Origin of the sequence: Actinomadura rayongensis, assembly GCF_009831215.1 — a bacterium.
Lineage (GTDB): Bacteria > Actinomycetota > Actinomycetes > Streptosporangiales > Streptosporangiaceae > Spirillospora > Spirillospora rayongensis.
In genome coordinates this window covers 514633-629975 of sequence record NZ_WUTW01000002.1, presented here as the reverse complement: position 1 = coordinate 629975, position 115343 = coordinate 514633, and the positions used below count along the sequence as shown (strand labels likewise).

Below are 115343 nucleotides of genomic sequence, written 5' to 3'. Positions count from 1 at the left end.
GCGCCTGGTCGCCCTGGACGCCGAGGATCTCGACCGTCACGCCGAGCCCGTCGATCTTGGCGGAGCGCGCGCCGTCCTTGAACGTGACGGTGCAGGACCCGTTCACGCACGTGTTGGTGGTGCAGCTCGCGGCGGTGCTGAGAACGCCGCCGAAAGCGATGAGGGCTGCGACGCCGAGGCTCGCGGTCTTTCTGGGGATGGCCATGGGCCGCGAATCTAGCGGGCGTTCTGTCCGGGTAACAACCGGTCAGCGGTACCGCGCGGTGCGGGGCTCCTCGGCGACGACCACCCGTCCGGGACGCCAGCCGCGCCGCCGTCCGAGCGGCAGGACCGCCCCGACGGCCGCGACCACCGCCGCGAGCCCGATCCCGCCGCCCGCGACGGCGAACGCGATGTTCCGCTGCCTCGGGTCGACGTGCTTGGCCGGGACCATCTCCACCGGCGCGAGGGCCCCCGCCGCGGGCGCGCCCGACGGGCCGCCGCTCGACAGCACCGCCGTCACCGCCTCGCCCGGGTTGACCATGCCCGCGCCGCTGCCCGCGCCCTTGCCGCCGTCGGCGGTGCGCTCCAGCCGGTCCTTGATCTGCGCGGGCGTCAGGTCCGGGTAGGCCTGCCGGATCAGCGCGACGACGCCGGCGACGATGGGGGCGGCGAAGCTCGTCCCGTCCTTGGCGATGTAGCGGCCGTCCGCCGACGCGGTGATGATGTCCTTGCCGGGCGCGATCACCGTGACGGGCGTCTTCGGGTTGGAGAACGTGGTGATGGAGCCCGTCCGGTCCACCGCGCCGACCGTGATCACGCCGGGGTAGCCGCCCGGGTACATCAGCTCGGGGACGTCGCCCTTCTCCCGGTCCAGGTTGCCCGCCGCCGCCACCACCGGGATGTTGCGCGCCAGCGCCTGCTTGACGGCCGCGCGCAGCCGGGGGTCGTCGGAGATCGACTGGGTGGAGATGTTGATGACGTCGGCGTGCTTGGCGATGGCCGCCTCGATGCCCTTGGCGGCGAGCCCGCTGTCCACGCCGGACGACTGCGCGGCGAACTTGATCGGCAGGATCTTCGCGTCCGGCGCGACGCCGTAGAACGGGGTGACGCCGCGCTTGGCGGCGATGAGGGCGGCGACCTCGGTGCCGTGCCCGACGCAGTCGGCCTGCCCGGACCTGCTCACGTCCACCGTCGGCAGCACCTGCCCGGCGAGCTGCGGGTTCGCGGCGCTGACCCCGCTGTCCACGACGGCGACGACGATGCCCCTGCCGGTCGCCTTGTCGTGCGCGGCCTTGACGTTCAGCGTCTCCAGCCACCACGGCGCGGGCTCCTGCTGGAGCTGCGCCTTGCCGTACGCGCCCTGCTCGGGGGAACAGTTGGCGGGGGCGCGCGGCGCGGCCTGCGCCGTCGGGGGTACGGCCAGCGGCGCGACACACCCGGCCAGCACGGCGATCGCCGTCCACCTCATGGTCACAGCCTTCCAGGGAGTCATCGAGGGCCGCACAGAACTTTAGGGGATACACCCGCAAAGCGCCCGGCGTGAAGCCGTGACGGGCCACGGGTCTTGCCCCTATCCTGCCGGAAGCTCCCCAGCGTCCCCTACCGGAAACGCACGGCGATGTACCCTCCCTCGGCCCCTCGCCCGTCCCCCTGGTCTCCCGCGCCGCCGCCCCCGCCGGGCTCCAACCGGTCCGGCATCAGCCGCCGCGCCAAACTCTTCTTCCTCGCACTCGCCGCCGGCGCCCTGGCCTTCTCCCTCGGCATCGCCGGTCTGATCTTCTTTCTCTCGGGCGACACCGAGTACAGGACGCTCGACCCGAAGGCGAGCAAGCCGTACCGGTCCTATGCGCCCTTCACCGGCGAATGCTTCGACGAGGAAGCCATCCTGCGCAAGTGCTCCGACGACCGGGCGCGCTGGAAGGTCGCGGGCGAGGTCCGGAGCAAGACGCCGCCCGCCGGCGCGGCGGGAACGACGTTCGTGACCGGCGCCCCGGTGACCGCCGTCTGCTCGCAGCATGCGGGCGCGATCGCCCTCTACTGGGTGAACGACTGGCGGTACAAGTCCGGGTCCGACGACAGCTACACCACCTACTGCTTCACCGCCGTGAACCACTAGAGCCCGCAGAACGATCCAACATGGCGATCCCCCCGCCATCGGAAGGCACCGCATGACGATCCAGATCGACCCGGAGCGCATCGCCAAGCACGGCCAGGACGTCGTGCACATCAAGGACGGCGACTACGAGAACGCCCGCAAGGAACTGAACGACAACGGGACGGTCGAGGGCGGAGACTTCTCCATCGTCGGCAACACGGCCTCGATGCTGTACCCGATGGGCCTGCAGTTCGCGTACGAGACGCTCAACAGCCACAAGGACATGCTGGAGGACTTCGCGAAGAAGGTGGACAACACAGCGAAGACCTACCGCGCGTCCGAGCAGTCCAGCACGATCAAGACGGTCTGAGGGAAGAATTCATGTCCGGCACGTTCAACTCGTACGGGTCGCTGATGTCCGCCGCGCAGATGACGGCGGGCGGCGCGCAGATCGTCCTGCCGCCCGTGATCTGGATCGCGACGGAGTTCAAGCTCGCCAACGGCAACCCGGTCAACCTGGAGAAGGCCGCCGAGTCCTGGGACAAGACGGCGAAGGGCCTCCAGAAGACCGCGCAGGAACTGAAGCAGTCGCTCCAGGCGATCCCGGCGCAGGCGTGGACGGCGCAGGACCGCGACGCCTACGCCAAGAAGGTCGACGAGTTCTGCCAGCAGCTCGACATCGTCGCCACGTTCTGCCAGGCCGTCTCGATCGCGCTGATCGCCTACGCGTACGCGATGCTCGTCTACGCGATCTTCGCCATGGGGATGGGCGTGTTCGTCGCCGCGCTCGCGGTCGCGTTCATCGCAGCCGCCGCCGGGGTCTTCACGGCCGTCGCCTGCCCGGAGATCGAGGCCGTCGCCGCGACCTGCCTGACGATCACGACGGTCGCGACCGGGATCCTCGGCGCCGCCGCGTCGATCGCGGGCATGGTGTTCCAGGGCGGCGCGATGCTCGCCGCGATCCAGGAGTACACGCACGGCGACAAGGGCGCGCTGACCGACTTCCGGCAGGCCGAGGCGACGGGCGCGGCGACGGCGCTGGCCAACGGCGCGCAGAACGCGATCAACGCCGGGCTCACCGTCGCCGGGGCGCGCGGGATGGGCAAGGGCTCGCCGATCTCGAACGTCGACCTGGACGCCGACCGCAACGCCAACCACACCTGGAACATCGGCGGCGGCGCGACCTACAAGACGCCGACCGGCACCGAGATCACCGGCGGCGGCCACGTGAAGTGGGGCGACCACGGGCTCGCGGGCGGGGACCTGTCCGGCGGCGTGAAGGTCGGCGGCGTCGCGTCCGTCAACGGGAACGCCGAGTACACCGACGAGGACGGCATCGGCCAGGGCAAGGGCGGCGAGATCAAGTACGGCGCGCAGGGCACCCTGTCCACGCCCGACAGCCTCGGCTTCAACAACCCGACGCGGCTCCCGGACCCGAACGGCGGCAAGAACGACAGCCTCCCGCTGCCGTCGGCGGGGATCACCGGCGGAGTCAGCGGCTCCCACAATTTCGGCGACGGCTCGGGCACCCTTTCCGGCAACGCGGGCGTGCAGGTCAACGGCCAGGACGGCTACAAGCGCACCGAGACCTACGCCGACGACGGCAAGGGCGGCTACAAGACCACCGACCAGACCGACACCCCCTTCTCCACGAAGAAGAAGGAGGACAAGGCCCCGCCGTGGGACCTGTGAGCCGTCCGGCCTCGTCCTGATGTGAGAAACGGCCCCGGGAAAGCTCCCGGGGCCGTCGCGCGCGACGCGGTCAGCGGGGGCCGGGGCGGTTGGGGCCGTTGTAGTTGTCCATCGCCTCCTTGGCGCGCTGCTGCTGCACGCCCAGCTCGCGCGCCAGGTCCCGCATCTGCCCGGCGAACCCGTTGGCGATCTTGTCGAGGGACGCCAGCGCGCCCGCCGGGTCCATGCCCTTCGCCGGGTCGTCGGACAGCTTGAACATCGAGGCGCTGGCCTCCTGCACCTTCTTCTGGAGGTCCTGCGCGGCGGCGTTCACGGCCGTCCGGACGGCGTCGCTCAGCTCGGCGGCCGGGAGGCGCATCGCGCGCGGGTCCAGGTCGAGCTTCGTCAAGCCGCCCTCGGTGCGGTACTCGGCGACGATCCGTCCGTCGGCGGCCTCGCCTCTCCCGACGGCCGCGTTGATGGCGTCCTGCATCTGGGAGAAGTCGCCCATCTGACGTTCCATGTCGCGCTGGAACGCTTCGAATCCGGGACCGAGGCTGAATTCCGCCATCGCTTGCCTAACCTTTCCGTGGGGAGCGGGTCACTCGTACTGGGCGGTCTGGATGAGCCGGGTGCCGGAACGACGGTCGACGAGGTAACCGCGGCCCTGCGGCAGCGGGTGCCCCTTGAGATTGCCGAACAGCGCGCCCTCGTCCTTGTTGCCGGACATCATCAGCGCGGGGGAGCCCATCTCCTTGATGCGCTGGAGGACCGGGTCGTACATCGCGCGTCCGGCGCCGCCGAACGCGCGCGCGACGATGACGTGGAGGCCGATGTCGCGGGCCTGCGGCAGCAGCTCCACGAGCTGCCCCACCGGGTTCCCGGACGTCGCGACCAGGTCGTAGTCGTCGATGATCAGGTACAGGTCGGGGCCCTTCCACCAGGACCGGTCGCGGAGCTGGTCGGGCGTGAGGTCCGCCGGGGGGAGCCGCGCCTGCAGCGCCCCGACGATGTCCTTCACGAGCCCGCCGGCCGCCGCGGACGACGCCGCGTACCCGATCCGGTGGTCGGTGGTGGCCGCGTCGAGCAGCGCCCGCCGGTAGTCGATGAAGATCATCCGGGCCTGCTCGGGCGTGTACCGGTCGATGAGGCCCTTGGTGATGCCGCGCAGCAGGTTGGACTTGCCGCACTCGGTGTCGCCGATGAGCAGGAAGTGTGACTCGGTGGAGAAGTCCAGGAAGACCGGCGCGAGGTTGTCCTCGTCGATCCCGATCGGGATGCGCGCGCCCGTCTCGGCCGGGGCCGGCAGGGACGTCGCGGGCAGCAGCGACGGCAGCATCCGCACCTGCGGCGCCTGCGGCCCGCTCCAGTTCCCCGCGACCGCGCCGACGAACTTCTTGACGCCCTCGGCGAGCGTCGTCGCGTCGGTGTCGCCGTCCAGCCGGGGCAGCGCGGTGAGGAAGTGGTGGCCCTCGCGGGTGATGCCGCGGCCGGGCTTGCCCTCCGGGACGTTGCCCGCGAGCTTGCGGTCGATCTCCGACTCGTAGGGGTCGCCGAGGCGCAGTTCCAGCTTCGTCCCCCACAGGTCACGGATGTTCATCCGGAATTCCGACCATTTGTTCACGGTCGCGACGAGGTGGATGCCGTAGCCGAGGCCGCGCGCGGTGAGGTCGGTGAGGGTCGCCTCCAGGCTCTCGAAGTCCTGGCGGAGCGTCATCCAGCCGTCCACGACGAGGAACACGTCGCCGTAGCCGTCCCCGGTGATCTCGCCGGACGCCCGCAGCCGCCGGTAGGTCGCCATCGAGTCGATGCCGCGCTCGGCGAACTCGCGCTCGCGGCGCTCCAGCAGCGAGGTGACCTCGGCGACGGTGCGGCGGACGCGGTCGGAGTCGAGCCGGTTCGCGACGCCGCCGACGTGCGGCAGCTCCTCCAGGGGACCGAGCGTGCCGCCGCCGAAGTCCAGGCAGTAGAACTGCACCTGCTGCGGGGTGTGCGTCATCGCCAGCGACGCGATCAGCGTGCGGACCATCGTGGACTTCCCGCCCTGCGGAGCGCCCGCGATGCCGACGTTCCCGGCCGCGCCGGTGAGGTCGACGTACATGGGGTCGCGGCGCTGGTCGAAGGGTTTATCCACAATCCCGACGACGGCGTGCAGCCGGTTGCGCCAGCCCTCATGCTGGGTGGTGAGGCCCAGCTCGGGGAAGACGGCGAGCGAGGGCAGCAGCTCGTCCAGGGTGGGAGGCGCGTCCAGTGGGGGAAGCCAGATCTCGTGCGCGGGAGGCCCGTGCCCCTCCAGCTGCTTGACGACCACGTCGAACAGGGAGGCCTGCGAGTCGGAGTGCTCGTGCTGCTGCTCGGCGGCCTGCTCCTCGATGAGCTGCGGCCGGATGTAGTCCGGGATGTACGGGACGACCTGCCGAACCACCCGTGCGCCCGCCTTCTCCTTGGGCTGCAGGTCCTCGGTCGCCGGGCCGGAGACGTACGCGGCGCGGAAGCGCGTCATCGACTCGGTGCCGAACTTCATGTAGCCGTGCCCGGGCGCGGACGGCAGCTCGTAGGCGTCGGGGACGCCGAGCACCACGCGGGACTCCTGCGCGGAGAACGTCCGCAGGCCGATCCGGTAGGACAGGTGCGTGTCCAGGCCGCGCAGCTTGCCCTCCTCCAGGCGCTGCGAGGCCAGCAGGATGTGGACGCCGAGCGACCGGCCCAGCCGGCCGATCATGACGAACAGGTCGGCGAACTCCGGCTTGGCCGACAGCAGCTCGGAGAACTCGTCCAGCACGAGGAACAGGGTCGGCATCGGCTTGAGGTCGGCGCCCTGCTCGCGCGCCTTCTCGTAGTCGCGCAGCGAGGCGTAGTTCCCGGACGCGCGCAGGTACTCCTGGCGGCGGACCATCTCGCCGTGCAGCGCGTCGTACATGCGGTCCACCAGCGGGAGTTCGTCCTCCAGGTTGGTGATGACCGCGGAGACGTGCGAGAGCTGGTCCATGCCGAGGAACGTCGCGCCGCCCTTGAAGTCGACGAGGACGAAGTTCAGCACCTCGGACGAGTGCGTGACGGCGAGCCCGAGCACCAGCGTGCGCAGCGCCTCGGACTTGCCGGAGCCGGTCGCGCCGATGCACAGGCCGTGCGGCCCCATGCCGCCCTGCGCGGACTCCTTGATGTCGAGGTGGACGGGCCGTCCCTCGGTGTCCACGCCGATCGGCACGCGGAGCCGGTTGCGCGGCGCCCGCGGACGCCACATGACGTTCGGGTCGACCTGGAACGGGTTGTCGATGCCGAGCAGCGAGGTGACCGTGGTCGCCGAGGACAGCGCGTCCTCCTCCGGGCCCGCGGCGACGCTCGTGCGCAGCGGCGCGAGCTGCCGGGCGAGCGCCTCGGCCTGCTGGAGCGTCACCGTGTCGGGCTTGCAGATGCGCGTGCCGACGTCCTTGCCGGTGCGGTCCTTGGTGAGCCGGTCCACCCGCTCGGGACGGACGTTCAGCCGCAGCATCAGCGACTCGTGCACCGGCGCGACCGACCCGGTCAGGTCGATGATGCAGACGCCCTCGATGCCGTCGGCGGCGAGCTGGGAGTCGTAGGACGCCTGCCCGCCGTCCATGATGATCACGTAGTAGGGGAGGTCGTCCTGCGACAGGCCCGGCTGGAAGCGCGGCCGGTCCTTCACCTCGGGGCCGAACATCGCCTCCAGCGTCGCCATGCTGTCGCTCATCAGGCGCACCGGCCCGGCGGCGTCGGTCTCGGTCGGGTGCTGGTTGTGCGGCATCCACTTGATCCACTGCCACCACGGCATCCGCTCCCGCGACGCGCACACCGCGATGCGGATGTCGTCGGGCGAGTGGAACGCCGCGAGCTGGAGCAGCATCGCGCGGATCATCCCGTAGACGGCCTCCGGGTCGCCCTGCGGGACGATCCGCGAGAACGACCGCAGCGACGCGGCGATCGGCAGGTTCGGGACGTTGGAGTGCGTCCGCATGAACCGGCGCAGCGCGCCCGCCGTCATCGGTTCGAGGTCCTCGATCGGCTTGGTCTCGGGGGCGATGAGCTGGACGGCGAGCTTCTGCGCGCCCGTCCCGATGCGGATCTGCCCGAAGTCGTCGTCGGACGGCCGCCGCTCCCACAGCCGCGCGCTCATCACGAGCGACCACAGCGACCCCGGGTCCGGGCTGCTCCACTCCAGCGCCTCGCGCTGCTGCTGCGCGGCCTTGCGGACGTTGCGCCGCACCTGCCCGAGGTAGCGCAGGTAGTCGCGGCGCTCGTTGTTCAGCTTGACCTTGCGCTCGCCGCTGTTCTTGCCGACCTGGCCGAGCATCATGCCGAACATCGACACCGCGAACATTCCGCCGGCGACGTACTGCATGGTGCCGCCGCCGCGTCCGGCCATCATGAACACCATCGCGCCGGACCCCGCGAGCATCGGCAGGTACGTCAGCACCGCCTGGAATCCCTGCGGGATCAGTTCCGGCAGCTCGGGCGGGGACTCCAGCAGAATCTCGCCGCGCGGCATCGCGGGCGGCTTGCGCCGCTCGCCGCGCCGGACGATGACCGTGCTCACGCTAGCTTCCTCCTACGAGGGGACAGGCAGAAGCTGCCTCTTGGCGTATCCCTTGGCTCGCCGGGCGCGGCGGCCGTCGCGAACCGTCACAGATGCTACGGGGATCCATCCGATTCGGACAGGAGACCTTACCGGCCCGTCCCGCCGGGTTGTCCGATTCGGGCGACCGCGCACGCAGAAAATGCACGCGCCGCACGGAGAACCACCGCCGTTCTCTCCCACCGCACCGTCCACCCGCCGCACCACCGCGCCCGCGACCCGCACAACGCCACCCGTGTCACGGCGCCGCACACGCAGTCACACGTGCGAATGATCTGCGCGGACGCACAGCCGGAACAACACCCGATCCCCCCAGACGACCGCTCCTGCCGAAGGGCGTGCTGCGCACTGTTTTCCGGTGCGGCCGTTACAGGTGCTCGGATGTTTGGCCACCCTTCATCCGTTATGCTCCTTCGCGGAACGCGATAATGATCATGAGGGGGCGCGTTGTGTCCGAGATGTCCGGTAACGAGCTGGACCGGATTCTCACCGAGACGCGCAAGACCCTGGAGTCCCTGCGCGGCGGCAAGGCCGCGCCGCCGCCCGACGCGCCCGAGGTCGAGGGCGTGGGCGAGGCCGCCGACGGCCGCGTGAAGGTCACCGCCGGAACGGGCGGACGCCTGAAGCAGGTCACGCTGGACCCCCGCGCGCTCCGCATGGCCTCCCACGAACTGGGCGAGGCGTTCGTCGCCGCCGCCAACGCCGCGCTGGACGACCTGCGCGCGCAGGCCGCGACCGCCGCCGCCGACGTCGTCGACACCGAGGCCCTGGACGCCCGCGTCGAAGAGATCCAGAACGAGAGCCTGCGTCAGATGCAGCAGATCACCCAGGCGCTCAACGACGCGGTGGCCAAGTTCAACCAGCGCTGACCCCGCACCGCCCCCGGAAGGGGCCGGTGGTGAAACGAGCGGGCGGTGGGACGCGATGGAGCGTGTGGTGCCGCTTGTGCCGTGTTGGGCCGGGCGGCCGTGGTTTCGGTCACGATGTCGTATCGAAAGCGGCGATGTCGGAAGCCGGTGCTAGGGTCCGTCCGCCGATTCCCCGGGCCGGGGCACGGCAGGCTGTCGGCTCGGTGACAGTCCTGTTTGCCGACGGTCGGGGTCGCTAGTCTGCCTCTGGGATCCCCGTCCCGAAACGGTGGACGGTGTCGCGAAACGTGGCACCATGCACCTCTGCATCCGCTCCCGTACCACACAACTTGCGAGGAAGTCGTGAGCGCGCCCCCTGGAGCCGACCTCTGCCGGATCACGCTCGTCGGACCGAAACGCCGGGTCGACATCGCGCTGCCCGCCGACGCGACGTTCGCCGAGCTGTACCCCACGATGCTGCACTACGCCGGGCAGAACCTCGCCGACGCGGGGCTCACCCACGGCGGCTGGGTCATCCAGAAGCTGGACGAGGCGCCGTTCGACCCGTCGTCCACCCCGGCGCGCGCCGGGATCCGCGACGGCGACCTGCTCTACCTCAGGCCGCGCATGGCGCAGCTCCCCGACCTGGCGTTCGATGACGTCCCCGACGTCGTCGCGACGGCCGTCAACGACCGTCCCGACCGGTGGCGGCAGGAGACCGCGCGGCGGTTCGCGCTCGGCTGGGGCGTCGGCGGGCTGATCGCGGGCGTGCTCGTCCTCGGCCTCACGCAGCCGTCCTGGAAGACGGCCGCCGCGGCGGCGGTCGTCGCGCTGCTGCTGCTCGGCGGCGCGGTCGCCCTGTCGCGCGCGCTCGGCGACGCGGGCGCCGGGATCTGGCTCGGCTACGCGGCGCTGCCGTACGCGTTCATCGCCGGCCTCTACGCCCCCGCCGACGACGATTCGCCCGCCAACCTGCTGAACCTGTTCCACGGGTTCGAGGCGGTGAACTACATCGCGGGCTTCGGCGCGGTCGTCCTCGTCGCGACGATCGCCGGGTTCGCCATCGCCGACGCGCTCCCCGTCTTCTACGGCGTCGCGGTCGCCGCGCTGCTCGGCACCCTCGACAGCCTCATCCCGCTCGGCTTCGACACCGACGCGGCGGGCGTCGCGGCGATCACCGTCGTCATCGCGCTCGCGCTGACCCCGCTGCTGTCGGGCGCCGCGATGCGGATGGCCCGCGTGACGCTCCCGCCCGTCCCGAACAGCGCCGACGACCTGCGCCGCGACACGCTGATGGTGGACGGCCGGCAGGTGCTGAAGGACACCGTCCGCGCGGACCGGTTCGTCACCGGCGGCGTCGCCGCGACCGGGCTCGTCGCGATCGGCGCGTTCCTGCCGATCGCGTTCCACTCCGGCTGGGCCGCGCCGGTCACCGCCGCCGTGCTCGCGTTCGTCCTGCTGCTGCGCGGCGGACGGTTCTTCACCGGACGCGCCCAGAAGCTCTGGCTCCTCATCCCCGGCGCGTTCGGCCTCGCGCTGCTCGCCGTCAGCGGACCGTTCCGCACCGACGACGCGGCGGTCGTCCTCGCGACGGCGCTGCTGCCGATCCTCGTCCTGTCCGGGATCGTCGTCGGCGTCGGGATGTGGCTGCCGAACAACCGGCCGAGCCCGTTCTGGGGCCGCGCTGGCCAGATCGTCGAGATCACGCTGGTCGTGGCGTCGGTGCCGCTCGCGCTCGGCGTCGCGGGCGTCCTCGACTACGTCCGCACGGTCGTCGGCTGAGGCCGGGGAGGCACTCATGCAGACGAAACGGGATCTGCTCCAGGCGCACCGGCTGATGACGCACCGCGCGTCCCAGGCGCTGATCTTCGGCGAGCCCGACAACCCCGAGCAGCCGCTGCGGCGCCTCAACGTCGGCACGTTCGCCGGGGTGATGGTCGGCGTGCTCGTCGCGGCCGGGTTCGGCATCGCCGGGCTGCTGCTCGGCGGCGGGACGAAGGGGATCACCGACGGCGGCGTCCTGCTCATCGAGAAGGAGACCGGCAGCCGCTACGTGTGGTGCAAGTCCGCCGGGACCAAGGACGGCAAGGCGCTCTGCCCCGTCGCGAACTACGCGTCCGCGCGGCTCGCCGTCGCCGGAAGCTCGGGCGACGTGAACCAGAAGTCGGTGTCGGCGAAGACGCTGTCGAAGTTCCCGCGCGGCCCGATGATCGGCATTCCGGGCGCGCCGGACACCGTCCCGGACAAGAAGCGCTTGGTCGGCGGGCCGTGGTCGGTGTGCGTCCGGCAGGTGGACCAGGGCGGCGTGACCAAGCCGGTCGTGTCGCTGGTCGGCGGGCGGAACGTCGGCGGACGGACGCTCGACGCGTCTACCGGCGTCGTCGTCAGCGCCGGGGCCACCGGGAACTGGCTGATCTGGAACAACCAGCGGATGAAGATGTCGCCCGCCGGGATGACGGTGCTGCAGGCGTCGGCGGCGACGCCGGTGTCGAGCGCGTTCGTCAACGCGCTGCCCGCCGGGCCGGACTTCGCGGCGCCCGCGATCCCGGGCTTCGGGCGTCCGGCCAACCTCGGCGGCGGCCTGCGCGGCACGATCGGGCAGGTGTACGCCGTGTCGAGCGGCGCGGGCGGCGGCGCGCAGCCGTACGTCCTGCTCGCGGACGGCGTCGCGCCGATCTCCCGGGTGCAGGCCGCGCTGATCCAGTCGTCGGCGGCGTACCGGATGAAGCACGACATGCCGCTGGAGGCCGCGCTCGTGACGAGCAACCGCTCGGCGCAGAAGCTCATCGACGGCCGGCTGCCGCAGGACGCGATCAAGGCCGCGACGTTCAACGCGACCGACTCGCTGTGCGTCGTGTACCCGGACGCGTCCAAGGGCGGTGACCGCGCGAAGCTGACGATCGGCGGCGCCACCGACCTGCCCGCGCCGACCGGCCGCTCGACCACCGGGACGGGGGTCGACAACGTCGTCCTGCCGCCGGGCAGCGCCGTTCTCGCGGGCGTCCTGCCCGCGGGCGGATCGGTGTCGGCGATCAACAGCTACTCGTTCGTCTCCGACGACGGACGCCGTTATCCGCTGAAGTCGCCGGACACCGCGAAGGCGCTCGGTTACTCGATCTCGGCGGACCAGAACGACTCGGTGCCCGTCCCCGCGAATCTGCTCAACATGGTGCCGCAGGGGCCCGTCCTCGACCCGCAGAAGGCGTTGCTGCCGGTGAGCGGAACGACGACCGGATGACAAATAAATGGTCAAATGGGATGAGTCGGAAGAAGCGCGGTTGCTACAGTCTCGACCCGCAACGACCGTGACGAAGGAGTTCACGTGAGTCAGGCGTTCAGCACGGACTACCAGGCGATGCAGCAGGCCGAGCAGATGTTCCAGGCCAAGCACCGCGAGATGGTGGAGCTGCTCGACGCGCTGGAGTCCGACCTCCAGAGCGGTCTCGCCCGCTGGGAGGACGACGCGCGCGACGCCTACTTCGAGGCCCGCGCCAAGTGGGACAAGGCAGCCCGTGACCAGGCGAAATCCATCGACGAGTTCTCCAAGTCGGTGGGCACCGCGCGCACCAACTACCAGAGCGCCGAGCGCTCGAACGTGGACCAGTGGAGCTGACCGTCGACACGATCGGATTTTTCCCGTCCGAAGATCGAACCTTCGGCCGGGTGGATCCGTCTCATGTCGTGTGTGACCATTGGTGCAGGTTTCACCGATCATCGTGACGTCGTGCCGAGCCGGGCTCCCCTCGTACACCGGCCGACGGAGCACAGCGGCCCCCCGCGCCGCGTCAGTCGCAAACACGCAGGCAACTGGGAAAGGATGACCAATGGGTCAGAAGTCTTCGGTCGACAGAGCGGAAATGGCCCAGGCGGCCCAGCGCGTCGAGTCCGCCGCGCAGGACCTTCGCAAGATCCAGGGCGACCTCGGCCAGGAGCACGCCCAGCTGTCCGGCCGCTGGATCGGCGACGCCGGCAGCGCCTTCACCAAGGTCTTCAACGAGTTCGACGGTGAGCTGGGCAAGGTGCTGGAGGTCCTCAACCAGCTCCACGAGAAGCTCGTCCAGACCAAGATCAACTACGAGGCCAGCGAGCAGCAGCAGACCGAGGCCGTGAACCGCATCGCCGGCCTGCTGAACGGCTGACCGACCCTTACGACCCCCCGGGACGAGACGGAGGAACAATGAGCTACAGCTCCATGGACTTCGGCGCGATGCAGCAGGCGTACGCGGCCTTCCAGCAGAAGTTCAACCAGATGCAGTCCGAGCTGGACGACCTCGAGAAGTCGGTCGAGAACAAGCTCGGGCAGTGGGAGGACGACGCGAAGAACGCCTACTTCGACGCCAAGCGTCAGTGGGAGGCGTCCGCCGCCGACATCGGCCGCATCCTGCAGCAGCTCGGCGCGGTCATCAACTCCTCGAGCGAGACCGGCCAGCACACGGTCAAGTCCAACGTCAACCTGATCAGCGGCTGACCGAGCGGCCGAGCCGCCCCGGCCGGCCGGTCGTGCCCCGAGCGCGACCGGCCGTCCTCCGGCGGCCCGCTGGGGCGGTGTGCGTTCGATCCGGCCCCGGCCCCTGATCAGTCACCCCCACCACCACGAATTGAGCGGGACCCCGGCGGGGTCCACGGGAGGTCCCCATGGGCGCTGGACCGAGCGGCAAGAGCGAGATCGACACCACCGAGGCCAAACGCATCCTCAAGATCCTTGAGGACAACCTCGACGCCTTCACGAGCGGTGACGGCACCCCGTCGGATCTCCAGAGCCACGGCAACATCACGCAGGCGCAGCTCGGCGGCCCGCAGTTCGACACGGCCGTGCAGCTCGGCGAGACGACCGCCGACGCCTACCGGGTGATCAGCGAGCAGTACAACGGGTTCGTGCAGAGCTACGGACAGGTCATCGAGGCGCTCCGTCGTGCCGTCCAGGGGCACGACGACAAGGAGCAGCAGAACACCGCGGCCGTCAACAGCGTGCAGCCCACCAACGTCACCTCACCGACGACGAGCAACACGCAGACCTACTGAGCCGGGAATCGACGACACGGGAAGACCGAATGACCGAGCACAAGCCCAAAGATTTCCCGATCCGCAGGAACTGCATGGCGCCGCAGCCCTTCAAGGGCGGCATGGACGAGATGAACCAGATCCTGCAGGCGACGGATCCCCGCGCCGTCACGCGCGCCGGGCAGACCTACACCACCGCAGCCTCGAAGTTCAACGACGCGGCGGGCGTACTGCGTGCGCAGGCGGCTGCGCTGAAGGCCGTGTGGAAGGGCGACGACGCGGAAGCGGCCATCGAGCAGATGGGCCGCCTGCAGACGTCCGCCACCAACCTCGGCAAGACGGCGGGGGAGACCGGCAAGGCGCTCTCGACCTACGGCCCGCAACTCGAGTGGTACAAGCAGCACGCGCCGGGCAAGGGCAACTTCGCCGGCCTGACCACCGGTGACGCCGAGACCTTCGCCGCCGGAACGATGATCGCCGGTCCCACCGGCGGCCTCATCGCGATCGGCGGCAAGAAGCTCGGCGAAGCGCTCGGCCTCCTCGACAACGAAGAGGAGAAGGCCGCTCAGGAGCACATGAAGCGGCTGACCGAGCGCAGCGTCCAGGCGCACGAAGCCCTGCCGACGAACTTGACGACCGACCTGCCGTACACGCAGTCCCACTACGAAACCCCGAAGAACCCCTACAAGGGTGGCGGCGGGGGCGGTGGCGGCGGTGGCGGCGCGCACGTTCCGACCAACCCGTACGGCAACAACCCGGGTGGCGGCCAGCACGTGCCCACCAACCCGTACGGCAGCCACCCCACCAACCCGCCGGGTGGTCAGCACGTCCCGAACCCGTACGGCAACCACCCCAACCCGGGCGGTCAGCACGTGCCGAACCCGTACGGCGGTCCCAAGCCGGGTTCGAGCGACCTGGCCGGTCTGCCGGGCGGAGGCGGGGGCGGCGGCCTCGGCTCGGACCCGTTCGGAGGCGGTGGCGGCCTGGGCGGCGGCCTCGGCTCCGGCGGATTCGGGGGCGGTGCCGGAAGCGGCGTCCCCGGCGGCATGCCGGGCGGCCTCGGCGGTGCCGGCGCGGGCCTCGGTGCCGGTATGCGCGGCGGCAAGCCCGGCGCGGGCGGCGCAGGCGGTGCCCCGATGGGCGGACGCGGCGGAGGCGGCGGCAAGGGCGAGGAGGAGCACGAGCGCACCACCTGGCTGACGGAAGACGAAGACGTGTGGGGCGGAAACGACGACGACACCGCTCCCCCCGTGATCGGATGATGACCGTCCGATCCGGGAACCCGGTGTGACGCGGCGTGGGCAGTTCGAGATACTCGGGCTGCCCACGCCGTGTTCGTTTGAATGAGGTGGTGCTGTGCGACGGTTGACACGATGGCTGAGCGCCGTCGGCGCGAGTTCGGTGCTCGTGCTGACGGGCTCCCCTGCGGGCGCTGCTCCCGGCCCCCTGCCGCAGGAGTGGTGGTTCAAAGCCTGGGACATCCAGCACAGTGTCTGGCCGGTCAGCAAGGGCGCGGGCGTTACCGTGGCCGTCATTGACACGGGCGTCAATGCCAATCTGCCCGATCTGAAGGACGCTGTTCTCCCGGGTAAGGATTTTCTCGGGGGTTATGGCGACGCGCAGGGGAGCGGCGACGGCAGGACGGACACCGACGTTCGCGACGGCGGTCACGGCACCGGCATGGCTTCGCTGATCGCGAGTCGTGGCACCGGCACCGGGTTCGTCGGGGTCGCTCCAGAGTCGAAGATTCTTCCGATCCTCTCGTCCACGGTGTCGCTCCCGGAGGCGATCCGCTATGCCGCTGATCACGGGGCGGGCGTGGTCAGCATCTCCCAGGGAACGCCTGCGCTACAGAACCAGTGCGAGCCCGGCCTCCAACAGGCGATCGGGTATGCGCTCGATCACAACGTGGTCATCGTGGCGTCCGCCGGCAACGACGGGAACGGAGTGAACTCCGTCAAGATCCCCGCCGTGTGCGCGGGAGTCCTCGTCGCCGGAGCGCTCGACAATCAGAAGAACGTCTACGCCAACACCGAGCGCCATCCGTACGTCTCCGTCGCGGCGCCCGGTTACCTGGTCGGCGCGCTCCAGAAGGACGGGCGCTTCAATCCTCAACTCTCCGGCACGAGCCAGGCGGGCGCGCTGACGGCCGGTGCGGTCGCCTTGGTGCGGTCGAAGTTTCCGAACATGTCGAACCGCGAGATCGTGCAGCGCATCATCGGCACGGCAAAGGACGTCGGGCCGAGCGGGAAGGACGAACAGACGGGATATGGCGTCGTCATCCCGTCCGCCGCGCTGACGGCGAACGTGCCGAAGAACGCGCCGAATCCCGTCTTCGCCAAGTACGACAAGTGGAAGGCGTCGCAGCCGAAGACCGGTGACACACCGACGACCCCGAAGACCAAGTCGGCCACGGAGAAGAACAACGACAAGGCCGCGCGGAACACCAAGATTCTGCTGATCGGCGTCGGAGTCGTCGCGCTTCTCGTCATCGTGGTCGGCGGACTGCTCATCCTGCGCAACCGCGGACGCAAGAACCCGCCGCCGCCCCCTCCGGGCGCGCCGGGCACACCGCCGTCGTGGGGCGGTACGGCGGGCCCCGGCCGGCAGGTCCCGCCGCAACGCGGCCCGGGCGGCCAGCCGTACTCGCCGCAGCCGGGACCGGGACAGCCGCCGCAGGCGCCGCCAGGTGGATTCGGTCCGCGATAGAAATACGTCACCCTCAAGAAGGCCGACGTCACCGGAGTGCTCTCGCCACTCCGCCGGCGTCGGCCTTCTCCCCCACAGGGGCAGCTCCCGCCCCGGCCCGGCCCGGGCGGCCCCCCACCGGGACCCCCGTACGGTTCCGGACGTCCGTGAACGTGCGAACGATCCGAGGAAAGGCACCGTGAAGAACAAGCTCCTACTGATCCCGGCCCTGGCGCTGGTCCTCTCCGCAGCCGCGTGCGGTGGAGACAAGGACAAGGCGTCTGATCCCCCCACGTCCGGGACGACCCCCGCCGGCCCGGCGACCGCGCAGCCGTCGCAGCCCGCCGCGACCCCGTCCGCGACGGCGACGAACGGCGGTGGCGGCGGCGGTTCGGCCTACGCTAGCGACATGGAGAAGGTCGCCGCGTGCATGCGCGCGAAGGGCTATGACGCGCAAGTGCCGCAGGGCGGCAACATTCCGATCCTCAAGGGCATCAAGGACCAGGCGAAGGCGTCGGCGGACCTGAAGAAGTGCCAGGAGAAGATCCTGACGCCCCCCGGCGGCTGAGTCGCGGAGCGTGCGGACGGGCCGGGGGCTTTCCCCGGCCCGTCCGCGCGTTTCAGGAGGCGACGAGGGCGGCGAACTCGGCGGCCGGGGGGCTCAGGGCCGTCCATTGGCGGGCGGCCCAGCCGACGCTGATCGGTGCCAGGCACGGGATCGGCACCGTTACGAGAGGGGAGTGGGCGGCCAGGCGCGGGAGGGCGGGCAGGACGGCGTGGCCTACGCCGAGTTCGGCGAGGAGCGCCGCCGTGTCCCAGTCCGCCACGCCGACCGGCTCGGGACGGCCGCAGCCGAGCCGGACGAACTCCTCCTCCAGCCGCCGCCGCGACGTCGAGTCGTCCGGCTGCGCGATGTACCGGATGCCGGCCAGGTCGTCGGGGAGGATCGCGTCCCGGGACGCCAGCGGGTCCGACGCGTGCACGGCCAGCACCCACGGCAGGTCCACCACCGGACGCTGCTCGATGCCCGGCAGCGGTTCGCCGAGCGTGATCCACGCGAGGTCGACGCGTCCGCCGCGCAGCAGTTCCACGCAGCGCTGCGTCGAGTGCGCCGCGTGGAACTCCAGGGACGTCCGGGGGCGTCGGCGGCGGAACTCGGCGATGCCGTCCGCCATGAAGTGCCGGACGGTCACGCCGCCCGTCGTGATGCGCACCGCGCCGCCGCCGTCGCGCAGTTCGGCGAGCCGGTCGAGGCCCGCGTCGAGCGCGGCGATGCCGCCGAGCGCCGCCTGGTAGAGGACGCGTCCGGCCTCGGTCGGCACGACGCCGCGCGGACGCCGTTCGAGCAGCGGCAGGCCCGTCTCGCGCTCCAGCCGCCGCACGTGCTGGCTCACGGCGGACTGCGTCCGGTCCAGGTCGCGGGCGACGGTGCTGAGGTTCCCGGTTTCGTAGACGGCGATGAAAACGCGAAGGTCGTCCAGAGTCACAAGGAAAAGCTAGGGCAAACCCCAGAAAATCCATGAATTGACTGGGATCCCGGCGGCTTTCAGGATGGGACGCGGAAACCGGCGGCAACCCGTCCGCGGCCCGCCGCACGCCGTCCGATGACCCGGGACATACGGCGCGGCGGCGACGCGGAGCGGCGGACGGGTGCCGACCTCCAGAAAGGACACCGATGACCGAGCAGGCCGCCCGCGCGCTGCTGGCGGAGCGCGACGCCGAGACCATCCGGCATCCGGGCGGAACGCTCGCGGCGCATCTGGACCGCGTCCACGCGACGCTCACCGCGTGGGGCGCGCGGCGAGAACTGCGCCTCGCCGGCCTCTGCCACGCGTTCTACGGCACGGACGGCTTCCCGCACGCGCTGGGCCGCCGCGACGAGCTGACCCCGGTGATCGGCCCGGACGCCGAGGCGCTCGTCTACTTCTACGCGAGCTGCGACCGCGCGTACTCCTACCCGCGACTCACGGACGGCGGTACGTTCCGCGACCGTTTCACCGGCGCGGTATCGGTCCCGGACACGGCGGCGCGACGCGACTTCGCGGAGCTGACCGTCGCGAACGAACTGGACGTCCTGCGCCACTCGGACCTGGACGGCGGGCCGCTCCGCGCGCTGTTCGCCACCTGGACGCCGCTGCTCAGCGAGGGCGCGCGAAGCGCCGTCAGCCGAGCAGCATGGTGATCGCCTGGTTGATCAGCTCGTCGATGATCATCCCGGTGATCTCCTTGAAGATCGGGATCTCCGCGAGCGAGGCGCCGAACGTCGCGACGGCCGTCGCCGCGGCCTGCGCGATCTCGATCGCCAGCATGACGAGCTGCACGATCACGTTGATCTTCAGGGCGAGGACGACCCCGGCGCAGACGATGAACGCCGCGCCGACCGCCGTCGCGCCCATCGAGGCGTCCTTCAGGACGGCGGCGGGGGAGTCCTCCTCCGCCCACGCCTTCTGGAACGCCTCGATGTCGTCGCCCTCGTTGGACGCGGGCACCCGCTGGGCGGCCGACTCGATGTCCGCGGACACCGAGCCGACCGTCCCGGAGAACTCCATCCACGTCGAGCCGAGCTGGAACAGCTTCGTCTCGTCCGCCTCCGGCCAGTTGTAGCCGAGCATGCCGAGCAGGCTGATCAGTTCGCCGGGGAGCTGCAGACCCACCGGCTCAGCCGCCGTTCAGCGCGGCGGACACGCTGTTGATCTCGCCGACCATCGACTCTTCGGCCTTCTCGTGGTTGTCGGCCATCGCCGCGAGCTTCTCGCCGAACGCCGCCAGGTCCTCGGCGGCGCCGGAGAAGGACTCGTCCGCCTGGTCCTGGATCGCGGTGTACGACTCGCCGATGATCATGCCGATGTCGTCGCCGCCCCACGGCTGGCCCATGCCGTCGACGGTCGACTTCAGCGCCGTCCACTGCTCGTTCAGCCGGTCGCCCGCGGCGGACAGCTCACGGCCCGCGTCGCGCAGCGTCTCGGGCTGGACGGTGTACTTGTTCGTCGTCACGAGCGCCTCCCCGCGTCACGTGATCGGTCAGTTCGTCCAGACGAGGACGTTCGTGATCTCGGTGCCGAGCTCGCCGGCCGTCGTGTAGACGGTGCCCTCGCGTCCGCCGGTCGCCGAGCCGCTCGCCCAGTAGGACTGCGCGTAGACGACCCGGGAGCCCTGCGTCCAGCTCCGCGTCCACGACTCGGGCTCGCGGCCGAGCCGCGGCAGGCCGCTCTCGATGGACGGCATCAGCAGGATCGGCGCCGCGCCCTGGTTGGTGGCGTCGCTGACGGACGACGCGGTGGACTCGTCGGCGAACTGCGCGATCGAGATCACCGTGAGAACGGTCCTGGACGGGTTCGCGTACACCGCCGACCGCATCAGCCCCACGCACGGGTACCGGCTGAACACCGGGGTCAGTTCCTTGTCCGCGCGCGAGGTGCAGGTCGCGTCCTTGGTGCCGGCGCGGGTGAAGGTGTTGCCCTTCGCCGTCCGGATGGTCGCGCCGAGCACGCCGTCGATCCCGCCGGACGTCGTGCTGGTGCTCGTCGGCGTCGGGACGCTGAACGTCGGCGGCGAGTACGTCGGCAGCGTGATGTGGCGGCGCGGCTTGTCCCCGCTGTTGGCCACCACCACGATGACGACCGCGATGATGATCACGACGACGAGCCCGCCGCCCGCCAGCAGCGCGATCAGAAGGCCCGCGCCGCTGTTGCGCGGCGGCGGGGGCGGCGGGTAGCCGCCGCCGGGCGGGAACGGTCCGGGGGGAGGCGGCGGCTGCTGACCGGGTGGGTAACCCGGCTGACCAGGCCATTGGGGGGAGGACATGGCAACTCCGGCCGGTACTGGGGCGAATGAGGACAATCGCCGGGCGGAAGATCCGATAAGACTAGCCGTCCGAGCCCTGTCCGGGCTCATCGGCTGGTGGGTATGACGGTGATCGTGCCGTTTCGGTTCACCCGCGCGATGTGATCACCGCTACGCGGCACCCCTTGCGTCTCGTAGGCTTGCGGTGAGGGAAAGGGAGGCAGGTGTCCGATTCGAGCTGGCAGCAGGCCGTCCTCGGGGAACTCGGCGTGGCCCGCCGGGGACTCCAGGCCCTGAACACCGCGTCGTCGGCGGCACCGGGCTCGGACTGGGGCGCCGACTCCGCGCCCCGCGCGCTCGCCGAACCCGAGCCGATCCCGGTCACCCCCGACCCGCTGCCCGCGCCGGTGCCCGCTGCGCCGCCGTCGTTCACACCCGTCCCGGAACCGGCCGCACCGTCCTTCGAGGCCCCCGCCGCGCCCGCCCCGCCGTCCTTCGAGTCGGCCGCGCCGCCCGCGCCGCCGTCCTTCGAGACGCCTGCGGCCGGTGCGCCCGCGGCTCCGCCCGCGCCGCCGTCCTTCGACGCGCCCGCAACCGGCGCGCCTACGCTCGGCGCTGAGCCGCCGGCCCCGCCGTCGTTCGACGCGCCCGCCGGGGAGGCGCCCGCGCCACCCGGGCCCGGCGTCGCGCCGCCCGCGCCGCCGTCTTTCGAGACGCCCGCGGCCCCGCCCGCGCCGCCGTCCTTCGACGCGCCCGCGGCCGGTGCGCCCGCGCCCGGCGCTGAGCCGCCGGGTGCGCCGTCGTTCGGGACGCCCGGCGCGCCGCCGTCCTTCGACGCGCCTGGTGGAGGGGAGCCTGCGCCCGGCGTCGCGCCGCCGTCCTTCGATGCGCCCGCCGGAGGGGCGCCTGCGCCCGGCGTGGCGTCTGGTGAACAGGCGCCTGGGGCCGGGAGCGTGCCGTCCGGGGCGCCGTCGTTCGACGCGCCGGTGGTCGGGCCGCAGGGGCCGCCCGGGGAGACGAGTGGGGCGCCGGTGAACGCGTTCGCGCAGCCGCCCGCCGAGCCCGCGCAGCCGGTCGTCATCAACCCGTACGGCGATGGCGCGGGCGGCCTGCAGCGCGACCCGTTCGGCGACACGCCGGAGCCGCCGGCCGAGCCCGATCCCGCGTCCGCGCCGCAGCCCGCCGTCCCGCTCTACAACCCCGACTTCGACCCTGAGATGGCCGTCGCGCCGACCGTCGGGGGCGCTCCCGGGGCGCCGCCGCCGGACGCCGGGACGGAAGAACCGGACAGTCCGGCGCCGTCCGCGCCACGGCAGGCACCGGCCCAGCCACAGCCGCAGCACCAGCAGCAGGGCGGCGTGCCGATGGCGGACGACCTCGTCCGCAAGAACCAGCACGGCGACCCGCTGATCCGCCGCTTCGGCCGGGCCGCGCGCAAGGCCGTCGGCGCGACCGGCCCGCAGGATCCGGCGACGCAGGCGGAGATCGCCGCGCTGCTGCAGCGGGCCGTCCCGAGCTACCGGCAGATCGCGGTGGCCAGCGTGCGCGGCGGCGCGGGCAAGACGAGCATGGCCGCGCTGCTGGCGACCGAGCTGGCCCGGCACCGCGCCGACCGCGTCATCGCGATGGACGCCGACGCCGAGCTGGGATCGCTGCCGCTGCGCCTCGGGGTGCGTCCCGAGCAGTCGCTGTTCGATCTCGCGGCGCGTCAGCCGCGCACGTTCGACGAGGCGGCGCAGTACCTCGCGCGGACGGAGGCGGGCCTGTGGGTCCTGTCGTCCACGCGCGGCGGGCGCATCGCGGGCGAGTTCACGATCGAGACGTTCCAGGCGGCGCTCGCGGCGATCAGCCGGTACTTCGCCGCCGCCGTCGTGGACTGCGGCGCGGGCATCCTCACCGAGCTGCACCGGGGGATCCTCGGGCAGACGCACGGGCTCGTCCTGGTCACGCCCGCGACGGCCGACGGCGCGCTGAGCGCCCGGGGCGCGCTGGAGTGGTTCGCCGGGAACGGGCAGCAGGCGCTGCTGTCCCGGACGGTCATCGCGATGGTCACGCACGCCCCGCAGGTCGGCGCGGACCTGGAGCGCGCGCGGGAGATGCTGGCGGCGTGGGGGCTGCCGATCGTCCTCGTCCCGTACGACCGGCACCTGGCCGCGGGGGGATCGCTCGACATGACCAAGATCGGGGAGGCGACCCGGGGGGCGGCCGGGCTCATCGCCTCCGAGGCGTTCGCGCGCGCCCTCGGCGGCGTGGGGGTGGTCCGGTGACCTGCGACCTCGTCGCGCTCACCCGGCGGCAGCCGGACGTGTTCGCCGTCGCCGACGGCATGATCGCGATGGGCGAGCCGCTGGAACTGCGCGGCGGCGACCCCGAGCCGACGCAGTTGTTCGACGCCGAGCGCCGCCTGCTCGTGTCCATCGAGGACCCGGTGCTCGTGTCGGTCCCGACCGAGGTGGGACGGCTGCTCGGCGCGGACGTCGCGGCGCGGGTGGCGGCGCCGGTGTGGTGGGTGGAGGTCCGCGCGTCCGGCGACGTCCCGGACGCGACGCGGGTCGCGCGCCGGTTCGCCGACGACCTCGTCCGGTGGGCGGGCGGCATCGTCTATCCGGACAACCTCACCGAGCCCCCGGCGCTGAGCTGGCGCGCCGCCGACGCGGGCGCGGCGCCGCAGCACGCCGGCCACCAGCAGGGGGCCGGTAACGTCATCCGCTGATGCGCGATTCCTCCTGTGTCGTGTGTCTCAGTCCGCATAGGGCGGTCGGTGCCGGGTAGACGCCGTGCGGGGTTGGATGTGGAGTCAGGGCCTGCCGCCGTTTCACCGGCGGCGGGCCCTGATGTGTTCTCCGGCGGTTGACGGATTTGACAGGGACGTCCGACATGGTTCGCTAGTCCCCTGTCGTAGATCATCCGAGGAGTCGCCGCGGTGTCGACACCAGGTCCCGGACACCCTCCGTTCCCGCCCCCGGGCGGTCCCGGCGGCCCGCCCCCCGCCCCGTTCCCCGGGCCGCCGCCCGGCCCCGCCTACCCGCCGCCGCCCCGCAGCGGCGGCGGTGGAGTGATCATCGCGGTCGTGGCGGGCGCCGTCGCGTTCCTGCTGGTCTGCGGCGCGGTCCTCGTCGTGGTGGTGAACGGGAGCCGCCGTCATCACCGGGCCGTCGAGGCGCTGCGGTCGTTGACGCCGCCGCCCGTCCCGACGTTCAGCGCGCCGACGTACGAGCCGAGCACGCCGACGCCCAGCCCGACGCCGACGAAGACGCCCGTCCGGGTCACCGAGAGCTTCCTCGCCCCGACCGTCAAGACCGACCGGGGCCGCTACCGCCTCGCGACGCGCTGGACGAAGTCGTGCACCGCCGCCGCCAAGCCCGGCCTCGCCGCGCTGCTGCGCTCGACGCCCTGCACCGGCAGCCTGCACGGCGGCGAGTACCAGGCGCCGAACCACCGCGTGTACGTGCAGATCAGCGTGCTGGAGTTCGGCAGCGAGGGCACGGCGCGGCGGATGGCGCGCAAGGTGAACGCCGCGAACGCGCCGAAGATCAAGGTGGCGTACGGGTCGGAGCCGGGGCACTGGTGGTCGAGCCAGAGCGTCGGACGGTTCGTGCTGATCCGGCAGTCGTTCGTCAGCGGCTCGAACGTCCCGGGGCCGCGCAGCGGGCCCGCGCAGACCTACGGCGACGACCTCATCCGCATGTTCAGCGCCGAACTCAACAACCTTTACATCTGGGGAGACTGACGATGCAGTCCTCACGCGCCGGCTTCTCGCTGATGACGATCCTCGGCGTGCTGTGCCTCCTCGGCGGGCCCGCGCTGGAGTTCCTGAACCTCGTCACGGTCGGCGACGACGGGCGCGACGCCAAGACGATCCCGGAGATCCGCGCGCTCGCGCTCATGACCGTCATCGCCGGCGTGGGGTTCCTCGTCGGGGCGGTCGCGATGAAGCTCGGCCCGGCGCCCGCGCCGCGTCCGCCGTTCGCCCCGCCGCAGCAGCAGGGCTACGGGCAGCCTCAGTAGCGCAGATGCTGGACGAGCGCGCGGTGCCGCTGCCAGCCGTCCGGGGAGCGGCCGTCGCCGAGCGTGAACAGCGTCATCGGGGCGCGCGCGGGACCGACCTGCTGCGCCGGGACGCCCGCCGGCCCGGTGACGTTCCCCGCGACGGCCATCGCGATCGGCGCGGCGGCGCCCGTCCAGCGCGGCTCGACGGTCAGGTCCGCGCGGCCCGGCGTGAGCTGCGCGAACAGCGACGTCAGCGGCTGGTCGGCCGCCATCGCGGCGATGAGCGAGCCGAGGTGCTGCAACGGCGGCGGATCCTGCGGGGCGTACCCGACCGTGACGGTCGTGGACTCCTCGACGGCGCCGCCGTCCACGGTGGTGAACTCGCAGACGGCCTGCGCGGGACGCGGCCCGTCCCCGCCGACGATGATGCGCGCGGTGGAGCGGCCCCGCGCGTACTCGGTGAGCCGGTCGGGCTGCCACGGATGCTCCAGCGGCTCGGCCGGGCCCCAGCCCGCCGGCCACTTGCCGGTGAGCAGCTGCAGCAGCCGGTCGACCGCGCCGCCGAGCAGCCCCTCGGCCGGGTGCCGGACGCGGTAGGCGAGCCCGAGCTGCACCCCGATCGGCGCCGTCGGACGGGTCGTGAACCCCGGCGCGTAGTCGCGGGCCTCCGGGACGGGCACGAACGTCGTCCCCGACCACTTCAACGGCCGTCCCGACAGCCCCTCGTAATAACCGTCGCCGTTCCGTACGACCCACTGCGCGCCCGCACCCGCCGCGACCGATCGCAGCGGCAACGACAGCCGCGACTCCAGGGGCGTGACGAGCTGCAGCGTGCGCCCCGACTCCTCGCAGTCGCGCAGGGTGCCGCCGATCCAGGCGCTCAGCGCCACCAGGGGACGGTCCTGGAGCACGACCATCGCCTGTTCGGTGAGTGCGTCCACAGTGCTCATCTCCGCCCGAGTCTAGTGATCTCCCGCCACGGCGGCGATCCGGATCGGACGAACGGGATGCTCCCGTGATGGCTCTCTGAGTAAACTGTCCCGATTTCTTTGGTGATGGTGGAGGGTCGGATGTGATGTCCGGCCACGGGGTCGAGCGTCCGCGGTAAATGGGGAGCGACATGACCAACGGTGACCGGATCTCCGAGCTCTACAAGGGCGAGATCTGGAGCGAGCGCGTCCAGCGGGCCGCTCGTTCGCGCATCGACTGGCTGGTGGCGCAGGCGTCGGGCGACGTCCTCGACCTCGGATGCTCGCAGGGCATCGCCGCTCTGCTGTGCGCGCGGCGCGGACTCCGGACGCTCGGCCTGGACATCGAGGCCGACCGGATCGAGTACGCGCTGGCCGACCGGGAACGCGAGCCCGGCGTCGTCCGCGAGCTGCTGGCCTACCGCGTCGCCGACGCCCGCAGGCTGGACGTCCCGGACGCGTCGTTCGACACCGTCCTGCTGGGCGAGGTCGTCGAACACCACCTGGACGCGTCGCCGGTGCTGGCCGAGGCGGCGCGCGTCCTGCGCCCGGACGGACGCCTCGCGCTGACCACCCCGTTCGGCTACCACCCGCACCACGACCACCGCGCGACGTTCTACGTGGCGTCGCTCGTCGCCCTGGCGGCCCCCTACTTCACCGTCGACTCCCTCGACGTGGTGGACGGCTACCTGCGCGCCGTCCTCACCCCCGGCCCGATGGACGCCGCGGCGGCCCGCGACCTCGTCCACGCGATGCAGCCGGTGCTGGAGCAGGAGTTCCTGCGGACCGAACGCGAACTGTCCGAACAGCGCCGCCGCGCCGACACCGCGACGAAGGAGAAGACGGCGTCCTACGAGCGGCTGGAGGCGCGCCTCGACGCGATCGCCGCGCAGCAGGACGCCACCATCGCCGACCTGGAGGCCAAGGTCGCGGCGCTCCGCGAGGAGAACGCGCGCCTCGGCGAGACGCTGCGCCGCGAGAAGGCCGCGGCGGAGGAACGGGTCCGCGCGGCGCGGCGCCAGGCGGCCGGGCTGGAGCAGACGGCCGGGAAGCTGAAGGACGTCGAGGGCAAGCTGGCCTACCAGGAGTACCGGACGCGCTACCTGGACTGGCAGCTCAAGTCCACCCAGAACCGCCGCTGGTGGCGGGTCGGCGAGTCGCTGTTCGGCGTCCGCCAGGATCCGCGCCGCGGCCTCCTGGCCCTGCCCGCCGACATCCTGCGCGCGTCGGTCAAGATGCCGATGCCCCAGCCCCCCGAAAAGCCCGCCCACCGCCGCGAACGAACCATTACCGTTTCGGCGACCGGTGCGCAGGCCACCCGGACCATGCCGGAGATTCCGAAGATCGTGCTGCCGGACGGGCCGGTCAACCGTCCCGACCTGACCGTGCTCACCATTCTCGACACCTTCTCCGCCTCGGCGTTCCGGTTCGAGTGGCGGCAGGTCGAGCCCGGTCCGGACGACTGGCGGGAGGTCGTCGCGCGGGAACGGCCCGACCTGCTTTTCGTCGAGTCCGCGTGGGCGGGCAACGAGGGCCGCTGGCGCCTGCAGATGAGCGGGAAGAACGCGCCGGGCCGCGAGCTGCGCGAACTCGTCGCGCACTGCCGGGAAAAGGGAATCCCGACCGTCTTCTGGAACAAGGAGGACCCGCCGAACTTCGACGTCTTCATCGAGACGGCGAAACTGTTCGACACGGTCTTCACCACGGCCGACGACGTGATCCCGCGCTACCGCGAGCTGCTCGGACACGACCGCGTCGCCGTGCTGCCGTTCGCCGCGCAGCCCCGGCTGCACAACCCGGTGAGCGTGCCGGGCGGACGCCGCAACGACGTGGCGTTCGCCGGCACGTATTTCAGCCACAAGCATCCGCGCCGGGCCGAGCAGATGACGACCGTGCTGGAACCGGCGCGGTCTTTCGGTCTCCACATCTACAGCCGGATGCTCGGCGAGGAGGACCGTTTCCAGTTCCCGTCCGGTCTCGCGGAGCACGTCGTCGGGTCGCTGCCCTACGACCGGATGCTCACCGCCTACAAGGCGTACAAGGTCTTCCTCAACGTGAACTCGGTGCTCGACTCCCCGACGATGTGCGCCCGGCGGATCTTCGAGTTGTCGGCGTGCCGCACGCCGGTGCTGTCGGGCCATTCGGCGGCCATCGAGAAGTTCTTCCCCGGGCTGGTGGCGGTCACCCGCACGGAAGAAGAGACGCGCACCCTGCTCGGCGGCCTGCTCGCCAATTCCGAACTGCGCGATCGCCAGGCGCACCTGGCGATGCGGGAGGTGTTCGCGCAGCACACGTTCGGGCACCGGGTCGACACGGTGCTGGAGCACGTCGGCCTGTCGCGTCCGCTGCCGCGTCCGGCGGTGTCGGTCATCCTGCCGACGAACCGTCCCGACAGGCTCCCCGCCGCGCTGGAGCAGATCGGCCGCCAGCACTGGAAGGAACTCCAGCTCGTCGTCGTGCTGCACGGGCTCGACGTGCAGCCGGAGAAGGTCCAGGCGCGCGCGGCCGAGGCCGGGATCGACAACGTGGTGGTGCTGGAGGCGGACGCCGCCCTGCCCCTGGGCGCCTGCCTGAACCTCGGCATCGAGGCCGCCGACGGCGATCTGATCGCCAAGATGGACGACGACGACATCTACGGCGAGCACTACCTGTCGGACCTGGTCCCGGCCTTCTCGTACACCGATGCGGGCATCGTCGGGAAGCAGGCGTGCTACGTGCGGCTCGAAGCGAGCAACGCCACGCTGCTGAGCAAGCCGGAGGCCGAGCACGCCTACACCAGCCTCGTGCGGGGCGGCACGATCGTCGCCCGCGGCGACGTCCTGCGCGACCTGCGCTTCGACCCGCTGCCGCGCGGATCGGACACGCAGCTGCAGCGCCGTGCCAAGCTGGCGGGCGTTCGCATCTATTCGGCCGACCGGTTCAACTACGTCTACGTCCGCGGCGCGGACCCGTCCGCCCACACGTTCCCGGTGCAGGACGCCGAACTGCTCAAGCAGGCACGGGTCGAGTTCTACGGGCCGCCCGAGGCGCACGTCTGCATCTGAGCGGCGCGAACTTCGGCGGGCCCTCGGACGTTGCTCGACGTGGAACGTCCCTGCCCGGTGCCGTCGCACTCGGCGGTCTGGGACAGTTGAGGGCACGAGACGGTGTGCCGGACACGGGCCCGACACAGGAGGCGGAGATCGAACGTCGGAAGAACGAGCCGGCCCGTCGGGCGACGCCGGCCGGTGCGTCACGTCGAGCCGACGCCGTCCGATGACCGGTGTGATCGAGCCGCAACGGCCGGCCGGCGAGGCGATCCGTCCGCCCGCCGGTCCCGCGCGGTCCCGCAGCGCCCGGACGACGGCGTTGCTCTCCCTCGCCGCCGGAGCCGGCGGAAGCCTGCTGGTCTCTGTCGTCCTCACGGGCATGGCGAGCGGCGGCGACCGGCGCGAGCCCCATCTGGCGCCCTCGACGGCGGGCGCCCCGCCGGTCTTCCGCGTCTATCTCGACGCCGCCGGATCGGACGCCGCCGACGGCCGCGACCCCGCCCACGCCGTGGCGTCGCTCGCGCGCGCCCAGCAGATCATCGCCGCCGCCCGTCCGAAAGCCGACGTGGAGGTCCGCATCCGCCGGGGCGTCTACTCGTCCCCGCCGCTCAACTGGAAGACGTACGTCCCCGGGCACTCGATCAGCTTCCTTCCGGCCGACTACCGGTACGGCGGGGATCTCACCGGCATCGCGGGACGCCCGATCTTCCGGGGGACCGGCGGCATCGGCTTCTGGCTGCGCGCCGAACCGCCGCCCGCCGGCACCGGCGATACCGCGCTGCGCTTCTACTACCTCCAGCTGGAGCGGTACTCCAGCGGCGGGATCATGTTCGACGGCGGGACCCGTCCGTCCCCGGCCGGAGTCCTCGTCGGCGGGCCGACGGGCGTCAACGGCAACACCGTCTACGGCGTCCGGTTCGCCGCCATCGGGTCCAAGCACGTCCCGACGGCGCTCGGCTACGGCGCGATCGACCTGGTCAACTCGCAGCGCAACATCATCGAGCAGAACGAGTTCGCCGACATCGAGAACGGCGGTGACCCCGCTCAGGCGGCACTCGTTCACGGCGTCTACCTCGCCCACCGGAGCAGCGGCAACATCATCCGCGGCAACCGGTTCGACGGGGTGAGCGGCGATCCCATCCGCACGCGCAACGCCAGCGGCGGCAACAAGGTCTCCGGCAACGTCTTCGTCCGCGCGGGCTCCAAAGCGTTCTTCTCGGACTGGTTCCAGCGACGCGCGGACGCGTCCGCCCCGCGCGAGTGCGCGTCGCTGGAGAACCGCTTCTACGACAACACGCTGACGTCCGGGTACAACGGGCCCGTGCGCACCTGGTCGGCGTCGCCGGGCTCGGACACGTCCACGGGCGGGACGGGCTGCGAACCCGAGCCCGCCCAGCGCGTCCTCGCCTGGGGCAACCGCACCGGCTGAACCCGTCAGGACTCGTCGAACCGCCACAGCGTCAGCTGGTCGCCGTCGCCGCCGGTGGAGATTCCGACACCGAGCAGGCCGCCGCCGGACGCGGTCAGCGCGCCGATCTGCTGCCGTCCCTCACCGGAGAGGCCCGGCCCCTGCGGGACCGTCGGCTGCCAGGCCTGGCCGTCCTGCGAGGTCCACCGGATCGTGTCGCCGTCGTGCCAGCTCCCGAACATTCCGACCAGCGTGATCGTGCCGTTCCGCGCCGCGGCGGCGCCGAGGAAGCTCGCGGCGTTGCCCGTCGGCGTGGGCAGCGTGCCGCCGCGCCAGGTGTTCCCCGCGTCGCTCGACGCCACCGCGACCGCCCGGTCGCCCGGCGCCTGGCCCTCGCCGCCCGCGACGAACACGCGTCCGGCCGCGACGATGTGCGTCAGCCGGATGTTCTGCACGCCCGTCGGTCCGACGGCCTCCTTCTCCGTCCACGCCAGGCCGTCGTTCGACACCCAGATCGCCGGACGCGCCGGGTGCGTGGCGGGGACGCCCTTGGTCGAACTGGCTCCGACCGCGGCGAACCCGGTGGGCGTCGCGGCGACCGCCGTCATCTCCCGGGACGTCCCGTGCTCGGCCGCCAGCCCGTCCTGCCGGGCGGGCTGCCACGACCGCAGGTCCGCCGAGAACCATGCGACGGCCGACGACTCCCGGTCGCCGAGCGCGTCGCGGCCGACGATCAGGTAACCCTTCGGGCCGGCCGCCACGCCCGCGAGCGTCACCGAACGCCCGCCGTGCGGGGCGAAGGCCGACGGATCCTGCCACTGCCACGACGTGCCGTCCGCGGACGTGGCGAGCAGCGGCCTGCGGCCGTCGGTCCCGATCGCGAGCCACCCCCGCGACCCGTGGGCGACCTTGAGGAGCCGCTGCCGCTGGTTCGACGCGGCGACGGACGGGACGGCCGCCCGCTTCCAGGACGTGCCGTCGGAACTCGTCCACACGGCGGCGCGCCCGTTCGTGCTGCCGACCGCGACGAGCCGCCCGTCGGCGCTCGCGACGTCCACGACCGACCGCTCGGTGACGACCGCGCCCGGGACGCGGCGCAGATCGACGGGCGTCACCTGCCCGCCCGAACCGACGAGGAGCTGGTAGTCCTGATCGGTCTGCCGGCTGCTCCCGCCGATCACCACGGCGCCCCCGGCGACCGTCACGGCGTTCAGTTTGCGCTGCGGTCCGGTGCCGAGATCGGCGCCCTGGCCCCAGGCCGAGCCGTCCGCGCTCTGGAAGGCGACCTCACGGCCGTCGGCGGTCGCGGCCAGGAGCGCGAAGCCCGAGTCGTCACCGGCCAGCCGCAGCGGCTCGATCCCGGACCCCGCCTCGATCGTCCCGGCCTGCTCCCACTTGCGGCCGTCGCCGGACCGGAACGCGATGCCCGGCCGGGCGCTGCCGGACTTCCCGCGCCGCACGGCGAGGAAGCCCGAACGGTTGGCCGCCAGGTGCAGGTCGCCGAACGCCCCGGACGCGGTCGGGGCGCCGAGCGCCTGCCAGGTCCGCCCGCCGTCGGTGGAGCTCCAGACCCCGGCGACCGTGCTCTTGCGCTTGACGACCGTCCCCGAGACGAGGATCGTCCGGCCCGTCGCCACCGCGTAGCGCAGGGCACCGAGCGCGTCCTTGCCCGTCTTCATGCCGATCGCGCGGCCGGTCACGCGCTGCCAGTTCGCGCCGTCGGGGGACCGCCACAGGATCGGCGCGTCGCTCTTGCCGAACGAACGGTGGCCGACCGCGATGTATCCCCGTCCGGCACGGGTGACCTGTTCGATGACGTCGCCCGCGGTGAAGACGCCGGGCTTGGCGGCCGTCTGCGTCCAGGTCTGCCCGTCTGCGCTGGTCCAGACGTTCTCCGTGGCGTTGCCCGCGCCGAGCGCCACCCATCCGCCCGCCGCGCCGAAGACCGCGTCGGGCCCGCGACCGAGCGCCGGGCCGCCGTCCTTCATCCGGACCTTCGCGACGTGCCACGTCCGGCCCTGGTCGGCGGAGAAGAGGAACTTCGGCCGCGGGCTGAGCGCTCCGGTCTGCGAACCGGCGACGACGACCGTCCCGCCCGCCGCCGACGCCGCGTTGATCGATTGGTCGAGGCCGTCGGAGGGCGCCGCCCTGTCCACGGCGAAGAGCGCGTCGGCGAACGACGACGGATCGCCGTTGCCCGGACCGTCGTCACCGCCGGACATGAGGGCGTAGACGCCGTACCCGCCCCCGCCGACCACGACCAGGGCGATGACGCCCGCGATGACCGGTTTCATGGGGAAGTCGCGGCGTCGCTTGGCCTTGTTCTTCCTGGCCTCGACGATCCACGGCTCGACGACCTGCGGCGGGACGCCGGCTCCGCCGCCGGACGGTGACTGCCTCGGTCCCGTCTCCCAGGGTTGCTGGACGGCGGGCGGCGGCGCGAACGGCCGATGCCCGGCCTCCGGCTCCGCCCGGGGCGCGGGCGGCTGCCGGCGATGGAGCGAGCCCGGGCCCGGCGGCGGAGGCGTCGTCTCCCAGGGCTGCTGGACGGCGGGCGGCGGGCTGAACGGACGGTGCTCGCCGGAGTCGGTGACGGTCTCCTCGGCCCACGCGGGCGGGGGCGGTGTCGCCGGAGCCGGGCTGAGGCCGCCGCCTCGCCCCGCATCACCCTGCTGCGCCGGAGCCTCGCTCTTGGCGGTCCGCTCTTCCTCCGGCTCGGTCACGGCCCAGGGAGGAGGCGGCGGAGGGGAGAACTGCCAATCCTCCTGACCGCCGTCAGCCGTGGAGTCGTTGCCGGACGTGCTCACGTTCCCCTCCGGAGGAGTGCTGTTCAGGGGCCTGAATACGGCACAAAGCACCCTACGGGGTTCCTCGCCCGCCGTCATTCGAGTCCGGGTTCCCGCGGCGTCCGGCGCATGCGCCGCCCTGCCGTACGGTTCCGCGCCGTCGGACCTTCGGCCGACCGGAGGGCCGCCGTCCCGGAACGTTCCGTGAGTCGCTACGTAGCGTATCCATTCATGACAGTTTTTCGTCGTTCATTGTTTCGGTGCAGGAAAACCCGCGCAAGAAACTGGGTGACGCACGATCTCATCAACCTTCCATAACAAAACGGCATCGTCACTTGTTGTGTGTGTACGGGTTGTGCAGTCATCCGGCGCCGACTACGCAGGGTCGCCGGACTTGCAAGAACTCCTTTGTGTGCAAGGAGGCATAGCGCTCTCGCCATCGGGTTTACGTCGACGTGGGTGATTCATGCCACAATATATCCGTCACGGAGAGTCTTGTCAGGCGGTGTTGACCACCTTAAGTTGAGGGCGTTTTATGTCGGTCTTATCTGCCCAGGGGTCCGTATGCGCCATCTTCGGCTGCGCTCGAGAGATCATCGACGGCGCTCGTATTGTGGCGTTGTCCTGCGGCGATCGGCTTGGGTGACTTCCCTCTTGACCGCTGTTATTGCGGGGGTATCGCTACAGCCGGTGACCGGTGCACATGCCGACCCGCCGACCGCAGCGGTGTTGGCGCCGACGGAAGAGGCCGCGCTCGCCAAGGCCAAGAAGACGGGAGATCCCGTCGAGGTCACGGCGTTCCGGGACGAGCGCCGCACCGTTTACGCCAACCCGGACCAGACCTTCACCGCCGTGCAGAGCGTGCGCGCGGTCCGCGTGCGCAAGGGCGACGGATGGGCGACGCCGGACGCCACGCTCGTCAAGGCCAAGGACGGTTCGCTCGTCCCCAAGGCCGCGAATCTCACCATGCGCTTCTCCGGCGGCGGAACCGGCGCGGTCGCCAAGGTCGAGCGCGCCGGCCAGAACTTCTCGCTGGCCTGGCCCGGCCGTCTTCCGGAACCCACGATCCAGGGCGCCACGGCTACCTACGCCGATGTTCTGCCGGGCGTGGACCTCGTCGTCAACGCCGACATCGACGGCTTCTCCCATGTCTTCAAGATCAAGACGCGGGAGGCGGCGGCGGACCCGCGCGTCCGGCGCCTGACGCTCACCACCGGGGGCTCCGGCGGCGTCCGCCCCGTCCAGGGCGGCGGCGTCCGGGTCGTGGACCGGTCGGGAGCGCCGCTGCTCGACGCGCCGCAGCCCCTGATGTGGGACTCGCGCAAGCCCGCGGCCGAGACCCCGAAGGCCGACGCGCCCGGTGCCGTCGACCTGCGCAAGGGACCGTCGGAATCGTCACGCCAAGGTCAGGCGGCCGTGACGCTCGACCGCCGCAACCTCACCATCGCGCCCGACGCGGCACTGCTCTCCGCGAAGGAGACGACGTTCCCGGTCTACGTCGACCCCGTCTACAAGACGGCGTCGCGCACCGGCTGGACGATGGTCGCGAGTGGTTATCCCAGTACCGAGTACTGGGGTTTCCCCGGCAAGGACAACGAGGGGAGCGGCAAATGCCCGGCGCTTTCCGGTGACCCGTACTACTGCAACGGGACGGGCACGAAGCGCCTCTTCTACTCGATCCCCACGTCCGCCTTCAAGGGCAAGTACATCATCAGCGCCGAGTTCGCCGTCACCTTGCGCCACACGTACAGCTCGTCCGCCAAGGGCGTCGACCTGCACTGGACGTCGAAGTCCATCGGCACGGGCACCAACTGGGACAATCAGCCGGCCTCGGGCGACATGAACTTCCTCCAGACGAAGTCGCCGACCAATCCGACATCGTCCTGCACGTCCACCAACCAGAACGTGCGCTTCGACGCCAAGGCCGCAGTGCAGGCGGGCCTTTCCAACACGACGTTCCGCGTGCGCGCCGACGATGAAGGCGACTACACGTACTGGAAGCGGTTCTGCGAGAACGCCCAGCTCGAAGTCCACTACACGACCGCGCCGAACCAACCGAAGCAGTCCGAACTCAAGATGACGCCGGGCGGAAGCTGCATCAGTGGGACCGGCCGTCCGTACGTCGACGAGCCGCCGAAACTGTCGGCGACGCTGCGGGACCCCGACAACGAGCAGGTGCGCGGCCAGTTCTCGGTCAGCTGGGTCGGCACTGACGGAGTGAAGGTCACGAAGACCTACACGACCGGTTACAAGGCCAGCGGCAGTAGGTTCGACTATTCGCTCACCGGTGTCGGCATTCCCCAGAACACGGTCATCAGCTGGGAGGTCCGCGCTTCCGACAGTTACCTCTGGGGGCCGTGGAGCTGGGAGGGCTCACAGACGTCCTGCCAGTTCATCTACGACGCGACCAAGCCGAAGCCGCCGACCGTCACCTCGACGACCGGACACGCCGTGGGCGAGTACGGATCGTTCACCTTCAAAGCGTCGGACACCGATGTGGTCGCGTACAAATACGGCTTCAATGACGAAAACGTGACCGCGCATACCGTCCAGACGACGTCCGGCGGCGCGCAGACGGTTCGGTTCATGCCTGATCATGACGGTCCTCAGTCGGTCGCGGTGGTCGCCGTGGACGGCGCGAATCAAACGAACGCGGTCGTGGCGAACTTCGAGTTCTACGTCGACCCGGGACGTGGACCACGCGCTGCCTGGGACCTCAATGAGAACGCCGGTGCCACGCAGGCCATCGCGCGTGACCTCCCCGACACCACGGGAACGCTCAGCGGCAGCGCCCAACTCGGTGGTGCCGGCACGATCGGCGGTTCCCTCGCACTGGACGGAGGCTCGGTTCAGACCGGGCAGAAGGTGGTCGCCACGGACCAGAACTACTCCGTGAGCGCGTGGGTGAAGCTGACGAACTCGACGCAGTACGGAACGGTCATCAGCCAGGACGGCGACCGCAACAGCGGATTCGAACTCGGCTACTACCCGTCCTCGGGGAAGTGGTCCTTCTGGCGGGCCGACGCCGACACGGACAATGCGCCGATCAAGACGGCTTCCGGGTCGGCGGCGACGCTGAACACCTGGACGCACCTCGTCGGCGTCTATGACAAGTCGGCCGGCCAACTGCGGCTGTACGTCAACGGATCGCTCGCAGGGACCGTCGCCGTGACGGGCGACTGGGCGGCGTCCGGCCCGCTGCAGATCGGTCGCGGCAAGGTCAATGGCGCCTACGCCCACTGGTGGCGCGGCGGCGTCGACGACGTGCGGATCTACGACGAACCGCTGTCGGAAACGGATATCGCCGACCTGTACGCGCGCAAGTCCGCGCCGCCGCCCGCCTTGGCCCGGTGGAGTCTGGACGAGCCGGCGGGCACGACCCAGGTCACCGGCGTGCCCGAGCGGTACACCGCCGGACGCGTCGGGACGGTGCAGTTCGGCGCGCCGGGTGTCAAGGGCAAGGCGCTTCGGACCGTCGGCTGGGAGTCGGCCGGTGCCCTGGAGACCACCGCGCCCGTCGTCCGCACCGACGAAAGCTTCTCGGTGAGCGCCTGGGTCTATCTCGACAAGGGCGACATCGGCGGCTACGCGCTGGGCCAGGACGGGGCGTCGGAGGGCGCCTTCCAGCTCGGCTACGAGTCGGCTCTCAAAAAATGGGCGTTCCGCATGAGGGGGACCGACACCTCCACCGGAGCATGGATCAACGCATTTTCCACACAGCCCGCCGAACTCAACGAATGGGTACATCTCGTCGGCGTCCATGACGCGACCGCGAAAAAGATCTATCTCTACGTGAACGGCGTGCTCACGGGTACTGCCGACAACCCGAACCCGTGGCACGGCGAGGGCGCGCTGACGATCGGCCGCAACAAGTATCACGGCCAGACGTCGTCCTACTGGCACGGCTATATCGACGACGTCAAGGTGTTCGATCGCGTTTTGGTTCCGGACGACATTCCCGTGCTGTACGCACTCTCGCCGGAACGGCGCGGCTACTGGCCGCTCAACACGGCGACGGGCGGGATCAGCCCGGAGCAGCGCAACGGCACGGGCATGACGCTCACGGGCGACGCGACGATCTACACCCCGCCGCCCGACGATGACCCTCTCGATCCGTCGCCGCCCGCGATGGTCGGGTCGGGCCAACTCCGGCTGAACGCGACCGGCACGGACGGCGCGGGCACCACGCCCGCGCTGATCCAGACGAACCGGAGCTTCACCGTCACGCTTCACGCGCGGCTCGCGTCGGAGGAACCGGTGAATTCGATGACCGTTCTGTCGCAGGCCGGGACGTCGGGATACGGCTTCGCGATCCGCTATGACAAGACCACCGGCCAATGGCAGGTCGTGATGCCGAAGACCGACGGCGGCAGCGAAGTGGTATCGGTGAACTACACGCAGGCGCAGGGGTCGTCGGACGAGTCCGGGCAGTCGATCGCCATCGTCTATGACCACACCGTCGGCGAACTCCGGATCTATGTCGACGGCAACGAGGACGCGGCCGCCAAAGTGCCTTATCTCAGCACCTGGAACGCCGCGGGGCCGCTGCGCATCGGGGGCTCGGGCCCGGAAGCGTTCATCGGCGATGTGGACGACGTTCGCGTATACGCCGGCGTGCTGGACGAGGGCACTTTGCAGCGGCTGAACGACAGGACGGAACAGCCGGATCTCTGACGGCCGCGAACGGTTGAGAAGCAAGCGACCCCCTGCGCTGACCCTGAGAGCGAGAGCCATGCAGTCGTCCCGAGTCCTCATCGGCCTTCGGCGCCGATGCGCCCGAGTGCTGGCGCTCTTGCTGCTCGTGGTCCTTCCGGCGGGACTGGTCGAGGCGCTTCCCGCGTCCGCGTTCGCGGATCCGAAAGGCACGCGGCCGGCGACGCAGAAGCAGCGGAAGCCGGTGAAGGGCAGCCGGGGGAAGGTCGAACCCCGGCGCCCCGATCCGACCGCGGCGAGGACGTTGCGCACGCCTCCGCGCGGCGGTTGGCCGAGCACCGGATCGGCCGAGGTCACGGTGCAGGGCGGCACGGGTGAAGGAACCGCAGGCGGGCTGCGCGTCAGGGTCGCCGGCAAGAAGACCGCGGAACCGCGGAAGCTCAAGGTCGATGTTCTCAGCCGTCAGGAAGCGACCGCAGCGGGCGTTTCCGGTGTCCTGCTGCGCCTTTCGCGGACGGACACCGTCAAGACGAACGAAAAGCTTCGCGTCAGCATCGGCTACGGGACCTTCGCCGACGCGTTCGGCGGCGCGTTCGGCTCCCACCTTCGCCTGGTCGCGCTGCCCAAGTGCCCGCCGGGGAAGCCGGCGAACTGCGGGAAGCCGACCGAGCTGCCGTCGACGAACGACGGCACGACACGCACGGTCACCGCAGATCTGCCGATGACGGCAGCGGGTTCGACGACGATGGTGGCCCTGGCCGCCGACACCGGATCGGACCAGGGCGACTACGGCGCGACCAATCTCGCACCGTCCTCGAAATGGAGCGTCTCGCCGTCCTCCGGCGGGTTCTCCTGGAGTTATCCCCTCCGGACCGTCCCGGCTCCCGGTGGCATGGCCCCGAGCATCGGACTGGGCTACTCCTCGCAGTCGGTCGACGGCGAGACGTCCGCCACGAACAACCAGGGCTCGTGGATCGGCGAAGGATTCTCCTACGAGCCGGGCTACATCGAACGCCGTTATAAGGCATGCGCCGACGACGGGAACAAGGACGTCGGAGACCTGTGCTGGGCGACCGACAACGCCGTCATCCAGCTCGGCGGAACGTCCACCGAGCTCATCAAGGACGATGCCACCGGCAAGTGGCGGCTCAAGGACGATGACGGCTCCAAGGTCGAACGGCTCACCGGCGCGACGAACGGCGACGACAACGGCGAGCACTGGCGGATCACCACCACCGACGGGACCCAGTACTACTTCGGCCTGAACCGCCTCCCCGGCTGGACCAGCGGCAAGGAGGAGACGAGTTCCGTCTGGCGCATGCCGGTCTTCGGGAACAACTCCGGAGAACCGTGTTACAAGTCGTCGGGCTTCGCCGACTCCTGGTGCAACCAGGCATGGCGCTGGAACCTGGATTACGTCAAGAGCCCGCATGGTGACGTCCTCTCGTACTACTACGCGAAAGAGACGAACTACTACGCGCGAAACGCCAAGACCGACGTCGACGGAACTCCTTACGATCGCGGCGGCTACCTGAAGCGGGCCGACTACGGCCAGCGCGACGGTCAGGTCTACTCGACGCCGGCCGCGGCGCGCGTGGTGTTCGACGTGGCCGAGCGCTGCATTCCGTCCACCGGCGTGACCTGCGATCCGGCCGCCGTGCCGGACTCGGCGAACTGGCCGGACGTTCCCGGGTGGTTGAACTGCAAGCCCGACACCAAGTGCACCTGGCAGCAGACCGGCCCGTCGTTCTGGACCCGCAAGCGCCTGGTGAAGATCCGGACCCAGATGCGGTCGGGCACCGGCTACGCCGACGTCGACGCCTGGACGTTGACGCACGAGTTCAAGGACAACGGCGACGGCTCGCGGACGCTGTGGCTCACGAAGATCGACCACGCCGGTCTCGTGGGAGGGACCGCGACGACGCCGTCCGTCCAGCTCGTCGGCAAGCAGCTTCCCAACCGGATCGACATCCCGAACGACAACATCCAGCCGATGGTGCGCTACCGGCTGGCGACGGTGTACACCGATTCGGGCGGCCAGCTCGACGTGAACTATGCGCCGACGGAATGCACCTCCTCGTCCCTTCCGAAACCGGGTGAAAGCACCAAGCGCTGTTTCCCGGTCAAGTGGACGCCGCCGGGCGTGACCGATCCGATCACGGACTGGTTCCACAAGTACGTGGTCGAGAAGGTCATCCAGACGGACCGGACGGGTGGATCGCCCGACCAGGTCACCAAATACGAGTACGAGGGCGATGCCGGCTGGCGGTACACCGACCCCGACGGCATCGGCGATCCCAAGAATCTGACCTGGGGCGAATGGGCCGGGTACGGCAAGGTACGCGTGCTCGGCGGCGACGGGCAGACGTACACGACGCGGACCGACTACACGTATTTCCGCGGCATGGACGGGGACAAGGACCCGGCGGGCGGCACCCGCTCCGTGTCGGTGAAGGACTCCACCGACGCCTCGTACACCGACTATCCGGATCTCGCCGGATTCGAGTTGGAGTCCGTCGTCTATGACGGAGCCTCCATCGTCAGCAAGACGATCAACGCGCCGTGGCGGAAGCAGACCGCCACCCGCAAGAACGACTGGGGCACCGATCGCGCCGGGTTCGTGGACACCGGAACGATTCGTGGCCTGACCGCCCTTTCCACGGGCGGGTGGCGCGAGACGAAGTCGACCACGACCTACGACGACACGACAGGTCGGATCGTCCAGGAGGACGACCTCGGCGACCTCTCGACCGCGACCGATGACGTGTGCACGCTGACGTCCTACGCCGACGACGTCGACGCCTGGATGCGCACTTACGTGAAACGCGTCGAGAAACTGTCCGTCAAGTGCGCGGACGCCGGAACGGCCGACCGTTCCACGAAGCTGCTGTCCGACACGTTGACGTCCTACGACGGCCAGCCGTACGGCACCGCCCCCACCAAGGGCGACGTCACGAAGGTGCAGACGCTCAAGAGCCATGACGGCACCACCGCGAAGTACATCACCGACGCGGAAGGCACCTTCGACGAGCACGGGCGCCCGCTGACCGCCAAGGATCCGGCGGGTTCCACGACGACGACCGAGTACACCGACACCGACGGGCTCGCCACCTACAAGAAGGAGACGAATCCGCTCGGGCACATCACCGAGACCTGGTTTACGCCCGGCTGGAATGCGCCCGCCGCGCAGATCGACCCCAACGGAAAGCGGACCGATCTCGCCTACGACCCACTGGGCCGCCTCACCAGCGTCTGGTTCCCCGACCGTCCCAAGGCGAACGGTCTCACACCGAGCGTCAAATACACCTACACGGTTCCGGCCGACGGCATCACGTCGGTGAAGACCGAGAAGATCGAGAACGACGGCACGTACGGAACCGAGTACAAACTGCTCGACGGATTCCTGCGTCCGCGCCAGATCCAGACCGAGGGCCCGGACGGCGGACGCCTCGTCGCCGACACGTTCTACAACGGCATCGGCCAGGTCGCGAAGGCGAACGAGGCGTACTGGGCGAACGGCCCGCCGTCCGGCACGCTGCTGACCGTCGACAACGGGTTGGTGAACGGCCAGACCGTCATGACTTACGACGGCGCGGGCCGCCCGACGGTCGAGACGTTCCGCGTCGCCGGGCAGGACAAATGGTCGACCGTCACCACGTACGGCGGCGACCGGGTGAGTACCAAGCCGCCCGCCGGCGGGACCCCGAGCACGGCCATCACCGATGCCCAGGGCCGGACGATTCAGCTCCTCCAGTACAAGGGGACATCGCCCACCGGGGACCACGACACCAGCACTTACACCTACACGCCGGCCGGAAGTCTGGCGACGGTCACCAACCAGAGCAACGAAGTCTGGCGTTACGAATACGACCAGCGCGGTCGCAAGATCAAAGCCGTCGATCCGGACGCCGGGACGACCACCTACGGTTACGACGACCTGGACCGTCCGGTTCTCGCGACGGACGCCAGGAACAAGAGCATCTTCACGACCTACGACAAGATCGGTCGTAAGACGGCGACGTACGAGGGCACTGACGCGAGCGGCAAGAAGCTCACCGAGTGGACCTACGACACCAAGTACAAGGGCCAGCTCTACGCCACCCTGCGCCACACCGACGGCACAACGGCCAACGCGTACGCGAGCGCCGTTCTCACCCGCGACGACTTCTACCGGCCGACCTCGACCAGGTATGTCGTTCCCGCAGCCGAGGGAAATCTCAAGGGCGTCTACGACTTCACGACCGCCTACAACCGGGACGGCACGGTCAAGACGATCGGGATGCCGGCCGCGGGCGGTCTGCCCGCCGAGGTCGTGCGCTACGGCTACGACGACCTGCAGCGCCCGACGACCGTCGACGGAACGACGTCCTACCTGACGCGCACGGACTACGCGCCGACGGGTGAGGTCCTTCAGCGAGAACTGTCCACAGGTGGAAAGAAGACCTGGGAAACGTACTCGTACGAACGCGGCACCAACCGGCTGACCGAGGCGAAGCTGAATCGCGAGATCCAGGGATCCGTTCCCGACCTCCGCGCCCAGTACAGCTACACCGACAGCGGCTCGATAACGTCGATCAACGACGCGGCGACGGGCGACGCCCAGTGCTTCTCGTACGACTACCTGGACCGGCTGAGCGAGGCGTGGACGGCGAAGGCCGACTGCTCGACGGCCCCGACGAAGACGAACGTCACCACGACGGTCGGCGGTCCGGAACCGTACTGGACGTCCTACGCCCAGGACCCGAACGGGAACCGGCGCAAGGTCGTCCAGCACACCCTGACGGCCACCGGCACGGACACGACCGCGAGCTACACGTATCCCACGAACGGCGCCGCGCGTCCGCACGCCGTCTCTCAGGTCGTCGACACGACGCCGACCGGTGACAGGCTCAACACGTACTCCTACGACGAGGCGGGAAACACCACAGAGCGCGTCCTCGCGGGCCAGAAGCAGACCCTCACGTGGGACACCGAGGGAAATCTCGCGTCCGTCAAGCAAGCGGACGGCAGCACCTCGAACTACGTGTACGACGGCGATGGGAACCGGCTCATCCGCAAGGAGCCGGGAACGTCGACGCTCTACCTGCCGGGCATGGAACTGCGCCTTCTGTCGGGCGGCACCGTCGAAGGCACCCGCTACTACACGCACGGTGACGAGACGATCGCCACACGTACCAAGGACGGCGTCACCTTCCTGTCCGCCGACCACAACGGCACGTCGCTCCTGGCGGTGAAGGACGGAGCCGAACAGGCACTCACACGTCGCCGCCTGGACCCATTCGGAAACGCCCGGAACGGTGGCGACACACCGCCGGCCTGGATCGACGACAAGGGCTTCCTGGGCGCGCCCAAGGATTCATCGGGCCTCACCCATATGGGCGCCCGAGAATACGACCCGAAGCTCGGCCGCTTCATCTCCGTCGACCCGCTGTTCGACGAGAAGGACCCGCAGTCGTGGAACGGCTACTCCTACGCCGACAACGACCCGGTGTCCAAGTCCGACCCGGACGGCCAGTGGTGCCGGCGGATCGACGGTTACCTGGAGTGCTTCAACGGGGACGGCCAGAACCGCGTCCCGAACCGGAGCGGCAACGGCTACACCGTCTACCCGAAGCATGGTCGACCCGTCAGCTCGGGCGACAGCGGACCGGCGAGGAACACCCGTCCCGCCATCAACCCGCGCATCGCCGCACAGAAGCAGGCCGCCGAACAGGCGAAACAGCGTCTCAAGGCCGCCGCGATGGCCCTGGGCAAGATCGCTGCCGAAGAACTAGGCATCACCGATGCCCTCGACTGCTTCACCAAGGGCGACATCGGAGGATGCGCCGAAACGGCGCTCAACGTGGTGACCATGGTCTCCGGCGGCCCGCTGCTGAAGTTTCTGCGGAAACACGGAAACCCATTCAAGTGGGCGCAGACGTTCCGGCTCGGCAAGAAGATCGTCGGACTCGTCAAAGAGCTCGCTAAGTCGTTTAATGACTGGCGTGATGCTTCGAAAACGGTGGCCAGACTGGCGCGTGCCTGTAATAGCTTCACGCCGTCAACCCGTGTACTTCTCGCGAATGGGAAACTAAAACCGATCGACCGCGTGAAGGTCGGGGACCAAGTTCTCGCGGTGAATCCGAAGACCGGCGACGCCGGTGCGAAAATTGTCGTTTCAACCATTGTCGGCCAAGGTGATAAGGACCTTGTCCAGGTTCGCGTTAATGGGGGCGCGAAAGACGATGGCGTTGTCGTGGCAACGGCCAATCACTTGTTCTGGGCCGCCTATTCGATTACGCCTTGGAGAGAGTCTGCTGTCGGCGGCTGGGTTAAGGCTGCTGATTTTTACCCCGGGATGTGGCTGCGCACTAGAAGTGGTGCTTACGTTCAGGTCACTTCGGTAATTCGGCGGGTTGCACGCGATCAGCGCGTGTACAACCTCGTCGTCAGTGGCGTGCACACCTATTACGTGCTGGCCGGGTCAACGCCGATTCTCGTGCATAACGGCAGGGACGATTTCGACCCGAAGATCTTCATTCCCGACTGGGATACGGGTGCCGGTGATGACGATGGTTATAAGACCACCAAAGATCACGAGCGCCAGAATAAGCAGGCGAAAGACGCGATCAAGGAAGCCGAACGCAACATCGGCCGCCAGCTGACGCGCGCGGAAAAACGCAAAGTGCATGACGCTATCACCAAACAGGGGATGGGGTATCATGATGTAGTCAATGAAGCCACTGAGATGTTCAAGGAATGTGATTGAATGTTCGATGCCGATGTGGCATCCCGTCGAATGAACGACTCGATCAAAGGGTTGGCTTTTTCGGGGATCGGTCGCTTCGGGTTGACTATGATTCTTGAATTCGGCAATCGAGTGCCGCTCGCCACTCGATTTGTAGAATCTGAGCCAACGGCTGGAAAATATGCCCTGCATGTCCAATGTCCGGCACGCATTTGCCAAGGGGGTAGAATTGTACTTGGTTCTGGCGATTTGGAGCCAGGCAAGGCGGAGATGCGGTACGATACCGGAGCGTCGGTAGTCGACAGGTTCGCCGAACGGTTGCAGCCGAAGGTGCAGGCCGTGACAGTGGGCATTTGCGGCGATCTCCGAATCGCGATCGAACACGATATTTTCATCGAGATACTTCCCGTCAGTTCTCGCGACGAAGAGCAATGGAGATTCCTTCATCGCAATCGTGAGCATTACATTTTCCCGGACGGTGAAGGATAATTTCGGCGATCTAAGTGTGTGTGGCCGGGGTTTTTGTCGATCTCGGGTAGGCGGCAGGCGCGTTTATTGGTTGGGTGCGGGTATTGCTGCACGGAGGGGTTTGGTCATGTGGACGCTGTTGGGGTCGGGGGTGTAGTCGGCGAAGGGGGCGCAGTAGGTGAAGCCGAATTTTTCGTAGAGGCGGCGGGCGGGGAGGTAGGGGGCGGCGGAGCCGGTTTCCAGGCTGAGGCGGTTGTAGCCTCGGGCCGTTGCTTCGTTGATGATGTGGGTGAGCAGGCGGGACGCCAGGCCGGTGCGTTGGCGGGTCGGGTCGGTGCGCATTGATTTCAGTTCGGCGTGAGTTGGGGTCAGGCGTTTCAGGGCGCCGCAGGCTGCTACTGACGAGCCGTCGCGGACGGACCAGAAGGTGATCTCGGGGGCTCTCAGGGCCTCCAGGTCCAGGGCGTGGACGCTTTCGGGTGGAGTGAGGGCGTTCATGTCCGCCAGGTGGTGGCGGAGGAAATCGGCGATCTCGGGGGTGGAGAGGTCGTCTTCGATGATCTTCATGAGTGTCGTCCTGGCGCGGCGGTTGGTCGGGTTTGGGGTGGTCGGGTGGGTGAGCTGGTCAGAGGCGTGGGCGGGTGTGCGTAGAGTCACCTTCGGGCTGAGTACTGGACGTCGCGTGGGGCGCGGGTACCCTGGATCGCGCACGTCCGGTACCTACTGTTGAGGACTGGAACGAACCTGTATGGATCCTGCTGTGCCTTTTGACGCGCCGGAGGACCGGCCCGCCCGTCTGGACGTCGGCGTGGTCGGCGCCGGACGCGTCGGGACCGCGCTCGGCGCCGCGCTGGCCAGGGCCGGGCACCGGGTCGTCGCCGTGTCCGCCGTGTCGGAGAAGTCGCGGGCGCGGGCCGCGGAGCGGCTTCCGGGTGCTGCGTTCAGCGACCCGCAGGAGGTCGTGGAGGCTGCTGATCTGGTGCTGGTCACGGTGCCGGACGACGCGCTCGGCGATCTTGTCGCGGGGCTGACCGCCACGGGCGTCGGCACCACGGGCAAGCTGATCCTGCACACCAGCGGACGCTACGGCACCGACGTCCTGGAGCCCGCCACCCGCACCGGCGCGCTTCCGCTCGCCGTCCACCCCGTCATGACGTTCACCGGACGCCCGGACGACGTGGACCGGCTCAGCGGCGTGTCGTTCGGCGTGACGACCCCGGACCCGCTGCGTCCCGTCGCCGAGGCGCTCGTCCTGGAGATGGGCGGCGAGCCCGTCTGGATCGAGGAGGACAAGCGCCCGCTGTACCACGCGGCGCTCGCCACGGGGGCGAACCACCTGGTCACGCTGGTCGTGGAGGCGATGGACCTGCTGACGAAGGCCGGCGTCGCCGAGCCCGGAAGGATGCTCGGCCCCCTGCTGGGCGCGGCGCTGGACAACGCGCTCAGGCTCGGCATCGAGGGCCTGACGGGCCCGGTCGCGCGCGGCGACGCCGGGACGGTCGCCGAGCACGTCGCCGAACTCGCCCGCGTCTCCCCGGAGAGCCGCAGCGCCTACGTCGCGCTGGCGCGGCTCACCGCGGACCGGGCGCTCACCGCCGGACTGCTCAAGCCCGGGGACGCCGAGCGGCTCCTCGGTGTGCTGGCCGACTGAGGAGGGGGATCGCCATGACGCTCGTGATCGCCGGGACGCGGGGCGAGCTGGCGGCGGCCAGGTCCGCGCTGACCGGGACGCTCGCGCTCGTCCCGACGATGGGCGCGCTGCACGAGGGCCACCGCTCGCTGATCAGGAGGGCGCGCGAGGCCGCCGACGCGGTGGCCGTCAGCATCTTCGTGAACCCCCTCCAGTTCGGCGCGAACGAGGACCTGGACCGCTATCCGCGGACGTTCCCCGACGACGTCGCGGCCTGCGCGGACGAGGGCGTGGACCTGATCTTCGCGCCGTCCGTCGCCGAGATGTACCCGACGGAGCCGCAGGTCACGGTCAAGGCCGGCCCGATGGGCGAGCGGGTCGAGGGCGTGACGCGGCCGGGGCATTTCGACGGAATGCTCACGGTCGTCCTGAAGTTGTTCCACCTGGTGCGCCCGGACACGGCGATCTTCGGGGAGAAGGACGCGCAGCAGCTCGCCCTCGTCCGCCGGATGGTCGCCGACCTGAACGTTCCGGTCGAGGTGGTGGGAGCCCCGACCGTCCGGGAGAAGGACGGCCTGGCGCTCTCCAGCCGCAACCGGTACCTCACCGACGCGGACCGGGTGACGGCGACGGCGCTGTCGCGCGCCCTGCACGCGGGCGAGAAGGCGGCGGGCGACGGCCCGGACGCCGTCCGGACGGCGGCGCGGGCGGTGCTGGACGCCGCGGCGTCCCGGAATCCGCCGCTGCTGCTGGACTACCTCGTCCTCGTTGATCCGGCGACGTTCGAGGAGGTCGCCGCCGACCACGAGGGACCGGCCGTGCTCGCCGTGGCGGGCCGCGTCGGCGGAACCCACCTCATCGACAACGTCCCGCTCGGCTTCCCCGCCTGAACGCCCCCCGAAGGAGTCGTCATGTTCCGGACCATGTTCAAGTCGAAGATCCACCGCGCCACCGTGACGCAGGCCGACCTGCACTATGTGGGGTCGCTCACGCTCGACCAGGACCTCATGGACGCGGCCGACCTGCTGCCCGGCGAGCAGGTCCACATCGTCGACATCGACAACGGCGCCCGGCTGGAGACCTACCTGATCGCGGGGGAGCGGGGCTCCGGCGTGATCGGGATCAACGGGGCCGCGGCCCGGCTCGTCGCGCCCGGCGACCTGGTGATCATCATCAGCTACGCGCAGATGAGCGACGCGGACGCGCGGTCGTTCGAGCCGCGCGTCGTGCACGTGGACCGCTCTAACAAGATCATCTCGCTGGGCTCCGACCCGGCCGAGCCCGTCCCCGGCTCGCTGGACTCCCGGGGCGACCTGATCCGGCGCTGACCGTTCGGACGGGGGCCGGTCGCATCCCGCCGCAGGGGTTAATGTCAGAATGACGAGAAATCGACCCCTGAGGAGGGGCACATGATCCCTCGTGTGCTCACGGCGCCCGCCCCCGGCTGGACCGCCGACACCGACATCGTGGTGATCGGTTCCGGCGTCGCCGGACTGGTCGCCGCGCTCAACTGCCGTCCGCACGGCCGCGTCCTGCTCGTCACCAAGGCCCTTCTGGACGCGGGCTCCACCCGCTGGGCGCAGGGCGGCGTCGCCGCCGCGCTCGACCCCGCCGACACCCCCGGCGAACACCTGGCCGACACGCTCACCGCGGGCGTCGGCCTCTGCTCGCAGGACGCGGTCCGCGCGCTCGTCACCGACGGCCCGGACGCCGTCCGGCGGCTCATCGCGCTCGGCGCCGAGTTCGACCGCGCGCCCGGCGGCGACCTCGCGCTCGGCCGCGAGGGCGGCCACCACCGCCGCCGCATCGCGCACGCGGGCGGCGACGCGACCGGCGCCGAGATCAGCCGCGCGCTGCGCGCCGCGCTCAAGGAGAGCGACGTCGAGGTCATCGAGCACGCGCTCGTCCTGGACCTCCTGCTGGACGCGGCCGGACGCGCCGCGGGCGTCACGCTCCACGTCATGGGCCAGGGACGTCCCGGCGGCGTCGGGGCGGTGCGCGCCCGCGCGGTCGTGCTCGCCACCGGCGGCCTCGGCCAGGTCTTCGCCGCGACGACCAACCCCGAGGTATCGACCGGGGACGGTGTGGCGCTCGCCCTCCGTGCCGGGGCGGCCGTGACCGATCTGGAGTTCGTCCAGTTCCACCCGACCGCGCTGTGGCTCGGGCCGGACGCGCGGGGCCGCCAGCCGCTGATCTCCGAGGCCGTCCGGGGCGAGGGCGCGCACCTGGTGGACCGCTCCGGGACGCGCTTCATGGTCGGCCGCCACGAGCTGGCCGAGCTGGCGCCCCGCGACGTCGTCGCCAAGGGGATCATGAGCCGGATGGCCGAGACCGGCGAGCGGCACATGCTGCTGGACGCGCGCGAGTTCGGCGCCGATCTGTGGGAACGACGGTTCCCCACGATCCTCGCGGCCTGCCGGTTCCACGGGATCGACCCGGTGACCGAGCCGATCCCGGTCGTTCCCGCCGCGCACTACGCCAGCGGCGGCATCCGCACCGACCTGCACGGACGTACGACCGTGCCCGGTCTGTACGCGTGCGGTGAGACGGCCTGCACGGGCGTCCACGGGGCGAACCGGCTCGCGTCCAACTCGCTGCTGGAGGGCCTGGTATTCGCCGAGCGCATCGCGGCGGCGGTCGGGGCGGAGCTGGGCGAGCCGGGTCCGGCGGTCGCGCCGTCCGGGCCGTCCGGGCTGCTGGACGGCGGCGCGCGCGACGCGATCCAGCGGATCATGTCGGCGGACGCGGGCGTCCTGCGCGACGCGGCGGGCCTGGACCGCGCCGCCCGCGCCCTGGACGCGCTGGCGCCGTCCCCGGACGTCGCGCCGGACGTCGCCGCGTGGGAGGCCACGAACCTGCACGCCGTCGCGTCCGCGATCGTCGCCGCCGCGCGCCGCCGCACCGAGACGCGCGGCAGCCACTGGCGCGACGACCACCCCGAACGCGACGACGCGGCCTGGCGCGGCCACCTCGTCACCCGCCGCGCGGACGCGGGCCTGGTCACCACCTACGAGGAGCACCGATGACACCCGAACTGGAAGCGCGGCTGGCCGCCGCCGACCTCGACGCCGCCGCCGTGACGGCGCTGGTGGAGACCGCGCTCGCCGAGGACGGCGCCGCCGACGTCACCAGCGAGCCGATCTTCGCCCCGGACGACCGCGCGGCCGGCGACTTCACGGCCCGCGAGGACGGCGTCGTCGCCGGGATCCCGGTCGCCGAGGTCGTCTTCGAGCTGCTGGGCGTGGATTACGAGGCCCATGTCGCGGACGGCGACCGCGTGACGAAAGGACGGATCCTGATTTCGGTGTCCGGACCCACGCGCGCAGTTCTGCGAGCCGAACGCATCGCGCTCAACCTCCTCACTCACCTTTCGGGCATCGCGACTGCGACGCGCAGATGGGTGGATGCGATCGAGGGCACCAAAGCCAAGGTGCGTGACACCCGCAAGACCCTTCCCGGGCTGCGCGCGCTGCAGAAGTACGCCGTCCGTTGCGGTGGGGGCGTGAACCACCGGATGGGGCTCGGGGACGCCGCGCTCGTCAAGGACAACCACATCGCGGCGGCAGGCTCGGTGACCCGTGCTTACGAGGCCATCCGCGCCGTGTACCCGTCCCTGCACGTCCAGGTGGAGTGCGACACTCTCGCGCAGGTTGAAGAGGCGCTGGCCGCAGGGGCGACGTCCCTGCTGCTGGACAACATGTCGATCGGGGAGATGACCGAGGCCGTACGGCTCGTGAACGGCCGCGCCGAACTGGAGGCCAGTGGCGGCCTCGGTTTGGACGGGGTCCGAGATGTGGCCGTGACGGGGGTGGACTACCTTGCAGTAGGTGCGCTGACCCACTCGTCGCGCGCCTACGACATCGGCCTTGACTTCTCCTGACCAGCGGGGACCTGATGCTGCTCACCATCGACGTCGGCAATACCAACACCGTCCTCGGTCTGTTCGAGGGCGAGGAGGTCATCGAGCACTGGCGGATCAACACCGACCCGCGCCGGACGGCGGACGAGATCGCCGTCGTCCTCCAGGGTCTCGTGGCGCAGAGCCCGCTGCTCGCCGACACCGATATCAGCGGCATCGCCCTTTGCTCGACCGTCCCGTCGGTGCTCCACGAGATGCGCGAGATGTGCCGTCGTTATTACGGCGACGTCCCCGCGGTGATCGTGGAGCCCGGCGTGAAGACCGGCGTACCGGTGCGGATGGACAACCCCAAAGAAGTGGGCGCGGACCGAATCGTCAACGCACTGGCCGCCGTTCATCTGCACGGCGGGCCGGCGATCGTCGTGGACTTCGGCACCGCAACGACGTTCGACGCCGTGTCCTCGCGCGGTGAGTACGTCGGGGGTGCCATCGCACCAGGCATCGAAATCTCCATAGACGCGCTGTCGGCGCGCGGTGCGCAGCTCCACAAGATCGAGCTGGTGCGGCCCCGCTCGGTGATCGCCAAGAACACCGTCGAGGCGCTCCAGTCGGGCATCATCTTCGGCTTCGCGGGCCAGGTGGACGGCCTGGTCGAGCGGATGTCGGACGAACTGGCCGAGGACCCGGGCGAGGTCACGGTCATCGCGACCGGCGGCCTCGCCCCGCTCGTGCTGGAGGAGTCGCGCAGCATCGACGAGTTCGAGCCGTGGCTGACCCTCATCGGGCTGCGCCTGATCTACGAGCGCAACACGCCCTGAGGCGGGGTTTTCCACAGGCTGTGCGCGGGTTCGCCGGGGGTGGGGCGGGTCGGTAGCCTGAGCGTGTGAGTGACGAGACCTACGACGACCTCCCGGAGCAGATGCGCGTGCGCCGGGAGAAGCTCGACCGCCTCCGTGCGGCCGGCATCGACCCCTACCCGGTGACGTTCCCCCGCACGGCGACCAACGCCGAGCTGCGGGAGAAATACACCGGGCTGGAGCCGGGCACGGAGACGGGCGACCGGGCGGGCGTCACGGGTCGCGTCATGCTGCTGCGCAACACCGGCAAGCTGTGCTTCGCGACCGTCCGGGACGGCACCGGCGACCTCCAGATCATGCTGTCGCTGGCGAAGGTCGGGCAGGAGGCGCTGGACGCCTGGAAGCGCGACGTCGACCTCGGCGACCACATCGGCGTCGAGGGCGAGGTGATCACGTCCCGGCGCGGCGAGCTGTCGATCATGGCGGACCGGTACGCGATCACGTCGAAGTCGCTGCGTCCGCTGCCGGAGAAGCACGCGGGCCTCACCGACCCCGAGGCGCGCGTCCGGATGCGCTACGTCGACCTGATCGTCAACGACGAGGCCCGGAAGATGGCGCGGATCCGCAGCGCGACCGTCCGCGCCGTCCGCGACTTCTGGCACGAGGAGGGGTACCTGGAGGTCGAGACGCCGATGCTCCAGCCGATCCACGGCGGCGCGGCGGCCCGGCCCTTCCGGACCCACATCAACGCCTACGACATGGAGCTGTACCTCCGCATCGCGATCGAGCTGTACCTCAAGCGGCTCGTGGTGGGCGGCATCGAGAAGGTCTTCGAGATCAACCGGAACTTCCGGAACGAGGGCGCGGACTCCACGCACAACCCGGAGTTCACGATGCTGGAGGCGTACGGCACCTACCTCGACTACAACGACATGGCCGACCTGACGCAGCGGATGTACCAGAAGGCGGTCGTGGCCGCCCTCGGGACGACCGTCGTGCGCCACGGCGACCACGAGGTGGACCTCGGCCTGCCCGAATGGCCGCGCATCACGCTGTACGGGTCGGTGTCGGCGAAGCTCGGCGAGGAGGTCACGCCGCACACGCCGATCGAGACCGTCCGCAAGCTCGCCGAGGCCGCCGGCGTCCACGTGGACGCCAAGTGGGGCCAGGGACGGCTCGTCCAGGAGATCTTCGAGGAGCTGATCGAGCACACGCTCGTCCAGCCGACGTTCGTCATGGACTACCCGGTGGAGACGTCCCCGCTGACCCGCGAACACCGCGCCGAGCCGCTGCTGACCGAGAAGTGGGACCTGATCGGTTTCGGCACCGAACTCGGCACCGCCTACTCCGAACTGGTCGACCCGGTGGAACAGCGCCGCCGCCTCACCGAACAGTCCCTCCTGGCCGCTGGCGGCGACCCCGAAGCCATGCAACTCGACGAGGACTTCCTGCGAGCCCTCGAATACGCGATGCCCCCCACCGGCGGCATGGGCGCCGGCATCGACCGAATGATCATGGCCTTCACCGGCAAGGGCATCCGCGACACGATCCTGTTCCCCCTGGTCAAGCCCGAATAAGAAGCGCGCTGCGCGCAGCGTGAGCCGGCGCGTAGTTCAGGCCGCGCGTAACGCTCCCAGGCATCCGCGAAGCGGTGGTCAACCGTCGCCTGCCCTGCGCGCGTTTCGCGTCCCACGCCGCATGCGCAGCGCAAGCTGTCAGGTGGAGAGGTCCACGTGGAGGGACTCCAGGCCGCGTAGGACGAGATTGTGCCGGTACGTCACCGGCTCGGCCGCCATTGTCACGTTCCGTGCAAAGAGCTTGCTCAGCGCGACCTGTCCCTCCAACCGCGCCAGCGGCGCCCCCAGGCAGTAGTGGATGCCCTGGCCGAACGACAGGTGTCGTGCCGCCGAACCGCCCGCGTACCGCGTCACGTCCAGGCGGTCCGGCTCGGTGAAGACGGACGGGTCGCGGTTCGCCATCCCGTTCAGCAGCAGGACGAACGAGCCCTTCGCCAGCGGCGTCCCGCCCAGCTCGGTGTCCACGACGGCCGTCCGCAGCGTGAACTGCACCGGCGGGTCGTAGCGCAGCAGCTCCTCGACGGCCGCCGGGACGGCGTCCGGGTGCGAGCGGAAGAGGGCGAGCTGTTCCGGGTTCCGGAGCAGCGCCAGGGCGCCGTTGCCGATCAGGTTGACGGTCGTCTCGTGCCCCGCGACCAGCAGCAGGACGCACGTCGCGAGCAGTTCGGCCTCGGTGAGCGCGTCCCCGTCGTCGGAGACCGCGACGAGCGCGCTCAGCAGGTCGTCGCGGGGCGCCGCCCGTCGCTCGGCCGCCAGCGCCCGGAAGTAGGCGTTGAACTCCCTCCGCGCCGCCTCGCGCCGGACGATCTCCGCATCGGGCAGCAGGAAGTCGGGGTCCAGGCCGCGCGCGAGCGCCTCCGACCAGTCCTTGAACCGGTCCCGGTCGGCGGCGGGGACGCCGAGCAGCTCGCTGATCACGATGACGGGCAGCGGGTAGGCGAGCGCGGAGATCAGGTCGGTGCGGGAGCCGGCCGCCGCGTCGAGCAGCTCGTCCACCAGCGCGGTGACGCGGGGCCGCAGCCGCTCCACCAGACGCGGCGTGAACGCCTTGCTGACGAGCCGGCGCAGCCGCGTGTGGTCGGGCGGGTCCATCGTGAGGAACGAGCGCTGGCGCGGCCCCTGCCGCCACGTCTCGCCCTCGTCGCCGAGGCCGTGCCCGAACGACGGGTCGCGCAGCGCGTGCTCGCAGAGGGCGTAGGAGGACGTGACCCAGAGCCCGGCGTCGGTCTGGACGAGTTGCCCGGGCTGTGGATAACCCCGGTACGGGTCGGCCCGGAACGTCGGATCGAACGGATCGAAGCCGAGTACGGCGGCGGCGTCCACGATGGCCTGTCCCATACGGACACCGTCACCTCCGTTGGACGGCTTGTCAACAGTCAGGCGGACTCGCGGACGACCAACTCGGGCCGCAGCACGACCTGGCGGTGCTCGTGCGACGACCCCTCGGCCACCTCGGCCATCGCCAGCTCCGCCGCCTCCCAGCCCAGCTCGCGGCGCGGCTGCCGGATCGTCGTCAGCGGCACGGCGGCGCTCCCGGCCAGCTCGATGTCGTCGTAGCCGATCACCGCGACGTCCTCGGGCACCCGCACGCCGAGGTGGATCAGCTCGTTGACCACGCCGATCGCGAGCAGGTCGTTGGCGCAGAACACGCCGGTCGGACGCGGGGACAGGGCCAGCAGCCGGTGCGCCGCCGCCCGGCCCGCGCTCGGCGTCAGCCCGTCCTGGGTGAGGACGGCCAGGTCGCCGCCGCCCGCCTTGACGAGCGTCCGCGCGGCCCCCTCGCCGCGTTCGGCGACGGGCTGCGGCTCGGGCACGCCGGTGACGAACACCATCCGGTCCCGGCCGAGCGACAGCAGGTGCGCCGCCGCGATGTCGCCGCCGGCCACGTGGTCGACCTGGGCGGAGCAGAAGTCCGGCCCGGCCCGGTCCAGGAGGACGACGCACATTCCGGTCTCGCGCCACCGTCCGATTCGGTCCGGGCCGTCCTCGACCGAGCTGACGAGCGCGCCCGTCGCGCGCTGCTCGGCGAGCAGCTCCAGGGCGCGCCGCTCGCGGTCGGCGGAGTGGTCGGTGGACAGCCACAGCGTCTCGTACCCGGCCTCCTCGAACGCGAGTTCGGCGCCGCGCGCGACGTCCGACGCGTACGGGTTGGTGAGGTCCTCCACGACGACCCCGAACGCGCGGGCGCGGGCGGCCGGACGCGGCTCGTCGGGGTGCTGCCGGAGCCGTCGCGCGGACTCGTTCCGGACGAACCCGAGCTCCTCGATCGCCGCGAGCACGCGGTCACGGGTGGCTTCGGCCACGATGTTTGGCCGGTTTAGGACATTCGAAACGGTCCCAACCGAGACTCCGGCGCGTCGGGCGACCTCGCGAATACTCGGCTGCGACACGTCTCTCCTCGTGGGGTGCCGGAACTGTTCCCGCTGGTCAGAGGGATTTTCGCGGCCAACCCTCGGCGCCCCGGCTACCCCTGGTCTCCATACGAGCACAGATAGTACGGAATCGGCGCTTGACGGGCCGGATCCGGCCGCCTAGCGTTCCGAGCCGAAGCGTAGCTTGAAACGATTCACGATCTTCGTCCGCGTCCGTGCGAAGGCGCCCGGGGCGGACGGGCGGTTCCGGAGGGAAGGGGAGGGCTGCGATGGCTGGAGATCAGAGCCCCGTCCCGACCCCCGGACAACGTCTGAATCGTCGCCCGGAGTTCCGGGATGATGCCCCGCAAACCACCCATCGGCCACCTCCGGCCAAGCACGCCTGACAGTTGAAGGAACCCGATGATCTAAGTCCGGAAGGCTCCGGACCCGGCAACCCGAAGCGCGTACAGATCGACGCTCACCCGTACCTGTGCAGCGGGCGGCTGCATCCCCGCGGTCATCACCACGGACGAGGGAGGACGGAGTGGAACAGGCCACACTCACACGTCGTGGCACCGAAGATCTGCGACTCAACGAGGAGGAACTGCGGCTCCTCGCGCAGATCGCCAGCGGTGTCACGGCGGATGTGGCGGCACGCAAACTCGAGCTGAGCGCCCGCACCCTGCGCCGCAGGCTGCGGACCATCTGCGACCGGCTCGAGGTCAATACCCCGATCGAGGCCGTGGTGTGGGCGGCCCGTCGGCAGCTCATCTAGTCCGGATCGACGAGCGGCGAACTCCGTCCGACCCCGTGCGGCGGCGCCGGCGTCCCGGTGGGTGTGTCCCCGCCGGCGGCGCCGCCGCGGACGTTGTTCCAGCCTCGCCGGACGGGCGTGCGCGTCCTGTGCCGTAAATGTCCGCATGTGCGCCATTTTCCCAAGCGCGTCCAGTCTATCCCTGGTTGGGGGACTAGTCCGGATGTGGTCGGGGTTTCGGACGCTCAGGCCACCCGCACCGCTCCGGCGAACGGACGCCCGGCCATCGACGCGATCTTCACCACGTCCCCCGTGTGCGGCGCGTGCAGCATCTTCCCGCCGCCCACGTACAGCCCCACGTGGTGCAGGTCGGAGTAGAAGAACACGAGGTCCCCGGGCCGAAGCTGGCTCTGCGACACGTGCACGCCCGCCGTGAACTGGCTGCCCGTGTAATGCGGCAGGTTGATCCCGACCTGGTGGTACGCCCACATCACCAGTCCGGAGCAGTCGAACGTCGACGGCCCCGCCGCGCCCCACACGTACGGGCTGCCGATCTTGCTCATCGCGATCCGCAGCGCCTGCGCCGCCCGACTCTCGCCGAACACCGGCAGCTTCGCCAGCTGGCTCGGGTCCTGCTTGACGACCTTGTTCCGCACCTTCTCGTACAGCGCGGTGATCTTCTTGCGCTGGTCGGCGAGCTGCGCGCGGAGCTGCGCGACCTGCGCGGCGCGGTCCTCGGCGGCCTTGCGCGCCCGCTCCGCCCCCTGCATCGCCTGCATCAGCTCCAGGACGCGCGTCCCGTTCTGGGTGGCGAAGTAGTTGAGCGCGGCCGTCTGGTCCAGCACCGTCTGCGGGTCCTGGGACGCGACGAACGCGGCCGTCGGGTCGTCCCCGTCGTGCATGTACGCGTCGGCGGCCAGCCCCGCGAACCGGGAGCGCAGGCCCTCCAGCGCCTTCTGCTGCCGTCCGGCGTTCGCCTTGGCGACCCGCGCGGCCTGCTGCGACTGCTGCAGCTTCACCTTGAGGCCGTTGTACTGCTCGGTGAGGCGTTCGAGCTGGTCGGCGAGCTTGTACGCCTGCGTCTTCAGCTCCTTGGCGGACGGGTCCGGCGACGCGTGCGCGGGCGGGGCGAGCGCCGCCGCGCCGACCACCGCGCCGGTCAGGACGAGCGCGCGCAGCCGACGGGAACGGCGGAACGAACGGAACGGCTCCACGGGGTGCTCCTCTGCTCGACCGCCCGCCGGGGCCGGTCGCGCTCTCCCGGCGGTCCGTACCGGCCCGCCACCGGGAAGAGGCCCGGTCGCGGAGTTCGGCGGGTTCGGCCGCGCGCGCCGCGCGGGCCGATGTCAGCGCAGGAGACTAACGGAGTCGGCCCCCGGTGCCAACGGCTTCGGGGAAAATCGCCGGTCGGCGGGTCGCGGCGGGGCGCCGGTTCGCTACTCTCGCCTGCTTGTGGAAGTCGTGATCAGGCGTGCGCGCACCGCCGATGTCCAGCACGTCCGCAGGCTCGTCGACCTGTTCACGGGGCCGGGACGGCGCCTGCTCCGCAAGTCGACCGTGACCCTGTACGAGGACGTCCAGGAGTTCTGGGTCGCCGAGGACCTGCAGAGCGGCGAGATCATCGGCTGCGGCGCCCTGCACGTGATGTGGGAGGACCTGGCGGAGGTGCGGTCGGTGGCCGTCCGTCCGGGCCACAACGGACGCGGCATCGGGCACCGCATCGTGTCCCGTCTGCTCGACACCGCGCGCGACCTCGGCGTGCGGCGCGTGTTCTGCCTTACCTTCGAGGTGGAGTTCTTCGCACGGCACGGCTTCCGGCCGATCCTGGGCACGCCCGTCGCTCCAGAGGTGTACGAGGAGCTCCTCCGTTCGTACGACGAGGGCGTCGCCGAATTCCTCGACCTGGACCGGGTGAAGCCCAATACGTTGGGGAACACCCGGATGTTGCTTCGGCTGGAGGATTGACCGATGAGCGAATATTCCCCCGGCGGCGGTCAGCAGGGGCCGCAGCAGGGCGGCGCCTCCTGGGGTCCGCCGCCGCCCTATCACGAGCCCGCGCCCTACCAGCAGCAGCCTCCGGCGCCGCGCGAGGCGGCCACCCAGCAGTGGGGGACGGACGACTACAGCGCCTACGAGTCCGGCTACGAGTCGGGCTACGAGGAACCGGCGGGCGGCGGGGACGTCCAGCTCGCCTCGATCCCGCGCCGCGCCGCCGCCCGGCTGGCCGACAACCTGCTCGTCGCCGTCTTCGGGTTCGCGCTGATCCTGCCGTTCACCATCGGCATCTTCGGGCTGGACACCAGCGGGAAGAAGGCGTCCACCGACGGCGCCGTGTGGAACTGGCCGATCATCATCACGCTGTTCGCCGTGCTCGCGGTGCTGCCGTTCGCGTACGAGGCCGTCCAGCTCACGATGTCGGGCCGGACGCTCGGCAAGCGGCTCCTGAAGCTCGGCATCGTCCGGCAGGACCCGGCGGGCACGCGGCTGACGACGGCGCAGGCGATCCTGCGCCCGGCCGTCCACCAGGTGGGCTACCAGCTCGGGTTCTTCTTCTTCCTGATCCTCGCCGTCAAGGTGTGGGACTACGCGTTCTACGGCGTCGCGCTCGTTGTCGCGGGGACTGTTATGGCTTACCTGTGGGCCATCTGGGACGTACCTTTCCGCCAGTCCGTCCACGACCGGCTCGCCGGGACGCTCGTCGTGGACGAGCGCGAGTACTACGAGGGCTGAGGGTGACGGCCGAGCCGGCGGGGGAACTTGCCCCCGAGGAGCCGCACGTCCCGCACCGCACGGACCTCGCCGATCCCGGGCAGCGGCTCCTGGCCCGGATCGTGGACACGCTGATCGTCGGGCTGCCCGTGGTCGCCGTCCTGCTCCAGACGGTCCCGAGATCGCGGCTGGACGTGGTCGCGCCGCCACTTGTCGCCCTGCTCCTGCTGGCGTACGAGGCGCCCCAGATCGCCCTGTGGGGCCGCACGCCCGGCAAGCGGGTCGCGGGCATCGAGGTCGTCCCCGCGGACGGTGCGGAGCGCCTGGGGGCCGGACGGGCCCTCCTGCGGGCGGCGACGTACAACCTGCCGATCGCGGTGCGTCCCGTGCCCGTCCTCGGCCTTCTGGCGGGCTTCTTCTGGGTCGTGAACGGCGCCTTCATTTACGAGGGGGCGCGGCGCGAGGTCCCCGACGGGGCGCGCCGGGCGCTGCACGACCGAATCGCGGGCACGGACGTCGTCCGGACGCGGCCCGCCGCCCCCGGCTCCCCCGAATAGCGGCGTATCGGGCGGCCGTATCCGGTGTCCTCCGGATCGGCCGCCGCGCCGGTTCCCCGTAACGGCCTGGCCAATACGCGAGATGAAAGTCAAGCGCCGCGTCGGGGGCGCCGACCCCCTCTCACCGTGCGACACGCCGTACGCATGAGCAAGATCGACCTGACCACCCGGCCATGTCGAATTGGCCGTTGTGCGAGATGAGCCCCCGTCGGCGTCCTTGTGCGCGCCTTCCGAAGGGCGCCGGAGAAGCCCCGGGGGGACGCGCCGGTGCCGTATCTTGTTCGCTGGCGCCGTCCGGGAACCCGCCTCCGGACAAGCGCGGCATTGGCGACTTAACTGGCGCTAAAAGGAGCGGTGCTCCCTTCTCTGCAAGCGGTTTCCGCCCGTCCGGCCGGTCTCGTTATTCGTTGACATGGCCCGGTCGCGGGTCCGTGCGCCCTGCCCGGGCCGCGGTCCGGGGGCCGCATTCGTCGGCCGATGGCGCGCTTAGTCCCGATACGCCGGGCTTAATCGAGGGCGTCGGCGGCCCGTCCCGAGGGGTCGGTTAACGCTCCGTGTCCTGCCTTTTGGGACGCCGCATGGGCGCCCGGACGCGGCCGGGAATGCCGCCGCCCCCTTGGAAGCCCGGTCCAATACGGGGGCGGATCCCCTGGTGAGGGGGCCGAGGTGACGGCCGTCACGGCCATATGGCGGCCGTGCCGGGCCGGGACAATTCCCGCCGCCCGGGCCCGTCCGCGCGGCGGCGCGCCACGGTAACGGCGGTCCACGAGATTCCGGCTCCGGCGATTACGATGCGTTACCGCGGGCAAGATGACTTCCGACGCGCGCGCTGAATTGTCATCGGCAAGGCTCGCGGTATATGTTCGTTCAACCGAATGAAGTTTGCTCGAACCGAAAGGTCTGTCCTCATGGCACAGAAGGTCCAGGTGCTTCTCGTCGACGACCTCGACGGCGGCGAGGCGGACGAGACCGTAGCGTTCTCGATCGACGGCGCCTCCTACGAGATCGACCTCAGCAGCGCCAACGCAAAGAAGCTGCGGGATTCCCTGCAGCCGTTCGTGGAGAAGTCGCGCAAGGCCGGCACCGCCCGCCGCCGCCGTCCGCGCACCGGCTCCAACCGCGAGCGCAGCGCGGAGATCCGCGCCTGGGCCAAGGCCCACGGCATCAAGGTCAATGAGCGGGGCCGGATCCCGCAGAATGTGATCGAGAAGTACGAAGCGGCCCACTGACCCTCGCGTCCGGGCCGGCGGCCCGTCTCGTGCTCCGGGGCGGGCCGTTCGCTTGTGGCGTAGCGTTCGGTGGGTTGCGGTCCTCACAGTGCGGTACACAGGATCCATTCAGCTTTGCTCGGGACGCGTCGCGGACCGCGGGTGATATAGCCCGTTCGCTTGCGGCGTAGCGGGAACATCGCGCACCGCAGCGGTAGTTGGATGGGACTGAACAGCGCTCAGCTGGGGAACGTCTCCTGGTGGGAAGGCACCGGGCGGCATCCTCGGGGCGGGCTAGCATGCGGAAGGACGAATCCGGACGTACCGGACTCGACCAACCGCTCTGTGAGGAGCGACGAGATGTTCGAGAGGTTCACCGACCGCGCGCGGCGGGTTGTCGTCCTGGCTCAAGAAGAGGCCAGGATGCTCAACCACAACTACATCGGCACCGAGCACATCCTCCTGGGCCTGATCCACGAGGGTGAGGGTGTCGCTGCCAAGGCACTGGAGAGCCTCGGGATCAGCCTGGAGGCCGTGCGCCAGCAGGTCGAGGAGATCATCGGCCAGGGCCAGCAGGCGCCGTCCGGGCACATCCCGTTCACTCCGCGCGCCAAGAAGGTGCTGGAGCTTTCGCTGCGGGAGGCCCTGCAGCTCGGCCACAACTACATCGGCACCGAGCACATCCTGCTGGGCCTGATCCGCGAGGGCGAGGGCGTCGCCGCGCAGGTGCTCGTGAAGCTCGGCGCGGACCTGAACCGGGTGCGCCAGCAGGTGATCCAGTTGCTGCACGGCTACCAGGACAAGGGCACCGCCACGGCGGGCGCGCCCTCGGAGACGGCGCCTTCCACGTCGCTCGTCCTGGACCAGTTCGGCCGCAACCTGACCCAGGCCGCCCGCGAGGGCAAGCTCGACCCGGTGATCGGCCGCGACACCGAGATCGAGCGGGTCATGCAGGTGCTGTCGCGCCGCACCAAGAACAACCCGGTGCTGATCGGCGAGCCCGGCGTCGGCAAGACCGCCGTCGTCGAGGGGCTGGCCCAGAAGATCGTCAAGGGCGAGGTCCCCGAGACGCTCAAGGACAAGCACCTCTACACGCTCGACCTCGGCGCGCTGGTGGCCGGCTCCCGCTACCGCGGCGACTTCGAGGAACGCCTCAAGAAGGTCCTGAAGGAGATCCGCACCCGCGGCGACATCATCCTGTTCATCGACGAGCTGCACACGCTCGTCGGCGCGGGCGCCGCCGAGGGCGCGATCGACGCCGCCAGCATCCTCAAGCCGATGCTGGCCCGCGGCGAGCTGCAGACCATCGGCGCGACGACGCTGGACGAGTACCGCAAGTACCTGGAGAAGGACGCGGCGCTGGAGCGCCGGTTCCAGCCCATCCAGGTCGCCGAGCCGTCCCTGTCGCACACGATCGAGATCCTCAAGGGCCTGCGGGACCGCTACGAGGCGCACCACCGCGTGTCGATCACCGACAGCGCGCTCGTCGCCGCCGCCCAGCTCGCCGACCGGTACATCAGCGACCGCTTCCTCCCCGACAAGGCGATCGACCTCATCGACGAGGCCGGCTCGCGGATGCGCATCCGCCGCATGACCGCCCCGCCGGACCTGCGCGAGTACGACGAGAAGATCGCCGACGTCCGGCGCGAGAAGGAGTCCGCGATCGACGCGCAGGACTTCGAGAAGGCCGCCGCGCTGCGCGACTCCGAGAAGCAGCTCCTCGGCCAGAAGGCGCAGCGGGAGAAGGAGTGGAAGGCCGGCGACATGGACGTCGTCGCCGAGGTCACCGAGGAACTGATCGCCGAGGTGCTCGCGACCGCCACCGGCATCCCGGTCTTCAAGCTGACCGAGGAGGAGAGCAGCCGCCTGCTCCGCATGGAGGACGAGCTGCACAAGCGCGTCATCGGCCAGGAGGACGCGATCCGCGCGCTCTCCCAGTCGATCCGGCGCACCCGCGCGGGCCTGAAGGACCCCAAACGCCCCGGCGGCTCGTTCATCTTCGCCGGCCCGTCCGGCGTCGGTAAGACCGAGCTGTCCAAGACGCTGGCGGAGTTCCTGTTCGGCGACGAGGACGCGCTGATCCAGCTCGACATGTCCGAGTTCATGGAGAAGCACACCGTCTCGCGGCTGTTCGGCTCCCCGCCCGGCTACGTCGGGTACGAGGAGGGCGGCCAGCTCACCGAGAAGGTGCGCCGCAAGCCGTTCTCGGTCGTCCTGTTCGACGAGATCGAGAAGGCCCACCAGGACATCTTCAACTCGCTCCTCCAGATCCTGGAGGACGGCCGCCTCACCGACGCGCAGGGCCGCGTCGTGGACTTCAAGAACACGGTCATCATCATGACGACCAACCTCGGCACCCGGGACATCTCCAAGGGCCAGTCGATGGGGTTCGCGCGGTCCAACGACGACCAGGGCTCCTACGAGCGGATGAAGGCCAAGGTCGGCGAGGAGCTGAAGCAGCACTTCCGCCCCGAGTTCCTGAACCGCGTGGACGACACGGTGGTCTTCCACCAGCTCACCCCGAAGGAGATCATCCAGATCGTGGATCTGATGATCGCCCGCGTGGACGAGCGGCTGCGCGACCGCGACATGGGGATCGAGCTGCGCCAGGAGGCCAAGGACCTGCTGGCCGAGCGGGGCTACGACCCCGTCCTCGGCGCCCGGCCGCTGCGCCGGACGATCCAGCGGGAGATCGAGGACAACCTGTCGGAGAAGATCCTCTACAACGAGCTCAAGGCCGGCCAGATCGTGATCGTCGGCGTCGAGGGCTCGGGCGAGGAAGCGAAGTTCACCTTCAAGGGCGTGCCGAAGCCGTCCGGCGTCCCCGACAGCCCGCCCCCCATCGAGGGCGCGGTCAACTTCAACAAGGACTGACCCCCGACACGAGAAAGGCCCGCACCCCCGGTGCGGGCCTTTCCGCATTCCCACCCCCGCCCGACGGGGAAGGCACTGCTGGGGGGCGCCCGCCCCTGGGCGGGATTCAGACGCCGTACAGGGCGACGAGCTTGGCGCGGGCCAGGGTGTGGGCGGTGATGTTGAAGCCGACCACGGCGGGGGACGTGTCGGAGTCCACGCCGAGGGACTCGACGTCCAGGGCGTGGACGGTGAAGACGTAGCGGTGGGGCGGGCCGGGCGGGGGCGCGGCGCCGCCGAACGCCTTCTGGCCGTAGTCGTTGCGGGCGTGGACGCCCGTCTTGGCGTCGGGGGCGCCGGCGCCGGCGGGGAGTTCGGTGACGGTGGCCGGGACGTCGAACAGGACCCAGTGCCAGAAGCCGCTGCCGGTGGGGGCGTCCGGGTCGTAGCACGTCACCGCGAAGCTCTTGGTCTCCGCCGGGAAGCCGGACCACGCGAGGTGCGGCGAGGTGTTGCCGCCGGTGAAGCCCCAGTCGTCGAAGACGTGCGCGTCCGCGAGGGTGGCGCCCTCGGCGATGTCGGTGCTGGTCAGCGTGAAGGACGGAACCTGCGGCAGGTACTCGTCGGGCAGCGGTGCGGGCATGAGCGGCCTCCTCGTCCTTACGTGGTGGTCACTTTCCGGTGGCCTCGGTGTAGGCGCCGAGGACCTCTTCGGGGTCGCCGTCCATCTTGACGCGGCCGTCGTCCAGCCAGATGACCCGGTTGCAGGTCTCCTCGATGACGTCGAGGTTGTGCGCGACGAGGAAGACCGCGCCCGCGTCCTCGCGCAGCTCGTCGATCTTGGCCTTGCTGCGGCGCTTGAACTTGGCGTCGCCGGTGGCGAGGGCCTCGTCGATGAGCAGGACGTCGTGGGTGCGGGCCGCCGCGATGGCGAACCGGAGCCGCGCGCCCATGCCGGACGAGTAGGTGCTCATCGGGTAGTCGATGAACCCCGGCTTGAGGTCGGCGAACTTGACGATCGCGTCATAGCTGGCCTTGGTCTCGTCGGGCGACAGGCCCATCGCCAGGCAGCCGAGCGTGATGTTGCGCGAGCCCGAGAGGTCTTTCATGAGGGCGGCGTTGACGCCGAGCAGGGACGGCTGGCCGTCGGTGTAGACGGCGCCGCGCGCGGGCGGCAGCAGGCCCGCGATGGCCTTCAGCAGGGTGGACTTGCCGGACCCGTTGGTCCCGACGATGCCGATCGCGTCGCCCCGGTAGGCGATGAAGGACACGCCCTTGACGGCGTGGACCTCCTTCGTCTGCGGCCGGTTCTCCCGCTTGATGATGCGCATCAGGGCGGTCGCGGCGCTGCCCTTGCCACCGCCTCCGCTGTAGACGCGGTAGATGATGTGCAGGCCGTCCACGACGACGATGGGCTCGCGTGTCGGGTCGGGGCGCACCTCGGGCTGCGCTTCGGCCACCGAGCCTCTCTCCTTCAAAGCCTTAGCCACGGCCATACCTCTCCTCCGCCCGGTAGAAGTACCAGAACCCGCCGACGAAGGCGACGACCGCCCAGATCACCGCGTACAGCCACATGAGGCCGTGGTCCAGATGATATTTGGCCGCGTCCTTGTGATAGGTCTCCAGCAGCGCGAACCGGACGAGTTCGATGAACACGGCGGCCGGGTTGGCCTCGAAGATCCGCCCGATCCAGTGGTGCCCGTGCTTGGTGATGCTGTCCACCCGCTCGGCGATCATGAAGAAGACGCCGGAGAAGTACAGCCAGGTGCGGGTGATGAACGGCAGGAGCTGCTGGACGTCCTGGATGAACGCGCCGAGCCGCGCGACCATCATGCTGATGCCGATGTTGAATATCAGTTGAAGAACAAGTGCCGGAAAGAGGGTCAGCCATTGAAGACTGGGCGGCTCGCCGGTGATGAGCACGATCACGATGAGGACGCCCATCGAGATCAGGAGTTGCTGCAGCTCCATGATCACGTAGGCCAGCGGGAGCGTCGCGCGGGGGAAGTGCAAAGCGCGGATCAGCGACATGTTGTTGCCGATCGACCGGGCTCCCGCGCTCAGCGACCGCTGCGTGAACGTGAAGACGAAGACGCCGGTGATCAGAAACGCCGGATAGTTGTGGATGTTCTTGTTCTGCCCGAGCAGCAGACCGAAGATCAGGTAGTAGACCCCGGCGTTGAGCAGCGGGGTCAGGATCTGCCACACCTGGCCGAGTCGTGAGCCGCTGTAGGTGGCCGCGGTCTTGGCGCTGGCGAGGTTCCAGATGAACGTCCGCCGCTGCCAGAGCGCCTTGACGTAGGCGAGCGGCTTCGGCCGCGCCGCGCTCTGCCGAAGTCCGTGCTGGGCGGCGAACTCCGCCAGCGACGCACTGCCCGCGCCATTCCACGGAGCCGGGTCGCTGATGGTGGCGACCGGCTCGCCGGAGGAGGCGCCGAGCGGTTCCCGGTGACTCATGTCGCGAAGCCTATTGCAGTCCGTCTCCTTCCCGTGACGTTCACCCGCATGTACGGCCGGATTGAGATCTACGGGAATCATGTCGCACGTCCCGGGGATACCCCGGACCATGTGGCGAAACAACGGACGGAACGGCGGGCCGCGCGGGTTGCGGCTGGCGGCGGACCTGGACCGGCGCGCTTTCGAGCGGGTCGCGGCGGCGCGGCTGTCGGGCCTGGAGCACGTGCTGCCGGTGCTGTCGCGGACGGCGGACCACGGCGTCCTCTGGTTCGGGACTGCCGCGGGCCTCGCGGCGACGCGCCGGGCGGGCCTGCGGCGGGCGGCGCTGCGCGGGGTGCTCGGCATCGCGGTGGCGAGCCCGGTGGTGAACCTGCTCGGCAAGCAGGCGTTCCGGCGGCGCCGGCCGGTGCTGGATCTGGTGCCGACGCGGCGGGTGCGGTGGCGGCCTCCGTCGTCGCACGCGTTCCCATCGGGGCACTCGGCGTCGGCGGCGGCGTTCGCGACGGGCGTGGCGCTGGAGGCCCCGGCGCGGGTGGCGGTGCCGGTCGCGGCGACGGCGGCGGCGGTCGCGTTCTCCCGCGTCTACACGGGCGCGCACTATCCGGGGGACGTGCTGGCGGGCCTGGCGCTCGGCGCGCTGGCCGGGGCGGGGACGCGGCTGGTCTGGCCCGCGCGCCCGGCGGTGGCCGAGGTCGCCCGGACGGGCCGTGAACGCGTGAAGATCGCTCCGGACGGCCAGGGCATGGTCGTCGTGGTGAACGGCGGCTCGGGGGACAACGGCGCGGGGCTGCTGCCGACGTCCGGCGAACTCGCCCTGGACCTCGTGGAACGCGAGTTCCCCGCGGCGGAGATCGTCCGGCCGGAGGGCGGCGACGACCTGGCGAAGGTCCTGGACGAGGCCGCCGCCCGCGCCGAGGTGCTGGCCGTGATCGGCGGCGACGGGACGGTCAACGTGGGCGCCCGCGCGGCCTTGCGGAACCGTGTTCCGCTTCTGCCCGTCCCCGGCGGGACGTTCGACCACTTCGCCCGCGCCCTCGGTCTCGAACACCCCACCGACGCCGTCGCGGCGTACCGGGAGGGCTGCCTCGGCCGCGCGGACGTGGCGTTCGCGGCCCCGGCCAACGGCGGCGAGGAGGACCTGCTGTTCCTGAACACGGCGAGCTTCGGCGCCTACCCCGAGCTGGTCGACCGGCGCGAGCGGCTGGAGGGACGGCTCGGCAAGTGGGCGGCGCTGGCCGTCGCGGCGACGCGGACGCTGCGGCACGCCCAGCCCGTGGACATGCGGGTCGGCGGCCGTCCGGTTAGCGTCTGGCTGGGCTTCGTGGGCAACTGCTCGTTCGGTTCGCGCGGCCCGGCCCCGACGTGGCGCAAGCGGCTGGACGACGGGCGCTTGGACGTCCGGCTCGTCCTCGCGGGCGGGCGGCTGCCCCGGCTGCGCGCGGTCGCGTCCGTCCTGCTCGGCCATCTGCGCGCGGTGCCCGGCTACCGGCAGTGGAAGACCGACGTGCTGGACGTCGTGGCCCCGCCCGGCGGGCTGCGCCTGGCGCGCGACGGCGAGGTGTCGACGGTGCCGTCCGCGATCGAGTTCGGCAAGTACCCGGGCCAGCTGCGGGTGTTCTGCCGCCCTCGGCGCGGATTCGCGGCGGAGTGATCGGGTAGGCGGGCGCCATGAGTACCGGAATCGACGCGTCCCGCCTGCACGACGACGACCTCTTCCGCGAGCTGGCCCACCTGCACGCGACGCGGACGGACACGCTCCGGCACGGCAGCGACGACGCCCTCGCCGAGCACACGTCCCGCACCGAGCAACTGGAGACCGAATACCTGCGGCGCTACCCGGCCCGCGAAATCGACCCCGAACGCCTACGAGCCGGCGCCCGCGCCCGCTGACCGCGCCCAGGCCGCCGGGCCCGGCCCGGCGTCCGTGCGGGTCCGCGGGCGGCGGCCGGACCGGCGGTCGTGGCGCGTCTGCGGGGGCGAGCACCGTTGCCGCGCCGACCGGGTCGGCGCGGTTTTGCCTTGTGGGGACAGTTGGGGGCGCGCGGGCGGGGTAGGCGGGCGGCATGACTGTTTTCGGGTACACGCTGAACTGTGAGGAGCACCGGCCGGACGAGCTGATCCGGCAGGCGCAGCTCGCCGAGGACGCCGGGTTCGAGGCGCTGTGGATCTCCGACCACTTTCATCCCTGGCTGCCCGAGCAGGGCGAGTCGCCGTTCGTGTGGTCAGTGATCGGGGCGTTGTCGCAGGTGGTGTCAATCCCGGTGACGACGGCGGTGACGTGCCCGACCGTTCGGTACCACCCGGCGATCGTGGCGCAGGCCGCCGCGACGTCCCAGGTGATGACGGGCGGGACGTTCCGGCTCGGCGTCGGGACGGGTGAGGCGCTGAACGAGCACATCACCGGGGAGCGCTGGCCGTCGGCGGCCGAGCGGCTGGAGATGCTGGAGGAGGCCGTCGAGATCATCCGAGCGCTCCACGGCGGGCGGCAGATCTCGCACCGGGGACGGCACTTCACGGTGGAGACGGCGCGGCTCTACACCGTCCCGGACGATCCGCCGCCGATCCTGATGTCCGCGTACGGGCCGAAGGCGATCTCGATGGCCGCGCGGCTGGCGGACGGCCTGATCTCCACGTTCCCCGACGCCGACGCCGTTCGGTTGTTCCGGGACGAGGGCGGCGAGGGCAAGATCGTCGCCGGTGGGTTCAAGGCGTGCTACGGCCCGGACGAGGACGAGTGCGCCGCTACCGCGCATCGCCTGTGGCGCAACGAGCAGGTGCCCGGTGAGGCGTTGCAGGTGCTGAAGCAGCCCCGGCACTTCGAACAGGTCAGTGAGCTGGTCACCGTGGACCGCGTCAAGCAGAACGTCCCGTGCGGACCGGACCTCGACCGGCATATCGCGGCCGTCGAGGAGTTCACGAACGCCGGGTTCGAGGAGGTCTACATCAACCAGATCGGCCCGGACCAGGACGCGTTCTTCAAGTTCTACGGCGCCGAGGTGCTGCCCAGGCTGCGGGCCTGACGCGCCCGCGCGAACTGGTCGTCCAGCGTGCGCGGGAACGGCAGCATCCGGTGCCGTTCCCGCCATGGCGCGAACTGCCGGACGGCGTTGAACCCGGCCGCCGTGACGATCCGGTCCGCGTCCGCCGCGAGCGGCCACGCCGGGTAGGCGTCGCGGTGGGCGATCCCGGGCGGGAGGCCGTCCGGACGGCGCGGCGCCACCAGCGTCATGTCCGGCGCGACGCCCTCCACGGCGGCCATGTCCAGTGCGTACGCGGTGAGTTCGAGGATCTCGGCGTCCGGGCCCGAGTGGACGAGCAGCCAGCCCCGCACCGGTTCGCACGCCGGCGGCGCGGGCGGGTCGCGCAGGACGAGGGGCAGCACCTCGTCCGACACCGACCGCAGGTACGCCAGGTGCGCGGTGTCCAGGTCCTCCAGCACGTACGTCCGGTCGTAGCGGATCGGATCGGTGGGCAGGCGCTCGCGGTAGACGTCCCAGCGCAGCAGCCGCGCGAGGTGGATCGTCCGGGCGCCGCGCGGGACGTCGGCGGCGCTCAGTTCGCCGTGCCGCCCGGCGGGGAAGGCGTCGACCACGAACTCGTCCCGGGCGCCCGAACCCACGGCTGCGGCGACGTTCTCGGCCGGGAGGCCCGACGCGGCGCCCCCGACGGCTCCGACGGCGAACTCGCCCGAGGGCGCCGGGACGATGACGCGTGGGTCGGAGGCGAAGGGTGACGTCGTGCGGTAGGTGACGGGGCCGGTGCGGCCGGTCGTGTGGAGAAAGGCCCGGACGCGGGTGAGATGCCCCAGCCCGTCCCCTTCGGCGTAGCAGAGGATCACAGGGTCTCGGTGAGGACGGCCTGGTAGCCGGCGGTCTCGGCGGCGGGCGCGAAGTCCCGCGCGACCCGCTCGGCCGCCGCAGCGCCGAGCTTGGCCAGCTCGGCGTCCGTGGCGCGGGCCGCCCGGTCCAGCGCGGCGCGGCAGCCGTGCGCGTCCCCGGCGCGGAAGGTGAAGCCGATCCCGTCGTCGGCGACGTCGGCGAGGCCGCCCGCGTCCGACGCCAGCAGCGGCACGCCGAGCGCCGCCGCCTCCAGCGCCACGTTCGGCATCCCGTCGTAGAAGGACGGCAGCGCGACGAGGTCGCACGCCGCGTAGACCGGCGGCAGGTCGTAGCGCTCGCGGAACGGCAGGTGCGTGTGCGGGACGTCCAGCCGCGCGAGCACGCTCTCCTCCAGCTCCCCGACCAGCACGAGATGGAACCGGGCGGCGTGCCCCGAGGCGTGCAGCGCGTCCAGCAGGAACCCGACGCCCTTCTTGCTCTTGAGCTGCCCGATGAGCCCGAGCGTGCGCCGTCCGTCCGCGACGTGCTCACTGCGCCACGCCGCAGCCTGCGACCGTTCGGACGGCAGCACCTGCCATTGCGCGGTGTCCACGCTGTTGGCGACGAACGTGACCGCACAGTCCGGCGCCAGAGCCCGCACCAGCGGAATATGCGACCGCGCAACGACGCAGACCCGCGCCGACGCACGCAGCGCGTCCGTCAGCACCGGACGCCGCCGCACCGAGAACGCGCCGGTGTCCAGGTCGTTGCCGCGCAGCAGAGTGATCAGCCGCGCGGAGAGCAGCGACGCGAGGACGGGACCGGCCAGCAGCGCGTAGATCCCGCCGAACGCCGCCACGTGCGTGTACGGCCCGTCGACGGCCGTCAGCAGCCGCCGCAGGGCGTGCTCGGGATCGTCGGCGAGCGGCGCGGTGATCAGCAGCCCGCCGTGCTCGCGCTCGGTCCGCCACGGCCGGGCGCGGCGGGTGAGGTGCGCGACGTCCACCGCGACGCCCGCGCCGCGCAGCCCCCGGACGATCCGGTCGCACGACTCGGCCATGCCGCCCTTGCTCGGCGGATAGTGCTCGGTGACCCAGAGGACCCGCATCAGGAGTCCACGAAGTCCGAGCCGTCGAAGTCGCCGTCGAAGTCCCCGCCGCCGGACGCCCAGTCGCCGCCCTGGTCGAACGCGCCCCGGTCGTAGGTGTCGAACGTCGAGTACCAGTACGGGTCGTTGTAGGCGCTGGCGCTCTCGGTGTAGTACCGGCGGCGATAACCGTCGGTCCAATACGGGTGGTAGAAGTCCTCGGTCGCGGGCGCCGAGCACTCCGGGCAGATGCCGCCGTTCTGCGCGGCGTGGCCCTGGCACAGCCCGCGTCCGCACCGCGCGCAGCCCGCCACGGCCGGACGGCCGCAGCCGCGCAGCAGGAAGAACCCGGTCGTCACGGTGCAGGGGTTCACGACGCCCTCCTCGCCTGCGGCGCCGTCCACCGGAACGCCTCGGCCGACAGGTGCAGGATGTGGTTCGGCAGCCCGGACGAGCGGGGCGCGTTCGGGATCCGCGCGCGCAGCCGGATCACCGGGCGCGGGCCGTCCTTGATCCGCACCCGGATCCACGGGGGCGGCGGCGACGCGGGACGGGTCAGCACCGCGCCCTTCGGCAGCCGCCGCGTGACCGTGATGACCCGCAGCGTCTTGGACTTGGTCTTCGTCTTGATCTTGCCGCGCGGGTTGGTCTTGGTGATCTTGCGGAACCGGACGCGGTCCACGACGGCGATGTCGAGCGTGGAGCCGTCGCGCAGCTCGGCGCGGACGGCGAGCCACGGGTCGAACGCGTACCACTGCAGCACGCGCCGGATCGGACGGCGCACCTGGAGGCTCTGCTGCGGCCCGGCCTTGCCGGCGGCCTCGGGGCCGGTGAGGTCGGCGGTGACGCCGATCGTCCCGGTGCGGCGGAGGTCGCGGGACAGGACGCGCACCAGCGGCACGAGCACGAGCGGCACCTCGTCCGGCAGCGCCCACTTGCGGCGGCGGATGTGCGCCCGGTGCTGCGCGCAGCTCTGGATGAGCGGTTCCCAGGCGTCGCGGGGCAGCGTCACCGACAGACGGTGTTCGTGCACCAGCGCCTGGTGAAGGGGATGGAACCGCGCCAGCGCGGCCTTCTGCTTGCGGTAGAACACGCCCCAGACCACCTCACTCCGTGCCGGATGCGAGCGTACGGTAAACGGCACCGAGTTTCGCGAGCGAATGCGTCCAAGTCAGGCCAGAACGGATGTGTTCGCGCCCACGGACGCCCATCGCGCGCGCCTCGGCCGGGTATTCCAGGAGGATCCGGACGGCGCGCGCCAGCTCGGCGGGACGGTCCGCCGGGACGAGCCGTCCGTGCTCGCCGCCCGCCATCAGCTCCCGCACGGCGGGCAGGTCCGACGCGACGACCGGCACGCCCGCCGCCATCGACTCCAGCACCTTCAGCGGCGCGCAGCCCTGCTCGACGTTGCGCGCGCAGCCCGTCAGCGGCGCGATCGACGCCTCGGCGTGCGCGAGCCAGGCCGCGACCTCGGGGTGGGGGAGCGTGTGGTGCCAGTCGATCCGGTCGGCGACGCCGAGCCGTTCGGCGAGCCGCCGCACCGGCTTGGCGCGCCGGGCCGGGACGGACGCGCAGATCACCAGCCGCAGGTCGGGCAGGTCGGCGAGCCGGGCGAACGCGCGCAGCAGCACGTCCAGGCCCTGCCACGGTTGGAGCGCGCCGACGTAGATCAGGTAGCGCGCGGGGGCGTCGGCGGGACGGTCCGGCGTCGCGACCACGTCCGCGCCGTTCGGGACGAGGTGGATCCGGTCCTCCGGCACGTCCAGCCCGCGCAGCGCGTCCGCGATGACCCGCGACGGGACGACGACCGCGTCGCTGCGCGCCAGGCAGAACCGCTCCAGCTCGCGGATCTTGGCCAGCGCGGACGGCGCCGCGGCCGGCCAGGTGTGCGCCAGCTCGATCGACGGCAGCCCGTTCACCTCGTAGACGATCCGGTAGCGGCGGCCGGGCGCGGTGGCGACCGGCAGCGCGCTCCACGGGTCCCGGACGTGGACGATCTCCAGCGTGCCGACGTGCTCGGCGAGCCGGTCGGCGACCCACGCCGAGTACGCCTCGGCGCGGTCGATGAGGTTCGGGATCTGGGCGTCGAAGCGCAGGATCTCCCGGTCCCCTTCGAGCTGGCGGCGCGGCAGGCCGCCGCCGAGCACGCCGAGCAGCCCGCCGCCGGCGAAGGCGAACAGCGCGTCGGCCATCCGCGCGATGTGGACGGCCGACCCCTTGCTGGACGGGAAGCGGTCGAAGGCGAAGTACGCGGACGTGTGCTTCATCGGAGGCTCCGGTGCCAGGCGATCTGGTCGGCGAGGCCGTCGTCCAGCGCGGTGACGGGCCGCCAGCCGAGCAGGTGCTCGGCGAGGCCCGGGTCGGCCCAGGTGCGCGACACGTCGCCCGCGACCAGGGGCCGCCGGGTGACGGCGGCGGGGACGCCGAGCGCGGTCGCGATGCGCTCCAGGGCGTCCAGGACGGACACGGGCTCGGCGCTGCCGACGTTGACGACGACGCCGCTCGGCAGGGGCCGCGTGACGGCCGCGAGCGTGGCGGCGACGGCGTCGCGGACGTGGGTGAACGAGCGCAGGTGCCGCCCGTCGCCGAACAGGGGCAGCGGACGGCCGTCCAATGCCGCCTCGATGAACCGGTGGAACGCCATGTCGGGGCGCTGGCCCGGCCCGTAGACGGAGAAGTAGCGCAGGACGGCGACCGCGACGCCCGCGTCCGCCGCCTTGGCCGCCAGCCGCTCCACCTCGACCTTGCTCTCGGCGTAGGGGCTCGCGGGCAGCGGCGGGTCGGTCTCGCGGCTCGGACGGGCGCCGGCCGGCCCGTACACCGACGAGCTGGACGCGAGGACGACCTTGGCCCCCGAGTCCCGGCAGGCGTCCAGGAGCCGCCGGGTGGCCTCGACGTTGTCGCGGGCGACGGCGGCGCGGCCGGCGCCCCAGGACGTCCGGACGCCGGGCCGCCCGGCGAGGTGGACGACGGCGTCGGCGTCCGCCACCGCGTCCAAGGGATCCTCGGCGAGATCGACGTGCGCGGCCGGGACGCCCAGCGCGGCGAAGCGGTCCCGCGCGGGCCCGGGGGTCAGCGAGCGGGCGGGCGCGTCGACGGCGAGCACGTCGTGCCCGGCGCGCGCCAGCGCCGCCACCGCGTGTCCGCCGATGAATCCGGCCGCTCCTGTCACCACCACCCGCACGATCCGGAACCCTACCGACCCTGGAACGTGCGGATCACCATGAATCCGGCAGGGTCAACTCGGGGTTGACGACCCAAGGGCGTCAACTTATGGTTGACGCATGGCGAACACTGACCCGGTCAAGGCGTCGGTACGGCTCGACGAGCTGATCGACGCCATCAAGACCGTCCACGACGACGCGCTCGAACAGCTCTCCAGCGCGGTCGTCGCCGCCGAGCACCTCGGCGACGTCGCGGACCACCTCATCGGCCACTTCGTGGACCAGGCGCGGCGCTCGGGCGCGTCCTGGACCGACATCGGCAAGAGCATGGGCGTGACCAAGCAGGCCGCGCAGAAGCGGTTCGTCCCGAAGCCGGCGGCGGACCTGGACCCGAACGAGGGCTTCAGCCGGTTCACGCTCCGGGCGCGCAACGCCGTCATGGCCGCGATGAACGAGGCGCGGGCGGCGGGCAACCCCGAGATCCGGCCCGAGCACCTGGTCCTCGGGCTGCTCGGCGACCCCGACTCGCTCGCCGCCAAGGCGATCGTCGCGCAGGACGTCGCGCTGGACGCCGTCCGGGAGGCCGCGACGGCGCGCCTGCCCGAGCGCGTGCCGGACGTCCCCGAACTCGTCCCCTACGACGCGAAGGCCCGCAAGGCCCTCGAACTCACCTTCCGCGAGGCGCTGCGCCTCGGCCACAACTACGTCGGCACCGAGCACGTGCTCCTCGCGCTGCTGGAGCAGGAGGGTGGCGACGGCGTCCTGTCCGGGCTCGGGATCGGCAAGGACGCCGTCGAGGAGCACGTCCGCGCGAGCCTCGCCGCCGTCCTCGCCGACCTGGAGAAGAACCGAGGGTGAACGGCCGGATACGCTTCGGCGGGTGAGCGAGAGCGACGACCTCCTGCGGCGGATCGAGTCCGACCGGACCATCGCGGACCTGCTGGCCTGGCCCGGGGACTTCGACATCGACCGCCGCGACCCCGTCGAGGACCTGCGCCTGCCCAACGGACGGCCGCTGCACCCCATCGCCGGGGACGCGGGCGGGGGGACCTACTTCCTCGTCGGCGACCCCGGCGACGCGGACCGGCCCGTCCTGTACGCCGACTCCGAGGGCAGCGCGGGCCTCATCGCGGCCGACCTCGCCGAGGCCGTCACGCTGGTCGCCTGCTTCCCCTACTGGCGCGACCTGGACCGCGACGCGACGGACGCGGACGTCGCCGAGCTGGAGGAGATCTTCCGGGAGGACGGCGACGAGTTCGACGCGGCCCGCGCCGAACTCCTCGCCGCCCTCGGCATCACTCCGCCCCCGCGAGAGGACGCCGTCGCCCGGCTCCACGCGGCCGTCGCGCGCACCGAGCCCGGCCACGTGCCGTCCGCGCCCGGCAACCCGCCGTACGAGGTGCTGTTCCACTACTGACCCGGACGGGTCAGACGGGCTCGGTGTACTGGACGTCGAGCTGGATCTTGATCTTGTCGCCGAGGAGCGCCTCGGCCGCGCCGAAGTTGATCCCGAAGTCCGAGCGCTTGATCTCGCCCGTGGCCTCGAACCCGGCGTGCCGGCCCGGCGTGCCCGGGAAGTCGCCGAGCCCGCCGAACTCCACGTCGAACGTGACGGACCGGGTGACGTCCCCGATCGTCAGGTCGCCGGTCAGCGTGCCCTCGTCGCCGTCGCGCTCGACGCGCGTGGAGCGGAACGCCAGCGTCGGCCGCTTCTCGACGTCGAGCAGGTCGGCGCTGAGGACGTGCGCGTCCCGGTCGGAGTTCCCCGTGTCGAGGGACGCGACCTTGACCTCGGCGGTGACGGTGATGTCGTCGCCGTCCACGGTCAGCGCCGTGTCGAACTCGCGGAAGGCGCCGCGCACCTTGGAGATCCCGAGGTGCCGGATCACGAAGCCCACCGACGAGTGCAGCGGGTCCACGGTCCACGTGCCGTTCTTCAGGGAAAGGTCCGTTGTCGTAGTCATGGCGAACAATCTGCCGCCGTACCGACCGGCCAGGAAGCCCGCGCCGAGGCTGGTAGTCACGGGGCCACCCTGAACAACGCGGCCCACTGCCGGGCGTCGAGGTCCTTGGGCAGCGCCCCGGCCGGTACCCGCTGCTCCCGCGCCCACCGCGCGACGTCCCGGCGGGGCAGCCCGGCGCGGACGGCGATCTCCGCGACCCCGCGGCCCCGGCCCGTGAAGATCGCGTGGACGAACGCCCGGTACTCCGCGCGGGACGGCACCAGCGGGCGGTCCCGGCGGCGCAGCGTCAGCAGCCCGCCGTCGACGGCGGGCGCGGGCCGGAACGCGCGGGCCGGGACGCGGCGCAGCAGCGCGAACTCGAACCACGGCCACCACTGCGCCGTCATCATCGAGGCGCCGCCGACCCCGGCCCGGCGCCGCGCGACCTCCCACTGGACGAGCAGGACCGCCGCCGTCCAGTCCGGCGCCCGCAGGATCCGGCGCAGCAGCGCGGTCGTGAGGTGGAACGGCAGGTTCCCGGCGAGGACGTGCGGGACGTCCGGCAGCCGGTGCCGCAGGAAGTCGCCGGTCACCACGCGCGCGGACGGCACGCGCCGCCGCAGCGCCCCGGCGAGCCGCGGGTCGATCTCGACCGCCGTCAGCGGCCGGCCGAGCCGCGCGAGCGGGACGGTCAGCGCCCCGCCGCCCGGCCCGATCTCCACGATCGGACCGGACGTGGCGGCGACGGCCGCGACGAACGCGTCGATGATCTCCCGTGAGACGAGGAAGTTCTGGCCCAGTTCATGCTGGCCCTGGACATGAGTGCGCAAGGAAGGCTCCGTGAGGGACCGCAAGGAGCCGGCGCAGCGCGAGACGGCCGCACCGGCGGGGACGCGGAGCGGCGGAGCGCGGAAAAAGGGAAGGGACGCCCGCCGCTAGGCGCGGCGCAGCCTTCCGGCCAGGGAGAAATAGGCACTCATGATGCGGACCAGGCTACAGTTCCCCGCCGGACAGGACGACATCCGCGTCCACGATGCGGTACGCGTAGCCCTGCTCGGCGAGGAAGCGCTGCCGGTGCGCGGCGTAGTCCTGGTCGAGGGTGTCGCGCGACACGACCGCGTAGAACCGCGCGCCCTGCCCGGACGCCTTCGGCCGCAGCAGCCGCCCGAGCCGCTGCGCCTCCTCCTGGCGCGACCCGTACGCGCCCGAGACCTGGACGGCGACGGTCGCCTCCGGCAGGTCGATGGAGAAGTTCGCGACCTTCGACACGACCAGCACGTTCAGCTCGCCGGACCGGAACGCCGCGAACAGCCGCTCGCGCTCCTTCACCCGCGTCTCGCCCTTGATCACCGGCGCGTCCAGCAGCGCGCCCAGCTCGTCGAGCTGGTCGATGTACTGGCCGATGACGAGCGTCTGCTCGCCCGCGTGCCGCTTCACCAGGGCCTCGACCAGCCGGGTCTTGGTGGCGGTCGTCGCGCAGAACCGGTAGCGCTCCTCGGGCTCGGCGGTGGCGTAGGCGAGCCGTTCGGCGTCGGTCAGCGTGACGCGGACCTCCACGCAGTCGGCGGGCGCGATCCAGCCCTGCGCCTCCATGTCCTTCCACGGCGCGTCGTAGCGCTTCGGGCCGATGAGCGAGAACACGTCGCCCTCGCGGTCGTCCTCGCGGACGAGCGTGGCCGTCAGCCCGAGCCGCCGCCGGGCCTGGAGGTCGGCGGTCATCCGGAAGATCGGCGCGGGCAGCAGGTGGACCTCGTCGTACAGCACGAGGCCCCAGTCGCGGGCGTCGAACAGCTCCAGGTGCGCGTAGGCGCCCTTCCGGCGCGTCGTCATGATCTGGTACGTCGCGATCGTGACGGGCCGGATCTCCTTCTTCGCGCCGGTGTACTCGCCGATCTCGTCCTCGGTGAGGGACGTCCGCTTGATCAGCTCCTGCTTCCACTGGTGCGCCGACACGGTGTTGGTGACGAGGATCAGCGTCGTCGCCTGGGCGCGGGCCATCGCGGCGGCGCCCACGACCGTCTTGCCGGACCCGCAGGGCAGCACCACGACGCCCGACCCGCCGTGCCAGAACGCGTCGGCGGCCTCGCGCTGGTAGGGGCGCAGCTCCCAGCCGTCCTCGGCCAGGTCGATGGCGTGCGCCTCGCCGTCCACGTAGCCCGCGCGGTCCTCGGCGGGCCAGCCGAGCTTGAGCAGCGCCTGCTTGAGCGCGCCGCGCTCGCTCGGGTGGACGAGCACCGCGTCGTCGCCCAGCCGCGCGCCGATCATGCCCTTGACCTTCTTGGCGCGCAGCACCTCCTCCAGCACCGACCGGTCCGACGACATCAGGACCAGGCCGTGCTCGGGGTGCTTCTCCAGCCGCAGCCGCCCGTACCGGGCCATCGTGTCGGCGACGTCCACCAGCAGCGCGTGCGGGACGGGATAGCGCGAGTGCTTGAGCAGCGCGTCCACGACCTGCTCGGCGTCGTGCCCGGCGGCGCGGGCGTTCCACAGCGCGAGCGGCGTGACGCGGTAGGTGTGGACGTGCTCGGGCGCCCGTTCGAGTTCGGCGAACGGCGCGATGTCCTTGCGGCAGGCGTCGGCGCCGGGATGGCCGACCTCCAGCAGCAGGGTCTTGTCGGACTGGACGATGAGCGGACCGTCGGTCACCGGCGAAGCCTCCGAATAAGGATGGGGACCGGGCTCACGCACGCTACCCCGTCGCGCGGCCCACCGGACCCAACGGCGGACGGCCCCCGTGTCTTCCCTAGCCCTCGTCCAGCTCGGTGACGCCGGTGATCCGGTGCAGCGCGAACCGGTGGACGGCCGCGCGCGTCGCGTCGTAGCCGGTGAGGAACCCGCCGTCCACCCGGACGGGCTCCACGATCCGGCTGGACGACTGCCCCTGCTGGTCCAGGTAGCCGATCCACACGCGCCGGCCGCGCTCGACGGCGCCGCGCAGCCGCTCCACGGTCGCCATCGCGGGGGAGCGGGGCGGCTCCCCGGCGGGCGCGGCGTACCGGGCGGCCTCGTCCCCGGCCCGCAGCGCGCGCACCGCCGCGTCGATCATGGCGGTGTCGGCGGTGCCCGGCCGCAGCCGGACGATCTCGGCGGACGGCGGCGGCTCGGCCCGGTGCGCGTCCGGCCGGGTGACGATCACCTCGCCGCCCGGATGCTCGGCGACCGGCGCGAGGCCGAGGTCGCGCAGCGCGTCCAGCAGCTCGGTGCGCGGCAGCGCGGACGCCAGCACGGTCGGGGCCAGCCGGAACAGCCGCAGCCCGGCGGCGCGGCGGTCGGCGAGGATCTCGTCCAGCGTCGCGGCGGCGTCGGTGCGGACGTAGGACGCCACCGACCCCACGCGGAGCTGCCCGTGCCGCCGCGCGACGTCCTCGATCAGGTAGGTCAGCGGCTGCGGCAGCGGCCCGGTCGCGTGGCGGCCGAGAAGTTCGGTCAGTTCGGCGGCGGTGCGGCCCGCGTCCAGCGCCCGCCGGACGGACGCGGGCGTGAACCGGTACACGGTCGCGCCGCCGGTCGACTCCACGTCCGCCGCGAGCGCCAGTTCCCGCGCCAGCTCGGCCACCAGCGGACCGGGCGCGACGGCGGTCAGGTCGGCCTGGATGAGGATCCGGTCCACCGGCTCGGGCAGCAGCGGCTCCAGCAGGGGTTCGGGGTCCTCGCCCGCGAGCAGCGCGCGGCCGAACGGGGACGGCTCGCCGAACCCGGTGACGCCGAGCGCGGCGGCCTCGCGCAGCGTCCAGCCGGCCATCCGGTCCCGGAACACGCCCCCGCGCCCGGCGTACCAGCGGGGCCGCAGCCACGCCAGCCGCGCCCGGACGGCGTCGGCGTCGGCGGACGTCCCGGGCGGCGCGCCGGCCAGCACCGCGAGCGCCGACCGGCGCAGGTCGGCCGCGCCGCCCCGCACGACGGCCTCGCTGAGCGCGTTGATCAGCCGGTCCCGGTCGTCGCGCTCGCCCGCGAGGCCGGGGACGCGGTCGGTCCGCAGCCAGCCGCGCGCCAGCTCCACCCAGCGTCCGGCGACGTCGCGCAGCAGCCACAGGTCGTAGGCGGGCGTCGGGACCCATTCGCCGTCCAGGTCGCCGCTGCGGGTCAGCAGCCCGGCGGCCAGGGCGGTCTCGGCGAGCAGCGCGGCCCGCCAGTCCTCGACGTCCAGCAGGGTCGCGGCGGCGCGCAGGTCGCGGACGGCGAGGCCCCCGCTGCGCAGCACCGGCACCGGCGCGAGGCTCCACCGCTCCAGCAGCTCCTCCACCAGCCGGACGGCCGTGAACGCCTCCCCGGCGGCGGCCGACGCGACCCGGTCCGGCCGGGGCTCGCCCGGCGCGGGCAGCGGCGGCGGGGCGTCGCAGGGCTCGGCGAACAGCCGTCCGCCGCGCAGGTGCAGGGCGATCTCGCGGGGCAGCGTGACGGTCCGGTCGTCCTCGGCGGCGAGCAGGCCGCGCGCCAGCAGCCGTTCGATCGGGGTGGCGGCGGTGTCGACCCGGACGGGCCGACGCGCGTCCGACACCCGTCCCGACGGCGGCCCCCACACCAGGCGCTCCAGCGCGGCGCGCGCCTCGGGGCCCGCGTCCTCGACGAGCGGGCCGGGGTCGGCGAGCAGTTCGGCGAGCCGGGCGAGCAGCCGGCCCGCGTCGGGGAAGCCGTTCTGCTCCTCGCCCGTCAGGTCGGCGACGAGGTCGGCGAGCCGCGCGGGCGGGTACCCGGCGAAGGCCTCGGCGATCGGCGGGCCGAGCCCGGCCGGATGGGGGACGGCCTGCCGGACGCCCGGCGCGGCGCGCGGCCCCTGGTCGCCCCACACCAGGGCGTTCTCGGTCAGCGTCGCGACGGCCTCGGCGACACGTTCGGGCGGCGCGGCGAGCGCGGTGGCCAGGTCGGTGCCGGGCAGGACGAGCACGGCCTCCAGCGTCGCGAGCGTGAACCGGTCCAGCCGGTCGAGGGCGCGGGAGATCGCGGCGGGGGTGGCGGCGCGGGCCGCGAGCGCGGCGAGGTCGGCCGGAACGGGCGTGACCAGTTCGGGCCGTGCGGACAGCAGCGCACGCAGGGCGTCGTCGTCGCGTGCGCGCAGCCAGTCCGCGAAGCTTTCCATCCGGCTCCAATGTAACGGCGCCCGGGAGCGGACCGTCCGTCCCGTCCCGGCGCGGCGTCCGGAACGCCGGTCAGGACGCCGGTTCGCGCGGCAGCCGGTCCGGGTCGGCCACCAGGCCCATGCCGAGCCGCGCCCAACTCGCCACGAAGCGCTTCTCGTCGATCCGGGTCGGCGGCTCGTACATCGACTCGTTGGCCAGCCAGTAGTTCACCACCGCCCCGCCGAGGATGGACGCGATGGCGGGCCAGTCCTCGTCGGCGCCCGCGAACTCCGGCTGCGCCGACAGCCAGGCGGCGATGCCGTCGTAGAGCGGGTTGACGATGCCCTCGCGCATCTCGGCGACGAGGTTCGGGAACTGGTCGAGGTCGCGGAACAGCACCCGGATGAGGTCCTGCTCCTCGCGCATCTTCGCCAGGCCCGCGTGGCACGTCATCTTCAGCCGGACCTGCAGCGGACGGTCCTCGTAGGCGGAGGCCCCGGCGAGCACCTCGTTGACCTGCTTGCGGGTGCGCTCGATGTGCTCGCGGATCGCCGACGCGAGCACCTCCTCCTTGGACCGGAAGTGCCGGTACAGGCCGCCCGCGCCCGGCGACAGGCCCGCCGCCGCCTCGATCTCGGCGACCGACGTCGCGGCGTAGCCCCGCTCGGCGAACAGGCGCAGCGATTCGGCCACGATCCGCTCGCGCGTAGAAGTCGTCATCGTCGTGTGTCCTCCGCAAGAACACTAAGGCATGGGTGCCCGGGTCACGGTGCGGCGCGACGGACCAGCGCGACGGCGATCCGGCCCGCCACGAGGTAGACGAGGGCGGCCAGGCCGTAGTTCACCGCGACGTCCATTTTCGGGTCGCCGGGCTGGAAGACGTCCACGAACTCCCACGCGAGGGTCCGTGCGGTGTCACCGAACCAGTCCACGATGGGGTTGCCGGTGTTGGCCTCGAACGCCACGAACACGATGTGGATCGCCAGCACCGCGACGACCAGCGTTGTGATGAGAGACACGGCCGTCGCGACATATCCGGCCGCCTTGCGGCGCAACGAGACCCCGGCCTTGCGGTGGGCCGCGCGGGTCGTGTCGGGTCGTTCGGTCATCGGGGCCTCGCCTCCGGGGGATCGGACGCCGTTTTGCCGCTCCGGGCCTTGGCGGTGACGTTGTTTTTCCAGGTCATACGGTTTTCGGAGGGGCGGTCGGGTAGGGGGGTGGATGCGGAGTCCCGCGTTCCTTCACTCGGATCCCGTCGCATCGCCACTACCGAGGGGACGCGGGATTCTGCTCTGTCCGGCGGATCGGGTCGGGTGAACCTACCCCGGCGACGTCCCCGCCGGGAATGGGCGGCGACGGGTTTGTCACGACCGTAAAGTGGTGGAGTGCCCACTGACGTCGCCGAAGTGTGCCGGGACGGATACTGCGTCGGGTTCGACCTCGACCTGACCCTCGCCGACACGCGCTCCGCCATCGCCGCCGTCTACGCCGCGCTGGCCGCCGAGACGGGCGTCGCGATCGACACCGAGGCCGTCGTCGGCCGCATCGGGCCGCCGCTCGAAGAGGAACTGGCCTACTGGTTCCCGGCGGCGCGGATCGCCGCGATGGCCGCCCGCTACCGCGCGCTGTACGCCGACGTCGCCGTGCCCGTCACGGCCCTGATGCCCGGCGCGCGGGACGCCCTGGCGCACGTCCGGGCCGCCGGCGGGCGCGTCGTGATCGTCTCGGGCAAGAACCAGGCCGACACCGAGCGGACCGTCCGGTTCCTCGGGCTGGACGCCGACGTCGTCGTCGGCGGCCTGTTCGGCGCGGACAAGGGCGTCGTGCTGCGCGAGCACCGCGCGCTGGCCTACGTCGGCGACCACACCGGGGACGTGGACGCCGCGCGCGCCGCGTCCGCCACGGCCGTCGCGGTCGCGACCGGGGCGTTCGGCGCGGCCGAGCTGACCGCGTACGGGGCGGACGTCGTGCTCCCGGACCTGCTCGCGTTCCCGGCCTGGCTCGGCGGGTTCCGCGTCCCGCAGTGAAGATCAACTAACGGGATATCCGGGTGCTTTCCGGGTGGTTCGCGGGTACGTTCTGTCCGTCCCCGGCGGCATTATGCCGGGGCGTGGCCTGACGCTAATCTTGAGGGCCGATCCAGGACGAGAGCTGAACGAGGTCTCCCGTGCCCACTGGCAAGGTGAAGTGGTACGACGCCGACAAGGGGTTCGGCTTCCTCACCCGTGACGACGGCGGTGAGGTCTTCGTGCATTCCTCGGCGCTGCCGGGCGGCGTCCCGACGCTCAAGCCCGGCCAGCGGGTGGAGTTCGGCGTCGTGGAGGGCCGGCGCGGGCAGCAGGCGCTGTCGCTGCGCGTCCTCGACACGCTGCCGTCGGTGGAGAAGACCATCGCCAAGCAGCGGCGCAAGAAGCCGGACGAGATGGTGCTGATCACCGAGGACCTCATCAAGCTGCTCGACGGGATCTCCGAGACCTACCGGCGCGGCAAGCACCCCGCCCCGGCCGAGGCCAAAAAGATCGCCACGGTCCTGCGCGCGGTGGCCGACGACCTGGCACCATAACCCGGCGCGGCGGGGCGGTGTGTCCGTTCGCGTCGTTCGATGGGTGAGAATTGAGGCGTGAGTCCACTGTCTCGGCCCAGTTCCGCTTCCGCACGCCGCACCCGTCCGCCCGCCGTCGATCCGGCCTGCGCGGCGGCCGTCGATCTCGCCCGCGCCGCCGCCGAGGAGACGGCCCGGCCCGGGAAGGTGGGCGACCATCTGGGGCTGCGCGCCGAGGCCGACCGGGTGGTGACCCACGCGTTCGCCTGCCTGGACCCGGCCTATCAAGGCTGGCACTGGGCGGTGACGGTCGCGCGGGCGTCCCGGTCCAAGGTCGTCACGGTGGACGAGTGCGTCCTGCTGCCCGGCGACGGCGCGCTGCTCGCGCCCGAGTGGGTGCCGTGGCTGGAGCGGCTGCGCCCCGGCGACCTCGGCCCCGGCGACCTGCTGCCGACCGCGCCCGACGACGTCCGGCTCGCGCCGGGGTTCGCCGCCGTGGACGACGAGCTGGACCGGCAGGAGCAGTACGAGCTGGGCCTCGGGCGCGTCCGGGTGCTGTCGCGCGAGGGCCGCGACGAGGCCGCCGCGCGCTGGTACGAGGGCCCGGCCGGGCCGCACGCGTCGATCGCCACCGCCGCGCCCGCGCAATGCTCCACCTGCGGCTTCTACGTGCTGATGGCGGGCGAGCTGCGGCAGATGTTCGGCGTGTGCGCCAACGAGTACGCGCCCGACGACGGCCGCGTCGTGTCCGCAGACCACGGCTGCGGCGCGCACTCCGAGGCGGTGTCGGTGCCGCTGGCGTCCGAGCACGGCCCGCCGGTCATCGACGAGCTGGGCTACGAGATCGTGGCGCCCGGCGACACCGGCGACTGACCGCGCCGTGGCCGACGACGACCCGTTCGGCACCGCCGGGCTCCGCGCCCGGGTCCTGCGCGCCTGGACGGAGTCCCCGGCGCGGTTCCGCGAGGACGCCAACACCGAGGAGGACCACGCCCTCGGCGGCTACCGCGACCGCGTCGTGGTGGAGCTGGCGCAGAACGCGGCCGACGCGGCGGCGCGCGCCGGGGTGCCGGGACGGCTCCGGCTCGTCCTGCGCGACGGCGCGCTGACGGCCGCCAACACCGGCGCGCCGCTGGACGCCGCCGGGGTCGAGGCGCTGTCCACCTTGCGCGCGTCGGCCAAACGCGGGCAGGACTCGGTCGGACGGTTCGGCGTGGGGTTCGCGGCCGTCGCCGCGGTGAGCGACCGGCCGTCCATCGTGTCGGCGGACGGCGGTGTGCGCTGGTCGGCGGCGGAGTCGCGGGCGCTCGTCGCCGCGATCCCGGCGCTGGCCGGCGAGCTGGAGCGCCGCGACGGCCAGGTGCCGGTGCTGCGGCTGCCCTTCCCTCTTTCGGCGGACGGCGTTCCGGACGGGTTCGCGACCGAGGTCCGGCTGCCGCTGCGCGACGAGGCCGCTCACGACGCCGTGGCGCGGCAGCTCGCCGCCGTCGGGCCCGCGCTGCTTCTGGCCCTGCCCGCGTTGGACGCCGTCGAGATCGACGTGGACGGGTCGCTGCGGACGGTCGTGCTGGACCCGTCCGCGTGGCGGACCGTCGCGGCGCACGGGACGATTCCCCCCGAACTGCTCGCGGACCGTCCGGTGGAGGAGCGGTCGCGGGCCACGTGGTCGGTGCGGTGGGCGCTGCCGGTGGACGGCGTGCTGCCCGAAGGGACCGCGTCCGTCCTGCACGCGCCGACGCCGAGCGACGAGCCGGTCGGCCTGCCCGCGCTGCTCATCGGGACGTTCCCCCTCAATCCGGACCGGCGCCGCGTCGCGCCCGGCCCGCTCGCCCGCTTCCTCGCCGAGCGCGCCGCCGACGCCTACGTGGACCTGCTGCGCGAGCTGGCCGGGGACCCGGCCGTGCTGGACCTCGTGCCGGGGCCGGTCGCGTCCGGCGAGGTGGACGCGGCGATCCGGCACGCGGTGCGGGAACGGCTGCCGGACGTCCCGCTGCTGCCCGGCGGCCTGCGCGGACGCGACACCACCGTGATCGACGGCCCCGGCCCGCTGCTGGACCTGCTCGGCGGGGACGTCGTGCCGAACCTGCTGCCGTCGTCCTGGCCCGCCCGGCACCGCGCGCTGACCGCGCTCGGCGTCCACCGCGCCGAGATCGCCGACGTCGTGGACGCGCTCGCCGCGCTCGACCGCGAACCCTCCTGGTGGCACGGGCTGTACGAGGCGCTGGCCGGGGTGCCCGCCGACGCGCTCGGGGCGCTGCCGGTGCCGCTTGCTTCCGGGCGCCTGGTGCGCGGGCCTCGGGGGCTGCTCGTCGCGACCGGCGCGGCGCCGCCCGGCGCGGACGTCCTGGACCTGCGGTTCGTCGACCCCGCCGCCGCGCATCCGCTGCTGCTGCGGCTCGGCGCGGTGGAGGCGGGGCCGCGCGAGGTGCTGACGAGCGCGCCCGTGCGGCGGGCCGTCGCCGAGTCGTTCGACGCCGACGATCCGGGCGCGGTCGCCGAGGCGGTGCTCGGGCTCGTCGCCGCCGCGCGGCTGGATCCGGGCGAGGAGGACTGGCTCGCCGACCTCGCGCTGGACGGCGCCGACGGCGACCTCTATCCGGCCGGTGAGCTGCTGTTCCCCGACAGCCCGCTGCAGGCGATCATGGCGGACGACGCGCCGTTCGGGATCGTCGCGGACGAGCTGCTGTCCCGGTTCGGCGCGGACGTGCTGGCCGCGTGCGGGGTGCTGGCGGGGTTCGCGCTCGTCCGGGCCGAGGACGTGGAGCTTGCCGACGCCTCCTTCGACCTGGACGGCGAGGAGGACTGGGCGGACGACGTGCTCGACCTGCTCGGGCCGGGGATGCCGCCGCTGGTGCCGGAGTTCCTGGCCGTCCGGGATCTCGAACTCGTGGCCGACTGGGACGCCGCGCTGCGCCTGCTCGCCGCTCCTCCGTGGCGCGCGGCGATCACCGAGCCGCTGCGGGTCGTCCACGACGGGCGCCGGGTCGAGGTGCCGTCGTACACGGCGTGGTGGTTGCGGCGGCATCCGGTGCTGGACGGCCGCCGTCCGGGCGGGTTCCGCGCGCCCGGCGCCGATCCGCTGCTCGCCGGGCTGTACGACCCCGCGCCGTCCGGGCTCGACCCCGAGCTGCTGCGCGCGCTCGGCGTCCGGACGTCGCTCGCCGCGCTGCTGGACGAACCGGGCGGCGCCGCCGAACTGCTGGACCGGCTCGCGGACCCGTCCCGTCCGGTGGACCGGACGGTGCTCGGCGCGCTGTGGACCGAACTGGCGCGCGTCCCCGGCCTGGAGGTGGACCCGCCCGAGCGCGTCCGCGCGATCGTGGACGGCGCGGTCGAGGTGGTGGACGCGGGGGACGCGCTCGTCCTGGACCGTCCGGACCTGCTCCCGCTGCTCACCGGCCAGCCGCTGCTGATCCCGGCGCCGGGCGACGCGGCGGCGCTGGCCGACGCGCTCGACCTGCCGCTCGCCGGGGACGAGGTCGCCGGGGAGATCGCGTCGGCCGGGGAGCGGCGGCCCGTCCCGGACGCGGCGCTCGCCGTGCTGCCGGACGCGCCCGCGTTCTACGTCGCGCACGACCCGCTGGTGGTGGACGGCCGCGCGGTGCCGTGGTGGACGGGCGACGGCGAGCCCCACGCGTCCGGGCCCGAGGGGCTGGCCCGCGCGCTCGCGTGGCTCACCGGCCGCTGGCCGGACCGGCTGCTCGTCGCGGCCGTCCTGCGCGACCCGGACGACCTGCCCACGCTGCTCGCCGAAGCGGACCTCGAAGACCGCTAGTCAGCGCCACCCCGACCAACTGTGTCTCCCCGACCGGCCAACCCCGACCTACCTCCCGGCGGACCGGCCTTTCGGTTCGGTCTGCCGGACGCGGGCGGACTGCAGCCGGGGGATGTACCACATCGCGAACAGGCCGATCGCGACGCCGACCCCGCACACCCAGAGCCACCAGCGGTCGTCCGCGGGCAGCCCGACGACGGCGAGGACGACCAGCGCGACGGCCCACGCGCCCGTCCCGACGGCCGCGATCTTGACGTCGTCGGTCGGCATCGGCGGCGGATCGGGCCGCCGCGCCCTCGGCTCGCTCATCGCCCGCCCCTCGTTCGCGCCTGCCATCGTCGCTTGCCAGGCAAAGCTCGTTGCGTGACAGGTTGCATGCGTGCAACATCGCCCAGGCTAACCGGCGGGGGTGACGGCCCCGTCGGGAGGCCCGTTCCCTGGCACGATGGAAGGCCAGCGGGAAGAGAGGGAAGAAGTCGGACGCCGTGTGACGGTATGGCGGAATACGTCCCCGCCAGATACCGTTAGCAAAGGCAATGACTTCTGCTAACGATCATGACGCCACCGACCAGCGACCGCCCGGCGGTCCCCACCCTGGCCGAGGAGCTGCGCATCTCGATCGCGCGGCTGTCCCGGCGCCTGCGCCACCTGCGCCTGGCCGAGCCGGGCACGGAGGACGAGCGCCTCTCGGTCACCCAGTTCGCCGCGCTCGCGGCCATCGAGCGGCACGGCTCGATGACGCCGGGGGAGCTGGCCCAGCACGAGAAGGTCCAGCCGCCGTCGATGACGCGGGTGATCGCCTTCCTGGAGGAGCAGGGGCTCGTGAAACGGGCGCCGCATCCGACGGACGGCCGTCAGGTCGTGATCAGCGCGACCCCGGCGGGCGGGGAGCACCTGACGCGGGAACGCCGCCGCAAGGAGGCGTGGCTGGGCCGGAGGCTGGCGGAGCTGAGCCCGGACGAGCGGGAGACCCTGCGCCGGGCGGCGCCGATCCTGGACAAGATCAGCCGAGCCTGAGCCCCGCCCGGGGCGGGATGTTCCGGTCGCTGCGCATCCCGAACTACCGGCGGTACGCCACCGGGACGGTCGTCTCCAACACCGGCACGTGGATGCAGCGCGTCGCGCAGGACTGGCTCGTCCTGGAACTCGCCGGCAAGAGCGGCGGCACGGCGCTCGGCATCACGACCGCGATGCAGTTCCTTCCGCTGCTGCTGTTCGGCCTGTGGGGCGGCGTCCTCGCCGACCGCTACCCCAAGCGCCGGCTGCTGATGATGACGCAGATCGCGATGGGGCTGCTGGCGCTCGTCCTCGGCCTGCTCGCAGTCACCGGCACCGCGCAGGTCTGGCACGTCTACGTGCTCGCGTTCGGCCTCGGCCTCGCGACCGTGGTGGACAACCCGGTGCGGCAGTCGTTCGTGGTCGAGATGGTCGGCAAGGAGGACGTCCCCAACGCCATCGCGCTCAACAGCGCCAGCTTCAACGGCGCCCGGCTGCTCGGCCCGGCCGTCGCGGGCGTGCTCATCGCCGCGTTCGGCACCGGCCCGGTGTTCCTGGTCAACGCGGCGTCGTTCGCGGCCGTCCTCGTCGGGCTGGCCCGGATGCGGACCGACGAGCTGCACATCGCCGACACCGTCCCGCGCGCCAAGGGCCAGCTCATCGAGGGCCTGCGCTACGTCAAGGGCCGCCGCGACCTGTTGATGACGCTCGTGCTCGTCGGACTCGTCGCCACGTTCGGCATGAACTTCCAGGTCACGATCGCGCTGGTCGCCCGGCAGGTCTTCCACACCGGGGCGTCGTCGTTCGGGCTCGCGTCGTCCATGCTGGCCGTCGGGGCGCTCACCGGCGCGCTGCTGGCCGCCCGCCGCACCGCCCGGCCCCGGCAGCGCGTGCTGCTCGGCGCCGCGCTGCTGTTCGGCGTGCTGGAGGCGCTGACCGGCCTCATGCCGACCTACTGGGCGTTCCTGGTGGTGCTCGTCCCGACCGGCATCGCGCTGATGACGTTCGTGACGTCGGCGAACGCGCGGATGCAGCTCGGCGTCGACCCCGCGATGCGCGGACGCGTCATGGGCCTCTACATGTTCGTGTTCCTCGGCACCAACCCGCTCGGCGCGCCCGCCGTAGGCTGGATGGCCGAACATCTCGGACCCCGCTCGGCCCTCGTCGCGTGCGGCGGGATCGCGCTCGGCGCGGCCCTGCTCGTCGGCCTGTTCATGGCGCCGCGCGGGTCCCTGGCGCCCGCCGTCCGGCGCGTCCTGCGGACGTCCGCCTGACGGGCGGCTTGACGGGAAGTCCCCCGTGGACATCAGGTACGGCGGGTGCGAGGCTGAGCCTGTGCCGGACCCGGAGCGTGGATGAGACTGTTCGCGGCGCTCGTTCCGCCGCCCGCCGTGCTGGACGCCGTGGAGCGCTTCACCGCGCCGCTGCGCGCCGGAACACCGGCCGAGCCCACAGATGCGAAGGCCTCCGGGCCCGGTCGGGCCCGCCCGCCCGGCGAAAGCACGTCACCTGAGCTGCGCTGGATCGACCGCGACCTGCTCCACGTCACCCTCGCCTTCTTCGGCGACCTGGACCCGAGCGCACTGGACGTCCTCATCCCCAAACTGGAGCGGGCAGCCGAACGCCACCCCTGCATGCGCCTGACACTGGCCGGAGGCGGCGCGTTCCCCCTAGGCGGCCAGTACGCCCGCGTCCTGTGGGCGGGCCTGTACGGCGACCGCCGCGCCCTCGCCGGACTGGCCGCCGCGACCGCCGCCGCTGGCCACCACGCGGGCGCCGCCCCCGACCACCACCGCGACCAACACCGCGCCTACCGCCCGCACCTCACACTCGCCCGCAGCCGAGGCCCAGTGGACGTCCGCCCACTCCTGGAACCCCTGGCCACCTTCGCGACCAAACCGTGGACGGCCGAAGAATTCCACCTCATCCACAGCCACCTACCCGCCCCCGACCGCCCCCACCCCGAGTACGAACCCCTGGCGACCTTCCGCCTGTGCGGAACGGCCTAGGCCACACCCCGAGACCCTCAACAAGCACCCCTCACCCTGCGCGGGGCGTCCGCCCAGCCCGGCGGCCCGGGCCACTCAACGGGCACCGCTCACGCTGCGGGACGTCCGCCCAGCCCGGGAGGTCGGGACTCTCGACGGGCGCCGCTCAGGATGCGCGGGGCGTCCGCCCAGCCCGGGAGGGCGGGGCTCTCAAGGGTGCTTACAGTTCCGGCGGGGGTGGGACGGGGCGGGCTTCGTCCGGCGGGCCCCACGGTAGGCCGTAGCGTTCGCACGCGCGGCGCAGTTCGCGCAGGTCCGGGGGGAACGTCACCTGGCGGAGGACGCGGCCGGACGGTCCCCAGACGACGAGGCGGGGCATCCGGTCGCCGGACTCGTCGATGCCGACGCCGCCGACGCGCTCGCGGGCGAGGTCCCACTCGACCCGGCCGCGCCGCGTGACGACCGCGACGCCGTCCACCGACACCTTGAGCTGCGCCCGGTTGCGGTCGTACAGCCACGAGCCGGCGAGCGCGGCGACGAGCCCGGCCGGGACGGACCAGCCCGCCGTCCGGGCGAACCCGCCGAGGTCGGGGCCGATCCACAGCGCGCCGAGCACCGCGACGACCTCGCACAGCAGCACGCTGAGCGCGGCGGCGAGGATCCGGGAGCGGCGCGTCGCGTCCAGCAGGACGCCCGGCGCGGGCTCGGGACGCGGCGCGGGCTCCGGCTCGGGCACCGACAGCGCCGACACCGCCGCGTGGAACGCCGCGCTCATGTACGCGTCGTACTCGGCGTCGGTGACGGGCAGGCCCGCCTCCCGCGCCTTCTCGCGCAGGTCCGTCCGGGAGATCCGCAGGGCTGACAGGGGGGCGGCGAAGAACTCGTCGCCGTCGGTGTCGTAGAGGCGCACCCACGCGTGGCCGCTGATCGTCAGCAGCTCGACGCCGCCGATGCGGTCCTCGGGCATCCGCAGCACGACGTCGCCCGCCGCGTCCGCCCAGCCGAGCCCGCCGTCGGCGACGACGAGCCGCCCGCCGGGGACGCGCGCGAAGATGTCGGGCAGGCCGTCCACGCCGTAGTGGGGGAGGCGGGGCGGCGGCGCGCCCGGCGTGATCACCGTGTAGCCGTGCTCGTCGAGGGCGTGCGCGAGCTGGAAGGCGTCCATGCCGTGCGCGGGCAGCCGCGCGATCAGGTCCAGGCCGTGGTCGAACACCAGCACCGACAGCTCGGTCGCGCGCGGCGCCCCGGTCAGCGGGTCCGGTCGCAGCCCCGGCCCGACGATCACCGCCGCGACGCGGGACGCGGCGATCGTGATCCGGCCCGCGCCGCGCCGCCGGGACTCGGCCGGACGGGACCGCACCGCCAGGCCCTCGGCCGAGATCGTCCACTCGACCCGGCCGGCCGTCAGCAGCCGCCGCCGCGCCAGCAGCCCCGCCGCGCTCGCCATCAGCGCCCAGCAGCCCGCCGCGATCCGGTCGCCGATCGCGTCCGCGCCGTCCACCGCGACCCGCGCGACCATCGCCACGCCGATCAGCGCCGCCAGCACGCCGAGCACGACGATCCGGCGGCGGCTCGGCCGGGGCGCGGGCGAGGCCAGCCGCACCGGCCGCGCGCCGCGCTCGGGATCGGGGACGGTCGCGGGCTCGTGCGCCGCCGCCAGCAGCCGCGCCTCCTGGTCCAGCAGCCGCTGCTCGGCGGCCTGGTCGCGGGGCAGCGGGCCGAGCCCGGTGAGGACGGTGTCACCCGTCGGAAAGCGAGGACTCTCGTCGGCGGCCGGGTCGAGGAGGTCGGCGGAGTCGCCGTCCAGCACATGGACCGGGATGCCGAGCCGCCGCGCCGCGACGAACAGCGCGATCGGCTCCATCCCGAGCGTCGCCAGCGGACCGGCCGCCGTCCGGCCGAACTTGTGGAAGACCGTCAGGACGTCGTCGCCCGTCGTGATCGCCAGGCCCTCGATCCGGGACCGCTCGTACCGGACCAGGCTCAACCCGCCGGGACCGACGCGCTCCAGGCCGTCCGCCGACAGCCGCCAGTACGGCCGGTGCCGGCGCGGACGCGCGTCCGGGACGGCCCCGAGCGCCCACGGGACCGCCGCGACGACGGTGATCAGCCCGGCCCACAGCCACACCGGGCGGATCGGCGGCAGCGCGAGCACCACCGCGAGCAGCGTGAACGGCCCCGCCGCGACCGGCCGCCACCGTCCACCCGGCCCGCGCAGGCCCGCAAGCTCATGCTCCACAGTCCGCATCCTCACATGTGTCCCGCCGCGCGTCAGGATTTCCTGCGCACCAGTCCATAGCCGACGAGCGCGGCGATCCCGAGGATCAGGGCCAGCGCGACCCGCCGTCCGGACGCGTCGAGCCGGCCGTCCTCGGCCTTGGTGTCCTTTCTGGGCGATGTGCTCGGGGACGGCGCCGCCGGGCGCAGCTCCGGGTCCAGCGGGACCCGGTAGACCGGCTGGTCCGAGCCCTCCGAGCCGACGAGCACCGCCGTCCCGTCCCGCGTGTAGGTGATCGACTCGCCCTGCTTCTGCGCGGGCAGGGCCAGCGAGCCGAGCGATTTGCCCGGCTTTCCGTCGGGTTTCATCGTGTAGAGCCGGGCGCCGAAGTACGTCCGGATGACGAAGCTGCGGCCGTCCGGCGCGAACGCCCCGTCCGTCGCGATGGCGGGGGCGCCGCCGACCTTGCGCAGCGTGTTGAACCCGCGCGTGCGCAGTTTCGGGGGCGCGGCGTACAGGGACGCGCCGAACAGCTTGCTCGCGATGTAGAGCCGGTTCGTGCGCGGGTCGATCATCATCGTCTCGGCGTTGCGCGGGCCGTCCTCGTACTTGAACCGGAACGCCGTCGCCCGGACGGTCTGCGACCGCAGCTCGGCCGGCTCGGGGATCCGGTAGACGGTCACGTACGGCCAGGCGCCGCCCAGATTGTCGCCGATGTCGGCCACGAAGACGCAGGGACGGCCCCGCTCGTCCCGTCCGGTCGCCATCGCCTCCCAGTCGCGGGCGGTGGCCCCGGCCAGGCGCAGCGTGGCGCGCGTCCGGCCGTCCGGGCCGAGCGCGTAGATCACCGGCTGCCCGCCCGAGTCGTTGTGCGTGTAGAGCACGCCGGGATGCCGCGCGCTGACCGCCAGCCCGCTGGCCTCGGTGATGCGCGGATCGGTGACGCGGAACACGACGGTGGACTTCACGTCGTCCGCCGCCGCGCCGGTCGCCGCGACCGGCACCAGCAGCCCCGCCGCCACGGCCCCGGCCCCCGCCCGGCGCAGCGCTCCCCTCGCCCCGGCGGTCACTTCAGCAGCGCACCGACGACCACGGCCAGCACGAGCGCGGTCAGGACGGCGGGGAGCAACCATTGGGGCGCGCGGTTCACGGAAACGAGCTTATTCGGCCACGCGCGCGCCCCGAACCGGTCCCCGTCCCGTACGGACGGGGACCGGCGCGGCGTCAGAGCCGCTCGACCACGTAGTCGATGGACGCGGTGAGCGCCTCGACGTCCGCCGGGTCGATCGCCGGGAACATGCCGACGCGGAGCTGGTTGCGGCCGAGCTTGCGGTACGGCTCGGTGTCCACGATCCCGTTGGCGCGCAGGACCTTCGCGACGGCGGCGGCGTCCACGGTGTCGGCGAAGTCGATCGTCCCGACGACCTGGGAGCGCTTGGCCGGGTCGGCGACGAACGGCGTCGCGAACTGCGACTTCTCCGCCCACGTGTACAGCCGCTGGGACGAGTCGGCCGTGCGGCCCGTCGTCCAGGACAGGCCGCCGTTGGCGTTCATCCACTCGATCTGCTCGGCGAGCAGCAGCAGCGTGGCGACGGCCGGGGTGTTGTACGTCTGGTCCTTGGCGGAGTTGTCCACCACGGTCGACAGGTTGAAGAACTCCGGGACGTACCGGTCGGACGCGGTGATCTCCGCGATCCGCGCCAGCGCCGCCGGGGACGCCAGCGCGACCCACAGGCCGCCGTCGGCCGCGAAGCACTTCTGGGGGGCGAAGTAGTAGACGTCGGTCTCGCTGACGTCCACGGGCAGGCCGCCCGCGCCGGACGTCGCGTCCACCAGGACCAGCGCCTCGTCGGCGGAGGTGCCCGCCGGACGGCGGATCGGCATCGCGACGCCCGTGGACGTCTCGTTGTGGGTGAACGCGTACACGTCCACGCCCGCCTCGGCGGCGGCCTCGGGGTGGTCGCCGGGGTCGGCGGAGATCACCGACGGGTCCGCCAGCCACGGCGCGCCCTTGGTGACCTTGGCGAACTTGCTGGAGAACTCGCCGAACGTCAGGTGCTGGGAACGGTCCCGCACGAGGCCGAACGCGGCGGCGTCCCAGAACGCCGTCGTGCCGCCGTTGCTCAGCAGGACCTCGTAGCCGTCCGGCACCGAGAACAGCTCAGCGAGGCCCGCGCGCACCCGTCCCACCAGGGACTTGACGGGCTTCTGCCGGTGCGACGTGCCCATGTACGTGGACCCGCTGTCGGCGAGCGCGGCGAGCTGCTCGGGACGCACCTTGGACGGCCCGCAGCCGAACCGGCCGTCGGCGGGCTTGATGGCGTCGGGGATGGCAATGGCTGGATTCGCGCTGTCGGTCACGCACAGGAGGGTACTTGAGCTGCGTCCTAGATCACTCTGCTCCCCCCGGCCTGGAGCGCCGGCGCAGGAAGGGGAGGGCGAGGACGGCCAGGCCGCCGACGCACAGCGCGGCGATCACCGCGGGCGGGTAGAGCCACGGGTCGCCCTTGGCGTGGGCCTCGATCGCGGTCCGCACCGAGTCCTGCGCGAGGAAGACCAGCAGCAACGCGGCGAGGCAGCGCGCGGCGAGCCCCGCCCGCGCGTTGGTGCGGCGGCGGCGCCGCTCCCGCTCGGCCTCGTGGGCGCGCAGCTCGTCCCGGACGGCCGTCGGCGGGGTCTCCGTGGCCTGCGCGGCGGGGCCGATGTCCCCTTCGAGAGGTTCTTCCGTGGCATCGGTCACGGTTCCATGATGGCAAATGCGGTTGGGTGCCCGGGAACGCCTGATCTGATCACCTCGGCGGGCCGGGGAGGACGAGCCATGAGCATGAGCGGCGCCGAGCCGTGGCGGGACCGGCTGGAAGGGCTGGAAAGCCTGTTCGAGCGGCTGCGCGAACGGCCGCGCGCGCGGACCGGGGACCGGCTGCGGCCCCTGCTCGTCCTGCGCGGCACCGACGAGGACGACCATCTCGTCACCCACCAGCTCGTCGAGCGCTGCCGCGTGGACGGCGGCCCGGTCGGGCACCTGGCGGGCGAGGACGGCGCGCGGGACCTGCCGCTCGTGCTGCGCCATCTCGTCCGGCAGCTGTCGTCGGGCACCCGCCGGGGCGAGCCCGCGCTGCGGTTCCCGCTGCTCAGCATGGCGCTGTGGCTGCTGGAGGTCCGCGGGATGCGGCTGCTCCAGGACGGCGCCGGACGCGGCGGCAACGCGGCGTCCAGCGCGCAGCGGCAGGCGTGGCGGGTCGCCGGGGAGCTGGCCGCCGCCGAGGAGGAGGCGCACCGCCGCCGGATCCTGCGGCGCGGGCTGCTGCGCCGCCGCCAGATCGTCGTGCCCGGCGAGCGGCCCGGCCAGCAGGGACGGCTCGCGTCCGCGCTCGGGCACCTGGAGCAGGTCGCGCCGATCGGGGTCGCGCTGGTCGCGCTGGCGTCCACGACGATCGCGAGCGTGGTGGACCTCGCCGCGGCGCTGCTCGTCGGGGCGCTCGGCCTGTCGGCGATCGCCGGGCAGGTCGCCGCCCGCACCCGCGACCGCGCCGGACGCCGCCGCTATCACTGGTTCACCTCGGAGAAGCAGACCTATCTCCGGGGCAACAGGTCCGACGACTTCCTCGGCTTCGCGCTCGACCTCATCTACCGGGACGAGCCGCGCGCCGGACCGGACGAGACCGTCGAACGCCTCCTCGTCGCCGCCTTCCTCCAGGACCTGCGGCAGGCGTACCGGCGCCGGCCGCTGCGCCGGGCCGCGTGGGCGCGCGTCCGCTATCCCGTCGTGGTGCTCGGCCCGTTCGCCGCGGGCGCCGGGGAGCCCGCGCGGCGGTTCGTCGAGCGCGTCGAGGAGATCCGCCGCGCCGAGCTGCGGTTCGACCCGCTGGTGCTGGTCGTCGCGGTCACGTCCGAGGAGGAGGCCGCGCGGATCGCCGACGCCGTCCGGATCCCGCTCGGCGACACCGGCGCGGTCGACCTCGGCGACCTGCGCGAGACGCCCGACGGGCAGCCGTTCTGGCACGGGTACGAGAACGAGCGGCGGCGCGCGTCCGTCCAGGGCACCCGCCGGACGATCCGGGTGGACCTGCGGCGCGGCGACGGCGCGTCCACGCTGCCGGTCTTCCGGGGCCGGCGGCGGCCCCGCGTCGCGCATCCGGCGCTGCCGTGGCTGGCGATGGGCGTGATCGTGGCGGCGTCGGTCGCGGTGATCTCGTTCGAGGCCGTCCGGTACTGCGTCCCGTTCGACGTGTGGCGGGCCGGGAACGGCGAGTGCGTCGGGATCACCGACGGGTCCAAGGTGTTCGCCGGCCGGCTCGCGGCGGTCGAGGGGCGCATCCGGCGGCAGAACGAGGCGGTCGTCGGCTCGGGCAAGCCGTACGTGACGGTCGTCTACCTCGGCGCGATGACCGTCGACCCGGCCGACACCAACCCGCAGGCCCAGCTCATGGCCGACACGCACGGCGAGCTGATCGGGCTGTCGATGGCCCAGCAGGAGCGCAACGCCAACGGCGGCCTGCCGCAGCTCCGCATCCTGCTCGCCAACGCCGGATCACGGTTCCGGTACGGCGCGGACGTCGCCGCCCGCATCCGCGACCTGGCCGCCCGCGACCGGCACGTCGTCGCGGTCGTCGGGTTCGCGCAGAGCATGCGGCAGACCAACGACGCGATCGACGTCCTCGGCCGGTCCGCGCTGCCCATGATCGGCACGGCGAGCACCTTCGACGGGATGGGCGAGCAGGACGGCCGCTTCTCGCCGTACTACTTCCGCCTCGCGCCCCCGAACCGCCGCGAGGCCGAGGTCGCCGCGTACTGGGCCAACAGCGGACGGCTCAGCGTCGGCAACGGCCCGGGGACCCGCGCCAAGCGCGCCGACGTGTTCTACGACTCCCGCCCCGACGACCTCTACACCCGCAACCTCGCCGCCGACTTCGCCCGCGCCTTCCACGGCACCGTCACCCAGCGGCCCTACTCCGACCCGAGCCAGCTCCCCGGCGCGGTCATCGAGGCGTGCAAGAACGACGCCGACCTCTTCTACTACGCGGGCCGGTCCCAGGAGTTCCGCCTGTTCCTCGACCGGATCGCCAACACCGGCTGCGGCGGGCGCCGGATCGTCCTCGCCGACGACGACGTGATCATCTACGTCAGCGACAACGCCGCCGACCTCGGCCGCAACCAGTCCGTCCGCCTCTACGTCACCCCGCACGCCGCCCGCGAGGAGTGGACGCCGCCGTGGGTGGGCCCCGGCTACGGCGTGCACACCTTCTTCAGCTCGTTCGACACCGTCGTGGACCGCCTGGTCGGCCCGCACGCCCCCGCCAACGAACGCCCGTCGCTCTCGCACGCGGCTCTGGGCTTCGACGCCGTCCTGGCCGTCGTCAACGCCGCCGAACGCGTCTACGGCGAACACGGCCGCACACTGCCGTCCTCGGCCGCCGTCCTCTCCGAACTGACCCAGCCCGGCCCCGGCGCCCGCCCGCAAGGCGCCACCGGCCCCCTGACCTTCGGCTCCCGCGACGGAGGCCACGAGGTAGAAGACAAACCCGTCCTGCTGACCCGCCTGGAAGACGGAGGCCGCCTGACCCTGGTGGCCATGTGCGGCGACCTCCTAGCCGGCCGCCGAAACGACGCCCACCCGACCCTCTGCCCACCCCGCACCACAAAACCCTCCACGTGACGCGCCCCACCACAGCCGAGACCCCACCCGCCCCACACGGCTGGGCCGCCGCACCACAACACCAAGGCTCCGCCCGCCGCAGCCACCAAGCCACCGCCGCCCGCCCACGCCCGCGATGCCCGCCCACGTCCGCCCGCGCCTGCCCGCGTCCGCTGACGCCCGCCGAGGTCCGCCGAGGCCCGCCCGCCCACGCCCGCGATGCCACCGACGTCCGCCCACGTCCGCCCACGTCCGCCCGCGTCCGCCTGGGTCCGGTCACGTCCGCCGGAGTCCGCCCCCTGTCCGCCGCGCCCGTCCCCTCCGCCGACGCCCGCCCACGTCCGCTGAGGTCCGCTGAGATCCGCCCGCGCCCCCCTCGCTCGCCGACGTCCGCCGACTTTCGCGATGCCTGCCGGCGCCTGCGGAAGTCCGCCTGCGTCCGCTCACGTTCGCCCACGCCTGCCCACGCCTGCCGACGCCTGCTGTCGCCCGCGTCCGCCGACGTCCGCCGACGTCCGCCCGCGTCCGCCCGCGTCCGCCCGCGTCCGCCCGCGTCCGCCCGCGTCCGCGACGCCCACCGACGCCTGCTGATGTCTGCCGACGCCCGACGCCCGACGCCCGACGCCCGCCGACGTCCGCGGGCGTTCGCGACGCCTACCGACGCCTGCGGGCGTCCGCGGCGCCTTGCTCGCGTCGTGCCGCTGTCCGGGTTTCCGGTCGGGGACGAGTTGGCGTGTGGGCTTGGCGTTGGGGCGTTGGGGCGTTGGGGCGTTGGGGCGTTGGGTCGGCGGTGAGGTGGCGGGGGGTTCGGTGGGATCGGGAAATGGCAAGGCCCCCGGGTTACCGGGGGCCTCGTCGGGGGGTTGCGGGGGTCAGCCGGCGTTGCGCTTCAGGGCTTCGGCGGCGCCCGCGACGTCCTCGATCGGACGGCTGCCGGGGCCGGTGTAGCGCGCGCTCGGGCGGACGAGGCGGCCCGTGCGCTTCTGCTCCAGGATGTGCGCGGCCCAGCCCGCCGTCCGCCCGCAGGTGAACATCGCGGGCATCATCGCGGTCGGGACCTGCGCGAAGTCGAGGATGACGGCCGCCCAGAACTCGACGTTCGTCTCGATGGCGCGGTCGGGACGGCGCTCGCGGAGCACGGCCAGCGCCGCGTCCTCCAGCGCCTTCGCTGCCTCGTACCGGGGGGCGTCCAGCTCGCGGGCGGTGCGGCGCAGCACGCGGGCGCGCGGGTCCTCGGCGCGGTAGACGCGGTGCCCGAAGCCCATCAGGCGCTCGCCGCCGTCGAGGATGTCGGTGACGACCTTGCGGGCGTCCCCGATCTGCTCCACCTTCTCGATCATCGGGAGGACGCGGGCGGGCGCGCCGCCGTGCAGCGGTCCCGACATCGCGCCGATCGCGCCGGAGATGCTCGCCGCGACGTCCGCGCCGGTGGACGCGATGACGCGGGCGGTGAACGTCGACGCGTTCAGCCCGTGCTCGGCCGCCGAGACCCAGTACGCGTCGATGGCCCGGACGTGCTTGGGGTCCGGCTCACCGCGCCAGCGGATCATGAAGCGCTCGGTGATGGTGCGGCCTTCGTCCACGCGGCTCTGCGGCACCATCGGCACCCCGACGCCGCGCGCCGACTGCGCCACGAAGGACAGCGCGGTGACGGACGTGCGGGCCAGGTCGGCGCGCGCCTCGTCGTCGTCGATGTCCAGCAGGGGACGCATGCCGTACGCCGTCGCGAGGGTCGGCAGCGCGGCCTGGACGTCCACCCGCACGTCACCGGACGTGACCGGCAGGATGTGCGGCTCCGCCGGGGCCAGGCCCGGGTCGAAGCTGTCGTCCACCAGGAGGCCCCAGGCGTCGCCGAAGGAGACGCGGCCGACGAGTTCCTCGATGTCCACGCCCCGGTAGCGGAGGGCGCCGCCCTCCTTGTCCGGTTCGGCGATCTCGGTCTCGAAGGCCACGACCCCCTCGAGACCAGGTTTGAAGTCGGACATGTCGTCCCTGCCTTTCGTCTCCCTGAGTGATAAGGCGGTAGCCGTGCCATTGAACCCTGTCCGCCCTACCGTCCAGTACCCCGGTCCTGGTGAAACCGCCAAGACCCAGGTGAGAGGGTGGAGCGCTGTGAACCGCCCAGCCGACCAGCCGGCACACGACCCCGCACGGCTCCGCGCATCCTACGAAAGGGGTCCGTTGACCGAGCAGGGTGTCCCCGCCGATCCACTCGCACTGTTCACCGCCTGGTTCGAGGACGTCGTCGCCGAGGGCCTGTCCGAGCCGAACGCGATGGTGCTCGCCACCGCCGCGGCGGACGGCGCGCCGAACGCCCGGACCGTCCTGTTGAAGGGCTACAGCCCGGCCGGCTTCCGCTTCTTCACCAACTTCACGTCCGCGAAGGGGCTCGAGCTGGCGGAGAACCCGCGCGCGGCGCTGGTCTTCCCCTGGCACGCGCGGGCGCGGCAGGTGCGCGTGACGGGCCCGGTCGAGCGCCTGCCGGAGGCCGAGTCCGCCGCCTACTTCCGGACGCGCCCCTACGGCTCGCGCCTCGGCGCGTGGGCCAGCGAGCACCAGTCCTCGGTGATCTCCGGCCGCGACGAACTGGAACGCCGCTACACCGAGGTAGCCTCACAGTGGCCAGAACCGGACAATCTGGACGACGACGCCGACGCCGTCCCGCTCCCCGCCTTCTGGGGCGGCTACCGCGTCGTCCCCGCGACGATCGAGTTCTGGCAGGGCCGCCCCAACCGCCTGCACGACCGCATCCGCTACAGCCGCCCCCTCCCGTCCGGCCGCTGGAAGGCAGAGAGACTCTCCCCGTGACCCCTGACCAGGACCCGCCAGAACCCCCCACCACCCCGCCACAACCGGCAACCCCTGACCCCGCGACCTCCACCGAGGCAACCTCCTCCCCAACCGCGACTTCCCCCGCAGGCCCGGCTCCCGCTGCAGGCCCGGCCTCCTCGACAGACGCGGTTTCCCCTGCGGACGCGGCTTCCCCTTCAGGCACAGCTCCCGCTGCGGGCGCGGTTCCCGCCGCAGGCGAGGCGTCCCGCATAGGCGTCGACGCGCGCGAAAGCGCGGCCGACGCTGCTGTGGAAGGTGAGCTGGGCGCGCTCGCGGATGGCGGTGTGGAAGGTGCGCCGCGCGGTGGCGCGGGCGGCGGCTCGGACGGTGACGTGGATCTCGGCACGAGTGATGGTGGCGCGAGTGCCGACGGCGGCGGTGGCGTGAGCGGTGGCGCGGGTGCTGTGAGCCAGGACGTGGGATCGGGCGCGATAGCGAAGGACGGCGGGGACGCCGAGGCGGAGCGGTCGGGCTTGCGGCGGTTCGCGATTGATACGCGTCCGCTCGCCTATGGGCCGTTCCGGCGGTTGTGGCTCGGGCACGGGGTGTCGTTCATCGGGTTCCAGGTCACGGCCGTTGCGGCGCCCGTGCAGGTCTACGACCTCACGAAGTCCTCGCTGTGGGTCGGGGTGCTCGGCTTCGTCAACCTGGTGCCGCTGATCATCTTCGGCCTGTGGGGCGGTGCCATCGCGGACGCCGTGGACCGCCGCCGCCTGTTGTTCGGCTCGTCGTGCGTGATGTGGTGCGCGACGCTCCTGCTGCTGCTCCAGGCGCTGGCCGGGCTGGACAGCGTCGCGTTCATCATGGTCGTCGTCGCGGTCCAGTCGGTCGGGTTCGCGATCGCGTCGCCCACCCGGTCGGCGATCGTGCCGCGCATCATGGACCGGCCGCTCGTCCCGGCCGCGAACACCCTCAACTTCACGGCGAGCCAGCTCGGCGGGTTCGCCGGGCCGCTGCTCGCCGGCGTGATCCTCGCGCGCTGGAACTTCTCCGCCGCCTACGGTCTCGACGCCGTCCTGTTCACGCTGGCGCTCTACGGGGCGCTGCGGCTCCCGCCGATCCCGCCGCTCGGCGAGGTGAAGTCCGCGCCGGGGCTGCGCTCGGTGATCGACGGGCTGCGCTTCCTCGGGACGCAGCCGGTGCTGATGATGTCGTTCGTCGTGGACATCATCGCGATGGGCGTCGCGATGCCCCGCGCGCTGTTCCCCGAGATCGCCGACGCCCGGTTCGGCGGGGACGCCGCCGTCGGCTGGCTGTTCGCCGCGATCTCGATCGGCGCGATCGTCGGCGGGCTGTCGTCCGGCTGGATCGGACGGGTCCGCCGGCAGGGCGCCGCGCTCGTGGCCGCGATCGTCGTGTGGGGGCTCGCGGTGGCGGCGGCCGGTCTCGCGCACTCGCTCTGGCTCGCGGTCCTGCTGCTCGCCGTGGGCGGCGGCGCCGACCTGATCTCGGCCGTGTTCCGGCAGACGATCCTCCAGACCTACGCGCCGGACGAGATGCGCGGCAGACTCCAGGGCGTCTTCACCGTCGTCGTGGCGGGCGGCCCCCGGCTCGGCGACCTGCGCGCGGGGGCGACGGCCGCGGTCGCGGGCGTCACGGCGTCCTGGGTCGGCGGCGGCGTCGCGTGCGCCGTCCTCGTGGTGCTCGCGGGCCTGGCGGTCCCCGCGTTCCTCAAGTACGACACCCGCACCGCGCAGGGGCCGGACGCGTCACCTCTCGCCGAGCCGTCTCGAAAGACCCAGGAACAGCCCTCCGCCTGACCCTCGGGCCGGACGGGCCCGGACCGGGATTTTCGTGGCCAAAGGGAACAAGCGGTCGGCGCCGAGTGTTGTTCGCAAACCCGGATCGCCCGGTTGTCGCTCGGTCCCCTCGTCTGTCGGCGTGAGGAAGTAGACTCGGGTGCCCGAACGCTGGAGGGAGCTGTGACCTCACACGGCCTGATCGACACCACGGAGATGTATCTCCGGACGGTGTTCGAGCTCGAAGAGGAGGGGATCGTCCCCCTCCGCGCGCGCATCGCCGAACGTCTCTCGCAGAGCGGCCCGACGGTGAGCCAGACGGTGGCGCGGATGGAGCGCGACGGGCTGCTCCGGGTCGAGGGGGACCGGCACCTCGCGCTCACCGAGTCCGGCCGGGACCTCGCCACCCGCGTCATGCGCAAGCACCGGCTGGCCGAGTGCCTGCTGGTCAACGTCATCGGCCTCCCCTGGGAGGACGTCCACATCGAGGCGTGCCGGTGGGAGCACGTGATGTCGGAGGAGGTCGAGCGCCGTCTCGTCGCGCTGCTCGACAATCCGACCACCTGCCCGCACGGCAACCCGATCCCCGGCCTGGACGAACTCGGCGGCCACGGCGACGAGCCCGGCGACGCCGCCACCGCGACCCTGTCGATGATGTCCGCGGTCGCGTCGGCGGGCGGCGCCTCGGCCGTCATCCGGCGGATCAGCGAACAGGTCCAGGGCGACAGCGATCTGATGCTTAAACTCAAGCAGATTGGGATACAACCGGGACGACAAGTGACTCTTCGGACAACTGACGACGGGGTGCGGGTGACGGTCGAGGACGAGCCGGATGTGCCGGAGCGGGAAGTGTCGCGCGACATCGCCCAGCACGTCTTCGTGAGCAGGCGCTGAGGTTTGCGGCGAAGCGGCGGGGTGAGCGGCGTGTGCGCTGCGCCGCAAGGGTCTATACCGAAGATCTCCCCATCCGCGCGCCGCGCTGACGCGTACCTGCCGCCGGTTCGTCGTTCAATACGACGGGAGCCCCCGGCCGTCCGGGGACGCGCTGGGCAGGTTTCGGGATCGGCCGTCAGGGTGAGCAGATGAAGAGCTGGGACGACCCGCCGTTCGGTGCGCACCTGCCGCCCGAGACCGTGCTGAACCAGATGGAGATGGCGGTCGTCGTCTGCGACCGGTTCAGCAACGTCATCTACGGCAACGCCTTCACCCGCCGCCTGTTCGGCTTCGGCGGGGACGACGACTCGTTCGTCGGTCACTCGATCCTGTCGCTCGGGATCGCCGAGGAGGACCACGAGCAGGCCACCGAACTCGCCCGGCACGTGCTCAAGGGCAACGTGTGGGAGGGCACCTTCTGCAGCATGCGGTCCGACGGGACGACCGTCTACACCCGCGCGCACGCCGTCCCGTTGCGCCACCCCTCCGGCTCGGTCGACGGCATCGTGATCTTCGCGCGGGAGGCGCTGCGCTCCAACCAGCGCGAACAGGACCGCTACGGTCTGCTGGACCGCATCGGCACCCGGCTCGCGGGCTCGCTTGAGCTGGAGAGCACGCTCCGCCGCGTGGCGGCCACGCTCGTCCCGCAGTTCGCCGACCACTGCTTCATCGACCTGTTCAGCGGCGACCGCCTGATCCGCCGGGTGTCGCGGCACGCCGACGACTGGACGCCGCCGCCCGGCACCTGGCCCGAGGTCGGTGACACGGTCGTCTACCCGCCGGGGCACCTGGCCGCCAAGGCGATGAGTCGCGGCGACGCGGTCCTGGTCGAGGACACGCATCGCGGACGGCCCGGCGAGCACGGCGACGAGATGGGCATCACGTCGGTGATCGCCGCGCCGCTGCTCGTGCGCGGGGAGCTGCTGGGCGTGATGAGCCTGGCGCTGTCGAACCTGACGCGCCGTCCCGACCCGCACTACGACGGGTTCGACCGGGACCTGCTCGGCGCGATCGCCAGCCGCGTGGCGCTGTCGGTGGACAACGCGCTGCTGTTCGAGCAGGAGCGGGAGACGGCGCTGGCGTTCCAGAAGCACCTGCTGCCCGGTGAGAACCCGCCTCGGCTGGACGGCCTGGAGATCGCCTGGCGGTATGAGCCGGCCCGTCCCATCGAGTCGCACGGGCACGGCATCCAGACGCAGGTGGGCGGCGACTGGTACGACGTGATCCCGCTGTCCGCGGGCCGCGTGGGCCTGGTGATCGGGGACGTGGAGGGCCGGGGCGCGCGGGCCGCCGCCGTGATGGGCCAGCTTCGCGCCGCGCTGCGGGCGTTCGCCCAGGACGACAAGCCGCCCGCCGACATCCTGCGCAAGCTGGACGAGTGGGTGCGGACGATGACCCGTCCCGAGCGGACGCGCTCGGGCTGGAACAGCGACGAGCTGGTGCGCCCTCCGCTGGTCTCGTGCACGTACTTCGTGTACGACGCGTGGTCGCGCGTGCTGCAGTTCGCCAACGCGGGCCACGACCCGCCGCTGCTCGTCGTGGACGGCGAGGTCGGCGAGTTGGGGTTCGAGAGCGAGGGCGCGATGCTCGGCGTCCGCGCGCCGGGGCTCGGCGGCGAGATCGTCTACAACGAGGAGACCGCCGAGCTGAAGCCCGGTTCGACGCTCGTGCTGTACACCGACGGGCTGATCGACCGGCGCCCGAAGGACGAGGGCGAGCACCGCACCCGCGAGGAGGCCCGCGAGCTGGTGCGGGCGGCGGTGGAGGCTGCGGCGAGCGGCGGCGTGGAGGACATCGCGGCGGCGGCCTACCGGGCCGTCCCGGGCGACATCGCCGACGACGTCGCGATCGTCGTGATCCGCGCGGCGCCGGACGAGCTGTCGGTGCGCGACCGCACGTTCCCCGCCGAGCCGATCATGGTGTCGGAGGCGCGGCGCCTGGCGGCGGAGGCGTTCGCCGAGTGGAACATGGGCGAGGACCAGCAGGAGCTGGCGTGCCTGCTGGTGTCCGAGGTGGTCACGAACGTGGTGCTGCACGCGACGACGACGCCCGCGCCGCGCCGCGAGCTGGTGCTGGACGGCCCGCCGCCGGTGCAGTTCAACCTCGACGCCTTCGACGAGGACGACTGGGAGACGGGCCTCGGCCTCGGCGGTCGGCTGGGCCGCCGCGAACCGCCCGCCAAGGAGTTCCGGCTGCGGCTGCGGCGCGGCCGGGAGGCGGTGTGGGTCGAGGTGTTCGACACCGACATGCGTCTGCCCCGGATCCGGAGCGCGGGCGAGACCGACGAAGGCGGTCGCGGCCTGTACCTGGTGGACCAGCTCGCCACCCGGTGGGGCGCCCGGCCGACCCCGGACGGCAAGGCGGTCTGGTTCGAGCTTCCGCTGACGGCGCACTGATCCTCCCCTCAGATCCCGGGCCCCCTCGACCCGGACGTCCCGTTCAGCCTCACCCGCCGTCCCCCCGCCCCGCAATCCGCTCCGCAACTTGTGGATAACTCTCCGCGATCACCCGCGCGCCGCGTCATCTCCGCCTGGTGCGGTTCAGTGTTCGCTGCGTCGCTTACCCGGCGCGGGCGGTTCCGGCGGTCAGGAGGGGCGGATCGCGACGTGGGCCCAGGACTGGGTGAACCACAGCTCTCCGCCGATGACGCGCGGTCGGGCGCCCGTGACCCGCCCGCCGTCCACCTCGCGCAGCAGGGTCCGGCGGATCCGGTCGGCGTCGGGCGTGTCGGACGCTGCGAGCCACGGGTCAAGGGGACGTTCGGCGGTGAAGGCGTCCACGCGCCCGATCGTCCCGCCCGCCGACGCGATCAGCCCGGTCAGCTCCGTGACCGACGACCCCGGGGCGGCGTGCCCGGTCGCGGTGAGGTCGCCGCGCACGAGTTCGGCGAGCACGACCCGTCCGTCCGGCGCGCAGACGCGCAGCAGCTCCCGCACCACGGCGGCGGGCTCGCCGAGCGACCGCAGCGACGGACGGCACGTGACCAGCGAGAACGACCGCTCCGCGTAAGGAAGGACGCAGGCGTCACCGGGCGCGTCCGCCGTGACGACGCGCCGGACGCGTTCCCGCAGCGCCCCGGCCAGCTCCTCGCCCCCGCCCGCGACGTCCAGGCACAGGTCGCCCGACGCGGGCGCGGAGAACTCCAGCAGCCGCCGCAGATGGACGGGGAGCGCACCCTGCGCGGTGAGGGCCGGATGGGCCACGGCGAATTCCCCCTCGGCTCGGCGGCGCGGGCCGGCGTCCGCCGGAAGGCGCCCCGGACCGGTTTCGCCGGTTATGACGCCGAGCGGCGCGCCGAAGTTCGCGGCACCCCGCTCACCCGCCGTTCAGATGGCGACCGAACAGCGCGAGCACCACGATCACGAAGACGACCATGATGCTGGACCGGGCGGGCGCGGACATCCGGAGCCGCTGGGCCGTCCACCGGATGACGAACGCGCAGAGCAGCGCCATGACGACCAGCGCTATGTACCCCTCCATCGGTCATCCTCTCCCGGGAACGGCGTCGCATCCAGAAGCCTAATGGCGCAGGGGGCGGAGCGGCGGGCTACGCTCCCGGATGTGGCAGATGAGAAGGAAGACACCAAACGGGACCGAGCGGACGTCGCCCTGAAGACCCTGGCGCAGGCCAGGATCGGGCTCGGCGTGGCCGCGTTCACCGCTCCCGCGCTCAGCGCCCGGCTCCTCGGGCTGGGCGGCGCCGACAACCCCGCCCGCGACTACGCGCTGCGCCTGTTCGGTGCGCGGGAGATCGGTCTCGGGGCCGGTTACCTGCTGGGCAAGGGCCCGTCGCGCAAGGCCTGGGCACGGTACGGGCTCGCCGCGGACGTCCTCGACACCGTCGCCGGCCTGAAGGGGCGCGGTCGGCTGCCGCTGTGGAGCGTCGCGGCCGTGGTCGCGCTGTCCGGCGGCGCTGCGGCGCTGGGGGCCGCCACGGTGGCCCGGGACGTCGTCCGCTGAATCGCTCCGCCCGGTGGTCGCCCGATCACCGGGCGTGTGGCTAATTCCCTCCCGATGGGTAGATCCCTCCCGTAAGCGACATCACGGGGGGCACGGATGGCCGCGGATCAGGCGAGCGCGGAGACCACCGCGCGGGACATGCCGAAGGGCCGCGACCTCGCGGTGATCCTCGGCGCGCTGATGCTGTCGATCCTGCTGGCGGCGCTGGATCAGACGATCGTCTCGACGGCGCTGCCCACGATCGTGAGCGACCTCGGGGGCCTGAACCACCTGTCCTGGGTGGTCACGGCGTACTTGCTGGCGTCGACGGCGTCCACGCCGCTGTGGGGCAAGCTCGGCGACCAGTACGGCCGCAAGCGGCTGTTCCAGCTCTCCATCGTCATCTTCCTGATCGGGTCCGCGCTGTGCGGCCAGGCCGGGAACATGGCCGAGCTGATCACGTTCCGGGCGATCCAGGGCCTCGGCGGCGGCGGGCTGATGGTGCTGGTCGTGGCGATCGTCGGGGACGTCGTCCCGCCCCGCGAGCGCGGCCGGTACCAGGGCCTGTTCGGCGGCGTCTTCGGCGTCGCGAGCGTCTGCGGCCCGCTGCTCGGCGGCTGGTTCGTGGACAACCTGTCGTGGCGCTGGGTGTTCTACATCAACATCCCGATCGGGCTGGTCGCGCTGGTCGTCATCGCGGCGGTCCTGCACGCGCCCACCGAACGCCACGCGCACCGCATCGACTACCTCGGCACGCTGCTCATCGTCGGCTGGTCCGTGGCGCTCGTGCTGCTGACGACGTGGGGCGGCACGACGTACGGCTGGGGTTCGTTCCCGATCGTCGCGCTCGGCGTCCTCGCGGTCGTACTCATCGCGCTGTGGGCGTTCGCGGAACGACGGGCGGCCGAACCCGTCCTGCCGCTGCACCTGTTCGCCGAGTCGGTGTTCACGCTCAGCGCGGCGATCAGCTTCGCGGTCGGGTTCGCGATGTTCGGCGCGCTGACGTTCCTGCCGATCTTCCTCCAGGTGGTCCACGGGGTGTCGCCGACGCTGTCGGGCGTCCACCTGCTGCCGATGATGGCGGGCCTGCTGCTCGCGTCGATCGGATCCGGGCAGGTCATCAGCCGGACGGGCCGCTACCGGATCTTCCCCGTCGTCGGGACGCCCATCGTCGCGGTCGCGATGTTCTTGCTGTCCCGCGTGGACGAGACGTCCTCCACGTTGTCGATGAGCCTGCGGTTCGCACTGCTCGGCTTCGGTCTCGGACTGGTGATGCAGGTGCTCGTCATCGCCGTCCAGAACCGGGTGCCGTACTCCGACCTGGGAGCGGCGACGTCCGGTGTGACGTTCTTCCGACAGATCGGCGGCTCGTTCGGTGTGGCGGTGTTCGGTTCCATCTTCAGCAACCGCCTGGCGTCGAACATGACGGACCTGGCGCGCCGTGGGGAGCTGCCGCCGGGATTCGATGCGCGGGCCGTCCAGGGCAACGCGCGTCTCCTGGACAAGCTGCCGTCCAATGTGCGCGGCCACTTCCTGCACGCCTACTCCGACGCCATCCAGCACGTGTTCCTGTGGGCGGTGCCGGTGGCAGCGGCCGGGTTCCTGCTCACGCTGTTCCTGCGGGAGGCGCCGCTGCGGTCCACGGCGGCGGCGCCCGACTACGGCGAGGGCGTCGGCGGCGCGTCGGCGCGCGGCTCGCGCGAGGAGATCGAGCGGGCGCTGAGCGACCTCATGCGCCGCGACCCGAACGCCCGCGAGGTACTGGCCCGGCTCGGCCGGCTGGCGGGCGTGGACCTGCCGCCGGGCAGCATGTGGGCGCTGTGCCGGATCGCGCGCGAGGGGCCGGTCGCGGGCGACGTGCTCGCCCGCCGGGCCGGAGTGGACGCGGCGAAGGGCCGCCCGTTCGTGGACAGGCTCGTCGACGGCGGATACGTCACGCGCACCGACGCGGGCCTGACGGTCACCGAGCGGGGCCGGGACGCGAGCGAGCGCCTGTTCGAGGCCCGCGCGCGGGGTCTCGCGCGGCATCTGGACGGCTGGTCGCCGGAGGAGAACCCCGAGCTGACGAGCCTGCTGGCGAAGCTGGCGCGCACCACGCTCGGCGACGACGCCAGCGGACGCCAGGTGCAGACGACGGACTGAAGACTGTCGCCCGCGGGAGATACAGGTCACACCGCTTTGCGGGATACTCGGGGGTAACCTCATACTGACTGACCGAATCTCACTCGGTTTAGGGACGGAACCCCCAGACCCCTGCTTTTGGAGGCGTAGTGGCCGAGGCGTACATCGTCGGCGCGGTCCGTACCCCCGTCGGGACGAAGAAGGGCGCCCTCAAGGACGTCCATCCCGCCGACCTCGGGGCCCACGTGCTCAAGGAACTCGTCGACCGGACCGGGGTGGACCCGGCCGCCGTCGAGGACGTCATCATGGGCTGCGTCATGCAGGTCGGCCCGCAGACGCTCGACATCGCCCGCACCGCGTGGCTGTCGGCGGGGCTGCCCGAGAGCGTGCCCGGCGTCACCATCGACCGGCAGTGCGGCTCCTCCCAGCAGGCCGTCCACTTCGCCGCCCAGGGCGTGCTGTCGGGGACGCAGGACCTCGTCGTCGCGGCCGGCGTCGAGCAGATGACCAAGGTGCCGATGGGCTCCAGCCTCGTCGCGGGCATGGAGTTCCCGTTCGGCGAGGGCTGGGGCGAGCGCTACGGCCAGCAGGAGATCACCCAGTTCCGCGGCGCGCAGCTCATGGTCGAGAAGTGGGGCCTCACCCGCGAGGACCTGGAGAAGTTCGCGCTGGAGAGCCACCGCCGGGCGTCCAAGGCCATCGAGGCGGGCTACTTCGACCGCGAGATCGCCCCGATCGCCGGGCTGAGCAAGGACGAGGGCGCGCGCCCCGACACCACGCTGGAGAAGATGGCGGGCCTCAACCCGCTGCGCGAGGGCTGGGCGATCACGGCCGCCGTCGCGTCGCAGATCTCCATCGGCGCGTCCGCGCTGCTCATCGCGTCCGAGGACGCCGTGCGCCGGCACAACCTGACGCCGCGCGCCCGCATCCACACCCTCGCGGTGTGCGGGTCCGACCCCGTCTACATGCTGACCGGGCCGATCCCCGCCACCGAGAAGGCGCTCGCCAAGAGCAACCTCAAGATCGACGACATCGACGTGTTCGAGGTCAACGAGGCGTTCGCCCCCGTGCCGCTGGCGTGGGCGCGCGACACCGGCGCGTCCCTGGAGAAGACCAACCCCAACGGCGGCGCGATCGCGCTCGGGCACCCGCTCGGCGCGACCGGCGGCATCCTCATGACGAAGATGCTGCACGAGCTGGAGCGCACCGGCGGCCGGTACGGCCTCCAGACGATGTGCGAGGGCGGCGGCCAGGCCAACGCCACCATCATCGAGCGCGTCTGACGCGTCCGGCCGGCCGGATCACCCGAGCGTCAGCGTGAGCGTCCGCTCGATCCGGTCGGCCGCGGCGCGCAGCCGGTGCGCCGACCGCTCCACCTCCGGCAGGCGGGGCGCCGGGCACGACACCGCGAGCGCGCCCGCGACGCCGCCCGTCGCGTCCGTCACCGGGACGGCGGCGCAGACGGTCCCGAGCGCGTACTCCTCGCGGTCCAGCCAGAGGTCGCGCGGGGCGCGCAGCGCGGTGAGGAAGCGGTCCGGGTCGGTGATCGTCCGGGGCGTCAGGTCGGCGAGGACGTTCCGGGTGACGTAGGCGCGCCGCCACTCCTCGTCGGTCTGGGAGAGCACGCACTTGCCGATCGCGGTGGCGTGCGCGGCGTCGGTGAAGCCCGCCCACAGGTCCACGCGCGGGGCGCGCGGGCCGTCGGCGATGTCGAGGATGCGGATCTCGTCGTCCACCCGCATCCCGAAGTACGCGGCCATGCCGAGCTCGTCGCGCAGCGCGACGAGCGTCGGGCGGATCCGCGTCAGCAGCCGGTGCGGACGGCTCCCGCCCTCCAGCGCCCCGACGCGGTCGCCGAGGACCCACAGCCCGTCGGGCAGCCGCGCCGCGTAGCCCTCGTGCGCCAGCGTCCGCAGCAGGTGGTAGGCCGTGCCCAGCGGAATCCCGGACTCGCGCGCGAGCTGCTTGGCGGGCGCCCCGCCCGGATGGGACGCGACCGTCTCCATCAGGTGCAGGGCACGGCGCACCGACGCGATGAGCGTGGGCCTGCGTGTCTCCTCCATCACCGACAGCGAACCCCGCGCGCCGTCGCTGGTCAAGCCGTCCGCCGATACTCGCCCGCACGGCCGGGCGCGCGCCCCGGACGTCCGCCGCCCGGTGCCGCCATATGAAAATCATCGGCATGTGATCATGCCGTGCCGTCGGTATGTTGCGGGACCAAGCCCCGTCCCGGGGCGCGGCACCCGGCCCGCGGCCGGTCTCCCCCTCCGCCGCGTCCTGGGACGGCCCGCGTTCACCGCGCGTACATGTCGTGTTCGCACTGGCACTCGCCGTCAAAACGGCGGTGGGAACGTTGCGGGGACGTCGTCGCTAGACTGTCCGGACTCCATCGCAGGGACGGTCTCCCCGAGACGACGGTCCACATTGCGACGCACGCATCTACGAGCGGACACCATGCAGTCACGAGGTCAGAAGAAAACCCTTACCGCCAGGCTTCTCAACCTCCTCAGCACACGCCAGGCACCTCCGGCGCACGACGGCGACGTCGTCCAACCCGCCGCGGGGGACGGGGCGCTGGAGAACCACCTGGGCGGGGACGAGGCCCGCAACTACCGGAAGTACGAGCACGAGACCGTCGCTCCCTACGTCGGACGGTCGATGCTGGAGATCGGCTCTGGGTTGGGGCACTTCTCCGAGAACTTCGTCGGACGGCTCGACTACCTGGCCGTCAGCGACAACGACCCCTACTGCGTCGGGGAGCTGCGCAAGCGGTACGCCGACGCGGCCGACGTCGAGGTCATCGACCTGGAGCTTCCCGCCGAGATCGAGATCCGGCAGAAGGTCGACACGGTCGTCATGATGAACGTCCTGGAGCACATCAAGGACGACGTCCAGGCGCTGCGCGACCTCGCCGCCGTCACCGAGCCGGGCGGCCGGATCGTCATCTGGGTGCCCGGCTACATGCAGCTCTACGGGGACTTCGACCGCAAGGTCGGGCACGTCACCCGCTACACGCCGGCGACGCTCCGCGCGTCGGTCGAGGAGGCCGGGCTGCGGCCCGAGGTCCTCAAGCCGATCAACTTCCTCGGCGGCATCGCCTGGTGGGTGGCCGTGCGGCGCGGCGGGACGGGCTACCCCGATCCCAAGCTCGTCCGGATCTACGACCGGACGGTCGTGCCGCTCACCCGGCTGATCGAGCGCTTCGTCCGGCCGCCGTTCGGCCAGACGGTGCTCTGCGTGGCGCGCGTTCCGTCCTGACCCGGATACCGAGGCGCGCGGAGGCCATGATCTCCGCGCGTCTTTAGGTATGCCGATACGGGTGGATCCGGATGGCGGGCGGGTCGTGCCGCGGCGAGACTGGCCGCAGGCCGGACGGGCCGGGGGCCGCCCCTCCCAGCGGAGATGACCGTTTCATCCGCGGCACCCGGCCGGGACGGCCGGCCACTGAAGTTCCCGTGTGGCCCGACGGCCCGGGGACGGGGATCCGGGAGGGGAGATCCCCGTCCCCGCGGCCCGCACCGGGGTCAGCGGGACGGTTCGGGCTCGGTGAACAGGGCCATGCGGTGCGCCGTGGCCGCCGCCTCGCCCCGCGTCGCGACGCCCAGCTTGGCGAGGATGTTCGAGACGTGGACGCTCGCCGTCTTCGCGGAAATCGACAGCTCCGCCGCGATGTCGCGGTTGCTGCGGCCCGCCGCGACATGGCGCAGCACCTCGTGCTCGCGCGGCGTCAGCCCGAGCGGGGCGGCGTCGCGGGGGCCGCGCAGGCGGCGCGCCAGCTCGTCCAGCCGGCCGCACAGCGGGCGCGCGCCGAGGGCGCGGGCGAGGTCCGTCGCGGTGTCGAGACGCGCCACCGCCCCGTCCCGGTCGCCCGCGGCGAGGGCGGCGAGCGCCGTGCGTTCCAGCGCCTGCGCCCGCTCGTAGGGGCGTTCCAGGGCCTGCCAGGCGGCGGCGACGTCGTCCCAGGCCGCGCCGTCGCGGACGCCGCGCGCGTACGCGGCCTCGGCGCGGAACGTCGCGAGCCACGCGGCCTGCGCGCCGCCGCGCACGGCGAGGCCGTCCGCGCGGGCCTCCAGGGGAGCGAGGGCGGCGTCCGGGTCGTCGAGCTGGCCCGCCGCCCGCGCGCCGAGCACGAGCGCGGGCAGCGCGTACCGGGCGTCGTCGGGCAGGCCGGGGATCTCCACGACCCGGGCGACCGCCGCCAGCGCCTCCTCCGGACGTCCTTCGGCGAGCGCGATCCCGGCCTGGAGCCGCAGCGTCGCGAAGTAGTCCTGCGTCTTGCGCCAGCGCGCCTTCGGTCCCATGACCTCGGCGGCGGACGCGAGATGCCCGGCGGCCGTCGCGACGTCGCCGCGGCCGAGCGCGATCTCGCCGTCCAGGACGTGCAGGGACGTCCGGATCGTGATGGCCGGGTCCTGTTCGTAGGCCTCGCGGAGCACGTCGGCGGCCTCGTCCCAGCGGCCGAGGGACACGAGCGGTTCGGCGCGGTTGATGCACAGGAAGCTGCCCTGCGTCCGGGCGACGCCGAAATCGCGGGCCTGCTCGATGCCGCGCCGGGCGACGGCGGCGGCCTCGGCGTGCCGTCCGACGCCTTCCAGATAGTGGGATTCGATCACCGAGAGCCGCAGGATCGCGCTGTGCGCGCCGCCCGCCCGCCGGACGGCCGCCGAGATCTCCCTGAGCTGCCCGAGGTCGTCGCCGTAGTCGACGTCCACGCAGAACAGCGTGACGAGCGCGTGCGTCTCGGCCGAGCCGTCGCCGAGCCGCCGCGCGATCTCCAGCGACTCCCGGGCGGCGGCGCGCGCCTCGTCGATGCCGGTCGTCAGGCGGCCGTACTGGGCGAGGGTGGACAGCGCCCGCGCGCGCAGCACGGTCGGCTCGTCCAGCGCCGCGACGGCGTCGCGCAGGTCCTCGATGAAGCCGGGCCGGGCGAGCTGGTGCAGCATCGCGCCGCGCAGCATGAGCAGCGCCGCGCGCCGCTCCCGGGCGCCGTCGTCGTCGGCGAGCGCGCGCAGGGCCGCGCCGACGAGCTTGATCCCGCGTTCGTACTCGCCCGCCATCTCGGCCGCCGTCGCGGCCTGCTCCAGCACCTCGACATGGTCGGCCTCGATGCGCTCGGCGGCGTCCGGGACGCGCTCCCACAGCTCCAGCACGCGCGACAGCATCGCCAGGCACTCGGCGTAGGCGACGGCCTTGCGCGCGTCGGCCGCCGCCCGCCACGCGCTGACGAGCGCCCAGGTCGCGTCGTGAGCCGCGAGCCAGTGGTGGCTCAGCTCGACCCAGACCCGTCCGGCCGGGACGAGCCCCGGATCGCGTTCCAGCGCCTCGGCGTAGCGGGTGTGCAGGCGCGTGTACTCGCCGGGCAGCAGGTCGTCGTGCAGCGCCTCGCGGATCAGGGCGTGCCGGAAGGCGTAGCCGTCGCCGTCCACGACGAGGACGTTCGCGGCGACGGCGGGCCGGAGGACGCGGGTGAGCGCGCGGTCGTCCAGACCGGAGACGGCCGACAGCAGCCGGTGCTCGATGCGGGTGCCGCCGCCCGCCGCGTCCCGCAGGACCTCCTGGGTCTCCTCGGGGAGCCGCTGGACGCCCGCGAGCAGCAGGTCGCGCAAGGACTCGGGCAGCTCGCACGCCAGCGTGCCGTCGGCGTCGAGCAGGGTCTCCACGAACAGCGGGTTGCCCTCGCTGCGGGCGTGGATGCGGCCGACGAGGTCGTGCGACGGGTCGGTCCCGAGGATCCGCCCGGCCAGTTCGGCGACCTCGGGACGGGTGAGCCGGTCCAGGTCGAGGCGCCGAACGCGGTCGAGCCGGCCCAGCTCGGCGAGCAGCGGGCGGAGCGGATGGGTGCGGTGCAGCTCGTCGGTCCGGTAGGTGACGACGATCAGCAGCGGCACGGCGCCGAGGTTGCGGAGGAGGAAGGCCAGCAGGTCACGGGTGGAACGGTCCGCCCAGTGGGCGTCCTCCACGACGAGCACGACGGGCCCCTGCCCGGCCAGGCCCTCCAGCAGGATCAGCACCAGCTCGAACAGCCGGGCGCGCTCCTCGCCGGACGCCGCGTCGGTCTCCGGCTCGCCGAACTCCGGCAGCAGCCGGGCGAGGCCGCCGGTGTCGCCGCG

General features: G+C 72.0%; 96 protein-coding genes (2 of these 96 only partly in view). 57 read left to right on the top strand and 39 right to left on the bottom strand.

Annotated features, from left to right (window positions below; all coding sequences use genetic code 11):
- A protein-coding gene (locus GQ466_RS12200) for a hypothetical protein (RefSeq protein ID WP_161102976.1) crosses the window boundary here: on the bottom strand, positions 1 to 205 show its 5' portion. 122 nt of this gene lie to the left of the window's left edge; 205 of the gene's 327 nt are visible here — the first part of the coding sequence; its start codon is at positions 203 to 205; its stop codon lies beyond the left edge, outside the window.
- Between the two features lie 42 nt (positions 206 to 247).
- Positions 248 to 1450 carry a S8 family peptidase gene (locus tag GQ466_RS12195; RefSeq protein ID WP_161102975.1) on the bottom strand — a complete coding sequence of 401 codons (1203 nt, stop codon included), beginning with the start codon at positions 1448 to 1450 and terminating at the stop codon, positions 248 to 250.
- Between the two features lie 150 nt (positions 1451 to 1600).
- Here GQ466_RS12195 and GQ466_RS12190 point away from each other — a divergent pair, with 150 nt between their 5' ends.
- Genes GQ466_RS12190 through GQ466_RS12180 form a run of 3 tightly spaced genes read left to right on the top strand, consistent with a single transcriptional unit; the run spans position 1601 to position 3769 of the window.
- On the top strand, positions 1601 to 2098 hold the full coding sequence (locus GQ466_RS12190; RefSeq protein ID WP_161102974.1) for a hypothetical protein: 498 nt from the start codon (positions 1601 to 1603) through the stop codon (positions 2096 to 2098).
- 52 nt (positions 2099 to 2150) lie between these two features.
- On the top strand, positions 2151 to 2447 hold the full coding sequence (locus GQ466_RS12185) for a hypothetical protein (protein ID WP_161102973.1): 297 nt from the start codon (positions 2151 to 2153) through the stop codon (positions 2445 to 2447).
- Between the two features lie 11 nt (positions 2448 to 2458).
- Positions 2459 to 3769, top strand: a complete 1311-nt coding sequence (locus tag GQ466_RS12180) for a hypothetical protein (protein ID WP_161102972.1) — start codon at positions 2459 to 2461, stop codon at positions 3767 to 3769.
- 70 nt (positions 3770 to 3839) lie between these two features.
- Here GQ466_RS12180 and GQ466_RS12175 read toward each other — a convergent pair whose 3' ends face one another.
- Complete coding sequence (locus tag GQ466_RS12175; RefSeq protein WP_161102971.1) at positions 3840 to 4319, bottom strand: YbaB/EbfC family nucleoid-associated protein; 480 nt, start codon at positions 4317 to 4319, stop codon at positions 3840 to 3842.
- Positions 4320 to 4349: 30 nt separating this feature from the next.
- Complete coding sequence (gene eccCa, locus GQ466_RS12170; protein WP_161102970.1) at positions 4350 to 8303, bottom strand: type VII secretion protein EccCa; 3954 nt, start codon at positions 8301 to 8303, stop codon at positions 4350 to 4352.
- A gap of 497 nt (positions 8304 to 8800) precedes the next feature.
- Between eccCa and GQ466_RS12165 the strand changes: the two genes are divergently transcribed.
- From GQ466_RS12165 to GQ466_RS12120, 10 genes are all read left to right on the top strand, one after another.
- Positions 8801 to 9211: a YbaB/EbfC family nucleoid-associated protein gene (locus tag GQ466_RS12165; RefSeq protein ID WP_237417861.1), complete on the top strand. Its 411-nt coding sequence runs from the start codon at positions 8801 to 8803 to the stop codon at positions 9209 to 9211.
- A 342-nt stretch (positions 9212 to 9553) separates the two neighbouring features.
- On the top strand, positions 9554 to 10972 hold the full coding sequence (eccD, locus tag GQ466_RS12160; RefSeq protein ID WP_161102969.1) for a type VII secretion integral membrane protein EccD: 1419 nt from the start codon (positions 9554 to 9556) through the stop codon (positions 10970 to 10972).
- A 16-nt stretch (positions 10973 to 10988) separates the two neighbouring features.
- Positions 10989 to 12428, top strand: coding sequence for a type VII secretion protein EccB (eccB, locus tag GQ466_RS12155; protein WP_161102968.1), 1440 nt, complete (start codon positions 10989 to 10991; stop codon positions 12426 to 12428).
- 84 nt (positions 12429 to 12512) lie between these two features.
- The gene (locus tag GQ466_RS12150; RefSeq protein ID WP_161102967.1) at positions 12513 to 12803 is read left to right on the top strand and encodes a WXG100 family type VII secretion target; all 291 of its coding nucleotides are present in this window, start codon (positions 12513 to 12515) and stop codon (positions 12801 to 12803) included.
- 211 nt (positions 12804 to 13014) lie between these two features.
- Positions 13015 to 13329 (top strand): WXG100 family type VII secretion target, encoded by a 315-nt coding sequence (locus GQ466_RS12145; protein WP_161102966.1) that lies wholly within the window; start codon positions 13015 to 13017, stop codon positions 13327 to 13329.
- Between the two features lie 38 nt (positions 13330 to 13367).
- Positions 13368 to 13658 (top strand): WXG100 family type VII secretion target, encoded by a 291-nt coding sequence (locus GQ466_RS12140; RefSeq protein WP_161102965.1) that lies wholly within the window; start codon positions 13368 to 13370, stop codon positions 13656 to 13658.
- Positions 13659 to 13825: 167 nt separating this feature from the next.
- Positions 13826 to 14212: a hypothetical protein gene (locus GQ466_RS12135; RefSeq protein WP_161102964.1), complete on the top strand. Its 387-nt coding sequence runs from the start codon at positions 13826 to 13828 to the stop codon at positions 14210 to 14212.
- A gap of 29 nt (positions 14213 to 14241) precedes the next feature.
- The gene (locus GQ466_RS12130) at positions 14242 to 15453 is read left to right on the top strand and encodes a WXG100 family type VII secretion target (RefSeq protein ID WP_161102963.1); all 1212 of its coding nucleotides are present in this window, start codon (positions 14242 to 14244) and stop codon (positions 15451 to 15453) included.
- Between the two features lie 94 nt (positions 15454 to 15547).
- A complete protein-coding gene (locus GQ466_RS12125; RefSeq protein ID WP_337193435.1) occupies positions 15548 to 16900 on the top strand; it encodes a S8 family serine peptidase in 1353 nt (450 codons plus the stop codon).
- 178 nt (positions 16901 to 17078) lie between these two features.
- Entirely contained in the window at positions 17079 to 17447 is a 369-nt protein-coding gene (locus GQ466_RS12120) for a hypothetical protein (protein ID WP_161102962.1), read from the top strand.
- Positions 17448 to 17499: 52 nt separating this feature from the next.
- Here GQ466_RS12120 and GQ466_RS12115 read toward each other — a convergent pair whose 3' ends face one another.
- A complete protein-coding gene (locus GQ466_RS12115) occupies positions 17500 to 18366 on the bottom strand; it encodes a LysR substrate-binding domain-containing protein (RefSeq protein ID WP_161102961.1) in 867 nt (288 codons plus the stop codon).
- A 188-nt stretch (positions 18367 to 18554) separates the two neighbouring features.
- Here GQ466_RS12115 and GQ466_RS12110 point away from each other — a divergent pair, with 188 nt between their 5' ends.
- Positions 18555 to 19061, top strand: a complete 507-nt coding sequence (locus tag GQ466_RS12110) for a DUF6817 domain-containing protein (protein WP_161102960.1) — start codon at positions 18555 to 18557, stop codon at positions 19059 to 19061.
- Here the strand turns inward: GQ466_RS12110 and GQ466_RS12105 are convergent.
- The 3 genes from GQ466_RS12105 to GQ466_RS12095 are packed head-to-tail and all read right to left on the bottom strand — an operon-like array spanning position 19042 to position 20683.
- Positions 19042 to 19533, bottom strand: coding sequence for a WXG100-like domain-containing protein (locus GQ466_RS12105; RefSeq protein WP_161102959.1), 492 nt, complete (start codon positions 19531 to 19533; stop codon positions 19042 to 19044). The two genes, GQ466_RS12110 and GQ466_RS12105, sit on opposite strands and share 20 nt — an antisense overlap.
- 4 nt (positions 19534 to 19537) lie before the next feature.
- Complete coding sequence (locus GQ466_RS12100) at positions 19538 to 19873, bottom strand: PE domain-containing protein (RefSeq protein ID WP_161102958.1); 336 nt, start codon at positions 19871 to 19873, stop codon at positions 19538 to 19540.
- 27 nt (positions 19874 to 19900) lie between these two features.
- Positions 19901 to 20683: a hypothetical protein gene (locus tag GQ466_RS12095; protein ID WP_161102957.1), complete on the bottom strand. Its 783-nt coding sequence runs from the start codon at positions 20681 to 20683 to the stop codon at positions 19901 to 19903.
- 203 nt (positions 20684 to 20886) lie between these two features.
- Here GQ466_RS12095 and GQ466_RS31485 point away from each other — a divergent pair, with 203 nt between their 5' ends.
- From GQ466_RS31485 to GQ466_RS12075, 4 genes are all read left to right on the top strand, one after another.
- On the top strand, positions 20887 to 22929 hold the full coding sequence (locus tag GQ466_RS31485) for a nucleotide-binding protein (protein WP_337193434.1): 2043 nt from the start codon (positions 20887 to 20889) through the stop codon (positions 22927 to 22929).
- Complete coding sequence (locus GQ466_RS12085) at positions 22926 to 23375, top strand: hypothetical protein (protein ID WP_161102956.1); 450 nt, start codon at positions 22926 to 22928, stop codon at positions 23373 to 23375. The genes GQ466_RS31485 and GQ466_RS12085 overlap by 4 nt, the downstream gene beginning before the upstream one ends.
- Before the next feature lie 357 nt (positions 23376 to 23732).
- A complete protein-coding gene (locus GQ466_RS12080) occupies positions 23733 to 24392 on the top strand; it encodes a hypothetical protein (RefSeq protein WP_161102955.1) in 660 nt (219 codons plus the stop codon).
- A gap of 2 nt (positions 24393 to 24394) precedes the next feature.
- A complete protein-coding gene (locus tag GQ466_RS12075; protein WP_161102954.1) occupies positions 24395 to 24670 on the top strand; it encodes a hypothetical protein in 276 nt (91 codons plus the stop codon).
- Here the strand turns inward: GQ466_RS12075 and GQ466_RS12070 are convergent.
- Positions 24664 to 25602 (bottom strand): DUF6177 family protein, encoded by a 939-nt coding sequence (locus GQ466_RS12070; protein WP_237417858.1) that lies wholly within the window; start codon positions 25600 to 25602, stop codon positions 24664 to 24666. The two genes, GQ466_RS12075 and GQ466_RS12070, sit on opposite strands and share 7 nt — an antisense overlap.
- A 170-nt stretch (positions 25603 to 25772) precedes the next feature.
- Here GQ466_RS12070 and GQ466_RS12065 point away from each other — a divergent pair, with 170 nt between their 5' ends.
- A complete protein-coding gene (locus tag GQ466_RS12065) occupies positions 25773 to 28664 on the top strand; it encodes a methyltransferase domain-containing protein (protein WP_161102953.1) in 2892 nt (963 codons plus the stop codon).
- Positions 28665 to 28884: 220 nt separating this feature from the next.
- Complete coding sequence (locus tag GQ466_RS32730; RefSeq protein ID WP_161102952.1) at positions 28885 to 30078, top strand: right-handed parallel beta-helix repeat-containing protein; 1194 nt, start codon at positions 28885 to 28887, stop codon at positions 30076 to 30078.
- 5 nt (positions 30079 to 30083) lie between these two features.
- Here the strand turns inward: GQ466_RS32730 and GQ466_RS12055 are convergent, their stop codons facing one another.
- Positions 30084 to 32780, bottom strand: coding sequence for a hypothetical protein (locus tag GQ466_RS12055; protein WP_161102951.1), 2697 nt, complete (start codon positions 32778 to 32780; stop codon positions 30084 to 30086).
- A gap of 753 nt (positions 32781 to 33533) precedes the next feature.
- On the opposite strand from GQ466_RS12055, the gene GQ466_RS32725 reads away from it, so the two are divergent.
- The 3 genes from GQ466_RS32725 (at position 33534) to GQ466_RS12040 (ending at position 44712) form a co-directional block, all read left to right on the top strand.
- Complete coding sequence (locus tag GQ466_RS32725; RefSeq protein ID WP_161102950.1) at positions 33534 to 37517, top strand: LamG-like jellyroll fold domain-containing protein; 3984 nt, start codon at positions 33534 to 33536, stop codon at positions 37515 to 37517.
- 106 nt (positions 37518 to 37623) lie between these two features.
- Positions 37624 to 44244 (top strand): RHS repeat-associated core domain-containing protein, encoded by a 6621-nt coding sequence (locus GQ466_RS12045; protein WP_161102949.1) that lies wholly within the window; start codon positions 37624 to 37626, stop codon positions 44242 to 44244.
- Positions 44245 to 44712 (top strand): hypothetical protein, encoded by a 468-nt coding sequence (locus GQ466_RS12040; RefSeq protein ID WP_161102948.1) that lies wholly within the window; start codon positions 44245 to 44247, stop codon positions 44710 to 44712.
- 63 nt (positions 44713 to 44775) lie between these two features.
- Here GQ466_RS12040 and GQ466_RS12035 read toward each other — a convergent pair whose 3' ends face one another.
- Positions 44776 to 45258: a GNAT family N-acetyltransferase gene (locus tag GQ466_RS12035; protein ID WP_161102947.1), complete on the bottom strand. Its 483-nt coding sequence runs from the start codon at positions 45256 to 45258 to the stop codon at positions 44776 to 44778.
- Positions 45259 to 45439: 181 nt separating this feature from the next.
- Here GQ466_RS12035 and GQ466_RS12030 point away from each other — a divergent pair, with 181 nt between their 5' ends.
- The 7 genes from GQ466_RS12030 (at position 45440) to lysX (ending at position 52554) form a co-directional block, all read left to right on the top strand.
- Positions 45440 to 46342, top strand: coding sequence for a Rossmann-like and DUF2520 domain-containing protein (locus GQ466_RS12030; RefSeq protein ID WP_161102946.1), 903 nt, complete (start codon positions 45440 to 45442; stop codon positions 46340 to 46342).
- A gap of 14 nt (positions 46343 to 46356) precedes the next feature.
- On the top strand, positions 46357 to 47211 hold the full coding sequence (gene panC, locus GQ466_RS12025; RefSeq protein ID WP_161102945.1) for a pantoate--beta-alanine ligase: 855 nt from the start codon (positions 46357 to 46359) through the stop codon (positions 47209 to 47211).
- Positions 47212 to 47232: 21 nt separating this feature from the next.
- Positions 47233 to 47649 (top strand): aspartate 1-decarboxylase, encoded by a 417-nt coding sequence (gene panD, locus GQ466_RS12020; protein WP_161102944.1) that lies wholly within the window; start codon positions 47233 to 47235, stop codon positions 47647 to 47649.
- Between the two features lie 81 nt (positions 47650 to 47730).
- Positions 47731 to 49347, top strand: a complete 1617-nt coding sequence (locus GQ466_RS12015; RefSeq protein WP_161102943.1) for an L-aspartate oxidase — start codon at positions 47731 to 47733, stop codon at positions 49345 to 49347.
- On the top strand, positions 49344 to 50201 hold the full coding sequence (nadC, locus tag GQ466_RS32720; RefSeq protein WP_161102942.1) for a carboxylating nicotinate-nucleotide diphosphorylase: 858 nt from the start codon (positions 49344 to 49346) through the stop codon (positions 50199 to 50201). Before GQ466_RS12015 ends, nadC begins: the two co-directional genes overlap by 4 nt.
- Positions 50202 to 50215: 14 nt before the next feature.
- Positions 50216 to 50998 carry a type III pantothenate kinase gene (locus GQ466_RS12005; RefSeq protein WP_103561758.1) on the top strand — a complete coding sequence of 261 codons (783 nt, stop codon included), beginning with the start codon at positions 50216 to 50218 and terminating at the stop codon, positions 50996 to 50998.
- 101 nt (positions 50999 to 51099) lie between these two features.
- On the top strand, positions 51100 to 52554 hold the full coding sequence (lysX, locus tag GQ466_RS12000; protein ID WP_202420569.1) for a bifunctional lysylphosphatidylglycerol synthetase/lysine--tRNA ligase LysX: 1455 nt from the start codon (positions 51100 to 51102) through the stop codon (positions 52552 to 52554).
- A 138-nt stretch (positions 52555 to 52692) separates the two neighbouring features.
- Here lysX and GQ466_RS11995 read toward each other — a convergent pair whose 3' ends face one another.
- On the bottom strand, positions 52693 to 53892 hold the full coding sequence (locus GQ466_RS11995; protein ID WP_161102940.1) for a cytochrome P450: 1200 nt from the start codon (positions 53890 to 53892) through the stop codon (positions 52693 to 52695).
- Between the two features lie 38 nt (positions 53893 to 53930).
- A complete protein-coding gene (locus GQ466_RS11990; RefSeq protein ID WP_202420396.1) occupies positions 53931 to 54944 on the bottom strand; it encodes a substrate-binding domain-containing protein in 1014 nt (337 codons plus the stop codon).
- A gap of 508 nt (positions 54945 to 55452) precedes the next feature.
- On the opposite strand from GQ466_RS11990, the gene GQ466_RS11985 reads away from it, so the two are divergent.
- Positions 55453 to 55683: a LuxR family transcriptional regulator gene (locus tag GQ466_RS11985; protein ID WP_103561760.1), complete on the top strand. Its 231-nt coding sequence runs from the start codon at positions 55453 to 55455 to the stop codon at positions 55681 to 55683.
- Positions 55684 to 55907: 224 nt separating this feature from the next.
- Here the strand turns inward: GQ466_RS11985 and GQ466_RS11980 are convergent, their stop codons facing one another.
- A complete protein-coding gene (locus GQ466_RS11980; protein ID WP_337193433.1) occupies positions 55908 to 56876 on the bottom strand; it encodes a C40 family peptidase in 969 nt (322 codons plus the stop codon).
- A 238-nt stretch (positions 56877 to 57114) separates the two neighbouring features.
- Here GQ466_RS11980 and GQ466_RS11975 point away from each other — a divergent pair, with 238 nt between their 5' ends.
- The 5 genes from GQ466_RS11975 to GQ466_RS11955 all read left to right on the top strand — a co-directional run bounded on the left by GQ466_RS11975 (position 57115) and on the right by GQ466_RS11955 (position 63010).
- Positions 57115 to 57627, top strand: coding sequence for an amino-acid N-acetyltransferase (locus tag GQ466_RS11975; RefSeq protein ID WP_337193432.1), 513 nt, complete (start codon positions 57115 to 57117; stop codon positions 57625 to 57627).
- 3 nt (positions 57628 to 57630) lie between these two features.
- Entirely contained in the window at positions 57631 to 58392 is a 762-nt protein-coding gene (locus GQ466_RS11970) for an RDD family protein (protein ID WP_161102939.1), read from the top strand.
- A 2-nt stretch (positions 58393 to 58394) separates the two neighbouring features.
- Positions 58395 to 58928 (top strand): RDD family protein, encoded by a 534-nt coding sequence (locus GQ466_RS11965; protein WP_161102938.1) that lies wholly within the window; start codon positions 58395 to 58397, stop codon positions 58926 to 58928.
- Between the two features lie 908 nt (positions 58929 to 59836).
- Complete coding sequence (locus GQ466_RS11960) at positions 59837 to 60157, top strand: histone-like nucleoid-structuring protein Lsr2 (RefSeq protein WP_103561763.1); 321 nt, start codon at positions 59837 to 59839, stop codon at positions 60155 to 60157.
- A gap of 339 nt (positions 60158 to 60496) precedes the next feature.
- Positions 60497 to 63010: an ATP-dependent Clp protease ATP-binding subunit gene (locus tag GQ466_RS11955; protein WP_161102937.1), complete on the top strand. Its 2514-nt coding sequence runs from the start codon at positions 60497 to 60499 to the stop codon at positions 63008 to 63010.
- Between the two features lie 106 nt (positions 63011 to 63116).
- On the opposite strand, the gene GQ466_RS11950 is transcribed toward GQ466_RS11955, so the two are convergent.
- From GQ466_RS11950 to GQ466_RS11940, 3 genes are read right to left on the bottom strand one after another with little or no spacing between them, the layout of a single operon-like run.
- Positions 63117 to 63632, bottom strand: coding sequence for a YbhB/YbcL family Raf kinase inhibitor-like protein (locus GQ466_RS11950; protein WP_161102936.1), 516 nt, complete (start codon positions 63630 to 63632; stop codon positions 63117 to 63119).
- A 28-nt stretch (positions 63633 to 63660) separates the two neighbouring features.
- Complete coding sequence (locus GQ466_RS11945) at positions 63661 to 64449, bottom strand: ATP-binding cassette domain-containing protein (RefSeq protein WP_161102935.1); 789 nt, start codon at positions 64447 to 64449, stop codon at positions 63661 to 63663.
- Between the two features lie 22 nt (positions 64450 to 64471).
- On the bottom strand, positions 64472 to 65446 hold the full coding sequence (locus GQ466_RS11940; protein WP_161102934.1) for an ABC transporter permease: 975 nt from the start codon (positions 65444 to 65446) through the stop codon (positions 64472 to 64474).
- Positions 65447 to 65555: 109 nt separating this feature from the next.
- On the opposite strand from GQ466_RS11940, the gene GQ466_RS11935 reads away from it, so the two are divergent.
- The 3 genes from GQ466_RS11935 to GQ466_RS11925 all read left to right on the top strand — a co-directional run bounded on the left by GQ466_RS11935 (position 65556) and on the right by GQ466_RS11925 (position 68466).
- Complete coding sequence (locus tag GQ466_RS11935) at positions 65556 to 67097, top strand: bifunctional phosphatase PAP2/diacylglycerol kinase family protein (RefSeq protein WP_161102933.1); 1542 nt, start codon at positions 65556 to 65558, stop codon at positions 67095 to 67097.
- 17 nt (positions 67098 to 67114) lie between these two features.
- Entirely contained in the window at positions 67115 to 67336 is a 222-nt protein-coding gene (locus GQ466_RS11930; protein ID WP_161102932.1) for a DUF6158 family protein, read from the top strand.
- A 173-nt stretch (positions 67337 to 67509) separates the two neighbouring features.
- Positions 67510 to 68466, top strand: a complete 957-nt coding sequence (locus GQ466_RS11925) for a TIGR03557 family F420-dependent LLM class oxidoreductase (protein WP_161102931.1) — start codon at positions 67510 to 67512, stop codon at positions 68464 to 68466.
- Here GQ466_RS11925 and GQ466_RS11920 read toward each other — a convergent pair.
- From GQ466_RS11920 to GQ466_RS11895, 6 genes are read right to left on the bottom strand one after another with little or no spacing between them, the layout of a single operon-like run.
- Positions 68430 to 69284, bottom strand: a complete 855-nt coding sequence (locus GQ466_RS11920; RefSeq protein ID WP_161102930.1) for a hypothetical protein — start codon at positions 69282 to 69284, stop codon at positions 68430 to 68432. The genes GQ466_RS11925 and GQ466_RS11920 overlap by 37 nt on opposite strands.
- Positions 69281 to 70372 (bottom strand): glycosyltransferase family 4 protein, encoded by a 1092-nt coding sequence (locus GQ466_RS11915; RefSeq protein WP_237417856.1) that lies wholly within the window; start codon positions 70370 to 70372, stop codon positions 69281 to 69283. Before GQ466_RS11915 ends, GQ466_RS11920 begins: the two co-directional genes overlap by 4 nt.
- A complete protein-coding gene (locus GQ466_RS11910) occupies positions 70372 to 70725 on the bottom strand; it encodes a hypothetical protein (RefSeq protein ID WP_235828266.1) in 354 nt (117 codons plus the stop codon). The genes GQ466_RS11915 and GQ466_RS11910 overlap by 1 nt, the downstream gene beginning before the upstream one ends.
- Positions 70722 to 71456, bottom strand: a complete 735-nt coding sequence (locus GQ466_RS11905; protein ID WP_161102929.1) for a hypothetical protein — start codon at positions 71454 to 71456, stop codon at positions 70722 to 70724. The genes GQ466_RS11910 and GQ466_RS11905 overlap by 4 nt, the downstream gene beginning before the upstream one ends.
- 1 nt (position 71457) lies before the next feature.
- Positions 71458 to 72618 (bottom strand): glycosyltransferase family 4 protein, encoded by a 1161-nt coding sequence (locus GQ466_RS11900; RefSeq protein ID WP_161102928.1) that lies wholly within the window; start codon positions 72616 to 72618, stop codon positions 71458 to 71460.
- Entirely contained in the window at positions 72615 to 73526 is a 912-nt protein-coding gene (locus GQ466_RS11895; protein WP_161102927.1) for an NAD-dependent epimerase/dehydratase family protein, read from the bottom strand. Before GQ466_RS11895 ends, GQ466_RS11900 begins: the two co-directional genes overlap by 4 nt.
- A 109-nt stretch (positions 73527 to 73635) precedes the next feature.
- Here GQ466_RS11895 and GQ466_RS11890 point away from each other — a divergent pair, with 109 nt between their 5' ends.
- Together GQ466_RS11890 and GQ466_RS11885 are read left to right on the top strand one after the other, a co-directional pair.
- Positions 73636 to 74373: a Clp protease N-terminal domain-containing protein gene (locus GQ466_RS11890; RefSeq protein ID WP_161102926.1), complete on the top strand. Its 738-nt coding sequence runs from the start codon at positions 73636 to 73638 to the stop codon at positions 74371 to 74373.
- A 22-nt stretch (positions 74374 to 74395) separates the two neighbouring features.
- Entirely contained in the window at positions 74396 to 74932 is a 537-nt protein-coding gene (locus GQ466_RS11885; protein WP_161102925.1) for a hypothetical protein, read from the top strand.
- Positions 74933 to 74942: 10 nt separating this feature from the next.
- Here GQ466_RS11885 and GQ466_RS11880 read toward each other — a convergent pair whose 3' ends face one another.
- The 6 genes from GQ466_RS11880 to GQ466_RS11855 form a co-directional block, all read right to left on the bottom strand.
- Positions 74943 to 75479, bottom strand: coding sequence for a YceI family protein (locus tag GQ466_RS11880; protein WP_161102924.1), 537 nt, complete (start codon positions 75477 to 75479; stop codon positions 74943 to 74945).
- Positions 75480 to 75535: 56 nt separating this feature from the next.
- Positions 75536 to 76288 carry a 23S ribosomal RNA methyltransferase Erm gene (erm, locus tag GQ466_RS11875; RefSeq protein ID WP_161102923.1) on the bottom strand — a complete coding sequence of 251 codons (753 nt, stop codon included), beginning with the start codon at positions 76286 to 76288 and terminating at the stop codon, positions 75536 to 75538.
- 163 nt (positions 76289 to 76451) lie between these two features.
- Entirely contained in the window at positions 76452 to 78104 is a 1653-nt protein-coding gene (locus GQ466_RS11870; protein WP_161102922.1) for a DNA repair helicase XPB, read from the bottom strand.
- 97 nt (positions 78105 to 78201) lie between these two features.
- Positions 78202 to 80535 carry a helicase-associated domain-containing protein gene (locus tag GQ466_RS11865; protein ID WP_161102921.1) on the bottom strand — a complete coding sequence of 778 codons (2334 nt, stop codon included), beginning with the start codon at positions 80533 to 80535 and terminating at the stop codon, positions 78202 to 78204.
- A 70-nt stretch (positions 80536 to 80605) separates the two neighbouring features.
- Positions 80606 to 81235 (bottom strand): TetR/AcrR family transcriptional regulator, encoded by a 630-nt coding sequence (locus GQ466_RS11860; RefSeq protein WP_202420395.1) that lies wholly within the window; start codon positions 81233 to 81235, stop codon positions 80606 to 80608.
- A gap of 44 nt (positions 81236 to 81279) precedes the next feature.
- On the bottom strand, positions 81280 to 81624 hold the full coding sequence (locus tag GQ466_RS11855; protein ID WP_202420394.1) for a hypothetical protein: 345 nt from the start codon (positions 81622 to 81624) through the stop codon (positions 81280 to 81282).
- A 276-nt stretch (positions 81625 to 81900) separates the two neighbouring features.
- Between GQ466_RS11855 and GQ466_RS11850 the strand changes: the two genes are divergently transcribed.
- From GQ466_RS11850 to GQ466_RS11835, 4 genes are all read left to right on the top strand, one after another.
- On the top strand, positions 81901 to 82542 hold the full coding sequence (locus GQ466_RS11850) for a haloacid dehalogenase-like hydrolase (protein WP_161102920.1): 642 nt from the start codon (positions 81901 to 81903) through the stop codon (positions 82540 to 82542).
- 140 nt (positions 82543 to 82682) lie between these two features.
- On the top strand, positions 82683 to 83078 hold the full coding sequence (locus GQ466_RS11845) for a cold shock domain-containing protein (RefSeq protein WP_161102919.1): 396 nt from the start codon (positions 82683 to 82685) through the stop codon (positions 83076 to 83078).
- Positions 83079 to 83135: 57 nt separating this feature from the next.
- Positions 83136 to 83930 (top strand): DUF3027 domain-containing protein, encoded by a 795-nt coding sequence (locus GQ466_RS11840; protein WP_337193431.1) that lies wholly within the window; start codon positions 83136 to 83138, stop codon positions 83928 to 83930.
- Between the two features lie 7 nt (positions 83931 to 83937).
- The gene (locus GQ466_RS11835; protein ID WP_161102918.1) at positions 83938 to 86832 is read left to right on the top strand and encodes a sacsin N-terminal ATP-binding-like domain-containing protein; all 2895 of its coding nucleotides are present in this window, start codon (positions 83938 to 83940) and stop codon (positions 86830 to 86832) included.
- A gap of 48 nt (positions 86833 to 86880) precedes the next feature.
- Here GQ466_RS11835 and GQ466_RS11830 read toward each other — a convergent pair whose 3' ends face one another.
- Positions 86881 to 87141: a DUF2530 domain-containing protein gene (locus tag GQ466_RS11830; protein WP_161102917.1), complete on the bottom strand. Its 261-nt coding sequence runs from the start codon at positions 87139 to 87141 to the stop codon at positions 86881 to 86883.
- Positions 87142 to 87387: 246 nt separating this feature from the next.
- Between GQ466_RS11830 and GQ466_RS11825 the strand changes: the two genes are divergently transcribed.
- The 3 genes from GQ466_RS11825 (at position 87388) to thpR (ending at position 89837) form a co-directional block, all read left to right on the top strand.
- Positions 87388 to 87849 carry a MarR family winged helix-turn-helix transcriptional regulator gene (locus GQ466_RS11825; RefSeq protein ID WP_161102916.1) on the top strand — a complete coding sequence of 154 codons (462 nt, stop codon included), beginning with the start codon at positions 87388 to 87390 and terminating at the stop codon, positions 87847 to 87849.
- A gap of 17 nt (positions 87850 to 87866) precedes the next feature.
- Positions 87867 to 89102 carry an MFS transporter gene (locus GQ466_RS11820; RefSeq protein WP_161102915.1) on the top strand — a complete coding sequence of 412 codons (1236 nt, stop codon included), beginning with the start codon at positions 87867 to 87869 and terminating at the stop codon, positions 89100 to 89102.
- 81 nt (positions 89103 to 89183) lie between these two features.
- The gene (thpR, locus tag GQ466_RS11815; protein ID WP_161102914.1) at positions 89184 to 89837 is read left to right on the top strand and encodes an RNA 2',3'-cyclic phosphodiesterase; all 654 of its coding nucleotides are present in this window, start codon (positions 89184 to 89186) and stop codon (positions 89835 to 89837) included.
- A gap of 199 nt (positions 89838 to 90036) precedes the next feature.
- Here thpR and GQ466_RS11810 read toward each other — a convergent pair whose 3' ends face one another.
- From GQ466_RS11810 to GQ466_RS11795, 4 genes are all read right to left on the bottom strand, one after another.
- Positions 90037 to 92064: a hypothetical protein gene (locus GQ466_RS11810; RefSeq protein ID WP_202420393.1), complete on the bottom strand. Its 2028-nt coding sequence runs from the start codon at positions 92062 to 92064 to the stop codon at positions 90037 to 90039.
- A gap of 23 nt (positions 92065 to 92087) precedes the next feature.
- Positions 92088 to 93104, bottom strand: coding sequence for a hypothetical protein (locus tag GQ466_RS11805; protein ID WP_337193430.1), 1017 nt, complete (start codon positions 93102 to 93104; stop codon positions 92088 to 92090).
- Between the two features lie 154 nt (positions 93105 to 93258).
- Complete coding sequence (serC, locus tag GQ466_RS11800) at positions 93259 to 94395, bottom strand: phosphoserine transaminase (protein WP_161102912.1); 1137 nt, start codon at positions 94393 to 94395, stop codon at positions 93259 to 93261.
- A 31-nt stretch (positions 94396 to 94426) separates the two neighbouring features.
- On the bottom strand, positions 94427 to 94774 hold the full coding sequence (locus tag GQ466_RS11795; protein ID WP_161102911.1) for a hypothetical protein: 348 nt from the start codon (positions 94772 to 94774) through the stop codon (positions 94427 to 94429).
- Between the two features lie 78 nt (positions 94775 to 94852).
- Here GQ466_RS11795 and GQ466_RS11790 point away from each other — a divergent pair, with 78 nt between their 5' ends.
- A complete protein-coding gene (locus GQ466_RS11790; protein WP_161102910.1) occupies positions 94853 to 97690 on the top strand; it encodes a type 1 periplasmic-binding domain-containing protein in 2838 nt (945 codons plus the stop codon).
- 851 nt (positions 97691 to 98541) lie between these two features.
- On the opposite strand, the gene GQ466_RS11785 is transcribed toward GQ466_RS11790, so the two are convergent.
- Positions 98542 to 99654 carry a citrate synthase 2 gene (locus tag GQ466_RS11785; protein WP_161102909.1) on the bottom strand — a complete coding sequence of 371 codons (1113 nt, stop codon included), beginning with the start codon at positions 99652 to 99654 and terminating at the stop codon, positions 98542 to 98544.
- A 127-nt stretch (positions 99655 to 99781) separates the two neighbouring features.
- Between GQ466_RS11785 and pdxH the strand changes: the two genes are divergently transcribed.
- The 4 genes from pdxH (at position 99782) to GQ466_RS11765 (ending at position 105569) form a co-directional block, all read left to right on the top strand.
- Positions 99782 to 100477: a pyridoxamine 5'-phosphate oxidase gene (gene pdxH, locus GQ466_RS11780; RefSeq protein WP_378186364.1), complete on the top strand. Its 696-nt coding sequence runs from the start codon at positions 99782 to 99784 to the stop codon at positions 100475 to 100477.
- Positions 100478 to 100905: 428 nt separating this feature from the next.
- Positions 100906 to 102261 (top strand): MFS transporter, encoded by a 1356-nt coding sequence (locus GQ466_RS11775; RefSeq protein WP_337193428.1) that lies wholly within the window; start codon positions 100906 to 100908, stop codon positions 102259 to 102261.
- A gap of 162 nt (positions 102262 to 102423) precedes the next feature.
- Positions 102424 to 103134: an iron-dependent transcriptional repressor DtxR gene (locus GQ466_RS11770; RefSeq protein ID WP_161102908.1), complete on the top strand. Its 711-nt coding sequence runs from the start codon at positions 102424 to 102426 to the stop codon at positions 103132 to 103134.
- Positions 103135 to 103322: 188 nt separating this feature from the next.
- Positions 103323 to 105569 carry a SpoIIE family protein phosphatase gene (locus GQ466_RS11765; protein WP_161102907.1) on the top strand — a complete coding sequence of 749 codons (2247 nt, stop codon included), beginning with the start codon at positions 103323 to 103325 and terminating at the stop codon, positions 105567 to 105569.
- A gap of 189 nt (positions 105570 to 105758) precedes the next feature.
- On the opposite strand, the gene GQ466_RS11760 is transcribed toward GQ466_RS11765, so the two are convergent.
- Positions 105759 to 106376, bottom strand: coding sequence for a methyltransferase domain-containing protein (locus GQ466_RS11760; RefSeq protein ID WP_161102906.1), 618 nt, complete (start codon positions 106374 to 106376; stop codon positions 105759 to 105761).
- 112 nt (positions 106377 to 106488) lie between these two features.
- A complete protein-coding gene (locus GQ466_RS30710; protein WP_202420392.1) occupies positions 106489 to 106653 on the bottom strand; it encodes a hypothetical protein in 165 nt (54 codons plus the stop codon).
- A gap of 81 nt (positions 106654 to 106734) precedes the next feature.
- On the opposite strand from GQ466_RS30710, the gene GQ466_RS11755 reads away from it, so the two are divergent.
- The 3 genes from GQ466_RS11755 (at position 106735) to GQ466_RS11745 (ending at position 110516) form a co-directional block, all read left to right on the top strand.
- Complete coding sequence (locus tag GQ466_RS11755) at positions 106735 to 107133, top strand: hypothetical protein (protein WP_161102905.1); 399 nt, start codon at positions 106735 to 106737, stop codon at positions 107131 to 107133.
- Positions 107134 to 107229: 96 nt separating this feature from the next.
- On the top strand, positions 107230 to 109254 hold the full coding sequence (locus GQ466_RS11750; RefSeq protein WP_161102904.1) for an MFS transporter: 2025 nt from the start codon (positions 107230 to 107232) through the stop codon (positions 109252 to 109254).
- Between the two features lie 128 nt (positions 109255 to 109382).
- The gene (locus GQ466_RS11745) at positions 109383 to 110516 is read left to right on the top strand and encodes an acetyl-CoA C-acetyltransferase (RefSeq protein ID WP_161102903.1); all 1134 of its coding nucleotides are present in this window, start codon (positions 109383 to 109385) and stop codon (positions 110514 to 110516) included.
- 18 nt (positions 110517 to 110534) lie between these two features.
- Here the strand turns inward: GQ466_RS11745 and GQ466_RS11740 are convergent, their stop codons facing one another.
- Positions 110535 to 111296, bottom strand: a complete 762-nt coding sequence (locus GQ466_RS11740; RefSeq protein WP_161102902.1) for an IclR family transcriptional regulator — start codon at positions 111294 to 111296, stop codon at positions 110535 to 110537.
- A gap of 391 nt (positions 111297 to 111687) precedes the next feature.
- On the opposite strand from GQ466_RS11740, the gene GQ466_RS11735 reads away from it, so the two are divergent.
- Entirely contained in the window at positions 111688 to 112491 is an 804-nt protein-coding gene (locus GQ466_RS11735) for a class I SAM-dependent methyltransferase (RefSeq protein WP_161102901.1), read from the top strand.
- Between the two features lie 266 nt (positions 112492 to 112757).
- Here the strand turns inward: GQ466_RS11735 and GQ466_RS32290 are convergent, their stop codons facing one another.
- Positions 112758 to 115343: the 3' portion of an AAA family ATPase gene (locus GQ466_RS32290; RefSeq protein ID WP_161102900.1), read on the bottom strand. 285 nt of this gene lie beyond the right edge of the window; only the last 2586 of its 2871 coding nucleotides appear in the window; the start codon falls outside the window, past its right edge — the gene reads right to left on this strand; the stop codon is at positions 112758 to 112760.

Bases quoted from the DNA above. Each gene is read 5' to 3' on its own strand.
- GQ466_RS12195 (WP_161102975.1), bottom strand. From the start codon at position 1,450: ATGAGGTGGACGGCGATCGCCGTGCTGGCCGGGTGTGTCGCGCCGCTG.
- GQ466_RS12190 (WP_161102974.1), top strand. From the start codon at position 1,601: ATGTACCCTCCCTCGGCCCCTCGCCCGTCCCCCTGGTCTCCCGCGCCG.
- GQ466_RS12185 (WP_161102973.1), top strand. From the start codon at position 2,151: ATGACGATCCAGATCGACCCGGAGCGCATCGCCAAGCACGGCCAGGAC.
- GQ466_RS12180 (WP_161102972.1), top strand. From the start codon at position 2,459: ATGTCCGGCACGTTCAACTCGTACGGGTCGCTGATGTCCGCCGCGCAG.
- GQ466_RS12175 (WP_161102971.1), bottom strand. From the start codon at position 4,319: ATGGCGGAATTCAGCCTCGGTCCCGGATTCGAAGCGTTCCAGCGCGAC.
- GQ466_RS12165 (WP_237417861.1), top strand. From the start codon at position 8,801: ATGTCCGGTAACGAGCTGGACCGGATTCTCACCGAGACGCGCAAGACC.
- eccB (WP_161102968.1), top strand. From the start codon at position 10,989: ATGCAGACGAAACGGGATCTGCTCCAGGCGCACCGGCTGATGACGCAC.
- GQ466_RS12145 (WP_161102966.1), top strand. From the start codon at position 13,015: ATGGGTCAGAAGTCTTCGGTCGACAGAGCGGAAATGGCCCAGGCGGCC.
- GQ466_RS12140 (WP_161102965.1), top strand. From the start codon at position 13,368: ATGAGCTACAGCTCCATGGACTTCGGCGCGATGCAGCAGGCGTACGCG.
- GQ466_RS12135 (WP_161102964.1), top strand. From the start codon at position 13,826: ATGGGCGCTGGACCGAGCGGCAAGAGCGAGATCGACACCACCGAGGCC.
- GQ466_RS12130 (WP_161102963.1), top strand. From the start codon at position 14,242: ATGACCGAGCACAAGCCCAAAGATTTCCCGATCCGCAGGAACTGCATG.
- GQ466_RS12110 (WP_161102960.1), top strand. From the start codon at position 18,555: ATGACCGAGCAGGCCGCCCGCGCGCTGCTGGCGGAGCGCGACGCCGAG.
- GQ466_RS12095 (WP_161102957.1), bottom strand. From the start codon at position 20,683: ATGTCCTCCCCCCAATGGCCTGGTCAGCCGGGTTACCCACCCGGTCAG.
- GQ466_RS12075 (WP_161102954.1), top strand. From the start codon at position 24,395: ATGCAGTCCTCACGCGCCGGCTTCTCGCTGATGACGATCCTCGGCGTG.
- GQ466_RS12070 (WP_237417858.1), bottom strand. From the start codon at position 25,602: ATGAGCACTGTGGACGCACTCACCGAACAGGCGATGGTCGTGCTCCAG.
- GQ466_RS12065 (WP_161102953.1), top strand. From the start codon at position 25,773: ATGACCAACGGTGACCGGATCTCCGAGCTCTACAAGGGCGAGATCTGG.
- GQ466_RS12040 (WP_161102948.1), top strand. From the start codon at position 44,245: ATGTTCGATGCCGATGTGGCATCCCGTCGAATGAACGACTCGATCAAA.
- GQ466_RS12035 (WP_161102947.1), bottom strand. From the start codon at position 45,258: ATGAAGATCATCGAAGACGACCTCTCCACCCCCGAGATCGCCGATTTC.
- GQ466_RS12030 (WP_161102946.1), top strand. From the start codon at position 45,440: ATGGATCCTGCTGTGCCTTTTGACGCGCCGGAGGACCGGCCCGCCCGT.
- panC (WP_161102945.1), top strand. From the start codon at position 46,357: ATGACGCTCGTGATCGCCGGGACGCGGGGCGAGCTGGCGGCGGCCAGG.
- panD (WP_161102944.1), top strand. From the start codon at position 47,233: ATGTTCCGGACCATGTTCAAGTCGAAGATCCACCGCGCCACCGTGACG.
- GQ466_RS12015 (WP_161102943.1), top strand. From the start codon at position 47,731: ATGATCCCTCGTGTGCTCACGGCGCCCGCCCCCGGCTGGACCGCCGAC.
- nadC (WP_161102942.1), top strand. From the start codon at position 49,344: ATGACACCCGAACTGGAAGCGCGGCTGGCCGCCGCCGACCTCGACGCC.
- GQ466_RS12005 (WP_103561758.1), top strand. From the start codon at position 50,216: ATGCTGCTCACCATCGACGTCGGCAATACCAACACCGTCCTCGGTCTG.
- lysX (WP_202420569.1), top strand. From the start codon at position 51,100: ATGCGCGTGCGCCGGGAGAAGCTCGACCGCCTCCGTGCGGCCGGCATC.
- GQ466_RS11995 (WP_161102940.1), bottom strand. From the start codon at position 53,892: ATGGGACAGGCCATCGTGGACGCCGCCGCCGTACTCGGCTTCGATCCG.
- GQ466_RS11970 (WP_161102939.1), top strand. From the start codon at position 57,631: ATGAGCGAATATTCCCCCGGCGGCGGTCAGCAGGGGCCGCAGCAGGGC.
- GQ466_RS11960 (WP_103561763.1), top strand. From the start codon at position 59,837: ATGGCACAGAAGGTCCAGGTGCTTCTCGTCGACGACCTCGACGGCGGC.
- GQ466_RS11955 (WP_161102937.1), top strand. From the start codon at position 60,497: ATGTTCGAGAGGTTCACCGACCGCGCGCGGCGGGTTGTCGTCCTGGCT.
- GQ466_RS11950 (WP_161102936.1), bottom strand. From the start codon at position 63,632: ATGCCCGCACCGCTGCCCGACGAGTACCTGCCGCAGGTTCCGTCCTTC.
- GQ466_RS11940 (WP_161102934.1), bottom strand. From the start codon at position 65,446: ATGAGTCACCGGGAACCGCTCGGCGCCTCCTCCGGCGAGCCGGTCGCC.
- GQ466_RS11935 (WP_161102933.1), top strand. From the start codon at position 65,556: ATGTGGCGAAACAACGGACGGAACGGCGGGCCGCGCGGGTTGCGGCTG.
- GQ466_RS11930 (WP_161102932.1), top strand. From the start codon at position 67,115: ATGAGTACCGGAATCGACGCGTCCCGCCTGCACGACGACGACCTCTTC.
- GQ466_RS11925 (WP_161102931.1), top strand. From the start codon at position 67,510: ATGACTGTTTTCGGGTACACGCTGAACTGTGAGGAGCACCGGCCGGAC.
- GQ466_RS11915 (WP_237417856.1), bottom strand. From the start codon at position 70,372: ATGCGGGTCCTCTGGGTCACCGAGCACTATCCGCCGAGCAAGGGCGGC.
- GQ466_RS11900 (WP_161102928.1), bottom strand. From the start codon at position 72,618: ATGAAGCACACGTCCGCGTACTTCGCCTTCGACCGCTTCCCGTCCAGC.
- GQ466_RS11890 (WP_161102926.1), top strand. From the start codon at position 73,636: ATGGCGAACACTGACCCGGTCAAGGCGTCGGTACGGCTCGACGAGCTG.
- GQ466_RS11880 (WP_161102924.1), bottom strand. From the start codon at position 75,479: ATGACTACGACAACGGACCTTTCCCTGAAGAACGGCACGTGGACCGTG.
- GQ466_RS11865 (WP_161102921.1), bottom strand. From the start codon at position 80,535: ATGGAAAGCTTCGCGGACTGGCTGCGCGCACGCGACGACGACGCCCTG.
- GQ466_RS11860 (WP_202420395.1), bottom strand. From the start codon at position 81,235: ATGACGACTTCTACGCGCGAGCGGATCGTGGCCGAATCGCTGCGCCTG.
- GQ466_RS11855 (WP_202420394.1), bottom strand. From the start codon at position 81,624: ATGACCGAACGACCCGACACGACCCGCGCGGCCCACCGCAAGGCCGGG.
- GQ466_RS11830 (WP_161102917.1), bottom strand. From the start codon at position 87,141: ATGAGCGAGCCGAGGGCGCGGCGGCCCGATCCGCCGCCGATGCCGACC.
- GQ466_RS11825 (WP_161102916.1), top strand. From the start codon at position 87,388: ATGACGCCACCGACCAGCGACCGCCCGGCGGTCCCCACCCTGGCCGAG.
- GQ466_RS11820 (WP_161102915.1), top strand. From the start codon at position 87,867: ATGTTCCGGTCGCTGCGCATCCCGAACTACCGGCGGTACGCCACCGGG.
- thpR (WP_161102914.1), top strand. From the start codon at position 89,184: ATGAGACTGTTCGCGGCGCTCGTTCCGCCGCCCGCCGTGCTGGACGCC.
- GQ466_RS11810 (WP_202420393.1), bottom strand. From the start codon at position 92,064: ATGCGGACTGTGGAGCATGAGCTTGCGGGCCTGCGCGGGCCGGGTGGA.
- GQ466_RS11790 (WP_161102910.1), top strand. From the start codon at position 94,853: ATGAGCATGAGCGGCGCCGAGCCGTGGCGGGACCGGCTGGAAGGGCTG.
- GQ466_RS11785 (WP_161102909.1), bottom strand. From the start codon at position 99,654: ATGTCCGACTTCAAACCTGGTCTCGAGGGGGTCGTGGCCTTCGAGACC.
- GQ466_RS11765 (WP_161102907.1), top strand. From the start codon at position 103,323: ATGAAGAGCTGGGACGACCCGCCGTTCGGTGCGCACCTGCCGCCCGAG.
- GQ466_RS30710 (WP_202420392.1), bottom strand. From the start codon at position 106,653: ATGGAGGGGTACATAGCGCTGGTCGTCATGGCGCTGCTCTGCGCGTTC.
- GQ466_RS11750 (WP_161102904.1), top strand. From the start codon at position 107,230: ATGGCCGCGGATCAGGCGAGCGCGGAGACCACCGCGCGGGACATGCCG.
- GQ466_RS11740 (WP_161102902.1), bottom strand. From the start codon at position 111,296: ATGGAGGAGACACGCAGGCCCACGCTCATCGCGTCGGTGCGCCGTGCC.
- GQ466_RS11735 (WP_161102901.1), top strand. From the start codon at position 111,688: ATGCAGTCACGAGGTCAGAAGAAAACCCTTACCGCCAGGCTTCTCAAC.